Annotated in this window: 101 protein-coding genes, 8 tRNA genes and 5 pseudogenes (1 of these 114 running past the window's edge); 55 read left to right on the top strand and 59 right to left on the bottom strand. The window is 51.5% G+C overall.

All coding sequences use genetic code 11. From position 1 onward, the window contains the following. From cheW to flhD, 6 genes are all read right to left on the bottom strand, one after another. Positions 1–182 carry the beginning of a chemotaxis protein CheW gene (cheW, locus tag ACJHX3_RS00570; protein WP_000147302.1) on the bottom strand. The gene continues 322 nt to the left of window position 1, outside the view, so the window shows 182 of its 504 coding nt (coding positions 1–182); the start codon lies at positions 180–182; its stop codon lies off the left edge, out of view. 20 nt (positions 183–202) lie between these two features. Beyond that, positions 203–2167: a chemotaxis protein CheA gene (cheA, locus tag ACJHX3_RS00565; RefSeq protein ID WP_135113154.1), complete on the bottom strand. Its 1965-nt coding sequence runs from the start codon at positions 2165–2167 to the stop codon at positions 203–205. A gap of 4 nt (positions 2168–2171) precedes the next feature. Further along, positions 2172–3098, bottom strand: a complete 927-nt coding sequence (motB, locus tag ACJHX3_RS00560; protein WP_116834552.1) for a flagellar motor protein MotB — start codon at positions 3096–3098, stop codon at positions 2172–2174. Beyond that, a complete protein-coding gene (gene motA / locus ACJHX3_RS00555; protein ID WP_000906336.1) occupies positions 3095–3982 on the bottom strand; it encodes a flagellar motor stator protein MotA in 888 nt (295 codons plus the stop codon). Before motA ends, motB begins: the two co-directional genes overlap by 4 nt. Before the next feature lie 126 nt (positions 3983–4108). Further along, positions 4109–4687 carry a flagellar transcriptional regulator FlhC gene (flhC, locus tag ACJHX3_RS00550; protein WP_001291603.1) on the bottom strand — a complete coding sequence of 193 codons (579 nt, stop codon included), beginning with the start codon at positions 4685–4687 and terminating at the stop codon, positions 4109–4111. Positions 4688–4689: 2 nt separating this feature from the next. Further along, positions 4690–5040, bottom strand: coding sequence for a flagellar transcriptional regulator FlhD (gene flhD, locus ACJHX3_RS00545; RefSeq protein ID WP_001295647.1), 351 nt, complete (start codon positions 5038–5040; stop codon positions 4690–4692). 780 nt (positions 5041–5820) lie between these two features. Here flhD and uspC point away from each other — a divergent pair. Next, entirely contained in the window at positions 5821–6249 is a 429-nt protein-coding gene (uspC, locus tag ACJHX3_RS00540) for a universal stress protein UspC (protein WP_000122420.1), read from the top strand. Positions 6250–6255: 6 nt separating this feature from the next. Here uspC and otsA read toward each other — a convergent pair whose 3' ends face one another. The 5 genes from otsA to araF all read right to left on the bottom strand — a co-directional run bounded on the left by otsA (position 6256) and on the right by araF (position 12196). Continuing rightward, positions 6256–7680 carry an alpha,alpha-trehalose-phosphate synthase gene (gene otsA / locus ACJHX3_RS00535; RefSeq protein ID WP_001295646.1) on the bottom strand — a complete coding sequence of 475 codons (1425 nt, stop codon included), beginning with the start codon at positions 7678–7680 and terminating at the stop codon, positions 6256–6258. Then, entirely contained in the window at positions 7655–8455 is an 801-nt protein-coding gene (gene otsB / locus ACJHX3_RS00530) for a trehalose-phosphatase (protein WP_001469461.1), read from the bottom strand. The genes otsA and otsB overlap by 26 nt, the downstream gene beginning before the upstream one ends. A 166-nt stretch (positions 8456–8621) precedes the next feature. Continuing rightward, the gene (gene araH, locus ACJHX3_RS00525) at positions 8622–9608 is read right to left on the bottom strand and encodes an arabinose ABC transporter permease AraH (RefSeq protein WP_001306740.1); all 987 of its coding nucleotides are present in this window, start codon (positions 9606–9608) and stop codon (positions 8622–8624) included. Between the two features lie 14 nt (positions 9609–9622). Beyond that, a complete protein-coding gene (araG, locus tag ACJHX3_RS00520; RefSeq protein ID WP_001187819.1) occupies positions 9623–11137 on the bottom strand; it encodes an arabinose ABC transporter ATP-binding protein AraG in 1515 nt (504 codons plus the stop codon). Positions 11138–11206: 69 nt separating this feature from the next. Beyond that, positions 11207–12196 (bottom strand): arabinose ABC transporter substrate-binding protein AraF, encoded by a 990-nt coding sequence (gene araF / locus ACJHX3_RS00515; protein ID WP_000548675.1) that lies wholly within the window; start codon positions 12194–12196, stop codon positions 11207–11209. A gap of 795 nt (positions 12197–12991) precedes the next feature. On the opposite strand from araF, the gene ACJHX3_RS00510 reads away from it, so the two are divergent. Next, positions 12992–13495 (top strand): non-heme ferritin-like protein, encoded by a 504-nt coding sequence (locus tag ACJHX3_RS00510; protein ID WP_000179469.1) that lies wholly within the window; start codon positions 12992–12994, stop codon positions 13493–13495. A gap of 78 nt (positions 13496–13573) precedes the next feature. On the opposite strand, the gene yecJ is transcribed toward ACJHX3_RS00510, so the two are convergent. Together yecJ and azuC are read right to left on the bottom strand one after the other, a co-directional pair. Next, entirely contained in the window at positions 13574–13825 is a 252-nt protein-coding gene (gene yecJ / locus ACJHX3_RS00505) for a DUF2766 family protein YecJ (RefSeq protein WP_000082120.1), read from the bottom strand. A 113-nt stretch (positions 13826–13938) separates the two neighbouring features. Next, on the bottom strand, positions 13939–14025 hold the full coding sequence (azuC, locus tag ACJHX3_RS00500) for a stress response protein AzuC (protein WP_010723106.1): 87 nt from the start codon (positions 14023–14025) through the stop codon (positions 13939–13941). A 262-nt stretch (positions 14026–14287) separates the two neighbouring features. Here azuC and ACJHX3_RS00495 point away from each other — a divergent pair, with 262 nt between their 5' ends. Both ACJHX3_RS00495 and ftnA read left to right on the top strand, forming a co-directional pair. Further along, positions 14288–14611, top strand: coding sequence for a YecR-like lipofamily protein (locus ACJHX3_RS00495; RefSeq protein WP_001237859.1), 324 nt, complete (start codon positions 14288–14290; stop codon positions 14609–14611). Positions 14612–14781: 170 nt separating this feature from the next. Next, entirely contained in the window at positions 14782–15279 is a 498-nt protein-coding gene (gene ftnA / locus ACJHX3_RS00490; protein ID WP_000917208.1) for a non-heme ferritin, read from the top strand. Between the two features lie 37 nt (positions 15280–15316). Here the strand turns inward: ftnA and ACJHX3_RS00485 are convergent, their stop codons facing one another. After that, a complete protein-coding gene (locus ACJHX3_RS00485) occupies positions 15317–15556 on the bottom strand; it encodes a YecH family metal-binding protein (protein WP_000377224.1) in 240 nt (79 codons plus the stop codon). 190 nt (positions 15557–15746) lie between these two features. Between ACJHX3_RS00485 and tyrP the strand changes: the two genes are divergently transcribed. Then, complete coding sequence (gene tyrP, locus ACJHX3_RS00480; RefSeq protein WP_000797573.1) at positions 15747–16958, top strand: tyrosine transporter TyrP; 1212 nt, start codon at positions 15747–15749, stop codon at positions 16956–16958. 50 nt (positions 16959–17008) lie between these two features. Here the strand turns inward: tyrP and yecA are convergent, their stop codons facing one another. The 7 genes from yecA to uvrY all read right to left on the bottom strand — a co-directional run bounded on the left by yecA (position 17009) and on the right by uvrY (position 21414). Then, positions 17009–17674: a UPF0149 family protein YecA gene (gene yecA / locus ACJHX3_RS00475; RefSeq protein ID WP_000847877.1), complete on the bottom strand. Its 666-nt coding sequence runs from the start codon at positions 17672–17674 to the stop codon at positions 17009–17011. 195 nt (positions 17675–17869) lie between these two features. Then, positions 17870–17956, bottom strand: a tRNA-Leu gene (locus ACJHX3_RS00470). A 12-nt stretch (positions 17957–17968) separates the two neighbouring features. Further along, positions 17969–18042, bottom strand: a tRNA-Cys gene (locus tag ACJHX3_RS00465). A 54-nt stretch (positions 18043–18096) separates the two neighbouring features. Continuing rightward, positions 18097–18172 (bottom strand) — tRNA-Gly (locus tag ACJHX3_RS00460). A 151-nt stretch (positions 18173–18323) separates the two neighbouring features. Beyond that, positions 18324–18872, bottom strand: coding sequence for a CDP-diacylglycerol--glycerol-3-phosphate 3-phosphatidyltransferase (gene pgsA / locus ACJHX3_RS00455; RefSeq protein ID WP_001160187.1), 549 nt, complete (start codon positions 18870–18872; stop codon positions 18324–18326). A gap of 56 nt (positions 18873–18928) precedes the next feature. Beyond that, on the bottom strand, positions 18929–20761 hold the full coding sequence (uvrC, locus tag ACJHX3_RS00450) for an excinuclease ABC subunit UvrC (RefSeq protein WP_001283421.1): 1833 nt from the start codon (positions 20759–20761) through the stop codon (positions 18929–18931). After that, positions 20758–21414, bottom strand: a complete 657-nt coding sequence (uvrY, locus tag ACJHX3_RS00445; RefSeq protein ID WP_000611328.1) for a UvrY/SirA/GacA family response regulator transcription factor — start codon at positions 21412–21414, stop codon at positions 20758–20760. The genes uvrC and uvrY overlap by 4 nt, the downstream gene beginning before the upstream one ends. 294 nt (positions 21415–21708) lie before the next feature. Between uvrY and yecU the strand changes: the two genes are divergently transcribed. Both yecU and yecF read left to right on the top strand, forming a co-directional pair. Continuing rightward, the gene (gene yecU, locus ACJHX3_RS00440; RefSeq protein WP_032245964.1) at positions 21709–21885 is read left to right on the top strand and encodes a protein YecU; all 177 of its coding nucleotides are present in this window, start codon (positions 21709–21711) and stop codon (positions 21883–21885) included. Next, on the top strand, positions 21872–22096 hold the full coding sequence (yecF, locus tag ACJHX3_RS00435; protein WP_000106474.1) for a DUF2594 family protein YecF: 225 nt from the start codon (positions 21872–21874) through the stop codon (positions 22094–22096). The genes yecU and yecF overlap by 14 nt, the downstream gene beginning before the upstream one ends. A 66-nt stretch (positions 22097–22162) precedes the next feature. Here the strand turns inward: yecF and sdiA are convergent, their stop codons facing one another. The 8 genes from sdiA to ACJHX3_RS00395 form a co-directional block, all read right to left on the bottom strand. Next, positions 22163–22885 carry a transcriptional regulator SdiA gene (sdiA, locus tag ACJHX3_RS00430; protein ID WP_001154255.1) on the bottom strand — a complete coding sequence of 241 codons (723 nt, stop codon included), beginning with the start codon at positions 22883–22885 and terminating at the stop codon, positions 22163–22165. Positions 22886–23114: 229 nt separating this feature from the next. Then, positions 23115–23867, bottom strand: a complete 753-nt coding sequence (gene tcyN / locus ACJHX3_RS00425) for an L-cystine ABC transporter ATP-binding protein TcyN (protein WP_001273000.1) — start codon at positions 23865–23867, stop codon at positions 23115–23117. Further along, positions 23864–24532 carry a cystine ABC transporter permease gene (tcyL, locus tag ACJHX3_RS00420; RefSeq protein WP_001158220.1) on the bottom strand — a complete coding sequence of 223 codons (669 nt, stop codon included), beginning with the start codon at positions 24530–24532 and terminating at the stop codon, positions 23864–23866. The genes tcyN and tcyL overlap by 4 nt, the downstream gene beginning before the upstream one ends. Positions 24533–24546: 14 nt before the next feature. Further along, positions 24547–25533: a D-cysteine desulfhydrase gene (dcyD, locus tag ACJHX3_RS00415; RefSeq protein WP_001128215.1), complete on the bottom strand. Its 987-nt coding sequence runs from the start codon at positions 25531–25533 to the stop codon at positions 24547–24549. Between the two features lie 104 nt (positions 25534–25637). Continuing rightward, positions 25638–26438: a cystine ABC transporter substrate-binding protein gene (gene tcyJ, locus ACJHX3_RS00410; RefSeq protein ID WP_001296168.1), complete on the bottom strand. Its 801-nt coding sequence runs from the start codon at positions 26436–26438 to the stop codon at positions 25638–25640. An 87-nt stretch (positions 26439–26525) separates the two neighbouring features. Then, on the bottom strand, positions 26526–27077 hold the full coding sequence (gene fliZ, locus ACJHX3_RS00405) for a flagella biosynthesis regulatory protein FliZ (RefSeq protein WP_001296169.1): 552 nt from the start codon (positions 27075–27077) through the stop codon (positions 26526–26528). Between the two features lie 45 nt (positions 27078–27122). Beyond that, complete coding sequence (gene fliA / locus ACJHX3_RS00400; protein WP_001087467.1) at positions 27123–27842, bottom strand: RNA polymerase sigma factor FliA; 720 nt, start codon at positions 27840–27842, stop codon at positions 27123–27125. Positions 27843–28005: 163 nt separating this feature from the next. After that, positions 28006–29337: a FliC/FljB family flagellin gene (locus ACJHX3_RS00395; protein ID WP_000079777.1), complete on the bottom strand. Its 1332-nt coding sequence runs from the start codon at positions 29335–29337 to the stop codon at positions 28006–28008. Positions 29338–29582: 245 nt separating this feature from the next. Here ACJHX3_RS00395 and fliD point away from each other — a divergent pair, with 245 nt between their 5' ends. The 4 genes from fliD (at position 29583) to amyA (ending at position 33354) form a co-directional block, all read left to right on the top strand. Then, positions 29583–30998, top strand: a complete 1416-nt coding sequence (gene fliD, locus ACJHX3_RS00390; protein WP_000146836.1) for a flagellar filament capping protein FliD — start codon at positions 29583–29585, stop codon at positions 30996–30998. 15 nt (positions 30999–31013) lie between these two features. Beyond that, positions 31014–31424, top strand: coding sequence for a flagellar export chaperone FliS (fliS, locus tag ACJHX3_RS00385; RefSeq protein WP_000270663.1), 411 nt, complete (start codon positions 31014–31016; stop codon positions 31422–31424). Next, positions 31424–31789: a flagella biosynthesis regulatory protein FliT gene (fliT, locus tag ACJHX3_RS00380; protein WP_061092991.1), complete on the top strand. Its 366-nt coding sequence runs from the start codon at positions 31424–31426 to the stop codon at positions 31787–31789. Before fliS ends, fliT begins: the two co-directional genes overlap by 1 nt. Positions 31790–31866: 77 nt before the next feature. Then, positions 31867–33354: an alpha-amylase gene (amyA, locus tag ACJHX3_RS00375; protein WP_061092992.1), complete on the top strand. Its 1488-nt coding sequence runs from the start codon at positions 31867–31869 to the stop codon at positions 33352–33354. 33 nt (positions 33355–33387) lie between these two features. On the opposite strand, the gene yedD is transcribed toward amyA, so the two are convergent. Continuing rightward, positions 33388–33801: a lipoprotein YedD gene (gene yedD / locus ACJHX3_RS00370; RefSeq protein WP_001295642.1), complete on the bottom strand. Its 414-nt coding sequence runs from the start codon at positions 33799–33801 to the stop codon at positions 33388–33390. A gap of 186 nt (positions 33802–33987) precedes the next feature. On the opposite strand from yedD, the gene yedE reads away from it, so the two are divergent. From yedE to ACJHX3_RS00355, 3 genes are all read left to right on the top strand, one after another. Further along, positions 33988–35193 carry a selenium metabolism membrane protein YedE/FdhT gene (gene yedE, locus ACJHX3_RS00365; RefSeq protein WP_061092993.1) on the top strand — a complete coding sequence of 402 codons (1206 nt, stop codon included), beginning with the start codon at positions 33988–33990 and terminating at the stop codon, positions 35191–35193. Continuing rightward, positions 35190–35423 carry a sulfurtransferase-like selenium metabolism protein YedF gene (gene yedF, locus ACJHX3_RS00360; RefSeq protein WP_000789493.1) on the top strand — a complete coding sequence of 78 codons (234 nt, stop codon included), beginning with the start codon at positions 35190–35192 and terminating at the stop codon, positions 35421–35423. The genes yedE and yedF overlap by 4 nt, the downstream gene beginning before the upstream one ends. 108 nt (positions 35424–35531) lie before the next feature. After that, positions 35532–36200 carry an SOS response-associated peptidase gene (locus ACJHX3_RS00355; RefSeq protein WP_000334608.1) on the top strand — a complete coding sequence of 223 codons (669 nt, stop codon included), beginning with the start codon at positions 35532–35534 and terminating at the stop codon, positions 36198–36200. Positions 36201–36592: 392 nt separating this feature from the next. Here ACJHX3_RS00355 and fliE read toward each other — a convergent pair whose 3' ends face one another. Then, on the bottom strand, positions 36593–36907 hold the full coding sequence (fliE, locus tag ACJHX3_RS00350) for a flagellar hook-basal body complex protein FliE (RefSeq protein ID WP_001274299.1): 315 nt from the start codon (positions 36905–36907) through the stop codon (positions 36593–36595). A 214-nt stretch (positions 36908–37121) separates the two neighbouring features. Between fliE and fliF the strand changes: the two genes are divergently transcribed. The 14 genes from fliF (at position 37122) to rcsA (ending at position 48485) form a co-directional block, all read left to right on the top strand. Next, positions 37122–38780, top strand: coding sequence for a flagellar basal-body MS-ring/collar protein FliF (fliF, locus tag ACJHX3_RS00345; RefSeq protein ID WP_138217205.1), 1659 nt, complete (start codon positions 37122–37124; stop codon positions 38778–38780). Then, positions 38773–39768 carry a flagellar motor switch protein FliG gene (fliG, locus tag ACJHX3_RS00340; RefSeq protein ID WP_000067950.1) on the top strand — a complete coding sequence of 332 codons (996 nt, stop codon included), beginning with the start codon at positions 38773–38775 and terminating at the stop codon, positions 39766–39768. Before fliF ends, fliG begins: the two co-directional genes overlap by 8 nt. Beyond that, positions 39761–40447 (top strand): flagellar assembly protein FliH, encoded by a 687-nt coding sequence (gene fliH / locus ACJHX3_RS00335; RefSeq protein ID WP_138217206.1) that lies wholly within the window; start codon positions 39761–39763, stop codon positions 40445–40447. The genes fliG and fliH overlap by 8 nt, the downstream gene beginning before the upstream one ends. Beyond that, positions 40447–41820 carry a flagellar protein export ATPase FliI gene (gene fliI, locus ACJHX3_RS00330; RefSeq protein ID WP_000213294.1) on the top strand — a complete coding sequence of 458 codons (1374 nt, stop codon included), beginning with the start codon at positions 40447–40449 and terminating at the stop codon, positions 41818–41820. Before fliH ends, fliI begins: the two co-directional genes overlap by 1 nt. Positions 41821–41838: 18 nt before the next feature. Next, positions 41839–42282 (top strand): flagellar export protein FliJ, encoded by a 444-nt coding sequence (gene fliJ / locus ACJHX3_RS00325; RefSeq protein ID WP_089621644.1) that lies wholly within the window; start codon positions 41839–41841, stop codon positions 42280–42282. Beyond that, positions 42279–43406, top strand: a complete 1128-nt coding sequence (locus tag ACJHX3_RS00320) for a flagellar hook-length control protein FliK (RefSeq protein ID WP_000620110.1) — start codon at positions 42279–42281, stop codon at positions 43404–43406. The genes fliJ and ACJHX3_RS00320 overlap by 4 nt, the downstream gene beginning before the upstream one ends. 104 nt (positions 43407–43510) lie before the next feature. Next, entirely contained in the window at positions 43511–43975 is a 465-nt protein-coding gene (gene fliL, locus ACJHX3_RS00315; RefSeq protein ID WP_000133106.1) for a flagellar basal body-associated protein FliL, read from the top strand. A 4-nt stretch (positions 43976–43979) separates the two neighbouring features. Continuing rightward, positions 43980–44984 carry a flagellar motor switch protein FliM gene (gene fliM / locus ACJHX3_RS00310; RefSeq protein ID WP_001295641.1) on the top strand — a complete coding sequence of 335 codons (1005 nt, stop codon included), beginning with the start codon at positions 43980–43982 and terminating at the stop codon, positions 44982–44984. Beyond that, complete coding sequence (fliN, locus tag ACJHX3_RS00305) at positions 44981–45394, top strand: flagellar motor switch protein FliN (RefSeq protein ID WP_001282098.1); 414 nt, start codon at positions 44981–44983, stop codon at positions 45392–45394. Before fliM ends, fliN begins: the two co-directional genes overlap by 4 nt. 2 nt (positions 45395–45396) lie before the next feature. Next, the gene (gene fliO / locus ACJHX3_RS00300; RefSeq protein ID WP_001295640.1) at positions 45397–45762 is read left to right on the top strand and encodes a flagellar biosynthetic protein FliO; all 366 of its coding nucleotides are present in this window, start codon (positions 45397–45399) and stop codon (positions 45760–45762) included. Continuing rightward, the gene (gene fliP / locus ACJHX3_RS00295) at positions 45762–46499 is read left to right on the top strand and encodes a flagellar type III secretion system pore protein FliP (protein WP_069722690.1); all 738 of its coding nucleotides are present in this window, start codon (positions 45762–45764) and stop codon (positions 46497–46499) included. The genes fliO and fliP overlap by 1 nt, the downstream gene beginning before the upstream one ends. Positions 46500–46508: 9 nt before the next feature. Beyond that, positions 46509–46778, top strand: coding sequence for a flagellar biosynthesis protein FliQ (fliQ, locus tag ACJHX3_RS00290; protein WP_000187358.1), 270 nt, complete (start codon positions 46509–46511; stop codon positions 46776–46778). Positions 46779–46786: 8 nt separating this feature from the next. Then, entirely contained in the window at positions 46787–47572 is a 786-nt protein-coding gene (gene fliR, locus ACJHX3_RS00285) for a flagellar biosynthetic protein FliR (protein ID WP_000983992.1), read from the top strand. 289 nt (positions 47573–47861) lie between these two features. Further along, on the top strand, positions 47862–48485 hold the full coding sequence (gene rcsA / locus ACJHX3_RS00280; protein WP_000103994.1) for a transcriptional regulator RcsA: 624 nt from the start codon (positions 47862–47864) through the stop codon (positions 48483–48485). A 43-nt stretch (positions 48486–48528) separates the two neighbouring features. Here rcsA and dsrB read toward each other — a convergent pair whose 3' ends face one another. Next, positions 48529–48717, bottom strand: a complete 189-nt coding sequence (gene dsrB, locus ACJHX3_RS00275; protein ID WP_000867217.1) for a protein DsrB — start codon at positions 48715–48717, stop codon at positions 48529–48531. Between the two features lie 162 nt (positions 48718–48879). On the opposite strand from dsrB, the gene yodD reads away from it, so the two are divergent. Next, positions 48880–49107: a peroxide/acid resistance protein YodD gene (gene yodD / locus ACJHX3_RS00270; RefSeq protein WP_000844800.1), complete on the top strand. Its 228-nt coding sequence runs from the start codon at positions 48880–48882 to the stop codon at positions 49105–49107. Positions 49108–49404: 297 nt separating this feature from the next. Beyond that, positions 49405–50220: a mannosyl-3-phosphoglycerate phosphatase-related protein gene (locus ACJHX3_RS00265; protein ID WP_000491499.1), complete on the top strand. Its 816-nt coding sequence runs from the start codon at positions 49405–49407 to the stop codon at positions 50218–50220. Here the strand turns inward: ACJHX3_RS00265 and dgcQ are convergent. The 3 genes from dgcQ to ACJHX3_RS00250 form a co-directional block, all read right to left on the bottom strand. Next, a complete protein-coding gene (gene dgcQ, locus ACJHX3_RS00260) occupies positions 50217–51911 on the bottom strand; it encodes a cellulose biosynthesis regulator diguanylate cyclase DgcQ (RefSeq protein ID WP_077887803.1) in 1695 nt (564 codons plus the stop codon). The genes ACJHX3_RS00265 and dgcQ overlap by 4 nt on opposite strands. Positions 51912–52081: 170 nt before the next feature. Then, positions 52082–52264 carry a YodC family protein gene (locus ACJHX3_RS00255; protein WP_000009307.1) on the bottom strand — a complete coding sequence of 61 codons (183 nt, stop codon included), beginning with the start codon at positions 52262–52264 and terminating at the stop codon, positions 52082–52084. Positions 52265–52342: 78 nt separating this feature from the next. Continuing rightward, the gene (locus ACJHX3_RS00250; RefSeq protein ID WP_000922683.1) at positions 52343–53260 is read right to left on the bottom strand and encodes a DUF808 domain-containing protein; all 918 of its coding nucleotides are present in this window, start codon (positions 53258–53260) and stop codon (positions 52343–52345) included. A gap of 172 nt (positions 53261–53432) precedes the next feature. Here ACJHX3_RS00250 and yedA point away from each other — a divergent pair, with 172 nt between their 5' ends. Continuing rightward, the gene (gene yedA / locus ACJHX3_RS00245) at positions 53433–54353 is read left to right on the top strand and encodes a drug/metabolite exporter YedA (RefSeq protein ID WP_001212229.1); all 921 of its coding nucleotides are present in this window, start codon (positions 53433–53435) and stop codon (positions 54351–54353) included. On the opposite strand, the gene vsr is transcribed toward yedA, so the two are convergent. The 4 genes from vsr to drpB all read right to left on the bottom strand — a co-directional run bounded on the left by vsr (position 54342) and on the right by drpB (position 57294). After that, positions 54342–54812 carry a VSPR family DNA mismatch endonuclease gene (gene vsr / locus ACJHX3_RS00240; protein WP_000786004.1) on the bottom strand — a complete coding sequence of 157 codons (471 nt, stop codon included), beginning with the start codon at positions 54810–54812 and terminating at the stop codon, positions 54342–54344. The two genes, yedA and vsr, sit on opposite strands and share 12 nt — an antisense overlap. Continuing rightward, entirely contained in the window at positions 54793–56211 is a 1419-nt protein-coding gene (dcm, locus tag ACJHX3_RS00235) for a DNA-cytosine methyltransferase (protein WP_001157230.1), read from the bottom strand. Before dcm ends, vsr begins: the two co-directional genes overlap by 20 nt. 66 nt (positions 56212–56277) lie before the next feature. Continuing rightward, entirely contained in the window at positions 56278–56973 is a 696-nt protein-coding gene (locus tag ACJHX3_RS00230) for a phosphohydrolase (protein WP_000365580.1), read from the bottom strand. A gap of 39 nt (positions 56974–57012) precedes the next feature. Next, positions 57013–57294 (bottom strand): cell division protein DrpB, encoded by a 282-nt coding sequence (gene drpB / locus ACJHX3_RS00225; RefSeq protein WP_001352255.1) that lies wholly within the window; start codon positions 57292–57294, stop codon positions 57013–57015. Between the two features lie 650 nt (positions 57295–57944). Between drpB and ACJHX3_RS00220 the strand changes: the two genes are divergently transcribed. Continuing rightward, entirely contained in the window at positions 57945–59018 is a 1074-nt protein-coding gene (locus ACJHX3_RS00220) for a porin (RefSeq protein ID WP_000824364.1), read from the top strand. Positions 59019–59157: 139 nt separating this feature from the next. On the opposite strand, the gene ACJHX3_RS00215 is transcribed toward ACJHX3_RS00220, so the two are convergent. Continuing rightward, positions 59158–59352 (bottom strand): hypothetical protein, encoded by a 195-nt coding sequence (locus ACJHX3_RS00215; RefSeq protein ID WP_001402296.1) that lies wholly within the window; start codon positions 59350–59352, stop codon positions 59158–59160. A 258-nt stretch (positions 59353–59610) separates the two neighbouring features. Here ACJHX3_RS00215 and hchA point away from each other — a divergent pair, with 258 nt between their 5' ends. Then, positions 59611–60462, top strand: a complete 852-nt coding sequence (hchA, locus tag ACJHX3_RS00210) for a glyoxalase III HchA (RefSeq protein ID WP_000218214.1) — start codon at positions 59611–59613, stop codon at positions 60460–60462. A 107-nt stretch (positions 60463–60569) separates the two neighbouring features. Here hchA and hprS read toward each other — a convergent pair whose 3' ends face one another. Next, positions 60570–61928 (bottom strand): two-component system sensor histidine kinase HprS, encoded by a 1359-nt coding sequence (gene hprS / locus ACJHX3_RS00205; RefSeq protein ID WP_000826766.1) that lies wholly within the window; start codon positions 61926–61928, stop codon positions 60570–60572. Continuing rightward, positions 61928–62599 carry a response regulator transcription factor HprR gene (hprR, locus tag ACJHX3_RS00200; protein ID WP_001339045.1) on the bottom strand — a complete coding sequence of 224 codons (672 nt, stop codon included), beginning with the start codon at positions 62597–62599 and terminating at the stop codon, positions 61928–61930. The genes hprS and hprR overlap by 1 nt, the downstream gene beginning before the upstream one ends. Positions 62600–62731: 132 nt before the next feature. Here hprR and hiuH point away from each other — a divergent pair, with 132 nt between their 5' ends. The 5 genes and pseudogenes from hiuH (at position 62732) to ACJHX3_RS00175 (ending at position 66675) form a co-directional block, all read left to right on the top strand. Beyond that, positions 62732–63145: a hydroxyisourate hydrolase gene (gene hiuH / locus ACJHX3_RS00195; protein WP_000920127.1), complete on the top strand. Its 414-nt coding sequence runs from the start codon at positions 62732–62734 to the stop codon at positions 63143–63145. Positions 63146–63253: 108 nt separating this feature from the next. Then, entirely contained in the window at positions 63254–64258 is a 1005-nt protein-coding gene (msrP, locus tag ACJHX3_RS00190; RefSeq protein ID WP_000740094.1) for a protein-methionine-sulfoxide reductase catalytic subunit MsrP, read from the top strand. Continuing rightward, entirely contained in the window at positions 64259–64894 is a 636-nt protein-coding gene (msrQ, locus tag ACJHX3_RS00185) for a protein-methionine-sulfoxide reductase heme-binding subunit MsrQ (protein ID WP_069722692.1), read from the top strand. A 256-nt stretch (positions 64895–65150) separates the two neighbouring features. Then, positions 65151–65801: a metal-binding protein ZinT gene (zinT, locus tag ACJHX3_RS00180; RefSeq protein WP_001007770.1), complete on the top strand. Its 651-nt coding sequence runs from the start codon at positions 65151–65153 to the stop codon at positions 65799–65801. A 343-nt stretch (positions 65802–66144) separates the two neighbouring features. After that, positions 66145–66675: pseudogene (locus tag ACJHX3_RS00175) on the top strand (cytochrome b). A 569-nt stretch (positions 66676–67244) separates the two neighbouring features. Here ACJHX3_RS00175 and ACJHX3_RS00170 read toward each other — a convergent pair. Further along, positions 67245–67334: transfer RNA gene (locus ACJHX3_RS00170), tRNA-Ser, on the bottom strand. A gap of 93 nt (positions 67335–67427) precedes the next feature. Here ACJHX3_RS00170 and mtfA point away from each other — a divergent pair. The 3 genes from mtfA (at position 67428) to ACJHX3_RS00155 (ending at position 69825) form a co-directional block, all read left to right on the top strand. Next, on the top strand, positions 67428–68225 hold the full coding sequence (gene mtfA, locus ACJHX3_RS00165) for a DgsA anti-repressor MtfA (protein WP_001392298.1): 798 nt from the start codon (positions 67428–67430) through the stop codon (positions 68223–68225). A 100-nt stretch (positions 68226–68325) separates the two neighbouring features. Continuing rightward, positions 68326–68401 (top strand) — tRNA-Asn (locus ACJHX3_RS00160). A gap of 161 nt (positions 68402–68562) precedes the next feature. After that, entirely contained in the window at positions 68563–69825 is a 1263-nt protein-coding gene (locus ACJHX3_RS00155; RefSeq protein WP_000059620.1) for a tyrosine-type recombinase/integrase, read from the top strand. Between the two features lie 193 nt (positions 69826–70018). Here the strand turns inward: ACJHX3_RS00155 and ybtS are convergent, their stop codons facing one another. The 4 genes from ybtS to ybtP are packed head-to-tail and all read right to left on the bottom strand — an operon-like array spanning position 70019 to position 76125. Next, complete coding sequence (gene ybtS, locus ACJHX3_RS00150) at positions 70019–71323, bottom strand: yersiniabactin biosynthesis salicylate synthase Irp9/YbtS (protein ID WP_000703034.1); 1305 nt, start codon at positions 71321–71323, stop codon at positions 70019–70021. A 27-nt stretch (positions 71324–71350) separates the two neighbouring features. Further along, entirely contained in the window at positions 71351–72631 is a 1281-nt protein-coding gene (gene ybtX, locus ACJHX3_RS00145) for a yersiniabactin-associated zinc MFS transporter YbtX (RefSeq protein WP_001286279.1), read from the bottom strand. After that, positions 72624–74426 (bottom strand): yersiniabactin ABC transporter ATP-binding/permease protein YbtQ, encoded by a 1803-nt coding sequence (ybtQ, locus tag ACJHX3_RS00140; RefSeq protein ID WP_023286676.1) that lies wholly within the window; start codon positions 74424–74426, stop codon positions 72624–72626. The genes ybtX and ybtQ overlap by 8 nt, the downstream gene beginning before the upstream one ends. After that, a complete protein-coding gene (gene ybtP / locus ACJHX3_RS00135) occupies positions 74413–76125 on the bottom strand; it encodes a yersiniabactin ABC transporter ATP-binding/permease protein YbtP (RefSeq protein WP_069723317.1) in 1713 nt (570 codons plus the stop codon). Before ybtP ends, ybtQ begins: the two co-directional genes overlap by 14 nt. Before the next feature lie 256 nt (positions 76126–76381). Between ybtP and ybtA the strand changes: the two genes are divergently transcribed. The 9 genes from ybtA to ACJHX3_RS00090 all read left to right on the top strand — a co-directional run bounded on the left by ybtA (position 76382) and on the right by ACJHX3_RS00090 (position 100057). Then, positions 76382–77341 (top strand): yersiniabactin transcriptional regulator YbtA, encoded by a 960-nt coding sequence (ybtA, locus tag ACJHX3_RS00130; RefSeq protein ID WP_000140399.1) that lies wholly within the window; start codon positions 76382–76384, stop codon positions 77339–77341. 190 nt (positions 77342–77531) lie between these two features. Next, positions 77532–83639 carry a yersiniabactin non-ribosomal peptide synthetase HMWP2 gene (irp2, locus tag ACJHX3_RS00125; protein ID WP_069723316.1) on the top strand — a complete coding sequence of 2036 codons (6108 nt, stop codon included), beginning with the start codon at positions 77532–77534 and terminating at the stop codon, positions 83637–83639. Between the two features lie 87 nt (positions 83640–83726). Continuing rightward, positions 83727–93218 (top strand): yersiniabactin polyketide synthase HMWP1, encoded by a 9492-nt coding sequence (irp1, locus tag ACJHX3_RS00120; protein ID WP_075362566.1) that lies wholly within the window; start codon positions 83727–83729, stop codon positions 93216–93218. Then, positions 93215–94315, top strand: coding sequence for a yersiniabactin biosynthesis oxidoreductase YbtU (gene ybtU, locus ACJHX3_RS00115; protein ID WP_000982873.1), 1101 nt, complete (start codon positions 93215–93217; stop codon positions 94313–94315). The genes irp1 and ybtU overlap by 4 nt, the downstream gene beginning before the upstream one ends. Further along, complete coding sequence (ybtT, locus tag ACJHX3_RS00110; RefSeq protein WP_000194282.1) at positions 94312–95115, top strand: yersiniabactin biosynthesis thioesterase YbtT; 804 nt, start codon at positions 94312–94314, stop codon at positions 95113–95115. The genes ybtU and ybtT overlap by 4 nt, the downstream gene beginning before the upstream one ends. Positions 95116–95118: 3 nt before the next feature. Beyond that, positions 95119–96696 (top strand): yersiniabactin biosynthesis salycil-AMP ligase YbtE, encoded by a 1578-nt coding sequence (gene ybtE / locus ACJHX3_RS00105; RefSeq protein WP_033556399.1) that lies wholly within the window; start codon positions 95119–95121, stop codon positions 96694–96696. A 130-nt stretch (positions 96697–96826) separates the two neighbouring features. Further along, positions 96827–98848 (top strand): siderophore yersiniabactin receptor FyuA, encoded by a 2022-nt coding sequence (fyuA, locus tag ACJHX3_RS00100; protein ID WP_000784549.1) that lies wholly within the window; start codon positions 96827–96829, stop codon positions 98846–98848. A gap of 114 nt (positions 98849–98962) precedes the next feature. Next, positions 98963–99893 (top strand): IS5 family transposase gene (locus ACJHX3_RS00095; RefSeq protein WP_394717352.1). Its coding sequence is split into 2 segments (ribosomal slippage): positions 98963–99720 and positions 99719–99893, totalling 933 coding nucleotides; the frame shifts between segments, so codons are not numbered across the junction. Beyond that, the gene (locus ACJHX3_RS00090; protein ID WP_316419361.1) at positions 99875–100057 is read left to right on the top strand and encodes a hypothetical protein; all 183 of its coding nucleotides are present in this window, start codon (positions 99875–99877) and stop codon (positions 100055–100057) included. Before ACJHX3_RS00095 ends, ACJHX3_RS00090 begins: the two co-directional genes overlap by 19 nt. Here ACJHX3_RS00090 and ACJHX3_RS00085 read toward each other — a convergent pair. Beyond that, positions 100043–100825 (bottom strand): annotated as a pseudogene (locus tag ACJHX3_RS00085) (glycosyltransferase family 9 protein); the annotation flags it as partial. The gene ACJHX3_RS00090 and the pseudogene ACJHX3_RS00085 sit on opposite strands and share 15 nt — an antisense overlap. A 314-nt stretch (positions 100826–101139) precedes the next feature. Between ACJHX3_RS00085 and shiA the strand changes: the two are divergent. From shiA to ACJHX3_RS00070, 3 genes are all read left to right on the top strand, one after another. Continuing rightward, positions 101140–102456 carry a shikimate transporter gene (gene shiA / locus ACJHX3_RS00080; protein WP_033556400.1) on the top strand — a complete coding sequence of 439 codons (1317 nt, stop codon included), beginning with the start codon at positions 101140–101142 and terminating at the stop codon, positions 102454–102456. A gap of 101 nt (positions 102457–102557) precedes the next feature. Beyond that, positions 102558–104012, top strand: a complete 1455-nt coding sequence (gene amn / locus ACJHX3_RS00075) for an AMP nucleosidase (RefSeq protein ID WP_001060244.1) — start codon at positions 102558–102560, stop codon at positions 104010–104012. Between the two features lie 342 nt (positions 104013–104354). Beyond that, entirely contained in the window at positions 104355–105071 is a 717-nt protein-coding gene (locus ACJHX3_RS00070) for a YebC/PmpR family DNA-binding transcriptional regulator (RefSeq protein ID WP_000532923.1), read from the top strand. Positions 105072–105525: 454 nt separating this feature from the next. Here ACJHX3_RS00070 and ACJHX3_RS00065 read toward each other — a convergent pair. Then, positions 105526–105601, bottom strand: a tRNA-Asn gene (locus ACJHX3_RS00065). Positions 105602–105701: 100 nt separating this feature from the next. After that, complete coding sequence (gene yeeO / locus ACJHX3_RS00060) at positions 105702–107189, bottom strand: toxic metabolite efflux MATE transporter YeeO (protein ID WP_001323172.1); 1488 nt, start codon at positions 107187–107189, stop codon at positions 105702–105704. Positions 107190–107349: 160 nt separating this feature from the next. Here yeeO and ACJHX3_RS00055 point away from each other — a divergent pair. After that, positions 107350–107425, top strand: a tRNA-Asn gene (locus ACJHX3_RS00055). A 37-nt stretch (positions 107426–107462) separates the two neighbouring features. On the opposite strand, the gene cbl is transcribed toward ACJHX3_RS00055, so the two are convergent. Together cbl and nac are read right to left on the bottom strand one after the other, a co-directional pair. After that, a complete protein-coding gene (gene cbl / locus ACJHX3_RS00050; RefSeq protein WP_001011013.1) occupies positions 107463–108413 on the bottom strand; it encodes an HTH-type transcriptional regulator Cbl in 951 nt (316 codons plus the stop codon). A gap of 101 nt (positions 108414–108514) precedes the next feature. Further along, positions 108515–109432 carry a nitrogen assimilation transcriptional regulator NAC gene (nac, locus tag ACJHX3_RS00045; RefSeq protein WP_001011483.1) on the bottom strand — a complete coding sequence of 306 codons (918 nt, stop codon included), beginning with the start codon at positions 109430–109432 and terminating at the stop codon, positions 108515–108517. Between the two features lie 325 nt (positions 109433–109757). Between nac and ACJHX3_RS00040 the strand changes: the two genes are divergently transcribed. Beyond that, positions 109758–109833: transfer RNA gene (locus tag ACJHX3_RS00040), tRNA-Asn, on the top strand. 55 nt (positions 109834–109888) lie between these two features. Here ACJHX3_RS00040 and ldtA read toward each other — a convergent pair. From ldtA to ACJHX3_RS00005, 7 genes and pseudogenes are all read right to left on the bottom strand, one after another. Next, entirely contained in the window at positions 109889–110824 is a 936-nt protein-coding gene (gene ldtA / locus ACJHX3_RS00035) for a L,D-transpeptidase (RefSeq protein ID WP_000986331.1), read from the bottom strand. Between the two features lie 61 nt (positions 110825–110885). Next, positions 110886–111965, bottom strand: coding sequence for a nicotinate-nucleotide--dimethylbenzimidazole phosphoribosyltransferase (gene cobT, locus ACJHX3_RS00030; protein WP_001193786.1), 1080 nt, complete (start codon positions 111963–111965; stop codon positions 110886–110888). 11 nt (positions 111966–111976) lie between these two features. Further along, positions 111977–112720: an adenosylcobinamide-GDP ribazoletransferase gene (gene cobS / locus ACJHX3_RS00025; RefSeq protein ID WP_001325603.1), complete on the bottom strand. Its 744-nt coding sequence runs from the start codon at positions 112718–112720 to the stop codon at positions 111977–111979. After that, complete coding sequence (cobU, locus tag ACJHX3_RS00020) at positions 112717–113262, bottom strand: bifunctional adenosylcobinamide kinase/adenosylcobinamide-phosphate guanylyltransferase (RefSeq protein WP_000973168.1); 546 nt, start codon at positions 113260–113262, stop codon at positions 112717–112719. Before cobU ends, cobS begins: the two co-directional genes overlap by 4 nt. A 133-nt stretch (positions 113263–113395) precedes the next feature. Next, a pseudogene (locus ACJHX3_RS00015) lies at positions 113396–113557 on the bottom strand (cobalamin biosynthesis protein); the annotation flags it as partial. Positions 113558–113565: 8 nt separating this feature from the next. Next, positions 113566–113754: pseudogene (locus tag ACJHX3_RS00010) on the bottom strand (IS4 family transposase); the annotation flags it as partial. Between the two features lie 996 nt (positions 113755–114750). Continuing rightward, positions 114751–115343 (bottom strand): annotated as a pseudogene (locus tag ACJHX3_RS00005) (IS3 family transposase); the annotation flags it as partial.

Raw genomic sequence — 115343 nt, 5'->3', positions numbered from 1 at the left:
AGATTCGTGACGCCTTTGATAAACGCTGGCGTGTTCGCAATCCGTGTTACCTGATCGTAGCCACGGATCTCCTGCACTTTCAGGATATCAATACCGTACTCTTCATCACCAAGGGTAAATACCAGAAATTCCTGGCCTGACGGCTCGCTGGCCAGCTTTGTTACATTCGTCATACCGGTCATATTGTTACCTTTTTACTCATTCAGGCGGCGGTGTTCGCCATACGTTGTTCGCGGTTTATCGCCTGCAAGGCGGAGACATCAACAATCAGTGCCACGCTGCCGTCGCCAAGAATGGTCGCAGCAGAAATGCCGGGGACTTTGCGATAGTTACTTTCCAGGTTTTTAACCACAACCTGGTGTTGACCAATTAATTGATCCACCAGCAAGGCGTAGCGGCGACCGCCACTTTGTAAGATCACCACAATTCCCTGGGTAGCTTCGGTTTTCGCGCCCGCGACGTTGAACACTTTCCACAGTTCGACGATGGGCAGATATTCACCCCGCACTTCCAGCACCCGCTCGCCGCCGGCCAGTGGATGCAGATCGGCTTCACGGGGTTGCAGTGATTCCATGACAGCATTCAGCGGCAGAATGAAAACTTCATCCGCAACGCGTACGGACATGCCGTCGAGGATGGCCAGCGTCAGCGGCAGTAAAATGCGGATCGTAGTGCCAGTACCCTGCTTCGACTGGATTTCGACATGACCGCCCATCTCCTGGATATTACGTTTAACGACGTCCATGCCGACGCCGCGCCCGGAGACGTCGGTGACCTGCTCCGCCGTGGAGAAGCCAGGGGCAAATATCAGCATCGCGACTTCGTCGTCGCTCATGTTTTCGCTGACGGTCAGACCTTGCGAGGCCGCTTTTGCCAGAATTCGCTCACGGTTTAGCCCCGCACCATCGTCGGTCACTTCAATGCAAATGTTGCCGCCCTGATGTTCGGCAGACAGAATTAAATTTCCGACGCTGTTTTTACCTGCGGCGAGCCGTTTTTCTGGCAGTTCAATACCGTGATCGAGGCTATTGCGTACCAGGTGGGTCAGCGGGTCGATAATGCGTTCTATCAGGCTCTTGTCGAGTTCAGTAGAACTGCCCACCAGCGTCAGTTCTACCTGCTTGCCGAGTTTTCCCGCAAGATCACGCACCAGCCGGGGATAACGGCTAAAGACATATTCCATCGGCATCATGCGAATCGACATCACTGATTCCTGCAAATCACGAGCGTTACGTTGTAACTGCCCCATGCTGGTAATCAAATCACCATGATTAACCGGGTCCAGTTCACTGGAGCGCTGGGCAAGCATGGACTGGGTGATGACCAGCTCGCCGACGAGGTTAATTAATTGATCAACCTTTTCTACCGCTACACGGATGCTGGTGGATTCACTACTGCGCGTCGTTTTTTCCCGCTCCACGCGACCGGTTGGCGCTTGTTCGGCTGCCAGTTTAAGCACTGGTGGGGTGGATATTTTGGGCGAGACTTCTACTGTTTCAAAGGTAATCTGATCGGCTTCAATCACAAAACAGAGTACCGCTGTGATGTCATCTTCGGCGATGTCGCCCGTTAATATTGCCGAGAGAGAATCCGTCCCCTTCACCACGTCAGTTAACGTTGTCAGATGCCCCAGCTCTTCTTCCAGCAGGTCGACTTCCCCGGCCTTCAGGCGCGAAAGGATAATTCGTCGCGGCGACTGACTGCGACTCTGCTCATCTTGCGGTTCACTTTTGGCAACCACACTTAATCGGGTCACTGCGGATGGCGTTTCGTCTTTCGCTTCTAATGCCAGTTGACGCAAGGCCTGGCAGATATAATCGAAGCTGGCAGCATCCGGCTCTTGCGACTGTTTATAAGCGTCGAGCTGTTCTTGCATGATGTCCTTCGTTTCCAAAAACAGATTGATAATGTCGGTGTTGAGTTGCATCTCACCTCGTCTGGCTTCATCGAGCAGGTTTTCCATCAGATGCGTGGTTTCCTGCAAAACGCTGAAGCCAAAGGTTCCTGCCCCTCCTTTGATCGAGTGGGCAGCCCGAAAGATGGCATTCAATTGTTCGGCATCTGGCGCTTCCGGCTGCAAAACCAGCAGATGCTGCTCCATGTCAGCCAACAGTTCGTCCGCTTCATCAAAAAATGTCTGATAAAAATCGCTTATATCCATGCTCACGCTGTCACCTCGGTTCGGCTGATGGCATTGTGGGAACACTGACCTGTGGTGCAACCTCAGGTTTTTCCAGGGCGCTTACTGGCTCATTCTGGCTTTCGGCGTTTTCATGCAAAATGGCCTGTTCGGCTTGTTTGTTCAGTACCAGCAGGCTGATGCGACGGTTGACGGCATCATCAGGTCCGCGATCGCTTAAGCGCATCGTTGCCGCCATGCCGACGACACGTAACACTTTGCCGCCATTCAACCCACCAACCATCAGTTCGCGGCGGGATGCATTGGCACGATCGGCAGAAAGCTCCCAGTTGCTATATCCTTTCTCACCACTGGCGTAGGGAAAATCATCGGTATGACCCGAGAGGCTAATTCGGTTGGGAATACCGTTCAGTACGGGCGCGATGGCGCGCAGAATGTCGCGCATATAGGGTTCCACATCGGCACTGCCGGTTCTAAACATCGGGCGATTCTGGCTATCGATGATCTGAATACGTAGACCTTCCTGGACCAGATCGATTTTGAGATGAGGACGTAACGCCCGCAGTTTCGGATCGGATTCAATCAACTGGTCGAGATCGCCACGCAATTTCCGCAATCGACTTTGCTCCATGCGTTTTTTCAGCTCTTCGATGTTCGGCTGCTTATTCACTTCCCCCTGGCTTTGGGTGTAATCATCACCCCCACCGGGAATTGGGCTTTCACTATTAGAAATGCGATCGCCGCCCGTAACCGCAGTCGCCAGTGGAGTCCGGAAGTACTCCGCAATCTGAATCAGCTCTTTTGGGCTGGAGATGGAGATTAGCCACATCACCAGAAAAAAGGCCATCATCGCGGTCATAAAGTCGGCATAAGCAATCTTCCACGATCCATGTGCTGCTCCGTGGCTTTTGGCTTTGCGTCGTTTGACGACAATAATCGGATGCGATTGATTCTTCATGCTTCCTCGGTTGTCGTCTGTTGTTGCGGATTTTTCACCGCACGCACATGCTCTTCCAGCTCAATAAACGACGGACGTTCGCTGGAATAGAGCGTTTTGCGACCAAACTCAACGGCAATAGGCGGTGCGTAACCGTTCAGATTAGAAAGCAGAGTGACTTTGACGCACTGCATCATTTTGCTGGTTTCGGCGCTTTTCTGACGTAAAACACTCGCTAATGGGGAAATAAATCCGTAAGCCAATAAAATACCGAGGAAAGTCCCCACCATCGCATGTGCGATAAGCGCCCCCAGCTCGGCGGCAGGACGATCGGCTGAACCTAACGCGTGAACGACCCCCATCACAGCCGCGACAATACCAAACGCCGGAAGTGAGTCCCCGACCAGCGCCAGACTGTTCGCCGGGACTTCTGCTTCGCTTTCGTGCGTCTCAATCTCTTCATCCATCAGGGCTTCGATTTCGAAGGTGTTCATGTGACCGCTGATAATCAGACGCAGATAATCGACGATAAAATCAAGCATGACGCTATCCGCAAGGATGCGTGGGTAGCTGGCGAAGATCTCGCTCTCACGAGGATTTTCAATATCACGTTCCAGCGAAAACATCCCCATCTGCCGCGATTTCGCCATCAACCGATAAAGCAGAGCCAGCAGATCCATATACATTGCTTTGGTGTATTTGGAGCGACGAAACAGCAACGGCAGCGCCTTCAGCGTGCCTTTAATCGCTTTGCCATTATTGCCAACGATAAACGACCCAATCCCTGCACCGGCAATAATCACCAGTTCAGCGGGTTGATAGAGTGCTCCAAGGCTTCCACCGGTCATCAAATAACCGCCGAAAACTGTACCGAGAACAACCAGGTAACCTAATAAGATAAGCACGACATCATCCTTCCACTGTTGACCATGACAGGATGTTCAGTCGTCAGGCGTTAACGCGCGATTGGGGCAAAAAAAAGCAGCGGTACGTCGTTACCGCTGCTGGAATGTTGCGCCACACCGTATAAGTTAAACAGCCTGTACTCTCTGTTCATCCAGCAGTTGTGGGATAATATCGGCAGGATTCTGGGAAAGTTTACGTCTTTTTACTGCCCGGGATGGCGGCTGACATAAGCTGCAGGCAAAGCTGCCAACAGGCTGGTGAGCGTGGGTAATAAAATTGCCGCCGCAGCAGTTGCAGCTGGAAAGTTGCAGTAATCCACTTTCAACAAACCGCACCAATGTCCAGGCACGGGTTAATGCCAGCAGCGGTCCTTCTTCTGCTTGCGGGCACTGTTCAAGGTATAAACGGTAGGCTTTGATCACCGCATCGACGCCATTACACAAGCCGGTTTTCAGTAAAAACTGCCATGCGTTACAGAACATCGAAGCATGAACGTTTTGTTCCCAGGTCATAAACCAGTCGGTTGAGAATGGCAGCATGCCTTTCGGCGGTGGGCTTCCGCGCAGTTCTTTATAGAGTTTTATCAGGCGTCCGCGACTTAACTGTGTTTCGCTTTCCAGCATCTGCAAACGAGCGCCAAGGGTGATCAATTCCATTGCCAGTTGAATATCCCGCGCTTCCTGAACAATGCTTTTTTCACTCATGATCAGGCCCTTTTCTTGCGCAGCGCTTCTTCAGGCTGATTAACATCATTCAGCAAGCGTGTTGAGAGCATGATGCCGGTATGAATTTGCTGGAGATCGTCAACGCGGGAATCTTGCGTCAACTGAGTAATCGTCTGGTGGCTGTCAAAACGAAAGTGACAAACCAGTTGATTGGTTTCTGCCAGCTTAACCATTTGCGGAAGAGTCAGTGCCGCTAACGTTGTCGCCATTTCTTCATTTATGCCGAGACGAAACATTGCGGACGCTTTGTCCTGAACAATCAGACGCTGTGCAAGTAGTAAATATGACAAGTTGATGTCATAAATGTGTTTCAGCAACTCGGAGGTATGCATTATTCCCACCCAGAATAACCAACTTTATTTTTATGCGGTCTCACCGCACCCCGTGATGTCGCCGGGAAGCCCCGGTAAAAAATAATTAGCATTAGAATAGTTGCGATAAGCTGCAACAGGCAGAGCCCCTTTTTTGGATTTAATAAGTCCTTGCAAATAGAAGGGGTTCTTTACACTTATCTAAGATTTTTCCTAAATCGACGCAACTTTACTCGTCACTACACTCACATACAACGGAGGGGGGCTGCGATTTTCAATAATGTGTGATACAGATCACACAAAACGCTCAATTACTTAACATAAATGTATAAGTCATACTTTTGTTTTGGGTGTATTTCAATCTGTTAAAAAGTTTTTCGCTACGATAGCAAGCAAAAATGAAACAGGAATAATCGAAATGGGATGTTGCGCACAGTTAAAATAACTCACCGTAAATAATCATCTGCTATAAATAATTGCTTTAATGCAATACCAGATAAGCTATTTTTAAACAGACACTTACCGCACAACAAACTCATTAAATACAAAGAAAGGCAACAATCAACTTAATGTTAATAAAATGTTTTACATATATTAACCACTTGTTTAATATGGAGAATCAGTACATTATTTTCTTATAATTACAGTTGAAATCATATGATCACCGAGAGTGATTGATTAATTGTATTTACTAATAATCACACTAATATTTACCTGTTTGACTGAGTTGGGATTGCGTCGATTCTCCATTAGGAGTAAAGCTTTAATGTCACCTGAAGTTCACAGAATAAGGAACAGGTTATGAGCTATAGCAATATTCTTGTCGCCGTTGCGGTTACACCGGAAAGTCAGCAACTGCTGGCAAAAGCGGTATCTATCGCCAGGCCAGTAAAGGGACACATCAGTTTAATTACTCTCGCTTCCGACCCGGAAATGTACAATCAATTAGCCGCGCCGATGCTTGAAGATTTACGCAGCGTGATGCAGGAAGAAACACAAAGCTTTCTTGATAAGTTAATTCAGGATGCGGGGTATCCCGTTGACGAGACGTTTATTGCCTACGGTGAGTTAAGCGAACATATTCTGGAGGTTTGTCGCAAACATCATTTCGATTTGGTGATTTGCGGTAATCACAATCACAGTTTCTTTTCGCGAGCATCCTGCTCGGCGAAAAGAGTGATTGCCTCATGTGAGGTCGATGTGCTGTTAGTTCCACTTACGGGAGATTAACCGCTCCTACGCAAGCTTTGGAAAGGTAGCAACTTTATCGCGCTGCTGGCTTTCCGCGCTTCGCGGAACTATCTGCTTTAGGTCGCTAATGAAGCACTCCTGCCAGTGGTTAATATCGTTTTTCACGATAACGTCCAGCATCTCTGCATGACGGGAAATACGTTCCGCCAGCGACATAGTCAATGCACGATCCAGCGCAGCTGCAACTTCGTCACGATCGTAGGGGTTAACAATTAACGCCGACGTTAACTCGTTTGCCGCTCCCGCAAATTGCGAAAGAACAAGAACGCCCGGGTTGGCTGGGTCCTGAGCGGCAACATACTCTTTTGCTACCAGGTTCATCCCGTCACGCAGTGGCGTCACTAAGCCCACGTCAGAGTAGCGGAATATTTTCATCAGTAATTTACGGTCAAAATGCTGATTCAAATAATAAAGCGGCGTCCAGCCTAATTGCCCGTATTTACCATTAATTCGTCCAGCTTCATTTTCGAGCTGATGACGAATATCCTGATAGGCTTGCACATCACCACGCGACGTTGGTGCAATCTGGGTATAACGAATTTTACCATGATGCTGCGGATATTTTTCCAGCAACGCTTCATAGGCGAGAAAACGCTCCGGCAAACCTTTGGAATAATCCAGCCGTTCGACAGAAAAGATATTTTGTACGTTTTTCAGTTCCGCTTTAAGTTGCGCCAGTTTTGGCGGCAGTGGTCCGGCAGCCTGTTTCGCTATTTCTTTCGGTTCAATGCCGATCGGGTAAACTTCCGTTCGAAACGCTTTGCCCCACGCCGTATGGCTTTTTGCGCTACGCGTCGTGACGCGGGTCAGGTTAGAAAGGCAATCCAGGAACGCCAGACGATCGTTCTCCGTCTGGAAACCCAGCAAATCATAATCACAAAGCTGTTCAAGCAAGGTATCATATGTCGGCAGCGCGTTGAAGATTTCCGGTGTCGGGAAAGGAATATGCAAAAAGAAACCAATGCGATTATTCACCCCACGTTTGCGTAATTCATGCGCAAAGGGCAACAGGTGATAATCGTGGATCCAGATAATGTCATCGTCTTGCAACAGCGGCAGTAATTTATCTGCCAGCAACGCATTTACGCGTAGATAGCCGTCCCAGGCAGGACGCTGAAATTGCACCAGATCGAGCCGATAATGAAAAGCGGGCCAGAGAACGGCATTGGAGAATTGGTTGTAGTATTCGTCAAGGTCCTGTTCGCTGAGGTTAAAAGAGGCCCACGTAATGTTACCCTTTTTCACCTTTTTTAGCGGCTGATCCTCATTCCCTGTTTCGCCACTCCAGCCAAACCACAGTCCACCTGCGGCTTTCAGTGCCCCCAGAATGCCAACGGCAAGGCCACCGGCACTGGCGGCGTGCTCATCTGGTGGTGCAATCCGGTTAGATACTACGACTAAACGACTCATAGTCATCACTCCTGTTATTTTCTCTTTTTTGTTGTAATGCGGTGGTTATCATTTCAAGCCAGCTCCAGACATCCGGTACGCCCGCCAGTCGCCATGATGCCTGAGTTGCGCCTGTGCCAATTTTTACTGACATTCCGCCCAGCCGGTTAACGACTGCGAAGCCAGATTCATCGGTTAAATCATCGCCCAGAAATACCGGCGTTCGCCCGATAAAGGGAGCTTCCTGCATAAAGGCAGCAATCGCCTCACCTTTACTGGTACCTCTCGGTTTGATCTCGACAACACACTTTCCCTGCTGTAACGCCATTTGTGGCCAGATCTGAGTAATACGTTGCGCTAATGTCACTAATGCGTCTTCATGCTGCGAAGCCTGACGATAATGCAGAGCAAAAGCCATCCCTTTCGTCTCCAGCTCCGCACCGGGATACTGGGCGATGACCGTATGCAGTTGCACGCTAATATCACGCGCAATCGCATCCGGCAGATGAACGATATGCGTTTTACCATTGATGTCACGGCGCTCCGCCCCATGCACGCCCGCTAATGGGAAGCGATAAGGTTTTGCCAGTGCATCAAGCTCCACCATTGAGCGCCCTGATATCAATGCCAATGCACCATCACTTGCGGTTGCCAGTAGCTGAAGTCCTTGCAGAATATTGTCAGGCACGACGACCTGATCGGGATGCGGTTTGATTTCCGCCAGCGTTCCATCGAGATCAAAAAACCAGGCATATTTCGCGGATAGTTCAGGGGTTTCGGTTAACGGTTCTGTCACCCGGTTCTCCTCCTTCTCTTTTCTTATTGTGTTGCGCAGAACGCGCTTTACAGACATGTAAGTATAGACAGTGTGACGGGGGTCGCCATTTGTAACGAAGAACAGCCAACCGTTGTGGCGGCTGGCTGTGGTGGGAAAAAACGCTAAATTGTTGTGGAAAAAAGCATCAAACAGTGCGTTTCGCTTTTTGCTTGTAACGGTCGAAGATCACCGCTGCCAGCAGGATTAAGCCGCGAACCACGTACTGGGCGAAAGGAGAAATATTAAGCAGGTTCATGGCGTTTTCCACGGTGCCTAAAATTAAGATACCCGCCACCACATATGAGATTTTTCCGATGCCGCCTTTCAGAGAAACGCCACCTAAAACGCAGGCGGAGATAACAATCAGCTCATAACCAATCGACGTCATTGGCTGCCCACTGGTCATACGTGAAGCCAGAATAATTCCGGCTATCGCTGATACCAGACCAGAGAGAACAAAGATAATAATTTTGGTGCGAACAACCGGTACACCCGCCAGACGCGCAGCCTCTTCGTTCCCACCAATCGCCAGGGTGTTACGCCCAAAGGTGGTTTTATTCAGCAGCAAACCAAAGACAATCAGACACGCGACGGTAAGCCAGATTGGCGCAGGCAGACCGAACCAGTTGGCGTAACCAAGGGCAAAGAAGCTTTCATCTTCGATACCGACCGCTTTACCGTCTGAAATGATGTACGCCAGACCTCGAACAATCTGCATCGTTGCCAGTGTCGTGATCAGGGCATTTATTTTCAGTTTGGCGATAACAAAGCCATTGACCAGGCCACAGAGAACGCCCAGCAACAAACCCGCTGCCACGCCAATCCACAGGCTTTCAGTCAGGTTGATAACCACCGCCGTGGTGACACCCGCACAGGCAATTACGGAGGCGACAGAAAGGTCAAAGTCACCGGAAGCAAGGCAGAACAACATGCCACAAGCCACCATCCCCGACATGGAAATTGCCAGGCCCAACCCTTTCATATTAATGAAGGTGGCAAAGTTCGGGACAAAAATGGCACAGGCGATAAAAAGGACCGCAAACACCACCAGCATGCCGTACTGATCCCAGATACGCCCGAAGCTGAATGACGACTTAGGTGCGCCAGAACCCGATGTAGAAACAGAAGACATCATACTCTCCTTACTCAGGCAACTGCCTGGCTGACTTTAGGCATCGCAAGGCTCAGTGCCTGACGCTCATCTGCCTGCTCGTGTAACAATTCACCGGCGATTTCACCTTCGCGCATCACCACAATCCGGTCGGCAACGCCGAGGACTTCAGGTAAGTCGCTGGAGGCAAATAGCACCGCCACACCCTGCGCCGCCAGCGCATAAATTACGTTATATATTTCGTGCTTAGCGCCAACATCAATGCCGCGCGTAGGTTCATCCAGCAAAATGACCTTCATCTCTTCCGATAACCAGCGGCCCAGAATGGCTTTTTGCTGATTTCCGCCTGAGAGATTCATGATCAGTTGCTCAGCGCCCGGCGTTTTGATGTTAAGCGAACGAATGTGGTGATCGGCATTGTTTTCTTCCCAACCGTTGTTGATTACACAACCGCCGAGCACATGTTTACGTCTGGCACTGATGTTGATATTGTCGCGAACGGAGTGCACAGGAATAATGCCTTCGGCTTTGCGATCTTCCGGGCAGAGCATCATGCCTGCGGCAATGGCGTGGCTCGGTTTACGAATATCGATCGGCTGTTGGTCGATATAAACCTGACCGGCGGTAATTTGCGTCCCGCCAAACATGCCTTTCATTAATTCGCTACGCCCTGCCCCGACCAGACCAAACAGACCGACAATTTCTCCACTGCGAACCGCCAGACTTATTGGCGTACGCACGCCTGGTGCTTTCACAGCATCAAGACGCAGGCGCTCCTCGCCATAACTACGCGGTTGCCAGCCGTAGATATCGCCGATGTCGCGCCCGACCATCGCCTGCACCAGGGCGTCGTGGTCAACCTGCTGCATATCAGTAAAGGTTTTGACATAACGCCCATCTTTAAAGACGGTGATGGCATCGCTGAGGGCAAATATTTCTTCCATACGGTGAGAAACGTATAAGATCACCCGCCCCTCTTTTCGCAGTTCACGAATAACGCGGAAAAGATTGTCGATTTCACGGGCAGAGAGGGAGCTGGTTGGCTCATCAAATGCGATAATTTTGGCATTACGCGCCAGGGCTTTGGCAATTTCAACCATCTGCCACTGACCAATGGAGAGATATTTCAGCGGCGTGTCCGGGTCAATATCCATACCAAGATGTTTAAGTTGTAAACCCGCCTCATAATTCAGCAATGAGCGATTCACAATGCCGCCTTTATGCGGCAGCTGGCCGAGATAGATGTTTTCCGCGACGGTCATTTCCGGCACGAGATGCAGTTCCTGGTAAATAATCGCCACACCCGCGTTAAGTGCTGCGGTCGTGTCGGAAAAGGACATTTCCTGCCCATTAATCACTACAGAACCCGTGGTTGGCGCATAGTTGCCGCTGAGGATTTTTAAGAGAGTTGATTTTCCTGCGCCATTTTCACCCATCAACGCATGAACCTGACCGGCATAGCAATCAAAACTAATATCCGTCAGCGCCTTAACGCCGGGAAACGTTTTACCGATGCCGCGAAATGAGAGATACGGGGTAGACTGTTGCATAACGTCTCCGTGAATCACTGGTCGTTCACACCCCCTCTGCATCATGCAGAGGGGAATTTTTCCGGCAAATTACTTACCGCCTAAACCTTTTTTCTCCAGTTCTTCTTTAAAGTTGTCACGCGTGATCAATACCACGTCGGTAACTTCGGTAAATTTTGGCGGTTCAACGTCTTTTGCTACCCAGTTGTAAAGCATTTCGCTGGATTTATAGCCATGTACGTCCGGGCTTGGCAGCAGGGAACCGTAGAAGCCGGTTGCCTGTGCCTTAGACAGTTCGCTCACCGCATCCACACCGTTAATACCGATACCGATGATATCGGCCGCTTTAAAGCCCTGACCTTCCGTCGCGCGTACGCCGCCAAGTACGGTGCTGTCGTTCATACCGACGATCAGCCAATGTTTAACTTCCGGATGTTGAACCAGCATTGAGTTGGCAGCGTCAAATGCCCCCGGGATGTCGTTAGATTTGGTAGGTACCTGATAAATTTGTTTTTCCGGGAATCCTGCCGCTTTCAGCGCATCCATAGACCCCGTAGTACGGCGACGAGCCGTATCCAGTTCGTTGGCGGTAATCGCCATCACCGCGCTTTCTTTGACATCCCAGCCCCGTTTCTGCATCTCTTTATACAGTTCCTGGCCCTGACGTTCGCCAATTTTGGTCGCAGCCATCATCACCAGCGGAACGGTATCCATTGGCTTACCTTTGGCGTTAACAAACTGGTCATCCACGGCAATGACTTTCATATCGTAGCCACGCGCTTTCGCCACGATGGCAGAGCCGAGTTTCGGGTCCGGAGTACAAATAACGAAACCTTTCGCGCCACTGGCAGCCAGGCTGTCGATCGCGTTCAATGTTTTTTCGCCATCCGGCACGGCAATCTTAATAACCTCAAACCCTAAATCCTTCCCGGCTTTATCGGCAAACTTCCATTCGGTCTGGAACCACGGCTCTTCCGGTTGCTTCACCAGGAAACCGAGCTTCAGGTTCTCCGCCATAGCGGATTGTGACATAACGGCTGCCAGACCAATGGCTGCCAGGGCTTTAGTAAATTTGTGCATGGTTCTCTCCAGCTTTAGTGTCGTTTTGTGTAGGGCAAAAACGAATGACATTCGTTAAATTAATCGGAAAACAAAGCATTACCTTTTAACTAAAAGATAAGTGACTGTGTTGACATAGTTTTAGCGAGAAATTAATTCTCCATAGGAGAGCAATATCACATCGCAGAATTACAGTGAGAACGTGCATAAATTTAGCGGGAAAAGACATAAGGAAAAGCCAATTTGTCTGACAAATTGTCTAGTGCACAGCAGATTAATCCATAAGATTAGCCTGGAAATCCTTGTTGTCTTTGGTACCCAGCGGGATGTCTTTTTTTTAACCAGTCAATAGGCCACATTACCTGGCGTTGAGTTTTTGCAATGGTGTAATAACCGCAACTCAAAGATGTGGAAAAAGCGCGTCATTCATTTCGCCATTAATTATCACCGTGTTCATTAATTAACAGAACACGTATACTGAGAGCCATATCGCAAAAATGAAAAAACGTTTTAAAAAATCATTGCTTCATCATGAATTCAAATTCACCGATTAATATCAACAAGATACAAAAAGCACTATCATTAAAATTCATTGCAGTTACATTGATTTCATCAATGAAATGTAAAAATATATAAACTTGATGATTTAAGCATTTTCTTATACCCGTTCAGACGTTATTCTTATTTCAGATCATCGTCAGAATTGACTCCACGATCACATTTCGGACCGGCAGAAAGGAATTATTCTGCAAACAGTAATTATGGTGTTTTGATTTATCTTGCACCTCTCCACTTCTGGATATAAGGATATTAGGTATGGCAACCGCTGGAATGCTTCTCAAACTCAACTCTCAAATGAACCGCGAGTTTTACGCATCCAATCTCTACCTTCACCTGAGTAACTGGTGTTCTGAACAGAGTCTGAACGGCACCGCCACTTTCCTTCGCGCCCAGGCACAGAGTAATGTGACCCAAATGATGCGCATGTTTAACTTTATGAAGAGTGTCGGCGCTACTCCCATCGTTAAAGCCATTGATGTTCCCGGTGAAAAACTGAACTCACTGGAAGAACTTTTCCAAAAAACGATGGAAGAATACGAGCAACGTTCAAGCACGCTGGCACAGTTAGCCGATGAAGCTAAAGAACTGAATGATGATTCAACCGTCAATTTCCTGCGCGATCTGGAAAAAGAACAGCAGCATGATGGCCTGTTGCTGCAAACCATTCTTGATGAAGTGCGCAGTGCGAAACTTGCTGGTATGTGCCCTGTGCAGACCGACCAACATGTTCTGAATGTCGTGTCGCATCAGCTGCATTGATCGTCATCGGCGCTAATGCAATTGCGCCGAAGAAGTTTTTGAGAAACCGCTGCCTCATCTTTTTGAAGCAGCGGTTTTTTAATGGGATTCGCCCTGTGGGGTAAACTTGAGTTCAATCAGCGCGATGGCTTTTTGGATTGCCCGCATGGTGACCGGGTCTGCGGCGGCGGGATGGTGAGTAAAGTCGATATTCTTCAGCTGGCTGGACATTTTTTCACGAACTTCAACGGGCGCGATTACATCGAGAACATCCAGAATTTGTTTGATAACCAACTGGCAAGCAACCACATCAGAAACCAGTTCCTGATCGGCATTCAGCGGCTGGGACATCGTAAACTCCTGATAGCATTTTGAAAGCCGTTATAGTAGCGGCTTCACATCTTCAGCGATAGTCACATCCACCGTCATCAGGACACAAAAAACCTGCCGGAGCAGGTTTTTTGTTATCGGAACATATTGCCTGGCGGTACGTCTTTGAACGTCTTGCAATAGTTGTTGAACATACTTTTCAGGATTTTGCGCAGTTTCATCGCGGCACTCCGACCATTTGTTATACAGATGTTATTGTCTTTGCGCTTATAATATGACAACCATCACAAAAATCAATCTTTATGTGATGCAAATCACATAAACACCCCTTTAATGTTATAAAAATGATAATCAAAAAGCAGCTACCCCCTTTCTGACACCTACAGATGGCAAGAAATAGCGCCTGCCAGGCGTCTTTTCCGGCCATTGTCGCAGCGCTGTAACGCGTAAAATACTGCTTTCTTTTACTCTTCTGGCTGGACCATGAGACTTCTGATTCTGACTCTTTCATTAATAACGCTGGCGGGGTGCACAGTTACTCGCCAGGCTCATGTGGGCGAAGTTGACGCGGCAACAGGTATTGTTCGGTTGGTTTATGATCAGGCTTTTTTGCAGCATGCCCGTACCGATCGTTATGTCAGTCGCGGGATCGCCGATCGCGCATGCCAGCAGGAAGGCTATACCCACGCTATCCCCTTTGGTCAGCCAGTAGGCAACTGTAGCCTCTTTGCGGGTTCCTTATGTTTGAATACGGAATTCACTTTGTCATATCAGTGCCATCATTCCGCCTTCCCTGTCTTTCTCTAAATATTTTAATCAGCGAGGGGATCTTCGCTGATTAAAGAAATAGCGGTAATGCGTTTTATTCCCATTCGTATTTTTAATAAATGAAGTTTATATTTTACCTTTTGCAAATAATAAAATAACAAATTATAGTGACGCCACAGCAACAAATATAACCTTTGTGGAGCACTATCATGCTGAAACCAGAAATGATTGAAAAACTTAATGAGCAGATGAACCTGGAACTGTACTCTTCACTGCTTTATCAGCAAATGAGCGCCTGGTGCAGCTATCATACCTTCGAAGGTGCTGCCGCGTTCCTGCGCCGCCACGCCCAGGAAGAGATGACGCATATGCAGCGTCTGTTTGATTATCTGACTGATACCGGCAATTTACCGCGTATTAATACCGTTGAATCTCCGTTTGCTGAATATTCCTCACTTGATGAATTATTCCAGGAAACCTATAAACACGAACAATTAATCACGCAGAAAATTAACGAACTGGCTCATGCTGCAATGACCAATCAGGACTACCCAACTTTTAATTTCCTGCAATGGTATGTTTCTGAGCAGCATGAAGAAGAGAAACTGTTCAAATCGATTATTGATAAATTAAGCCTGGCAGGCAAAAGCGGCGAAGGTTTGTATTTTATCGACAAAGAACTCTCTACCCTCGACACACAAAACTAATGTTCTCCGGCGGCAGGTTTACTGCCGCCGTTTCAAATCAGTGACGGCAAATCTTACTCTGATCGGTCGAAAAACCTTCTTCCGAAGGTATAAATTTGCCTTTTGCTGCCAGAAACGCTACCAGCTCTCCCGCTGTCATCCCTTCTGCCGAGCAAGTGTGAAAACGTGCCTGTTCACCAAAACGCGCTTTAATCGCAGCTTCCAGACTGGCATGCGTATATTGCTCACCTGATTCAATCATCATATTTAACACTTCATGACCGTGAATAGAGTCCATCGTTCCTCCTCGAAAAAAGGCTAGCGTAGCGATTGCCGCTTACCAAGACTTTGCGCCAGCGCAGGACTGAACGCATTTTATTGTACATTTATATTTACACCATATGTAACGCCGGTTTGACGAAGCAGCCGTTATGCCTTAACCTGCGCCGCAGATATCACTCATAAAGATCGTCAGGACAGAAGAAAGCGTGAAAAACAGAACTCTGGGAAGTGTTTTTATCGTGGCGGGAACCACAATTGGCGCAGGCATGCTGGCAATGCCGCTGGCTGCGGCAGGTGTTGGTTTTAGCGTCACGTTAATCTTGTTGATTGGGCTTTGGGCGTTGATGTGCTACACGGCGCTATTACTGCTGGAGGTGTACCAGCATGTCCCGGCAGATACCGGCCTGGGCACGCTGGCAAAACGCTATCTGGGACGCTACGGTCAGTGGCTGACGGGCTTCAGTATGATGTTCTTAATGTATGCTCTAACTGCGGCATACATCAGCGGTGCCGGTGAATTGTTGGCCTCCAGCATCAGCGACTGGACAGGTATTTCAATGTCGGCAACCGCTGGCGTGCTGTTGTTCACTTTTGTTGCCGGTGGCGTGGTTTGTGTCGGGACATCGCTGGTCGATTTGTTTAACCGTTTTCTGTTCAGCGCCAAGATTATTTTTCTGGTGGTAATGCTGGTACTACTGCTGCCGCATATTCACAAAGTGAATCTTTTAACCCTGCCGTTGCAACAGGGGCTGGCTCTGTCAGCAATCCCGGTGATTTTTACCTCATTTGGTTTTCACGGTAGCGTGCCGAGTATTGTCAGCTATATGGATGGCAACGTTCGTAAGCTACGCTGGGTGTTTATAACCGGTAGTGCGATCCCCCTGGTGGCATATATTTTCTGGCAGGTGGCAACGCTTGGCAGCATTGATTCAACAACCTTTATGGGATTGCTGGCTAATCATGCTGGATTAAACGGGCTGTTACAGGCGTTACGCGAAATGGTGGCCTCTCCGCATGTTGAGCTGGCAGTGCATTTATTTGCTGATTTAGCCCTCGCCACGTCATTTCTCGGCGTTGCGTTAGGCTTATTTGATTATCTGGCTGATTTATTTCAGCGTTCAAATACCGTTGGTGGACGGTTGCAAACTGGTGCAATTACCTTTCTGCCGCCGTTGGCGTTTGCACTGTTTTATCCACGAGGATTTGTGATGGCGCTGGGTTACGCCGGTGTGGCGCTGGCGGTACTGGCATTGATTATCCCTTCGCTGTTGACCTGGCAAAGCAGGAAGCACAATCCTCAGGCGGGTTACCGGGTGAAAGGTGGTCGTCCGGCGCTGGTGGTGGTGTTTCTCTGTGGTATTGCTGTGATTGGCGTGCAATTTTTGATTGCGGCAGGCTTGTTACCAGAAGTGGGGTGATTAGATTCTTATTGGGTGCCAGAATTAACGCTGACACCCAATGTGACCTCTTAATGCAGGCAGCACTGCTTAAATTTCTTACCACTGCCACACGGACAAGGATCGTTACGCCCCGGTTTCTCTTCTGCTTTGATCGGTTGCTGAACAGCTTTTTCCTGCGGATGCGCCATCCAGTATGCATGTAAATCAAGCGCCGCCAGCCGAATAGCATCTACGCTCTCTTCAAACGCTTCTGGCGACATCTTCTCTACCCGCTCGAAGTTTTCCTCAGTACCGTGCAGCGCAATCGCATCCAGCGCTGGTTTTAACGAATCGGGCAACGTTGACCAGTCAGAAAGTGCCACGCCCCGCATATAGCCAAAGCACCACTCCTCAACAATCGTCAGCTCGCTGCCATCGACTTCTCGCAAGCCGAATAACGGCTCAAACTGCTCCGGGAATTCGTTCAGACGCTCTGCGGTATCGGCCATATGCTGAAAAGCCAGGTTCATAAAGCGCGTCATCTCTTTCTCTGACGCCCAGCGCGGCACATAGTCAGCCCCACCCCACACGGCAACCAGCCACTGTGCCGGTTCAATCTCTTGCGGAGAACTCAACACCGCCGTCAATAAACCGTCCAGCTCCGCCACATCAAGAATGGCGTGGTCAGTGTTGTATTTGGTCAGAATATCGTCCAGCCATTCCAACTCACTTTCGTTTAACGGTCCCGTTTTCATACGCTTTTCCTTGTGGATCTCAACTCGCCAGCACCTATCTTACATGCCGGTCCGTATCAGAGATACTTTTTGAGTGGCTTTGCCGGTGATTAAAAATTAAGGAGGGTGTAACGACAAGTTGCAGGCACAAAAAAACCACCCGAAGGTGGTTTCACGACACTGCTTATTGCTTTGATTTTATTCTTATCTTTCCCATGGTACCCGGAGCGGGACTTGAACCCGCACAGCGCGAACGCCGAGGGATTTTAAATCCCTTGTGTCTACCGATTCCACCATCCGGGCTCGGGAAAAAAGTGGAGGCGCGTTCCGGAGTCGAACCGGACTAGACGGATTTGCAATCCGCTACATAACCGCTTTGTTAACGCGCCAAATTCTTCAGGCCTTTCAGCCAGACATCCGCTTGACGCCGATGTCTTTTAAACTGGAGCGGGAAACGAGACTCGAACTCGCGACCCCGACCTTGGCAAGGTCGTGCTCTACCAACTGAGCTATTCCCGCATTCATCAAGCAATCAGTTAATCACTTGATTTTATTATCGTCTGGCAATCAGTGCCGCCGTTCGATGCGTTGCATTCTACTTACCTGGCGCGATGAGTCAACGATATTTTTCACCACTTTTGATCGTTTGCTGAAAATTGCGCCGAAACGATCACTGATCAAGCAAATCTGCACGCGCAGCGCTCAAATATTGCAACATTGACCACAGAGTCAGTACCGCAGCCACAAAGAAAAGTGCAATACCGGCGTACTCAACCCAAATGTTCGGACGCCACAGCAGCCAGGCCAGCGCCACCATCTGGGCAGTTGTTTTCACTTTCCCAATCCAGGAGACAGCCACGCTACTGCGTTTACCCAACTCCGCCATCCATTCGCGTAGCGCAGAAATAATAATTTCACGGGCGATCATCGTTGCCGCCGGTAAGGTCACCCACCAGCTGTGATAATGCTCGGTTACCAGCACCATGGCGATAGCCACGAGAACTTTATCTGCGACAGGGTCAAGGAAAGCACCAAACCGGGTACTCTGGTTCCAGCGGCGTGCCAGAAAACCATCGAACCAGTCAGTCACCGCCGCGACGCAGAAAATGAGCGCGGCGGCAAACGGCGACCAGGTGACAGGCAGATAAAAGACCAATACAAAGAATGGGATAAGGATGACACGGAACAGTGTAAGCAACGTAGGGATATTAAATTGCATAATGACGGGTAACTATCTGTTGTCAGTAAGATTACCCCTATGTTGCTACAGAGACATCAATGTTTCAACGACCAGAAGATCTTTTCTGCCAGACCTTGCGAAATACCCGGCACTTTTGCAATTTCCTCAACGCTGGCGTTACGTAAACCTTGCAAACCGCCCATATATTTCAACAACATTTGCCGACGTTTTGGCCCGACGCCTTCAATGGTTTCCAGGGAACTGGTATTTTTGACCTTCGCCCGTTTCTTACGGTGCCCACCAATCGCGTGATCGTGAGATTCATCGCGTATATGCTGGATAACATGCAGCGCGGGAGAATCTGGCGGCAAACTGAATCCCTCACCTTCCGGCTCAAAGAACAGCGTTTCCAGCCCAGCCTTACGATCTGCACCTTTGGCAACGCCAAGTAGCAGCGGATGATTTTTATCCCATGAGACATCCAGTTCGGCGAAGACATTTTTCGCCTGCGCAAGCTGGCCTTTGCCGCCGTCGATAAGGATCACATCCGGGATCTTACTGTCGTCAATGGCTTTACCATAACGCCGACGCAGCACCTGATTCATCGCCGCATAATCATCGCCCGGCGTGATGCCAGTAATGTTATAGCGCCGATACTCCGCACGCAGCGGGCCGTTAGCATCAAACACCACACAGGAAGCGACGGTTTGTTCACCCATGGTATGGCTGATGTCAAAGCACTCCATCCGCTTCACTTCCGGTAATTTCAACACGCTGGCAAGCGCGGTCAGTCGCTGGTGAACGGTAGATTGCTGCGAAAGTTTGCTGGTTAAGGCCGTCGCCGCATTGGTGCGCGCGAGTTTCAGATAACGCGCCCTATCGCCGCGAGGTTTGGTTTGAACATTAATCTTGCGTCCTGCCAGTTCTGAAAGGGAATCGGCGAGCAGCGTTTTATCGCTAAGATTAAAATCGAGCAGGATCTCACCCGGTAAGGTGCGCATCTGGCTGCCTTGTAAATAGAACTGACCTACGAAGGTTTCCACCACCTCGCTCAGTTCCGTACCGCCAGGCACTTTCGGGAAATAGCTACGGCTGCCGAGCACTTTGCCCTGACGAATGAACAATACGTGGACACAAGCCATGCCCGCATCGAACGCCACACCAATAACGTCAAGGTCGTCGCCGGTATTGGACACAAACTGTTTTTCGGTGACGCGTCGCACCGCCTGAATTTGGTCGCGAATACGTGCCGCTTCTTCAAACTCCAGATTCTGGCTGGCAGTTTCCATACGGCTAATGAGTTGCGTAAGCACCTGATCATCTTTGCCAGACAAAAACAGGCGCACATACTCGACCTGCTGAGCGTATTCTTCTTCACTCACCAGTCCTTCAACGCACGGTCCCAGACAGCGCCCTATCTGATATTGCAGACACGGACGCGAGCGATTGCGATAAACACTATTTTCGCACTGGCGAATGGGAAAAATCTTTTGCAGTAGCGCCAGTGTTTCACGTACGGCATAGCCATTCGGGAACGGGCCGAAATATTCACCTTTGGCATGCTTCGCTCCACGATGCATAGCCAGACGCGGGTGAGTATCGCCACTCAGGAAGATAAAGGGATAAGATTTATCATCGCGTAGCAAAACGTTGTAACGCGGCTGATAGAGTTTGATGTAGTTGTGTTCCAGCAACAGCGCTTCGGTTTCTGTATGAGTAACCGTTACATCAATTTGCTGGATCTGGGCGACCAGCGCTTCGGTTTTGCGCGAAGCGAGGTTGCTACGGAAATAGCTGGAAAGCCGTTTTTTCAGGTCTTTCGCTTTGCCGACATAGATAACCGTACCACCAGCATCGTACATGCGATAAACGCCTGGCTGGCTGGTTACGGTTTTTAAAAACGCTTTTGCGTCAAACTGATCACTCACTGACTTGATAATGTCTCCGCATTACACAGACCATGGCGAATTGCCAGGTGAGTCAGCTCAACATCGCCATGAATGTTTAGTTTACTGAACATACGATAGCGGTAGCTGTTCACCGTTTTCGGACTGAGATTGAGCTGTTCTGAGATCTCATTGACCTTCTGGCCCTTAGTGATCATCAGCATAATCTGCAATTCACGTTCAGACAAACTGGCAAATGGACTTTCTGTTTTTTCTGGTTCGATCTGGCTTAATGCCATTTGTTGAGCGATGTCAGAAGCAATGTAACGCTGCCCAGAATAGACAGAACGAATCGCACTCACGACTTCCTGCGGAGCCGCGCCTTTGCTGAGGTAGCCAGCAGCACCGGCCTGCATGACTTTCGCTGGTAAAGGGTTTTCTGTATGGACAGTAAGCATGATGATTTTGACATCAGCTGTGGAACGCGCGATTTTACGCGTTGCCTCAAGGCCGCCAATGCCCGGCATACTCATGTCCATTAGCACCACGTCAACGGCATTTGCCCGGCACCACTTAACGGCGTCTTCACCGCACGATGCCTCACCGACGACTTTTATACCCTTTATATCTTCCAGAATGCGTCGTATCCCTGCGCGCACCAGTTCGTGGTCATCAACAAGTAGAACGTTGATCAAAGGAATATCTCCAGAAATAGGGATAACGCTACTGATAGTTAGTCATTCGTATATTAGCGGTTTTTATTGCAACTTTGAAACGTTAAAAATGGTGGGTATTCGATTTTTCTCTCGTTTTTGTAAATTCGATTGTCCACAGTTATGGTCACGCCCGTCACCAACGGCTCCGGGATCGTTTCACAGTAAGCCCTGCGATGAAATGTGACAAAAATTGACTTTATTCAGCAAAAATGAAAATCAGCCCGCTGAATATGTAACATTAATTAACCCGAACAATACGGGCAAAAAACATTCATGATAAAAATATTTATTGGTCATTATATTAACACATTTAATAGCACCGTTGACGGCACGCTCAAAAAACAACCACTGCTATTTTTAGCAAAGCTTATGGTATACTCCGCCGCCTTAACATTTTTCACCGCAAATTTTCATTGCAACATGACGAGGAAAATAAATGAGTACGCCTGATTTTTCTACTGCCGAGAATAATCAAGAACTGGCAAATGAAGTCTCCTGCCTGAAAGCGATGCTGACGCTGATGCTGCAGGCGATGGGACAAGCTGACGCGGGCCGCGTGATGTTAAAGATGGAAAAACAGCTTGCGCTGATCGAAGACGAAACCCAGGCTGCAGTATTTTCCAAAACGGTTAAGCAAATTAAACAAGCCTACCGTCAGTAATATAAAACCGGCTGAGAGCGTGTCTTTCAGCCGGTTTTTGCATCTGGCACGCAGAAAGAAAAGCGATCAAATTAAGCCAGTAGCGGCCGCGTAACAGGCCACTTGGGTCTTATTCGGTGCATTGATTTTTTTCTGCATGTTTTTCTGATGGAAATTGACCGTATTCTCAGAGATTGACAAAATCATCGCTATCTCTGCTGATGTCTTCCCTTCCGCCGTCCATTTCAGAATTTCTTTTTCGCGCTTGCTGAAATTCATCTCTGGCGTCATCACTATTTCATCATTTAAACGCATTAGAGCCATCAGACTTTCGCGCACCAGTAACTGCATTTTTAATTGCAGTTCATCACTAAGAATGGGTATTTCGCGCGTGCTGCAACGGGAAAAGGACAAAAAGCCCAGCGCCCGATTTGGCAGCATTAAATACTGAGTGACACCGCGGCGTAAACCATGTGCGCGCGCAGCTTCCCATAACGGCTGTGCTTCGCTGAATAAGTCATCATTCCACATTAAATGGCCCTGACTAAAGTTTTCAGGGTTCAGCACCGGATCAATTGCGAGAAAATTTTTTGCCTGATAATAACTAACCCACGACTCAGGGTAATTGGTGTAGAAAGCCACTTTAGGTCGCGTGAATGGTACCGGGTGGCGAACACATAACGAATAGTAATCGTACTCCAGCTGCTGAGCCTGAAGCTCTATTTCATGGTAGACCTCTTCTGCGGCCTCCATCCTCTGAAAACGCAACAGCATCGTGCGAAGCCAGCTGAAAAAATCCGTATCCTGCATAGTAAACCGCAACGCCCCTGAGAGTGAGTATCATTTATAATGATAATTCAAACTATCACATAAATAAGATTTATATATAATTTATATTATTCAGGCAATGAATTACTTTTGCAAGCCATCGCATTCTCTTATGTTATTAATGAGTTATGCTGATTTGTTAAGCAGTTTTATCACGTTTGAAGTGGCGCACCGCCCCGACTGGTGAATCGTCGGGGCTGATTTTTTCTTATTATTGCAGCAGAAACTTCTCGAGGAACTGGCGGGTGCGAGGCTGCTGAGGATCGGCAAATAACGCTTTTGCTACCCCCTGCTCGACTATCCGCCCCTGGTCCATAAAAATCGCCCGGTCCGCAACATCCCGGGCAAAGCTCATTTCGTGCGTCACAATCACCATCGTGCGCTTTTCCTGCGCCAGCTGACGAATGGTGTTCAGGACTTCGCCCACCAGCTCTGGATCCAGCGCCGACGTTGGCTCATCAAACAAAATCACTTCAGGACGCATTGCCAGAGCACGCGCAATCGCAACGCGCTGCTGTTGACCGCCAGACAAACGACGTGGATAACTGGTTTCTTTACCGGCCAGCCCAACTTTCGCCAGCAGCTCGCGAGCGCGCGCCGTGGCCTCTTCTTTCGGTTCGCCTTTGACGATCACCGGCCCTTCAATAATGTTTTCCAGCACCGTACGATGTGGAAACAAATTAAAGTTCTGGAAGACAAACCCGACGTGTTGACGCAACTGGCGAATCAGCGATTTTTGCTGACTTAATGAACGTGCAGTATCAATAGTGATATCGCCAACGGTGATGGTTCCCGCTTCCGGTTGTTCCAGCAGATTTATGCTGCGTAGCAACGTGGTTTTACCGGAACCACTCGGACCGATAATTGCCACTACTTCGCCAGGCTTTACCTCGAGGTCGATACCGTGCAGCACCGTCTGACCGTGGAATTTTTTCACCAGGTTCTTAACTTCAATGGCACTCATTTGGGTTCCCTCTCCTGGCGATTAAGTTGATTCTCAAAATGGTTCTGCAACGTCGATAACACAGTCGCCATAATCCAGTAGATGAGCGAAGCCGCCAGATACATGGTGAACACCTCCAGCGTGCGCGAGGTAATCAACTGCGCCTGACGGAACAGCTCCGGCACCTGGATTGTCGCGGCCAGCGACGTATCTTTTACCAGGCTGATAAAGCTGTTCGACAGCGGCGGCAACGCCACCCGCGCCGCCTGTGGCAAAATCGCGCGACGCATGGTCTGCCACGGCGTCATACCAATACTGGCAGCAGCTTCCCACTGACCTTTATCAATAGAAGAAATGGCGGCACGCAGCGTTTCGGCAGCATAGGCGGCAGTGTTTAGCGACAGACCAATCATTGCTGACGGAATGGGATCTAGTTCGATGCCAAACTGCGGCAAGCCGTAATAGATCATAAACAGTTGTGCGATGAGTGGCGTACCACGAAAAATAGAGATATAAAAACGCGCCAGCCAGCGCACGGGCCAGATTGGCGAAAGGCGCATCAGCGCGAGAATAAACCCTAGCAGTAAGCCAAAAAACATACCGCCGATACTGAGTTGCAGCGTATACCCAGCCCCTTTCAGCAGGAACGGCAAGGAATCAATAACCAGTTGTATACTTTCTTGCATGAGCATTTCCGGAGCTAAACGTGGGGATGATAGGCGAACAGCGCAGGCGCGCCGCCGGTATGAATAAACAGAATCGGCCCTTCATCTTTGAAGCGTTTCTGACTGATACCGTCAATCAGCCCCGCCATCGCTTTTCCGGTATACACAGGATCAAGCAGAATGCCTTCCAGCCGCGCCAGCAATTTCACTGCTTCCATGCCTTCGTCGTTCGGCACGCCGTAGCCAGGTGCAAAATAGTCATCCCAGAGTAAAATTTCCGCTGATGCGGTCAGCTCCAGTTCTTTCGCAATCGCCTGTTGGAGGTTAACCACTTTCGGCAATTGATCGGCAACAGAACGCGACACGGTCACGCCAATCAGCTCGCTTTCAGGCATCAGGTGTTCCAGCCCAACAGCCAGTCCGGCGTGAGTTCCGGCACTGCCCGATGCGACCACCACCGACGAAATATTAACCGCCCCTTCACACTGTTGCGCGATTTCCAGCGCACTCTCCACATAACCCAGCGCGCCCAAAGCATTAGAACCGCCAACCGGAATGACATACGGGCGAAAACCTTGTGCTTCGACTCGCGTCGCCAGCTCTTCCAGTTGGGCATTGGGATCGGTCAGTGCGTCGCACATTTCAATCTGGGTATTGAACAGATCCAGCAACAAACGATTGCCGTTGGTTAAATAGTTTTCTGCGGTTGTGCCAATAGGATTTTCCAGCAGCGCCACGCAGTGCAGACCGAGTTTCGCAGCGACTGCGGCAGTCTGGCGCACATGGTTAGACTGGATCGCCCCGGCAGTAATCAGCGTATCGGCACCTTCGCGCAGGGCATCTGCCGCGAGAAATTCCAGCTTACGTAATTTATTGCCGCCCATTGCCATGGGGGTGACGTCATCCCGTTTGATGAAAATTTCCCGTCCAAGATAATCAGAAAAGCGCGGCAGATATTCGAGCGGCGTTGGCGCGCCGATAAACTCCAGCCGTGGAAAACGGGTTAAATTATGCAGTGGCATAACAGCCTCCGATGTGTGTTGTTGTGATTTTCTTATTATGCACGCTGAAAACGCGTAAATAAAAAAGGCGCTAGTGAAAGCGCCCTTTTTTGTCATTATGCTGATTATTTGGTCACATCAGCACCAAACCATTTTTCGGAAAGGGCTTGCAAAGTGCCATCTTTTTGCATTTCCGCAATTGCATCATTCACCGCTTTCAGCAGGTCTTCATTTCCTTTACGCAGCGCCACGCCAGACTCCTGACGGGAGAATGCTTCACCGGTTACTGCCAGCGTATCGTTGGTTTTCTTCACCAGATCCAGCGCCGCCAGACGGTCAACGAGGATCGCATCGATACGGCCTACGCGCAGATCCTGATATTTGGTCGGGTCATCATCATAGGTACGCACATCGACGCCCTGAACATTCTGACGCAGCCACTCTTCATAGTTGGTGCCCAGACCGACACCCACTTTTTTGCCTTTCAGATCATCAGCCGTTTTAATGGTGCCTTCGTTACCTTTTTTCACCAGCGCCTGAATACCGGAAATGGTGTACGGGGTAGAGAAATCGTATTTTTTCTTGCGCTCGTCAGAAATGGTGACCTGATTAATCACCACATCAATGCGTTTAGAGTCCAGCGACGCCAGCATACCGTCCCATTTGGTCGGTTTTAGTGACGCCTCAACGCCAAGATGTTTTGCCAGCTGTTGGGCAAATTCCACTTCAAAACCGGTTAATTTGCCGTCATCCCCCTGAAAACTGAACGGCGGATAAGTTCCTTCCAGCCCTACCAGCAGCGTGCCGCGCTCTTTGACTTTATTAAGCAGACCTTCATCTGCAAAACTTTTAACGCTCATACCCGCAACCAGCGCCACGGCCATCACACCCATCAATGCCTGACGTCCCAGATGTGCTAATTTCATATTCACCCCGAATGTTGTTATGTCTGTTTGCAGTGTAGAGCCATTGTTTGTAAACACAAAAACAACTCCGCTACATCTTATTCTTATTTAATATATATCAGAAGCAGGCAGGCTGGAGGATTTCTGCACAAGTCCGGTACACGTTTGACGCTGATAGTGTTGATACTTCCGTAACGCGATGCGGTAATTGTTGGTGCTGGTGGAGGGCAGCCACGGGGCGAGGATTTCATCAAGGAAACCGTCCTGCAGCTGATCGAGGGAAATATTTTGCTCGTGTAGATGATTCCCCAAACGGCGCAGACGAACGACATATTCACGCACCGTACCAGGGCTCATTTCAGTTTGCTCAAAAAGAAATTGCTTAAAGCCGATAATATCGAAAAAATCACTCTGCGTTTTGCAATGTAAATCACCGCAAAATCGGCACAATGCTGCCCATGATTGTTGTTCCACTTGCCAGCCATTTTCATCAAGCAGCGTGTCCAGGCGGGAAATCTCGATTTTATTCACTATTTTGCCGTCGCGAACTAAGGTAATGCGATCGAGTAATTTACGGCAATGCGCGCAATGGGTCTGGCTGTGTTTAAAGTCTTTAAGATAGCGGCTTAATGGCCGTCTTTTCAGGTGCTGCACCATCATTAAGAACTCCTGGTAGTCAAAATTAAAGTGCGGCATTTACTGACGTTATAACTTACCCAGTTTAGTGCGTAACCGTTTAATGGCCTGGCTGTGTAACTGACTGACCCGCGATTCCCCGACCTCCAGCACCGCGCCAATCTCTTTGAGATTCAGCTCTTCCTGGTAATAGAGGGTTAATACCAGTTTTTCGCGCTCCGGCAACGTTTCGATAGCTTCCATCACCCGCTGGCGCAGATTACTGTCCAGCAGTTGTTGTAGCGGGTTTTCTCGCTGATGATCATCAGTAACTAGTTCGATGCTATCGCCGTGCTCTTCGCGCCACTCATCGTAGGAGAAGAGCTGGCTGTTATTGGTGTCGAGCAACATTTGGCGATAATCGGCAATATCGATCCCTAAACGTTCCGCAACCTCAGTTTCCGTGGCGTTGCGGCCAAGTTCCTGCTCCAGTTGCCCTATTGCCTGTGCCACTTCACGCGCGTTGCGTCGCACGCTGCGCGGCACCCAGTCACGGCTGCGAAGTTCATCCAGCATAGCGCCACGGATACGCTGCACTGCGTAAGTTGTAAATGCCGTTCCTTGTAGGGCGTCATAGCGTTCGACGGCATTAAGTAACCCAATGCCGCCCGCCTGTAGCAGATCGTCAAGTTCCACGCTCGCGGGCAGTCGAACCTGCAGGCGCAATGCTTCGTGACGCACCAGCGGGACATAACGCTGCCACAGCGAGTGTTTATCCATTACACCTTCAGCGGTATAGAGTGAATTCACGATAAACAGCCCTGCGTTATATGAGTTATCGGCATGATTATCCGTTTCTGCAGGGTTTTTAATCGGACGATTAGTGGGTGAAATGAGGGGTTATTTGGGGGTTACCGGTAAATTGCGGGCAGAAAAAACCCCGCCGGTGGCGGGGTCAGGCAGGTTAAGGCCATTAGCCTTGTAACAGAGACAGAACTTGCTGCGGTACCTGGTTGGCTTTAGACAGCACGGAGTTACCCGCCTGCTGGATGATCTGTGCTTTCGACATGTTGGACACTTCGGTCGCATAGTCGGCGTCCTGAATACGGGACTGCGCTTCAGACAGGTTGGTAGTGGTGTTGTTCAGGTTGGTGATAGCGGAATCGAGACGGTTCTGCACGGCACCTAGAGAAGAGCGGAATTTGTCGACTGTTGCAATAGCTTTATCCAGAAGCGCCAGCGGATCCTCAGTTGAAGCACCTTCAAATTGCTCAGTCGCAGTTGTAGTTACCTTACCATTAGTATCAGTAACATCACTTAAATTCAGATCAGTTAACTCAAGAGCTGTTGCTCCATTCTTAAGAATGTCTGCCGCATCACCAGCAGAATAGTTTTTGCCTTGAAGTGTGACGAAACCTTGAGCTGCGCCGTCTTTATCTGCTGAAACTTTGATCAGCTGATCTGTTTGCTTGGCATCGTCAACACCGTTCGCATAATCATCATAAGTAACATCAATGGTGTTTAAGGTTACTTTACCTGAAGCGGCATCAACAGAAGCAGCATAGAAGTCTTTACCTGACTGAACAACATAATCAGCTGTTGCCTTACCATCTTTATCAAGGATGTTGTGCAGCGACAGGCTTGACGTATCGGATACACCCAATTTAGTTGCAATTGCTGCAGACTCATCAGTATTACCGAAGTTAACATCAACAGGTTTATCGCCAGCGTCTTGCGGGATAGATGTGATAGCATTGCTGACATTAAGAGAGTTTTTAGAAACTGAGAAGCCATTCAGCCCCAAAGTTGAAGAATCAATTTTCTTCAGATCGATGGAGATAGTTTGACCATCATTCGCACCAACCTGAATTTTCATTGAACCATCTTTGGAAAGAACATTAACGCCGTTGAACTGAGTCTGACCGGATACGCGGTCAATTTCATCGAGACGGGATTTGATTTCGTCCTGGATTGAAGATAGGTCAGAATCAGAGTTAGTACCGGTAGTGGCCTGAACGGTCAGTTCACGAACACGCTGCAAGTTGTTGTTGATTTCAGACAGTGCGCCTTCAGTGGTCTGCGCCAGAGAGATACCGTCGTTGGCGTTACGTGCGGCCTGAGTCAGACCTTTGATGTTAGAAGTGAAGCGGTTAGCAATCGCCTGGCCCGCAGCGTCATCTTTAGCGCTGTTAATGCGCAGACCAGAAGAGAGGCGCTCGATAGAAGTCGACAGCGCAGACTGGTTTTTGTTGATGTTGTTCTGAGTGATCAGCGAGAGGCTGTTGGTATTAATGACTTGTGCCATGATTTCTTTTCCTGTTTTCAAGTCTACGGTTTAAGTATTGGGCTTCCACCCTTCGGCTTCGTCGCCGTCAACCCTGTTATCGTCTGGTCACTCACAACCTTTAGAATTTTTTTCTAGCGGTCGAAATACTCCCCTTCCTCGTTGCTGTTCGTGTCATTAAGCCAAAAAATAAATCGTAAACTTTGCCCCGCTTACGCCGATAACCCCGATATTCGTTCTATACGTCGCATGATTAAGGAATCTATATGGCTAGTATTTCAACGCTTGGGGTTGGGTCGGGGCTGGACTTAAGCAGCATCCTTGACAGTCTGGAGGCGGCAGAAAAATCTACCCTGACGCCGATATCAAAACAGCAAAGCTCTTATACCGCGAAACTGAGCGCCTACGGGACGCTGAAAAGCGCACTAGAGAGCTTCCAGACAGCCAACACAGCACTGAATAAAGCCGATTTATTTACCGCCACCTCAACCACCAGCAGTTCATCGGCTTTCAGCGCCACCACCACGGGCAGCGCGATTGCCGGGAAATACACCATTAGCGTTAGCCAACTGGCGCAGGCACAGACGCTGACCACCCAAAATAGTCAAAAAGACAGTAAAGCTGCCATCGCCACCAGCGATAGCGTACTAACCATCCAGCAAGGTGGCGGTAAAGATCCGGTCACGATTGATATCAGCGCGGCTAACTCGTCACTTTCCGGCATTCGCGATGCCATTAACAACGCCAAAGCTGGTGTCAGCGCCAGTATCATCCATGTGGGTAACGGCGAGTATCGTCTGTCCATCACTGCTAACGATACGGGCAGCGATAACGCTATGAAACTTAGCGTCAGCGGCGACAGCGCCCTGGAAAGTTTTATGGGTTACAACGGAACGTCGGGTGATAGCAGCAATGGCATGATTGAAAGCGTCACTGCGCAAAACGCCAAACTGACAGTCAATAACGTTGAGATTGAAAACAGCAGTAACACTATCAGCGACGCGCTGGAAGATATCACCCTCAACCTGAATGACGTCACCACCGGTAATCAGACACTGACCATCAGTAAAGACACATCCAAAGCTGAAAATGCGGTTAAAACGTGGGTGGATGCCTATAACTCATTGCAGGATACGTTCAGCAGCTTAACCAAATACACCGCTGTCGATGCCGGAGCAGAGAGTCAGGACTCCAGCAATGGCGCATTACTCGGTGACTCCACACTGCGTACCATCCAGACTCAGCTTAAAACCTTGCTCGCCAATACTCACAGCAGTTCAAACTATAAAACGCTGGCACAGATTGGCATTACCAGCGATGCCAGTACCGGCAAGCTGGAAATCGCGACCGACAAACTGCAAACGGCGCTAAAAAAAGATGCCGCTGGCATCAGTGAAATGTTTATAGGTGACGGTAAAAGTACAGGGGTAACCACCGGCATTAGTAGCAACCTAACCAGTTGGCTCTCTTCCACCGGGATAATCCAGGCCGCAAAAGATGGCGTCAGCAAAACGCTGAATAATTTGACCGACCAGTACAACGCAGCCAGTGAGCGTATCGATACCTTAATGACGCGCTATAAAGCCCAGTTCACCCAATTAGATGTGTTAATGAACTCGCTTAACTCCACCAGTAGCTATCTGACACAGCAATTCGACACCTCAAATAGCAACTCGAAATAATCTTCAGGAGAAACTATGTACGCGGCAAAAGGCACCCAGGCCTATGCACAAATTGGCGTCGAAAGCGCCGTAATGAGCGCCAGCCAACAGCAGCTGGTCACCATGCTATTTGATGGAGTGCTGAGCGCACTGGTTAGAGCGCGCCTGTTTATGCAGGACAACAATCAGCAAGGCAAAGGCGTCTCTTTATCAAAAGCGATCAACATCATTGAGAACGGGCTGCGGGTGAGTCTTGATGAAGAGAGCAAAGACGAATTAACCCAAAACTTGATTGCTCTTTATAGCTATATGGTCAGGCGTTTGCTGCAAGCCAATTTACGCAACGATGTCTCCGCAGTCGAAGAAGTGGAAGCATTAATGCGCAATATTGCCGATGCCTGGAAAGAGTCTTTACTCTCCCCTTCTTTGATTCAGGACCCAGTCTGATGAACCACGCACCGCATTTGTATTTCGCCTGGCAACAACTCGTCGAAAAAAGCCAGCTCATGTTACGCCTGGCAACGGAAGAACAATGGGACGAACTCATCGCCAGCGAAATGGCGTATGTGAATGCGGTGCAGGAGATTGCACATCTGACTGAAGAGATTGACCCGTCCATCACGATGCAGGAGCAGCTCCGCCCGATGCTGCTCCTGATTCTCGATAACGAAAGCAAGGTAAAGCAGTTATTACAGATTCGGATGGATGAACTGGCGAAACTGGTCGGTCAGTCATCGGTGCAAAAATCGGTGTTAAGTGCCTATGGCGATCAGGGCGGCTTTGTGCTGGCTCCGCAAGATAACTTCTCGTGAATCTTAACGAGCTAATGGCTCGCGAATAATCCGATTACGGCTACGCTTCTAATGTTCCCCTTGAATGGAGTCGAAGAATGCGTAATCCCACGCTGTTACAATGTTTTCACTGGTATTACCCGGAAGGCGGTAAGCTCTGGCCTGAACTGGCCGAGCGCGCCGACGGTTTTAATGATATTGGTATCAATATGGTCTGGTTGCCGCCCGCCTATAAAGGCGCATCGGGCGGGTATTCGGTCGGCTACGACTCCTATGATTTATTTGATTTAGGTGAGTTTGATCAGAAAGGCAGCATCCCTACTAAATATGGCGATAAAGCACAACTGCTGGCCGCCATTGACGCCCTGAAACGTAATGACATTGCGGTGCTGTTGGACGTGGTAGTCAACCACAAAATGGGGGCGGATGAAAAAGAAGCTATTCGCGTGCAACGTGTAAATGCTGACGATCGTACGCAAATTGACGAAGAAATCATTGAGTGCGAAGGCTGGACGCGTTACACCTTCCCCGCGCGTGCCGGGCAATACTCGCAGTTTATCTGGGATTTTAAATGTTTTAGCGGTATCGACCATATCGAAAACCCTGATGAAGATGGCATTTTTAAAATTGTTAACGACTACACCGGCGAAGGCTGGAACGATCAGGTTGATGATGAACTCGGTAATTTCGATTACCTGATGGGCGAGAATATCGATTTCCGCAATCATGCCGTGACGGAAGAGATTAAATACTGGGCGCGCTGGGTGATGGAACAAACGCAATGCGACGGCTTTCGTCTTGATGCGGTCAAACATATTCCGGCATGGTTTTATAAAGAGTGGATCGAACACGTACAGGAAGTTGCGCCAAAGCTGCTGTTTATTGTGGCTGAATACTGGTCGCATGAAGTCGATAAACTGCAAACGTATATTGATCAGGTGGAAGGCAAAACCATGCTGTTTGATGCGCCGCTGCAGATGAAATTCCATGAAGCATCGCGCATGGGGCGCGACTACGACATGACGCAGATTTTCACGGGTACATTAGTGGAAGCCGATCCTTTCCACGCCGTAACCCTCGTTGCCAACCACGACACCCAACCGTTGCAAGCCCTCGAAGCCCCCGTCGAACCGTGGTTTAAACCGCTGGCGTATGCCTTAATTTTGTTGCGGGAAAATGGCGTTCCTTCGGTGTTCTATCCTGACCTCTATGGTGCACATTACGAAGATATCGGCGGTGACGGGCAAACCTATCCGATAGATATGCCAATAATCGAACAGCTTGATGAGTTAATTCTCGCCCGTCAGCGTTTCGCCCACGGTGTACAGACGTTATTTTTCGACCATCCGAACTGCATTGCCTTTAGCCGCAGTGGCACTGACGAATATCCCGGCTGCGTGGTGGTCATGTCGAACGGGGATGATGGCGAAAAAACCATTCATCTGGGAGAGAATTACGGCAATAAAACCTGGCGTGATTTTCTGGGGAACCGGCAAGAGAGCGTAGTAACCGACGAAAACGGCGAAGCGACCTTCTTTTGCAACGGCGGCAGCGTCAGCGTGTGGGTTATCGAAGAGGTGATTTAAATTCATCCCCGGCGGCAAGCCGGGGAGATTTCATTACGGCAATGGCGTCGGTAACGGCGCTTTATCCAGCGCAGCGGCACACTCTGCCGTCGGGCGATCCACACGCTCCATCGTCATACCATCGTACTCAATGGTGTTACCGTCACGCTCAACCTCGTACAGCTCACGTTTTACGGTAACGTTAGTGAGATCATCAGACATCAATGTCAACTTACCCGGCACAGCAATCACCCGCTGCCACTGACGGCAATCCAGAGTATCGCCCTCTTTAGTGACAATCAGGCTGCCTATCGCTTCCGGACTGACCAGCGCACGTTGCGGCCCTTTGGTCTGCCAGTAGCCCGCCAGCCAGTCCGGCGCGGGGGTTTTCACGACATTGTTATAGTTTTCGACTTCGGCACAGCCCGCCAGCAACATGAGCGCGCCTGCAATTGCGAGTTTTTTCATCATTCGTCCTGCATGAGAAGAAAAGAGGATTGTGGCATTAAAGCCCTGATGTCGCCAGCCTTTCCAGGTTCAGAGAGAAATTTGATCTAACCATTATTTTTGTGAATTATTACCCCGAAAATAAATTTGCATGGTGTATGATTCGCGACTCTTGTTTCAAACCTTCTGAGTTCAGAGGCTACATTCATGTCATGGCAGCAATTCAAACACGCCTGGTTGATCAAATTCTGGGCGCCCATCCCCGCGGTCATCGCGGCGGGTATTCTCTCCACTTACTACTTTGGCATCACTGGCACCTTTTGGGCTGTCACGGGTGAATTTACCCGTTGGGGCGGTCAGCTCCTGCAGCTGTTCGGCGTCCATGCTGAAGAGTGGGGTTATTTTAAAATTATCCATCTGGAAGGATCGCCATTAACCCGCATCGACGGCATGATGATCCTCGGTATGTTTGGCGGCTGCTTTGCTGCAGCGCTGTGGGCCAACAATATCAAACTACGCATGCCGCGCAGCCGTATCCGCATTATGCAGGCCATCATTGGCGGCATTATCGCTGGTTTTGGCGCGCGTCTGGCAATGGGCTGTAACCTGGCGGCGTTCTTTACCGGTATTCCTCAGTTCTCGCTGCATGCCTGGTTCTTTGCCATCGCCACTGCCATTGGTTCATGGTTTGGCGCGCGCTTTACCCTGCTGCCCATCTTCCGTATTCCCGTGAAAATGCAGAAAGTTTCTGCCGCCTCACCGCTGACGCAAAAACCGGATCAGGCGCGGCGTCGTTTTCGTCTCGGGATGCTGGTCTTTTTCGGCATGCTGGGCTGGGCGCTGCTCACGGCGATGAACCAACCCAAACTGGGGCTGGCAATGCTGTTTGGCGTCGGCTTTGGTTTACTGATTGAACGTGCGCAAATCTGCTTTACTTCGGCGTTCCGCGATATGTGGATCACCGGACGTACCCACATGGCGAAAGCAATCATTATTGGTATGGCGGTGAGTGCCATCGGGATCTTCAGTTACGTACAGTTAGGTGTTGAACCCAAAATCATGTGGGCGGGACCAAACGCGGTAATTGGTGGTTTACTGTTTGGTTTTGGCATCGTGCTGGCAGGCGGCTGCGAAACCGGTTGGATGTACCGCGCGGTAGAAGGTCAGGTGCACTACTGGTGGGTCGGTCTGGGCAATGTGATCGGCTCAACCATTCTGGCGTATTACTGGGATGATTTCGCTCCGGCGCTGGCCACCGACTGGGACAAAATCAACCTGCTGAAAACCTTTGGCCCGATGGGTGGCCTGCTGGTGACATATTTGCTGTTGTTTACTGCGCTGATGTTGATTATCGGCTGGGAAAAACGCTTCTTCCGCCGTGCGGCACCGCAGACTGCTAAGGAGATCGCATGAAAAATATCATTCCTGATTACCGTCTTGATATGGTGGGTGAACCCTGCCCTTATCCGGCAGTCGCAACCCTTGAGGCGATGCCGCAGTTAAAAAAAGGTGAGATCCTGGAAGTGGTGAGCGACTGTCCGCAGTCGATCAATAATATTCCACTGGATGCTCGTAATCACGGCTATACGGTGCTGGATATTCAGCAAGACGGGCCGACCATTCGTTATTTAATTCAGAAGTAATCCCTCATTCCCGCTGTGGCCAACAGCGGGAATATCGTTGCCTCTGTACCACATAGATTTTACCCGCCCCCTCTCCTATTCTTTTCAGTGTGCTCTCAGGAGGTTGCTATGTGTGGACGCTTTGCCCAATCCCAAACGCGTGAAGATTACCTTGCGCTTCTCGCGGAAGATATTGAACGCGATATTCCCTATGATCCCGAACCCATTGGCAGATACAACGTCGCGCCGGGAACCAAAGTTCTTCTGCTCAGTGAACGTGATGAACACCTTCATCTGGATCCGGTTTTCTGGGGATATGCTCCCGGATGGTGGGATAAACCGCCGCTGATTAACGCCCGCGTAGAAACTGCGGCCACCAGTCGTATGTTTAAACCGCTCTGGCAACATGGTCGGGCAATCTGTTTTGCCGATGGCTGGTTTGAGTGGAAAAAAGAAGGCGACAAAAAACAGCCTTATTTTATCTATCGTGCTGACGGACAACCTGTTTTTATGGCCGCGATAGGTAGCACACCGTTTGAGCGCGGTGACGAAGCCGAAGGATTTTTAATTGTCACTGCAGCAGCAGACCAGGGTCTGGTAGATATTCATGACCGCCGCCCGCTGGTACTGTCGCCAGAAGCTGCGCGGGAATGGATGCGGCAAGAGATTGGCGGTAAAGAAGCATCAGAAATTGCTACCAACGGCTGTGTGCCAGCAAACCAGTTCACCTGGCACCCGGTATCGCGCGCGGTAGGTAATGTCAAAAACCAGGGCGCGGAGTTAATTCAACCTGTTTGATAAGCCAGGAGACTATTGATCAATAATACTGCGTCATAAGAAATCTCTATTAGACAAAGTAGACGCTCCTTCCACATGCGCCACAAGAAACCTCTATTCCAGAGACACAATTACGCCTGATTATTTCCCTAGCCCGGAATATGAATAAAAACATCAACAAAGATTAAATTATTCAAACGTTACTGTTGCGTCTGCGGTCGTAACAACATCCGACGTGGTGATGTGTATCAAATGAGGCCTCTGATGATCAGAGGGTTTATCGCGTATACGGATCGTGGATGGCAGAAAACTTTCAGAATCAGGTTTCCATTTTAAACCAGAAATTGAGTGAGTTTGCCCCATCCATGCCCCACGCGGTGAGATCGGATGTAATTAACAACAGGTTACAAAACCTACACCTGCATGCTCATCACTTCCTGATACGCCGCCACCAGCTTATTACGCACCTGAATCCCCATTTGCATAGAAACTGAGGCTTTTTGCATATCGGTCATCACATCGTTTAACGCCACGCCGGGTTCACCGAGAGTGAATTTTTCTGCCTGCGTGCGGGCAGCTGTTTGTGTATCACTAATGCGATCGAGCGCGGCGTGCAGCTGCCCGGCAAAACTAATGGTCGGTTGCGGCAGTGATTCCTGCGCACGCGCACTCATCGCCGTAGCCTGTAACTGGCTGATAACCCCTTCAATCCCCTGTATCGCTGACATTCTCGTCTCCCGGATAATTTCTGGTAGCAAAGCCTACCAGTAAGTCAATAAGACAAAGGCGCTAAATAACAACAAAAAAACGGGTTTATTGGCGGATAGAAAAAAACGAAAGCACAAATAATGGGAGCGTCAATTTTTCGAGTTTGCTGACCCGGGAGTGAGTCTTGTTCCACTTTGCCAATAACGCCGTCCATAATCAGCCACGAGGTGCGCGATGAATGCGACTGCAGCCCAGACAAAATCTCTTGAGTGGCTTAATCGCCTGCGTGCGAATCCGAAAATTCCATTGATTGTTGCCGGTTCCGCGGCAGTGGCGGTCATGGTCGCACTGATCCTGTGGGCGAAAGCCCCCGACTACCGCACATTATTCAGCAATCTTTCCGATCAGGATGGTGGCGCAATTGTCAGCCAACTGACGCAAATGAATATTCCTTACCGCTTCAGCGAAGCCAGCGGCGCTATTGAAGTTCCGGCAGATAAAGTTCACGAACTGCGTCTGCGCCTGGCACAACAAGGTTTGCCCAAAGGCGGCGCGGTCGGTTTCGAACTACTCGATCAGGAAAAGTTTGGTATCAGCCAGTTCAGCGAACAGGTGAATTATCAGCGGGCGCTGGAAGGCGAGCTTTCTCGTACCATCGAAACTATCGGCCCGGTAAAAGGGGCGCGCGTACATCTGGCAATGCCGAAACCGTCTTTATTCGTCCGTGAACAAAAATCCCCTTCTGCATCGGTGACGGTAAATCTGTTACCCGGCCGCGCACTCGATGAAGGGCAAATTAGCGCCATTGTGCATCTGGTTTCCAGCGCCGTTGCTGGTCTGCCGCCGGGAAACGTCACGCTGGTGGATCAGGGCGGACATCTGTTAACCCAGTTCAACACCAGCGGGCGCGATCTTAATGATGCTCAGTTGAAATATGCCAGCGATGTCGAAGGCCGTATTCAGCGGCGTATTGAAGCAATCCTGTCGCCTATTGTTGGTAACGGTAATATTCACGCCCAGGTCACGGCGCAGCTGGACTTCGCCAGTAAAGAACAAACGGAAGAACAGTATCGCCCTAACGGTGATGAATCTCATGCGGCGCTTCGTTCACGCCAGCTTAATGAGAGCGAGCAAAGCGGTTCCGGTTATCCGGGCGGCGTACCGGGGGCGTTGTCGAATCAACCGGCACCTGCGAATAACGCGCCAATCAGCACGCCTCCGGCAAATCAAAATAACCGCCAGCAGCAGGCGAGCACCACCAGCAATAGCGGGCCGCGTAGCACACAGCGGAATGAAACCAGTAACTACGAAGTCGATCGCACCATTCGTCATACCAAAATGAACGTGGGCGATGTGCAACGTCTGTCAGTCGCGGTAGTGGTGAATTACAAAACCTTGCCAGACGGTAAACCGTTGCCTCTCAGCAACGAACAGATGAAGCAAATTGAAGATCTGACCCGCGAGGCGATGGGCTTTTCTGAAAAACGCGGTGACTCGCTCAATGTCGTCAACTCGCCGTTCAATAGCAGTGACGAAAGCGGCGGAGAACTGCCGTTCTGGCAACAGCAAGCGTTTATCGATCAGTTACTTGCTGCCGGTCGCTGGTTGCTGGTACTGCTGGTGGCGTGGCTGCTGTGGCGGAAAGCGGTACGCCCGCAGCTAACACGTCGCGCCGAGGCGGTGAAGACTGTGCAGCAACAGGCGCAGGCCCGCGAGGAAGTGGAAGATGCGGTGGAAGTCCGTCTGAGCAAAGACGAACAACTCCAACAACGGCGCGCTAACCAACGACTGGGGGCAGAAGTCATGAGCCAGCGTATCCGTGAAATGTCTGATAACGATCCGCGCGTGGTGGCGCTGGTCATTCGCCAGTGGATAAATAACGATCATGAGTAACCTGACAGGCACCGATAAAAGCGTCATCCTGCTGATGACCATTGGCGAAGACCGGGCGGCAGAGGTGTTCAAGCACCTCTCCCAGCGCGAGGTGCAAACCCTGAGCGCTGCAATGGCGAACGTCACGCAGATTTCCAACAAGCAGCTAACCGATGTGCTGGCGGAGTTTGAGCAAGAAGCTGAACAGTTTGCCGCACTGAATATCAACGCCAACGATTATCTGCGTTCGGTATTGGTCAAAGCTCTGGGTGAAGAACGTGCCGCCAGCCTGCTGGAAGATATTCTCGAAACTCGCGATACCGCCAGCGGTATTGAAACGCTCAACTTTATGGAGCCGCAGAGCGCCGCCGATCTGATTCGCGATGAGCATCCGCAAATTATCGCCACCATTCTGGTGCATCTGAAGCGCGCCCAGGCCGCCGATATTCTGGCGTTGTTCGATGAACGTCTGCGCCACGACGTGATGTTGCGTATCGCCACCTTTGGCGGCGTGCAGCCTGCCGCGCTGGCGGAGCTGACCGAAGTACTGAATGGCTTGCTCGACGGTCAGAATCTCAAGCGCAGTAAAATGGGCGGCGTGAGAACAGCAGCCGAAATTATCAACCTGATGAAAACTCAGCAGGAAGAAGCCGTTATTACCGCCGTGCGTGAATTCGACGGCGAGCTGGCGCAGAAAATCATCGACGAGATGTTCCTGTTCGAGAATCTGGTGGATGTCGACGATCGCAGCATTCAGCGACTGTTGCAGGAAGTGGATTCCGAATCGCTGTTGATCGCGCTGAAAGGGGCCGAGCAGCCACTGCGCGAGAAATTCCTGCGCAATATGTCGCAGCGTGCCGCCGATATTCTGCGCGACGATCTCGCCAACCGTGGTCCGGTGCGTCTGTCGCAGGTGGAAAACGAACAGAAAGCGATTCTGCTGATTGTGCGCCGCCTTGCCGAAACCGGCGAGATGGTGATTGGCAGCGGCGAGGATACCTATGTCTGATAATCTGCCGTGGAAAACCTGGATGCCGGACGATCTCGCGCCACCACAGGCGGAGTTTGTGCCAATGGTCGAGCCGGAAGAAACCATCATTGAAGAGGCCGAACCCAGCCTTGAGCAGCAACTGGCGCAACTGCAAATGCAGGCCCACGAGCAAGGTTATCAGGCGGGGATTGCCGAAGGTCGCCAGCAAGGTCATGAGCAGGGCTATCAGGAAGGCCTGGCCCAGGGGCTGGAGCAAGGTCTGGCAGAGGCGAAGTCTCAACAAGCGCCAATTCATGCCCGGATGCAGCAACTGGTCAGCGAATTTCAAACTACCCTTGATGCGCTTGATAGTGTGATTGCTTCGCGCCTGATGCAGATGGCGCTGGAGGCGGCACGTCAGGTGATCGGTCAGACGCCAACAGTGGATAACTCGACACTGATCAAACAGATCCAACAGTTGTTGCAGCAAGAACCGTTATTCAGCGGTAAACCACAGCTGCGCGTGCACCCGGATGATCTGCAACGTGTGGATGATATGCTCGGCGCAACCTTAAGTTTGCATGGCTGGCGCTTGCGGGGCGATCCCACACTCCATCCTGGCGGCTGTAAAGTCTCCGCCGATGAAGGCGATCTCGACGCCAGTGTCGCCACTCGCTGGCAAGAACTCTGCCGTCTGGCAGCACCAGGAGTGGTGTAATGACCACGCGCCTGACTCGCTGGCTAACCACGCTGGATAACTTTGAAGCCAAAATGGCGCAGTTGCCTGCGGTACGTCGCTATGGGCGATTAACCCGCGCTACCGGGCTGGTGCTGGAAGCCACCGGATTACAATTGCCGCTCGGCGCAACCTGTGTCATTGAACGCCAGAACGGCAGCGAAACGCACGAAGTAGAAAGCGAAGTCGTTGGCTTTAACGGTCAACGGCTGTTTTTAATGCCGCTGGAGGAAGTGGAAGGTGTCCTGCCCGGCGCGCGGGTTTATGCCAAAAACATTTCGGCTGAAGGACTGCAAAGCGGCAAGCAGTTGCCGCTCGGTCCGGCGTTATTAGGTCGCGTTCTGGACGGCAGCGGTAAGCCGCTCGATGGCCTGCCCTCCCCCGATACGACGGAAACCGGTGCGCTGATTACCCCGCCATTTAACCCGTTGCAACGTACACCGATTGAACATGTGCTGGACACCGGCGTGCGCCCAATCAATGCCCTGCTTACCGTTGGGCGTGGGCAGCGTATGGGGCTGTTTGCCGGGTCCGGCGTTGGTAAAAGTGTGCTGCTGGGGATGATGGCACGTTACACCCGCGCCGATGTCATTGTCGTGGGTTTGATTGGTGAACGTGGGCGCGAAGTAAAAGATTTTATTGAGAATATCCTCGGTGCCGAAGGGCGTGCACGCTCCGTGGTGATTGCCGCTCCGGCGGATGTCTCTCCGCTTCTGCGAATGCAAGGTGCCGCCTATGCCACGCGCATTGCCGAAGATTTTCGCGATCGTGGTCAGCATGTGTTGCTGATTATGGACTCCCTCACCCGCTACGCGATGGCCCAGCGTGAAATTGCGCTGGCGATTGGCGAACCACCCGCCACCAAAGGTTATCCCCCGTCGGTGTTTGCCAAATTACCGGCACTGGTCGAGCGTGCCGGAAATGGCATTAGCGGCGGCGGATCGATTACCGCGTTTTATACCGTGCTCACCGAGGGCGATGACCAGCAGGACCCCATTGCCGACTCCGCGCGGGCAATCCTCGACGGTCACATTGTGCTGTCTCGCCGACTGGCGGAAGCCGGGCACTATCCGGCTATCGATATTGAAGCGTCGATCAGCCGCGCAATGACGGCGTTGATCAGCGAGCAACATTACGCGCGAGTGCGCACCTTCAAACAGCTGTTGTCGAGTTTTCAGCGTAACCGAGATCTGGTTAGCGTCGGCGCGTATGCCAAAGGCAGCGATCCGATGCTCGATAAAGCCATCGCCCTGTGGCCGCAGCTGGAGGGCTATTTGCAACAAGGCATTTTTGAACGCGCGGACTGGGAAGCGTCTCTCCAGGGGCTGGAGCGTATTTTCCCGACAGTGTCATAACCCAGGAGATAACGGCAGATGGCAGAACATGGCGCGCTGGCGACCCTGAAAGATCTGGCAGAAAAAGAGGTAGAGGATGCCGCGCGCCTGCTGGGTGAAATGCGTCGCGGGTGTCAGCAGGCGGAAGAACAGCTCAAAATGCTGATCGATTATCAGAATGAATATCGCAATAACCTCAACAGCGATATGAGTGCCGGGATGACCAGCAACCGCTGGATCAACTATCAGCAGTTTATCCAGACGCTGGAAAAAGCCATTACTCAGCATCGCCAGCAACTTAATCAGTGGACGCAGAAAGTTGACATTGCCCTGAACAGCTGGCGAGAAAAGAAACAACGTTTGCAGACCTGGCAGACACTGCAGGAACGGCAATCCACGGCGGCACTGCTTGCAGAAAACCGCCTCGATCAGAAAAAGATGGATGAGTTCGCCCAGCGCGCCGCCATGAGGAAACCTGAATGATTCGCTTAGCGCCCTTAATTACCGCCGACGTTGACACCACCACATTGCCTGGCGGCAAAGCCAGCGATGCTGCACAAGATTTTCTCGCGTTGTTGAGCGAAGCATTAGCAGGCGAGACAACTACCGACAAAGCGGCCCCCCAGTTGCTGGTGGCAACAGATAAGCCCACGACAAAAGGCGAGCCGCTGGTCAGCGAGATTCTTGCCGATGCGCAACAAGCGGATTTACTGATCCCTGTGGATGAAACACCGCCTGTCATCAACGACGAACAATCCACATCAACACCATTAACCACCGCTCAAACGATGACGATGGCTGCGGTGGCTGGCAACAATACGGCAAAAGACGAAAAAGCGGATGATCTGAATGAAGACGTCACCGCAAGCCTGAGCGCCCTTTTTGCGATGTTGCCGGGTTTTGACAATACGCCCAAAGTGACTGATGTGCCGTCAACCGTGTTACCGGCAGAGAAACCAACGCTCTTCACAAAACTGACTTCTGCGCAACTCACAACAGCACAGCCTGATGATGCCCCCGGCACGCCAGCTCAGCCATTAACACCGCTGGTAGCAGAAGCCCAGAGTAAAGCGGAAGTCATCAGCACACCTTCACCGGTGACCGCTGCCGCCAGCCCGCTAATCACTTCACACCAGACACAGCCACTGCCCACCGTCGCCGCGCCTGTGTTGAGTGCACCGCTGGGTTCTCACGAATGGCAACAATCATTAAGCCAGCATATTTCGCTGTTCACCCGCCAGGGGCAACAAAGTGCAGAGTTGCGTCTGCACCCGCAGGATTTAGGTGAAGTGCAAATCTCCCTCAAAGTGGATGATAACCAGGCGCAAATCCAGATGGTTTCACCGCATCAACACGTACGCGCCGCCCTGGAAGCAGCGCTTCCGGTACTGCGAACGCAGCTGGCCGAAAGTGGCATTCAGTTAGGGCAAAGCAACATCAGTGGCGAAAGCTTTAGTGGTCAGCAGCAGGCCGCTTCCCAACAACAGCAAAGCCAACGCACAGTAAACCATGAACCTCTGGCGGGGGAAGACGACGATACGCTTCCGGTTCCCGTCTCTTTACAAGGGCGTGTAACAGGCAACAGCGGCGTTGATATTTTCGCCTAACGTCAGAGATAGCACCGTAATCCGCGTCTTTTCCCCGCTTTGTTGCGCTCAAGACGCAGGATAATTAGCCGATAAGCAGTAGCGACACAGGAAGACCGCAACACATGACTGATTACGCGATAAGCAAGAAAAGCAAGCGATCGCTTTGGATCCCGATTCTGGTATTCATTACCCTCGCGGCCTGTGCCAGCGCAGGTTACAGCTACTGGCATTCGCATCAGGTTGCCGCTGACGACAAAGCGCAGCAACGCGTCGTACCCTCCCCGGTCTTCTACGCGCTGGATACCTTCACGGTCAATTTGGGCGATGCGGATCGCGTGCTTTATATCGGCATAACCCTGCGCCTGAAAGATGAAGCTACCCGCTCGCGGCTGAGTGAGTATTTGCCGGAAGTCCGTAGCCGTTTGCTGTTACTGTTTTCGCGTCAGGATGCTGCCGTACTGGCGACAGAAGAAGGCAAGAAAAACCTGATTGCCGAGATTAAAACCACGCTTTCCACCCCGCTTGTTGCCGGGCAACCGAAACAGGATGTCACCGACGTGCTGTATACCGCTTTTATTCTGCGATAACGACATGGGCGATAGTATTCTTTCTCAAGCTGAAATTGATGCGCTGTTGAATGGTGACAGCGAAGTCAAAGACGAACCGACAGCCAGTGTTAGCGGCGAAAGTGACATTCGTCCGTACGATCCGAATACCCAACGACGGGTTGTGCGCGAACGTTTGCAGGCGCTGGAAATCATTAATGAGCGCTTTGCCCGCCATTTTCGTATGGGGCTGTTCAACCTGCTGCGTCGTAGCCCGGATATAACCGTCGGGGCCATCCGCATTCAGCCGTACCATGAATTTGCCCGCAACCTGCCGGTGCCGACCAACCTGAACCTTATCCATCTGAAACCGCTGCGCGGCACAGGGCTGGTGGTGTTTTCACCGAGTCTGGTGTTTATCGCCGTGGATAACCTGTTTGGCGGCGATGGACGCTTCCCGACCAAAGTGGAAGGTCGCGAGTTTACCCATACCGAACAGCGCGTCATCAACCGCATGTTAAAGCTGGCGCTTGAAGGCTATAGCGACGCCTGGAAGGCGATTAATCCGCTGGAAGTTGAGTACGTGCGTTCGGAAATGCAGGTGAAATTTACCAATATCACCACCTCGCCGAACGACATTGTGGTTAACACGCCGTTCCATGTGGAGATTGGCAACCTGACCGGCGAATTTAATATCTGTCTGCCATTCAGCATGATCGAGCCGCTACGGGAATTGTTGGTTAACCCGCCGCTGGAAAACTCGCGTAATGAAGATCAGAACTGGCGCGATAACCTGGTGCGCCAGGTGCAGCATTCACAGCTGGAGCTGGTCGCCAACTTTGCCGATATCTCGCTACGCCTGTCGCAGATTTTAAAACTGAAACCCGGCGACGTCCTGCCGATAGAAAAACCCGATCGCATCATCGCCCATGTTGACGGCGTCCCGGTGCTGACCAGTCAGTACGGCACTCTCAACGGTCAGTATGCGTTACGGATAGAACATTTGATTAACCCGATTTTAAATTCTCTGAACGAGGAACAGCCCAAATGAGTGACATGAATAATCCGGCCGATGACAACAACGGCGCAATGGACGATCTGTGGGCTGAAGCGTTGAGCGAACAAAAATCAACCAGCAGCAAAAGCGCTGCCGACGCGGTGTTCCAGCAATTTGGCGGTGGTGATGTCAGCGGAACGTTGCAGGATATCGACCTGATAATGGATATTCCGGTCAAGCTGACCGTCGAGCTGGGCCGTACGCGGATGACCATCAAAGAGCTGTTGCGTCTGACGCAAGGGTCCGTCGTGGCGCTGGACGGTCTGGCGGGCGAACCACTGGATATTCTGATCAACGGTTATTTAATCGCCCAGGGCGAAGTGGTGGTCGTTGCCGATAAATATGGCGTGCGGATCACCGATATCATTACTCCGTCTGAGCGAATGCGTCGCCTGAGCCGTTAGTGATGAATAACCACGCTACTGTGCAATCTTCCACGCCGGTTTCTGCTGCGCCACTGCTGCAGGTCAGCGGCGCACTCATCGCCATTATTGCCCTGATCCTCGCTGCTGCCTGGCTGGTAAAACGGTTGGGATTTGCCCCGAAACGCACTGGCGTTAACGGTCTGAAAATTAGCGCCAGTGCTTCGCTGGGCGCGCGTGAACGGGTTGTGGTGGTCGATGTGGAAGATGCACGGCTGGTGCTCGGCGTTACCGCAGGGCAAATCAATCTGCTGCATAAACTTCCCCCTTCAGCACCAACAGAAGAGATACCGCAGACCGATTTTCAGTCGGTCATGAAAAATTTGCTTAAGCGTAGTGGGAGATCCTGATGCGTCGTTTGTTGTCTGTCGCACCTGTCCTTCTCTGGCTGGTTACGCCCCTCGCCTTCGCGCAACTGCCGGGTATCACCAGCCAGCCGCTGCCTGGCGGTGGACAAAGCTGGTCGCTCCCGGTGCAGACGCTGGTGTTCATCACCTCGTTGACGTTTATTCCGGCAATTTTACTGATGATGACCAGTTTCACCCGCATCATCATTGTTTTTGGTTTATTGCGTAACGCGCTGGGAACGCCCTCCGCGCCACCTAACCAGGTATTGCTGGGGCTGGCACTATTTTTGACCTTTTTTATTATGTCACCGGTGATCGATAAATTTTATGTCGATGCGTACCAGCCATTCAGCGAAGAGAAAATATCAATGCAGGAGGCGCTGGAAAAAGGGGCGCAGCCGCTGCGTGAGTTTATGCTGCGTCAGACCCGTGAGGCGGATTTAGGGTTGTTTGCCAGACTGGCGAATACCGGCCCGTTGCAGGGACCTGAAGCCGTGCCGATGCGCATTTTGCTCCCGGCCTACGTGACCAGCGAGTTGAAAACCGCATTTCAGATAGGCTTCACGATTTTCATCCCTTTTTTGATTATCGACCTGGTGATTGCCAGCGTGTTGATGGCATTGGGGATGATGATGGTCCCCCCCGCCACCATTGCTCTGCCCTTTAAACTGATGCTGTTTGTACTGGTGGATGGTTGGCAATTGCTGGTCGGTTCGCTGGCGCAGAGCTTTTACAGCTAGAGAGGCAAAATGACACCTGAATCGGTCATGATGATGGGGACTGAAGCGATGAAAGTCGCGCTGGCACTAGCTGCCCCGCTGTTGCTGGTGGCGCTGGTCACGGGCCTTATCATCAGTATTTTGCAGGCCGCCACACAGATCAACGAAATGACGCTGTCGTTTATACCAAAAATCATCGCCGTATTTATTGCCATTATTATTGCCGGACCGTGGATGCTCAATCTGTTGCTGGATTACGTCCGCACCTTGTTCACTAACCTGCCGTATATCATCGGGTAGCCCGTACAATGATGCAGGTGACAAGCGATCAATGGCTTTCCTGGTTAAGCCTCTACTTCTGGCCGTTACTGCGCGTGCTGGCGCTCATTTCTACCGCGCCAATTCTGAGCGAACGCAGCGTGCCGAAACGGGTAAAACTGGGTCTGGCAATGATGATCACGTTCGCTATTGCCCCATCATTACCTGCCAACGATGTTCCTGTTTTTTCGTTCTTTGCTCTGTGGCTGGCCGTGCAGCAGATCCTGATCGGCGTTGCGCTTGGTTTTACCATGCAATTTGCCTTTGCCGCTGTGCGAACCGCTGGCGAAATTATCGGTCTGCAAATGGGGCTGTCATTTGCGACGTTTGTCGATCCAGCCAGCCATCTCAATATGCCCGTTTTAGCGCGTATCATGGATATGCTGGCGTTACTGCTGTTCCTGACATTTAACGGTCATTTATGGTTGATTTCACTGCTGGTCGATACCTTTCACACCCTGCCAATTGGTGGCGAACCGTTGAACAGCAATGCGTTTCTGGCACTCACCAAAGCGGGGAGTTTGATTTTCCTTAACGGGCTGATGCTGGCGTTACCGCTCATTACTCTGCTGCTGACCCTGAATCTGGCATTAGGTTTACTGAATCGTATGGCCCCGCAATTATCCATTTTTGTTATTGGATTTCCATTAACTCTGACTGTCGGTATCTCTTTAATGGCGGCATTAATGCCGTTAATTGCGCCTTTTTGCGAACATTTATTCAGTGAAATTTTTAATTTGCTGGCTGATATTATTAGTGAATTGCCATTAATATAATTCCGTAACGTTTATCATGTTATCCTAAGGATTATCCGAAAAATAATACCTGCGAACATCTTCCAGGATACTCCTGTGGCGAAATATTTGTTTTAAGCTCACTCACATATCGCAACATTTACTTTACTTTAAGACAATTCCAGGCAAATTATACAACACTTTACGGGATAGTAAGTCCGCCTGAAAAATCGCGAGAGTGGCGCATTAGGTGACCCATGTTGTTCCGTTTAGTCATGATGAAATATTCAGGTAAGGGGAATTATCGTTACGCATTGAGTGAGGGTATGCCATGTCAACGATTATTATGGATTTATGTAGTTACACCCGACTAGGTTTAACCGGGTATCTGTTGAGTAGAGGGGTTAAAAAAAGAGAAATCAACGACATTGAAACCGTTGATGACCTTGCCATAGCTTGTGATTCACAGCGCCCTTCAGTGGTGTTTATTAATGAGGACTGTTTCATCCATGATGCTTCTAACAGTCAGCGCATCAAGCACATCATTAATCAACATCCCAATACGTTATTTATCGTTTTTATGGCAATTGCCAATGTTCATTTTGATGAATATCTATTGGTCAGAAAAAATTTATTGATCAGTTCTAAATCGATTAAACCGGAATCTCTCGACGATATCCTTGGCGATATTCTGAAAAAAGAGACAACGATAACCTCTTTTTTAAATATGCCGACGTTATCATTGAGCCGAACCGAATCGAGTATGTTGCGAATGTGGATGGCAGGTCAGGGAACCATTCAAATCTCTGACCAAATGAATATCAAAGCCAAGACCGTTTCATCGCATAAAGGTAATATTAAACGTAAGATCAAAACGCATAATAAACAGGTTATCTACCATGTCGTCCGACTGACGGATAATGTGACTAATGGTATTTTTGTCAACATGCGCTAACACATTCTGACTGGTGGTTTCCCACCAGTCAGGCTGAATAAGATTACTCTGCTTTCTCCACAAAGATACCGTCCTGATGCCCTGCTTCATTAAAGAACCAGATGCCGAGCGGGTAGTCTTCCAGCGAAACCAGGTACATTGTGCCTTCACTAAACTCCTCAACTGCCAGTACCACGCCAGGACGACGCGGACCGCCATCCGTTTTGACTGTTACCCGATCATTCACCTTCATCGTTTTCCTCCTGTGGCTTTGTGCCAGTGTAGAACAATTTCGTTTTTCTGGCAGCGCCAGGCGCGCGCGAGTGCTGATTTTCTCGACGGTCTATACTTAAGAGATGCCAGGCGGACTTAACGACTGGCGGCAACAACAGAGTAACGGTTGCGAGGAAAGATGATGAAAACCGCAAAAGAGTACAGCGATACCGCAAAACGTGAGGTCAGCGTCGATGTCGATGCCCTGCTGGCGGCGATCAATGAAATTAGCGAAAGCGAAGTTCATCGCAGCCAGAACGATTCTGAACACGTTAGCGTCGATGGACGTGAATATCATACATGGCGTGAATTGGCGGATGCCTTCGAACTGGATATTCATGACTTCAGCGTCTCTGAAGTGAATCGTTGAATGCACAATAAAAAAATCCCGACCCTGAGGGGGTCGGGATGAAACTTGCTTAAGCAAGAAGCACTTAAAAAATTCGTTACACCAGGAAATCTGATGTGTTCATCACCTTATCCGCAATTTTTTTCGCTGACAAGAAAATATTCGCGATATGAATGATTAACGCTACTTATGAATAGAAATGTGACGTGCGTCACCCCTTGGTGGCTCTGGCGTCAACGGGATCGCTCCCGAAAAAATCATCTTTGATTATTTGTGCTGTTTTGAGAATCATCCTGGTAAGGGGAGAACTGCGCGACCATGTTTTCAATTCAACAACCACTACTGGTTTTTAGCGATCTTGATGGCACCCTGCTGGACAGTCATAGTTATGACTGGCAACCGGCTGCCCCCTGGCTCAGCCGTTTACGCGAAGCGAATGTTCCCGTCATTCTCTGTAGCAGTAAAACTTCAGCGGAAATGCTGTACTTGCAAAAAACGTTGGGGCTACAAGGGTTACCGCTGATTGCCGAAAATGGCGCAGTGATCCAGCTTGCTGAACAATGGCAGGATATAGACGGTTTTCCACGCATCATCTCAGGTATTAGCCATGGCGAAATCAGCCAGGTTTTAAATACGCTACGCGAGAAAGAACATTTTAAATTCACGACTTTCGATGATGTCGACGATGCAACCATCGCCGAATGGACGGGATTAAGCCGTAGCCAGGCGGCGCTGACGCAGCTGCATGAGGCGTCGGTAACGCTAATCTGGCGCGACAGTGACGAGCGTATGGCACAATTTACCGCTCGTCTGAACGAACTGGGCTTACAGTTTATGCAGGGTGCGCGCTTCTGGCACGTACTGGATGCCTCTGCCGGAAAAGATCAGGCTGCCAACTGGATTATCGCGACCTATCAACAATTGTCAGGCAAACGCCCAACCACACTTGGCCTGGGCGATGGGCCAAACGATGCGCCCTTACTGGAGGTAATGGATTACGCGGTGATTGTGAAAGGGCTAAACCGTGAAGGGGTGCATCTGCATGATGAGGATCCGGCCCGCGTCTGGCGAACGCAGCGTGAAGGACCGGAAGGCTGGGGTGAAGGGCTGGACCATTTTTTCTCCGCCCGTTAAGCGTTATCGCTCGCGCATACCCGATTACGCCCGGCCTGTTTAGCGAGATAAAGTCGACGGTCAGCCAGTGACTGGAGTTGTTCAAAATCATAATCACCGGTTTCCTCGCTGCTACTTACCCCCAGCGAGGCACTGATGCGTATCGTCGTACTCTTAGCAATCAACATCTCTTTTTCATTTAACTTCAGGCGAATACGTTCTGCGACTTCCGCAGCCTCCGTCAGACTCGCGCCTGGCAGAATCACACAAAACTCCTCACCACCGACCCGCCCGGCAACGTCCTGCGCACGCAAGGAACTGCTAATTAATCCGGCAGCATGAGAAAGAACACGGTCGCCCGCCTGATGACCAAAGCGGTCATTAATCGCTTTAAAATGGTCAAGATCGACCTGAATGACAGAAAAAGGATGTTGGTGCGTCTGATACAATTTAGCGAGCGGACGGGCTTTTTCGAACAGTGCGCCACGGTTATATAAACGCGTTAAGGTGTCGTGCCACGCCTGCCACTGCAACGAGCTTTGCAGAACATACATGTTGCTAACCATCCGGCGAATCACATACCAGGAGATGAGTAACATGGTGGTAAAGAGCGCCCACAGCAGGGTTAATGCAATGCTGATACTGCCGAAATCGCCGCGCACGCCTTCGCTTAACGTATGGACGCGCACCAGCACACCGTCGAAATGGTCCAGACGTTCCCAGCTAACATAGCGACTGTCCATACGAATGCCGCCCCGCGTGTCATGTTCCATCGCCTGCGCCAGCAAGGCCAGTTCACGAGGATCAAAAATATTCCCTGTTGGATGGTCAGGATTGGAAGAGGTCAAAAATCTCAGCTTACTGTCATAGAGCTGATACTCACCATCGAGGTTTTTATCGATGGCGTTTCTTAAAAATTGCTGCATGGTACGCACGGGAATACTCATCCCCAGCACGCCATACCAGTAGTTATTACTGTCTACTGGAACACTGACGGTAACCTGCGGTTCAGTATTGCTGGCGTGTTCCGGTTGCGAAGTAAACCAGCGTACTGCGCGGTGACGATTTTCTCGTTGCGAATGGCCGATAAACCAGGGTTGGGTGACATAGCCGTAATAACGCGTTGGTACATTGCGCGTAAACAAGGTCGGCTGCGTCGAAACGTAAAATCCGGCACGCGAGACATACATCGCCTGTTCAACCATCGACGAGGTGTTGTGCGCCAGTCGCAGCAAGTAACCAACTTCCAGTGCAGCGGTAATTTCATTGTCGAGGCTTTCATTTTCGCGAGACAGGAGATTCCCCTCGCTGACTAATGCATCCGATACGCCATTGACTGACAGGATGCGTCGTCGGTTGAGTTCAATTTGCCAGGCGTGCTCGTCGCGATGCTGTTCGAACTCGGTTACAGCATTACGCAGAGAGGTGAAATCCAGTGGCGCTACGAGAGCTTCGCGCATGCCATTACGCAAAAAGATCAGTTTGTCGACGTTATACTGCAAATGCTTATCGAGCGCGTTGGCTACGTTTTCCAGATGATTACGCTGGCTGGAGATATAGGCATCTTCCAGCACCACTACTTCACGCAAGGTGAGCAAGGTGGAAAAAAGCAATACCACGATAAAGCAGAGATTAACGACATGACCAGGCCCCAGGCGGCGTGCGAGTTTTTTCAACCAGCTCTGGTTTTCCATTTTTGTCTCGTGCTGCACCCTGACGACTCCCAACCTGCTTTTTTATGATTCTGGCATAACCTGGCGATAGCGTACCGCAAAACAGCGATAATTTTATAATGGTGGCACGATAAGACGCGACTATCATTCATTGCCGGCATTGGCACACCAGGCCGGATGTGATCCGGCCTGGTCTTAATGATACCCTTTCAAACTTCTTCCGCAGAACGACTCCCCTCCCCCGGAACAAGCTCGGTTTCATGAAAAGCTTCCCGCTTGACCCCGTAACCGTCATACCAACGACACTCAACCATACCGCTGGAGTATCCAGTGACAATCATCCGCGGGCCGCCCTCTTTAACCGTAACTTCCTCACTAACCATAAAGCTCATACTCGCCTCCTTTTTTCGAGTGAAACTTGTTCACCTTAGTTGAAGATGGCGAATTTTGCATAATAGCCTGTGCGAGTATTAATGTGCCTGACCGCGCATTTTCGCTACGGCTTTCACTCCCAGCACCACTATGCCGCCGATGATAAATCCAAGAATCAGATTTAAAACAGTCGGTAATATCATCGCCACCACTGCACTTTGCTGCCCGGCGAAATGTTCAATGGCGTGATGCAGCGGCGCAATTCCATGTACCACAATCCCACCGCCGACGAGGAACATCGCCAGCGTGCCTACAATTGATAACGCTTTCATCAGCCAGGGCGCAATGATCAATAACCCTTTACCTAATGCCTGCATCAGCGCGCTGGATTTTTCCGCCAGCCAATACCCCAGGTCATCAATCTTAACGATAACCCCTACCAGACCGTAGACGCCCACGGTCACTACCAGCGCGATGCCTGAAAGCACCAGCACCTGATTAAGCAACGGCGCTTCGGCCACAATCCCCAGCGTGATGGCGACGATTTCCGCAGACAATATAAAATCGGTACGAATCGCCCCTTTTATTTTGTCCTTTTCAAACTTCAGCGGATCCTGCGCCGCCAGCTTCTCCAGACGCTGCTGACTCTGCGCCGGATCTTCTTTATGTTTACGCGCCTCCAGCATATGCAGCACTTTCTCTACCCCTTCAAAGCAGAGAAACGCGCCGCCAATCATCAACAGTGGCGTAATCGCCCACGGGATAAACGCACTGATGATCAGCGCCAGCGGCACCAGAATCACTTTATTGATCAGCGATCCTTTCGCCACGCCCCAGACCACGGGAAGTTCCCGGTTGGCCCGCACGCCTGAAACTTGTTGCGCATTGAGCGATAAGTCATCCCCTAATACACCGGCGGTTTTCTTCGCCGCCAGTTTGCCCATCACGGAGATATCGTCCAGTAGAGTGGCGATATCATCGAGCAACGTCAGTAAACTACTCCCGGCCAAAAGCATTCCCTCTCATTTTTATTGTTGAAGGGTGTAAGTATGAAGCAAAAACGGCAGCTCTGATACTTGCTTCACAGGTCAACATTTTTTTAACAATCAAGTGCAATTATATCTCTCGCCAGCAGAATGATTTTCACGTTTACTATGAACCACCTTTTTATTTCCACCGTGAGGGATTATGCGTTTCCGCCAGTTGTTACCGCTTTTTGGCGCGCTGTTTGCGTTGTATATCATTTGGGGCTCAACCTATTTTGTCATTCGGATTGGCGTGGAAAGCTGGCCTCCGTTAATGATGGCAGGCGTTCGATTCCTGGCAGCCGGTATTTTATTGCTGGCATTTTTGCTACTGCGCGGACACAAACTCCCCCCGCTACGTCCGCTGCTCAATGCCGCGCTGATTGGCCTGTTATTGCTGGCTGTCGGTAATGGCATGGTGACGGTTGCCGAACATCAAAATGTTCCTTCCGGCATCGCCGCCGTAGTGGTTGCAACCGTGCCCCTCTTTACCCTGTGCTTCAGCCGCCTGTTTGGCATTAAAACGCGCAAACTGGAATGGGTGGGTATTGCCATTGGGCTTGCCGGAATCATCATGCTCAATAGCGGTGGAAATTTAAGCGGCAATCCGTGGGGCGCGATTCTGATTTTAATCGGCTCGATTAGCTGGGCGTTTGGCTCGGTTTATGGCTCGCGCATTACCTTACCTGTAGGGATGATGGCGGGTGCGATTGAGATGCTGGCGGCAGGCGTGGTGTTAATGATCGCGTCGATGATTGCAGGTGAAAAACTGACGGCACTCCCTTCCCTTTCAGGCTTCCTTGCGGTCGGCTATCTGGCGCTGTTTGGTTCGATTATCGCCATTAACGCTTATATGTATTTAATCCGCAACGTCAGTCCGGCTCTCGCCACCAGCTACGCCTACGTTAACCCGGTGGTCGCGGTCTTGCTGGGTACGGGACTGGGCGGAGAAACGCTGTCGAAGATTGAATGGCTGGCGCTCGGCGTAATTGTCTTCGCGGTGGTACTGGTCACGTTGGGAAAATATCTCTTCCCGGCAAACCCCGTAGTTGCGCCAGTTATTCAGGACGCATCAAGCGAGTAAATGAATCCCCTGCGTGTCGATCTGCGCGCTGGCACCTTCGCCGCAGATCCACTCTTCCAGACGCTCGCTAAGCGCTTCATCCGTCAGCTTCTCGCGCCCACGTAATGCACACTCCCAGACAATCAATACGCGCCAGCCGAGTTCCTGCAAACGACTGATATCGCGGCGATCGCGTTCAACATTTTTACCTATCTTCTCCAGCCAGAACTCGGTTCGAGTCGCAGGCACTTTAAACAGATAGCAGTGATGATGATGCCAGAAGCAGCCGTGGGTAAATATCACGCAGCGATATTCATCAACGACAAAATCCGGGCGTCCGGGCAGACTGGCGTCCTGAACGCGAAATGCCAGGCCCTGCCCGGTTAACAGACTGGCGAGGCGCTTCTCTATCGCCGTATCACGCGTGGCAATCGCGCGCATATTTTTGCTGCGAGTGGCCTTATCGTGAACGTCGGCCATGTTGTGCCTCTTGCTGACGCAACGCCACCGCCTGTTTGATTTTTGGCTCAAGCAGTTTTGCCACCGCGGCAAAGACCGGCACGACCACCGAGTTACCGAACTGGCGATAGGCCTGAGTGTCCGAAACCGGAATGCGGAATTTCGCTTCTCCCGGCGCTTCAAAACCCATTAAGCGCGCGCATTCCCGAGGCGTTAACCGACGTGGACGATGTTGCTGATTCAGCGGATCGTCAAAGTCTTTCTCACCCGTGGCCATATCCCAGCCGCGATCGATTAAAATTTCCGCGCCATCTTTGTAATAACGCGCAGACAGCGTACGCGTGACGCTTTGCGGATTGTTAGGATAGACCATTCCATAACCGAAGCCGTTACCGCGCGCCTGATGTTTTTTCGCATAACGATAGAGGTACTTCCACAGCACCGGCGTCAGGATATATTTCGCCTCGACCATCGGGTCCAGCAGCTGCGCCAGCGTCACTCGCTGTGCAGGGAAACATTCGCTGATATCACGCAGAGTAAAATCGGCTTTCAGATTAAGATCGCGACGAAAACCCACCAGCACGATGCGTTCACGGTGCTGCGGCAGAAAATGTTTACCATCGATGATTTTCGGATCGTCCGGCCCGTTATCTTCTGCATCAGCCACGTCATAGCCCAGTTCGTCCAGCGTCTGCATGATGATGCGGAACGTTTTACCCTGGTCGTGGCTTTTCAGGTTTTTGACGTTTTCGAGCACAAACATCGCCGGACGACGCGCGTCGATAATGCGCACCACATCAAAGAACAGCGTGCCCTGAGTATCGCAGGCAAAACCGTGCGCCCGCCCGAGCGAGTTCTTTTTCGATACGCCAGCCAGCGAAAATGGCTGACAAGGGAAACCGGCCAGTAAAACATCGTGTTCAGGAATGTGTTTACGAATATGTTCCGCCGCCGCCTCATCACTCACGCCTTCTTTATGGCTGAGGGTGATGTCGCGGATATCTTCATTAAAATGATGCGTCGCCGGGTCGCAATAATGATTGGCTTTATAAGTGCGTACCGCATGTTTGTTCCATTCGCTGGTAAACACGCATTGTCCGCCAATCGATTCAAAACCGCGACGGATGCCGCCAATTCCGGCAAATAGATCGATAAAGCGAAACGCATAATGCGGATGATGTGCCGGTGGTTTGGGTAACAACGTTTGCAGATGGGCGAACTCTTTCTCACTTAAACGGTGCCATGCCGAGTCATTCGCCAGCGCACGTTTTAAAATTGCCGCGCTCCAGTGATTCTCACCCACACCATTAAGCTGCGCCACCAGCGTTTTAACATCATAAATTTGCAGCAGTTTCTCCAGCATTGCCTGTGCGGCATTCCCGGTGCTGTATGAATCGGTTACTGATATATTTTCCTGCATAGATTTCACCGGCCATCTGAGATGGCCGACAGGTTAACATAATTACAGCCATTTAGGGCCACGCGCTCAGCCAGCGGATGAAAACGCATCTATCACCTTGTGATCGACACCTTCATTCTCCCCCGCCAGTTCGGCACTGAGCTTCGCCATAAACTCGACTAAAAAATGCGCGTTGTGCTGCGCCAGCTGCTTGCCTCTTGCGGTTTGCATGGTTTGCGGTAGCTTCAGCAACTTAGTCTGGAAATGATCCAGCGCGTAGCGTTTATCATCAAGCGGGCGATGCTGTGCGAGCGGATCTTCACCATCAAACAGCGCCACGCCCAATGCCCCTGAAACGGCAAACACGCGCGCCAGGCCAATCGCTCCCAGGGCTTCCAGCCGATCTGCATCCTGGACGATTTTAGCTTCCGTGGTTAAGGGGGCGATTTGCGCGCTGAAACTGTGAGCGGCAATGGCATGACAAACGGCCTCAATTTTCTCCGCCGGAAATTGCACGAACTCTTCACGGAGCAGGCGACGCGTCTCTTCTGCTGCCAGGATTGAAGAACGCTGCCTTTGCGGATGATTTTTCGCCAGGCTCACAATATCGTGAAAATAACAGGCGGTTAAAATCACCAGCATATCGACGTCGTCATCTGCCGCCAGCTTCTGTGCCGTAGCCCAGACGCGGCGAAAATGACACACGTCATGGGCCGCGTCCTGGTGCTGATGATGGTTTTTCAACCAGTTTTCGAACTGTGCCTGCCAGTGTTGTAAGTCCATACGCGCTCCGTTGCCAAAGAGTAGCCACCTTAGCAGTTTTTATTCATAGCGTCTGCTACGTGCGGGACGAGTTCGGGTGTACCAGGCAATGCTGCCTAACAATGCCCCGACCAGAGCCATAAATAAAAATCCGACCAGTGCCCCTAACCACTTTCCCGCGGTAGAGCCTAAATCGCTTTCAAATCCCGACACGGGGGCATCGGGGATCCGGCTCATCACCCAGATGTAACGCGCCATTGCCCAGACGAAATAGCCACACCATGTATAAAAAGCCCACAAAGCCAGTTTGCCACCAGGGCTGCGAGAGAGTCTCTCTTCCATCTTTGTCGAACCGTATTCCATTTTGAGATAACCCGGAAAATTCAGACTTAGTACTATTATGTGATAAAAGTCACATTTTTCCACATTGGATGAGCCAGTCAAGACTCACTCATTTTTTGAACAAATAGATAATTTTTGCGCAACGGCAGTGAATACAGGAAAAATCGTTTTGAGCGATTTTATTTATCTTTGATATCGGCTTTATTAATTCATTTAATCAATATATTAGCACTGATTACAATTATACCTTTTTATTATTCTGTGTCATGATGCTTCCGTTATTAGACTTTTATCGTCTTGTTTATATTTTTTGGGCCGGCATGATGCCGGCTTTTTTTTATGCCTTCATTAATGTGCGCCTGATCACACCAGCCGTTTGGCGCAACAATCATTGATACCCCCTATGTTTCCGCTCAACTCATAACATATTGATATACATTTATAATTTTCATGAATATTTATATTTAGAATTCATAATTCTGAATTATATTAAATAGATTAGAAACATTTTGAAATCTTTTAAATACATTTGTTACATGTAATCTTTAAAATAAAATGAACTTCATAGAATAGTATCCAAATGTGCTTTTTTTTGGATAACGGCACTTATTGATATATTCATGAAGATTATAATCACAAGGGAATACATAATGAAAAGAAAAGTTCTGGCAATGCTGGTCCCGGCGTTATTAGTTGCTGGCGCAGCAAATGCGGCTGAAATTTATAATAAAGATGGCAATAAAGTTGATTTCTACGGCAAGATGGTTGGCGAACGCATCTGGTCAAATACTGATGATAATAACAGCGAAAACGAAGATACCTCCTATGCTCGTTTCGGTGTTAAAGGTGAAACACAAATCACCAGCGAACTGACTGGTTTTGGTCAGTTTGAATACAACCTCGACGCCAGCAAGCCCGAAGGCTCTAATCAGGAAAAAACTCGTTTAACCTTCGCAGGTTTGAAATATAACGAGTTAGGATCTTTCGACTATGGTCGTAACTACGGTGTTGCTTATGATGCCGCAGCTTATACCGATATGTTAGTTGAATGGGGTGGTGATTCCTGGGCTTCCGCTGACAACTTCATGAACGGTCGTACCAACGGTGTTGCAACCTACCGTAACTCTGATTTCTTTGGTCTGGTTGATGGTCTGAATTTTGCTGTGCAATATCAAGGTAAGAACAGCAATCGTGGCGTTACTAAACAAAACGGTGATGGCTATGCGTTGTCTGTAGACTACAACATCGAAGGTTTTGGTTTTGTAGGTGCATATAGCAAATCTGATCGTACTAATGAACAAGCTAGTGACGGCTACGGTGATAACGCTGAAGTGTGGTCATTAGCAGCCAAGTATGATGCAAATAATATCTATGCAGCAATGATGTACGGTGAAACCCGCAACATGACCGTTTTGGCTAATGATCATTTTGCAAATAAAACCCAAAACTTTGAAGCTGTTGTACAGTATCAGTTCGACTTCGGTTTACGTCCGTCTTTAGGCTACGTATATTCCAAAGGCAAAGATCTTTATGCTCGTGATGGACATAAAGGTGTTGATGCTGACCGCGTAAATTATATCGAAGTTGGTACCTGGTACTACTTCAATAAGAACATGAACGTCTACACAGCATACAAGTTTAACCTGCTGGATAAAGACGATGCAGCGATTACCGATGCCGCAACTGATGACCAGTTTGCAGTTGGTATCGTCTACCAGTTCTAATCAGCCAACTCGCCGCGGCGTGTTACTGTAAAACTTAACACTAGCCTGAGTTCGTCCCTCATCGAACTCAGGCTTTTTTATTGGCATTTCATCTCCATCTCCGGCACACGCAATTGCCAAAGCATATCGATACAGTACCTTACCCTGCCCCTGCTGGCACAATAACATCTACCAGCGACTCATCCAGCCAACACTCCAAATACATTTCTTTATGAATTAACCCGCAACAAACACGCCTCCCATATAGAAATTTTTGCAAAAAAAGTGCATGGAAAAAGCTTTTTCTCCACCAATCCGGGATATAAATATTCATCAGCACCACAATATTCCACATCACTAAATCTCTCCCCGCCGCCCCGTACCTCTGATAATGGTCTAAAATCATTGAGGCCACTTGCGACGACGTTGCTCAATAAGGAAAATTTGGCGTGAATAATATTCAACACCAGTGCAGCATCATCATTACATACTTACACCCGCCGACTACCGCTTTCGATATATTGACTCAATTTTCCAGCCTGGTTAAAAATAGCGACCAGCTCAGTCGCAAATATAGTGACTACCCTAACTAAGCAACAATAAGGAATACACTATGACTGTTCAAACAAGTAAAAATCCGCAGGTCGATATTGCTGAAGATAATGCATTCTTCCCTTCAGAATATTCGCTTAGCCAATATACCAGTCCTGTCTCTGATCTTGATGGCGTGGACTATCCAAAACCGTATCGCGGTAAACATAAAATTCTGGTGATCGCCGCGGACGAACGTTATTTGCCGACCGATAACGGGAAACTGTTCTCGACCGGTAACCATCCGATTGAAACGTTGCTGCCGTTGTATCATCTCCATGCTGCAGGTTTCGAATTCGAAGTGGCGACCATTTCCGGTCTGATGACCAAGTTTGAATACTGGGCTATGCCGCACAAAGATGAAAAAGTAATGCCATTCTTTGAGCAGCATAAATCGTTGTTCCGCAATCCGAAGAAACTCGCGGATGTTGTCGCCAGCCTCAACGCTGATAGCGAATATGCAGCAATCTTTGTTCCTGGTGGTCATGGCGCACTTATTGGTTTACCTGAAAGCCAGGACGTAGCTGCCGCTTTACAGTGGGCAATCAAAAATGACCGTTTCGTTATCTCCCTTTGCCACGGCCCGGCGGCTTTTCTGGCGCTTCGCCACGGCGATAACCCACTGAATGGTTATTCCATTTGCGCATTCCCAGACGCCGCAGACAAACAAACGCCAGAGATAGGCTATATGCCGGGTCATCTCACCTGGTACTTCGGCGAAGAGCTGAAGAAAATGGGCATGAACATTATTAATGACGACATCACTGGGCGAGTACATAAGGACCGTAAAGTTCTCACCGGCGACAGTCCTTTCGCAGCGAATGCGTTGGGTAAACTGGCGGCGCAGGAAATGCTGGCAGCTTATGCGGGTTAATCCCTGTTACGTATGAATGTAAGCGCATAATCAATCGCAGCCACGTTAATACTCACGACGTGGCTGCGTTTTTTCATGGTTGATTTATGGCGTACTGAAGCCCTATGTTAATTTCTTTGCGGTAACGTAATTCGGAACACATTATGCTTATTAAAATAGTGATACGTAGCACTTCCCCCATGCAATTCGGCAATCGCTTTGACTAAAGAAAGACCAAGTCCCTGACCTTCGGAATGACGCGAATTATCTCCCCGCCAAAATCTACGGAAGAGTTTTTCAGGCTCATTAATTTTCGTTCCAGGACTGGCGATATCAATATTAAGATAGCCGTTGGTATCAAGAAAACTGGTTATATGAATGCGCGATTTTTCTGGTGAATATCTAATGGCATTAACAATAAGATTCGATAACATTCGTTGCAGTAAAATTTTATCCGCAAAGATTTGCTGATTGCACTCGACCTTAAAGCAAATCTCTTTCTCGTCTGAAAGGTATTCAAGATAATCCAACAAATTTTCGACTTCCTTATTGAGAGAAAGCGAGTCCAGTTTCACCAAAACATTGTTTTTATCTGCCCGGGCAAGAAACAGTATGTTCTCTGTTAACCGCGAAATATTTTCCAGCTCTTCAATGTTACCGGCAATTGTTTTTTGATATTCAGCGATACTTCTGGTTTGACTGAGCGTAACCTGATTCTGACCCAGTAATGCATTAATGGGCGTTCTAAGTTCATGAGCGAGATCGTCAGCAAATTGACTTAGACGCTCAAAATCTTTGACTAAAGCATGATGCATTTTATTCAACGCCTGCCCAAGAGGTTTTAGTTCTCTCGGTAATGCGCTAACCTCAACAGGCTCCCGGCTATCGTTATAATTCAGCGCTTCCGTTACACCACTCAACTTTTTGATCTCTCGTAATCCCGTTCTGATTAACAGCGGACTTAATACTGAGCAAAGTACAATGGCGACAATGCAAATTATAATGCTATTAATTTTATACTGTTCAAGCATGTTATGTCTGGCTGAAGCCAATTTAGCCACAGTAACCGTTAATGATGGCGAAACTTCATCAATATTAATTCGTAAAGCATCAATCTCAGTATCATTAATAATGCTTCTGTAAATGCCAGCTGCGCTGATTGTCTCACTAGCAGGTATGTTATTTAACATGTCATCACTGACATTTGTCCGGTTAACAATTTTATTGATGCTATCACCATGAATGATCAAGATATCCTGACTAACATCCATCATCCGGTTAAAGTATACAGGTAACGTATCTGGATTTACCCCATCAATTAACAACTGCTTGATCTGTGCTGTCCGATTAATGAGTGTTGTATCATCGCGCCATTTCAACTCACTTGCCAGGCCATTATAGAGAGTCCAGACAATTCCAGCGCCAGCAACAGACAGCAGCAATATAAAAAGCAAGGTTAAACGGACGGTTATAGATAATCTTTTCATTATTTTTTTACCGCTACGAATGAATAGCCCATCCCCCGGATTGTGGCGATTAGCTTTTCAGGAAAAGGATCATCAACTTTTGCGCGGAGCCTGCGAATGGCGACATCCACCGTATTGGTATCACTATCAAAGTTGATTCCCCAAATTTCACTCGCAATAACCGTTCTGGGTATAATTTCGCCAGCTCTGGAGGCCAGTAGCCAAAGTAACTGAAACTCCTTGCGCGTCAGTGTAATACTGATATTGTCCCTGCTCACACTTTGACTTACAGAGTCCATTCTTAAGCCACTGATTTCTAATGTTGAATTCAAAGCGTGATGTTGCCTTAATTGTGCCCGAACCCTTGCCAGCAACTCAGAAAATGAAAAAGGTTTTACCAGATAATCATTTGCTCCACTGTCCAGCCCTCTGACTCTGTCATCGACAGAATCCCTTGCAGTAAGGCAAATAACAGGGGTTTGCTTTGCTGTTCTTAACGTTTGTAAGATCTGCCAGCCATCCATACCCGGAAGCATAATATCCAGAATGATCAATGCATAATCATCCTTCAGCGCAAGATAAAGCCCATCTCTGCCATCAGAAACGGCATCAATGACATAACCCGCTTCGGAAAGCCCCTGCGTTACCCACTCCTGGGTCCTTTGATTATCTTCAATAAGTAAAATCTTCATGAAAATAATATGCCATAAATCATATGTTATAGAAACAGCCTGGTTCATTACAAAATTGTAATGCTGCTGTAAGGTTACCCTGGCCGCTTTTTCGCTATCCTCAAAACTCATTCACATGACAAGGATATAAACATGTTAAAGCGTTATTTAGTACTCTCGGTAGCAACGGCAGCATTTTCATTACCTTCTTTGGTTTATGCCGCACAACAAAACATTCTTAGCGTGCACATTTTGAACCAGCAAACCGGAAAACCCGCTGCTGACGTGACAGTCACTCTTGAAAAGAAGGCGGATAACGGCTGGTTACAACTTAATACCGCCAAAACAGATAAGGATGGACGAATTAAGGCACTGTGGCCCGAGCAAACTGCGACTACTGGCGATTACCGTGTCGTATTTAAAACCGGGGACTATTTCAAGAAACAAAATCTTGAAAGTTTCTTCCCTGAGATCCCCGTTGAATTTCATATTAATAAAGTGAACGAGCATTATCATGTGCCTTTATTACTTAGCCAATATGGGTATTCAACCTATCGTGGCAGTTAAAGCATAAATATGTAAAAGCAGATCTCTGCTACTGTTAGGGAGGACACTCCCTGACAGATTAACAGTAAACGGCTCTTGCTGGCTAACGACAAAAAAGTGTGATGGCTTATGAAAAAGAATCAATTTTTAAAAGAATCAGATGTTACGGCCGAGTCGGTATTCTTTATGAAGCGTCGGCAGGTGTTAAAAGCACTGGGCATCAGCGCAGCTGCACTTTCTTTGCCTCACGCTGCGCATGCCGATCTGCTTAGCTGGTTTAAAGGGAACGATCGCCCACCCGCCCCCGCCGGAAAACCGCTGGAGTTCAGCAAGCCTGCCGCCTGGCAAAATAACCTGCCACTGACGCCAGCAGATAAAGTTTCCGGCTATAACAACTTCTATGAATTCGGGCTGGATAAAGCCGATCCCGCCGCTAATGCTGGTAGCCTGAAAACCGATCCATGGACACTGAAAATCAGCGGCGAAGTGGCAAAACCATTGACCCTCGATCACGATGATTTAACCCGTCGCTTCCCGCTGGAAGAGCGTATTTATCGTATGCGCTGCGTGGAAGCGTGGTCGATGGTGGTGCCGTGGATTGGTTTTCCGCTGCACAAATTGCTGGCGCTTGCCGAACCCACCAGCAATGCGAAGTATGTCGCTTTCGAAACAATTTATGCACCGGAACAGATGCCTGGTCAGCAGGACCGCTTTATCGGCGGCGGGCTGAAATATCCTTATGTCGAAGGATTGCGTCTCGACGAAGCAATGCATCCGCTCACACTGATGACCGTGGGTGTTTATGGCAAGGCGTTACCGCCACAAAATGGCGCGCCGGTACGACTGATTGTGCCGTGGAAATATGGCTTTAAAGGGATTAAATCGATAGTCAGTATTAAGCTGACCCGCGAGCGTCCGCCAACCACCTGGAATCTGGCAGCGCCTGACGAATACGGTTTTTACGCCAACGTTAATCCGCATGTTGATCACCCGCGCTGGTCACAGGCTACCGAACGATTTATTGGTTCAGGCGGCATCCTCGATGTACAGCGCCAGCCAACGCTACTGTTTAATGGTTACGCCGACCAGGTGGCATCGCTGTATCGTGGCCTGGATTTGCGGGAGAATTTCTGAATGCGTCTGACATCAAAACAGGTGACATGGCTGAAAGTTAGCCTGCATCTTGCCGGATTGTTGCCGTTTCTCTGGCTGGTCTGGGCGATCAATCACGGTGGACTGGGTGCCGATCCGGTGAAAGATATTCAGCATTTTACCGGTCGCACTGCACTGAAATTTTTGCTGGCGACCTTGTTAATCACACCTCTGGCACGCTACGCAAAACAGCCGTTATTGATACGCACTCGCCGCCTGTTAGGCTTATGGTGCTTTGCCTGGGCGACACTGCATTTAACCAGTTACGCATTGCTGGAGCTGGGCGTGAATAATCTGGCGTTATTAGGTAAGGAGTTAATTACCCGGCCTTATTTAACGTTAGGAATTATCAGCTGGGTTATTTTGCTTGCTTTAGCGTTTACTTCAACCCAGGCGATGCAGCGAAAACTCGGCAAGCACTGGCAACAGTTGCATAATTTCGTCTATCTTGTCGCGATCCTGGCCCCAATACATTATCTGTGGTCAGTGAAGATTATTTCACCGCAGCCGCTCATCTACGCTGGGCTGGCTGTACTGCTTTTAGCCTTACGGTATAAGAAGTTGCGTTCCCTTTTTAACCGGTTACGCAAGCAGGTTCACAACAAATTATCTGTATAACTTCATATTGCCGACAAAGTACGCGTTATCCCTGCCGGATGCGGCGCGAGCGCCCTATCCGGCCTACGCAGATCACATCAGGTTATGTTTCGTTTGTCATCAACCTCAAATTATCAACCTAATTCATTTTATTTCAATAAGATAGATAAGTACACCTGAGAAAACTATGCTCTCATCTCCTAAGAGTTGTTGCATTTTGTCATATGTTACAATATAACATTACACATCATATACAATGACTCTGGAGGAAACTGTTTTGGCGATTCGTCTTCACAAACTGGCTGTTGCTTTAGGTGTCTTTATTGTTAGCGCTCCTGCCTTTTCGCATGGTCATCACTCACACGGCAAACCCTTAACAGAGGTCGAACAAAAAGCTGCTAATGGTGTTTTTGATGATGCCAATGTACAAAACCGAACGCTCAGTGACTGGGATGGAGTCTGGCAATCCGTTTATCCTTTACTGCAAAGTGGCAAACTTGGCCCCGTCTTTCAGAAGAAAGCGGATGCAGATAAAACCAAAACATTTGCTGAAATTAAAGATTATTATCACAAAGGTTATGCGACAGATATCGAGATGATTGGCATTGAGGACGGCATTGTTGAATTCCATAGAAATAATGAAACAACATCCTGTAAATATGATTACGATGGATACAAAATACTCACTTACAAATCAGGTAAGAAAGGCGTTCGTTACTTATTCGAATGTAAAGATCCTGAAAGCAAAGCCCCTAAATATATACAATTTAGCGATCATATAATTGCACCACGAAAATCATCTCATTTTCACATTTTTATGGGTAATGATTCACAGCAATCTTTATTAAATGAAATGGAAAACTGGCCAACGTATTATCCATATCAGTTGAGTAGCGAAGAAGTGGTCGAGGAAATGATGTCTCATTGAGTATTCTCATGATAACGCCTCGATGCCGCTTTAGTAAGTCATCATAACTACCACTGGTCCATCCACAAACGCCACTGAACGCAAGCTAGCTACAGACACGCTCATCACTATGACGTGTCTGTATATTAAATAAGCTAACCCGCATTGAGTTAACCAATAACGGATTCCATACACAATACGGCCAACAGAGAAAGATACCTGTGCTCACGCCATTGCTTATATTGGCTGGTTACAATGTGCACTATCAATTTTTTAAATAACAAATTCTTAAAACCACATCTGTATAAGGAATTTTTAAGGTTCATGGGATAGCTTGACTGTGAAAATTACAGGAGCTACAAAAATGAACCGATTCTCAAAAACTCAAATTTATTTACATTGGATAACGCTGCTTTTCATTGCAATAACCTATGCCGCGATGGAACTCCGTGGCTGGTTTCCTAAAGGTAGTAGTACTTATCTGCTCATGCGAGAAATACATTACAATGCGGGTATATTCGTTTGAGTGTTAATGTTTTCACGCCTGATTATAAAACACCGTTATAGTGATCCTTCTATTGTGCCACCGCCACCTGCCTGGCAAATGAAAGCGGCTTCGCTAATGCACATCATGCTTTATATAACCTTCCTTGCACTTCCTCTGCTGGGGATTGCTTTGATGGCTTACAGTGGAAAATCGTGGAGTTTCCTTGGTTTCAATGTGTCTCCCTTTGTTACCCCAAACAGCGAAATTAAAGCACTGATAAAAAATATTCACGAAACCTGGGCAAATATAGGCTACTTTTTAATCGCAGCTCACGCTGGCGCAGCACTCTTTCATCACTACATTCAGAAAGATAATACTCTGTTACGAATGATGCCTCGCCGCAAATAAGTCGATCCCCTGACAAGGAAATGTGAACCATGGACATCAACGCGTCATAAATGTTTACGCAAGTGCACAATGCACCCTTTCCACTATCAACAAGGAGGAGCAGAAACTGTGTAAATCGTACAATGGTAAGACTTATCAAAAATACAGGTTAATTTTGGTATTTAAACCTTTTTTACTTGTTAGTATGATACAAAGGCTTTCAAAAAAGCTGGGAAATTCAACAACTCTTGGAAATTATGGACTTTGTCCCGCGGCTTTAATCTGACGGCCGCGTTCCTTTTTTGACTCAATTATTGACCCCTTCTCTACGCAACTTCAGTTCCCACCACCAACTTTGCGGCAGTTTCATAGGATGAATGTCTAAAAGAATAATGGTGAGCGATAAGAAAACGACTGAATAACTGCACATTTTCGCTCGAAAGCTTCCTGTCAGATCCATAGCGAATCAAGTGCTGAATGTCACAGTATCGAACAGAAAACAGTGACGATCTAACCCTTCAAGAATATTCTACGATTGTTCTGTTTAGGAAAAGCAAGGCGGGAAGTCGGGAGATAAGTCATTGATAAAGTGGCGGAGAGAGGGGGATTTGAACCCCCGGTAGAGTTGCCCCTACTCCGGTTTTCGAGACCGGTCCGTTCAGCCGCTCCGGCATCTCTCCGTTCAGATGGTTGCCATGATGCCAGGAAATTTGGCATTTTAACAGTCCCTGTCCGTGCAATTTTGTTCAAGTGACGAGTTTGCGAGCAAAACGATGATTAAGTGGCCCTGGAAAGTACAAGAATCAGCACATCAAACTGCCCTTCCCTGGCAGGAAGCACTATCGATCCCCCTTTTAACGGGTCTGACGGAACAGGAACAAAGCAAATTAGTCACTCTTGCCGAACGTTTTTTACAGCAAAAGCGGCTTGTTCCTTTACAGGGCTTTGAACTGGATTCATTAAGAAGCTGCCGGATAGCACTTCTATTTTGCCTACCCGTTCTGGAGTTAGGACTGGAATGGCTGGATGGTTTTCATGAAGTCTTAATTTATCCTGCGCCATTTGTGGTCGATGATGAATGGGAAGACGATATCGGTCTGGTGCATAACCAACGTATTGTTCAGTCAGGTCAGAGCTGGCAGCAAGGGCCTATCGTTTTGAACTGGTTGGATATACAAGATTCTTTTGATGCTTCTGGTTTTAACCTGATTATTCATGAAGTCGCTCATAAGCTGGACACCCGTAACGGCGATCGCGCCAGCGGAGTTCCCTTTATTCCGTTGCGTGAGGTTGCTGGCTGGGAACACGATCTTCATGCTGCAATGAACAACATTCAGGAAGAAATCGAATTGGTTGGCGAGAATGCGGCGAGCATTGATGCTTATGCAGCCAGCGATCCTGCTGAATGTTTTGCCGTACTTTCTGAATATTTCTTTAGCGCCCCAGAACTTTTTGCTCCTCGTTTCCCTTCATTGTGGCAACGTTTCTGCCAATTTTATCAACAAGATCCTTTGCAGAGACTGCATCACGCTAATGATACAGACTCGTTTTCGGCGACGAATGTTCATTAATTAACAACTTTGCAGATTAATTAACCAATTGAAATGACTTATGAAATTTAGTGTTGACAGACAAGGTACCGCTAAGTAATATTCGCCCCGTTCACACGATTCCTCTGTAGTTCAGTCGGTAGAACGGCGGACTGTTAATCCGTATGTCACTGGTTCGAGTCCAGTCAGAGGAGCCAATTTGCTGTTTTCATGCATCCTTGCGAATCATTATATGATGTTGGTTCAACAGGTTAGCGTGAAAACTCTTCCCGGTGCATTTTGATTTTACCCTCCGCATCGGGAAAAATTGGTGGTCAAATCTGGGGTCAGGTTAGTTCGATAATGGAGCGACCCCCATATGTCCCTTACCGACGCGAAAATCCGCACTCTCAAACCTTCTGATAAACCCTTTAAAGTCTCCGATTCCCACGGTCTGTATCTGCTGGTCAAGCCGGGTGGCTCACGTCACTGGTATCTCAAGTACCGTATTAACGGTAAAGAATCGCGCATTGCGCTGGGTGCCTATCCTGCCGTCTCCCTCTCTGATGCGCGACAGCAGCGTGAAGGTGTCCGTAAAATGCTGGCGCTGAATATCAACCCGGTACAGCAGCGGGCTGCTGAACGTGGCTCACGAACACCGGATAAAGTTTTTAAAAACGTGGCGCTGGCGTGGCATAAAAGTAACCGGAAATGGTCGCAGAACACCGCTGACCGTCTGCTTGCCAGCCTGAACAATCACATCTTTCCGGTCATTGGCAACCTGCCTGTATCAGAACTTAAACCCCGTCATTTCATTGACCTGCTGAAAAGGATCGAGGAAAAAGGTCTGCTGGAAGTTGCGTCCCGCACGCGGCAGCACCTGAGTAACATAATGCGCCATGCGGTTCATCAGGGGTTAATCGATACGAACCCGGCAGCAAATCTTGGCGGCGTGACCACACCTCCTGTCAGACGGCACTATCCTGCCCTGCCACTGGAGCGGCTGCCTGAACTGCTTGAACGTATTGGGGCATATCATCAGGGTCGTGAACTGACGCGGTTGGCCGTCCTGCTGATGCTGCATGTGTTCATTCGCTCCAGTGAACTGCGTTTCGCCCGCTGGTCAGAGATTGATTTCACAAACCGAGTCTGGACGATACCCGCGACGCGAGAACCCATTATTGGAGTGCGTTATTCCGGCCGCGGGGCCAAAATGCGAATGTCGCATATCGTCCCCCTCTCAGAACAGTCCATCGCCATTCTGAAACAGATTAAGGATATCACCGGTAATAATGAACTGATCTTCCCCGGCGACCATAACCCGTATAAGCCAATGTGTGAAAACACGGTCAATAAGGCACTGCGGGTGATGGGCTACGACACGAAAAAGGATATCTGCGGTCACGGCTTCCGGGCAATGGCATGCAGTGCGCTGATGGAATCGGGTTTATGGGCAAAGGACGCAGTAGAACGCCAGATGAGTCATCAGGAGCGCAATACCGTGCGCATGGCTTATATTCATAAAGCAGAGCACCTAGAAGCCCGCAAAGCGATGATGCAGTGGTGGTCGGATTATCTGGAAGCATGCCGAGAATCTTATGCACCGCCTTATACAATTGGTAAAAATAAGTTTATCCCATAGTATACTAACGAATCCCACACTCTGGCAAATTACCACCACCTCTACAGGAGGTGGTTCTATATAGACTTTTATCAACTTCATGACGAAAAACACCTATTTTATCCAAAAAGAAGACAATAGAGTCACAGAGGAATCAAAGAGCGACTCAATTGTCTTTGGACAGTCTGGTTGTGAGGTTAGAAAACAGTTACTCCTACACCATTAAATAGGGCGCAATGCTCGCTAATTTCTCCCGGGTTTCCGTCAGTTCGCGTTCCGGTGTAGATTGCGCGATGATTCCCGCCCCCGCTTGTATCCAGCAGCGCTGGCTGTCCTGAAATACGGAACGCAGAACTAGCGCCGCATCGAAGCGCATATCGTCCAGCAGCAGAATTGCGCCGGAATAGAGCTCTCGCGGCGTCTTCTCAATTTGCATAATCGCGTTCAGGGCAGCGTTTTTAGGGATACCTGAGGCGGTAATCGACGGAAACAGCACGGTAAACGCATCCCAGGCATCCTTGTTTTCCGCAAGCTGACCGCTCACGCCGGACCCCAGATGCTGAACGCTGCCGCGCTGGCGAACCGACATTAAATCTTCAACCACCACGCTGCCCGGCAGGCAAACGGCCTCCAGTTCAGCAATCGCTTCTTTGACAGAAAGGATATGCTCAAGCACCTCTTTACTGTCGTGCAGCAGTTCTGCCTCTTTCGCCTTATTATGCTCCGGGTTTCCCATGCGATCGCGGGTGCCCGCAAGCGGTTCAGTGACCACTTTATTGCCCGTCACTGACATCACCAGTTCCGGGCTAAAGCCCAGCGCTTCGCGTCCTTCCTGACGGAACATAAACGAGCGCACAGGTGTATTTGCCTGCCGCCCGTATAACAGCGTGGCGGGCATATCAATCCGCGATGGCAGGGGAATAGCGCGCGAGACAATCACTTTGACATACTCGCCACGGCGGATCTCCGCAACGGCGCGTGCAACCTGTTGTTTATACGCCTCGCCATTGAGGGCGGTATCCACCGCCAGTGGTGCGTTCTGCGTCGTTGTACTGGCCTCTTTTACCCACTCACACAAACGTCGGCCCCCGTCGGCGGAGTCCGCATAAACGGTGACATTTCCCTTTTCAAAAATAAGTTCTTCACGGGGAACGGTTAACGTCAGCAGCGGCCACTCCCCGGCGTTAAAGGCAATCCCCCGCGCATGCGCCGCAAAGTTGAACCCAACCTGTCCATAAACCCGACGTCCTTTCACCTGAGGATGTGCCATAAAACGACGCGCGCAGTCGGTAATGGAATCCACCGCCCATTGTTGCTCCCCGGCATCATCAATAAATGTCGCCTGCGTTCCGTCGGCATTAATGTGCAACCGTGCCAGGCACCCTTTGCCTAAATACCAACAGGGTTGACGCTCATAGACATAACACTCTTCTTCTGCGAACTGGCGTAAAACGCCAGAAATCGTCGGCAGCCATTGTTCCTCTGGTAACGCCAGGTGTAAAAATTCACTGATTTTCATCCCTTACCTCTCTGTGTTATTCCCGGATCAATCAATTGCGCTTGTCATCAGTTCTCTTGCCGAATGCAGCCGGATATAAGCAACCCACGCCGCCAGCAACGTGAATACCCCGGCAAACAGGAAGCAGGCCGCATAGCCAAAATGTTGAGCAACAACGCCGCCGATAACACCAGCCAGGATGGCGATTGCCGCGTCAGTACATTGAAAGAGGGTGAAGTCGACACCGGCCTGCAAAGGCGATGAAAGCGACATCAGCGTGGCGTAAAGACAGACCAGCGCGCAGGCCAGCGAAATGGACTGGACAATGACCAGACACTGGAGAATCGGCAGCAACAGATGACCCGGCGCCATCATGAACGTCATCACCACCGCCAGCAGCGCGATCCCCTGGACGCCATAAGCCGTCAACAGCGCTCTGCCGGGTGAGGTGTATTTCATCAGTAATCCGCCGGCCAGCGTTCCTGCTATGCCCGCTGCAATATTGCCGCCGCTGAACAGCGCGCCCAACGCAGACATGCTCAACCCATGATCCAACAACAGCGGCGCCAGAAGAGGCAGCACAAACCGCATACCTGAATTCAGCATTAATACCAGCAGTAAGCCCAGGCGCGCCTGCTTCCTCCTTAGCGCATAACCTAACGCCGGAACATGCGGGATAGGCGCTGTTCGCGTCGGCTCCGTAATGCGCCACAGCGGGAATGACAGCGCCATAATCAGCATCGCCATCATCAGCATGGCGACAGGCCAGCCGGATGCTGCCGACAACATTAGGAACACCCCGCCGCCGCACATCATTCCCAGATAGCTGCCGCCGACCTGCACGCTGTTTCCCCAGCCGTAACCCGCGCGAGTCAGTTGATCGACGCAAAAGCCGTCGCTGGCGATATCAATGGTGGAAGCGACCGTGCCTGCCACCATAAACAGAACAAATAACGCGACGATTTGCGTATCGGGAAATCCTCCTTCTCGCCCAAACCAGCCAATCGCTGCGGCAATCATCAGGATCGCCGCTAGCGCGACCTGACCACGCAGGATTAACATCCGCGAACGGCGTTCCTGGCTACCGGGCGGAAGCCGCCAGCGTTCGATCCACGGCGCCCAAATAAACTTCAGCGCCCAGGGCAGCATGAACAGGGTTGTCGCACCGGCAAGCGCCAGCGATCCGCCAGCAGCGCGCACCAGCGCGGGTAAGGACTGCATAGACAGCGCCGATACCAGACTCTGCGTCACATAGACGCCGGCAATAGCAAAAATCACCCGCCCGGTCGTCAACGTCAGCGGTTTCACATTCGACTGAACATCACTCATGCACCCACTCTCCAGACGCGGAAACCCCGTCGTCGCGCCACACGCGCGCGGCCATTTGCGCCTGCCACAGCGCCTGATAACGTCCATGATGTGAGAGCAATTGTGCATGAGTACCCTGCTCAACCACCTGTCCCTCTTCCATCACCAGAATGTTTCCGGCCCCGGCGATGGTGGATAAACGGTGAGCGATGATAATCACCGTCCGGTTGTGAACCAGGTTATCGATCGCTTTTTGCACCGCCAGCTCGCTTTCAATATCCAGCGCGGCAGTCGGTTCATCGAGAATGACGACCGGCGCGTTTTTCAATAACGCTCTGGCAATGGAAATCCGCTGGCGCTCGCCGCCCGATAGCTGGCCGCCCATCTCTCCCATTGGCGTCAGCCAGCCTTGCGGAAGACGGGAAATAAACTCAAGGCACTGCGCCGCGCGGGCGGCCTCTTCTACCTCCTGCCGCGTCGCCTGTGGGCGCGCGATACGGATATTCGCCAGCAGCGTGTCATCAAACAGCCAGACATCCTGGAAAACAACAGAAATCAGGCTATTGAGCTGTTCCGGCGTCAGGCGGCGAATATCGACGCCGCCAATAGAAATCTGCCCTTGCTGCGGATCGGCATAGCGCATTAACAGTTTGGTGACCGTAGTTTTGCCTGCGCCGGAGGCACCCACCAGCGCGCTCATACTGGCTGCCGGGAACGTCAAAGAAACATGATTAAGCGCGTGGCCGTCGCCTTCTTCGTAGCGATAGCTGACGTTGTCAAAGCGGATATCGTAACGTTCCGGCATCTCGCTTTGCTCTGCGACGGGAAGCGGTGCTATCGCCATAAACCGCTCAATCCGTTGCAGGGCGCTGGCGATCAGTTCCACAACCGAGGTGTAGCTGATAAACATCGCCATCGGTTCTGCGAAGCGCATAATCATCGCGACGGCGGCAATCAAAAAGGCGAGGTTCAGAGTGCCCGTCACTACCCAGACGATCCCGGATAACACCACCACCTGTAGGCCCAACTCCACGACGCTGGCGATCAGCATCGTCGCGCCAGCGCCCTGACGGTGAGTGCGGGTCTGTAAGTTTTCCAGCGCATTGAAATGCGCCAGCAGCGCCCGGCTTTTATCGGCATCGCTGCCGCAGGTGCGCAATACCATCATCCCCTGAGCAAATTCAACGATATCGCCGCTCAGACGCTGGTGCGCTTCCCCCAGCGTCTGCATTTGTCGCCGCATCGCCGGGCGGCGCCAGTAATAAAACGGCACCAGCAGAGGGAAGATCAGCAACATCACCAGCCCCAGCCGCCAGTCTATCCACAATGTCGCCAGCGACGCCGTCAGCGGCGTGACAATGGTGAGCAGCAAAATATTGGCTATCGCAATAACATAATTGAGGTTTTCATCCACGCTGCCCAGCAGCAAGGCGTTCATTTCACCCGCCCTGCCGCGCTGGAGCTTCTCCAGCGGCACGCGGCGTAACTGCTCGCCAAGTTGCAGGCGCAACTCATGGGTGGCCTGCGCCAGATGACCACGGTATTCAAAGCCCAGGCCATACCAGCGTAGCACCAGCGTCACAATTGCGGCGACGCTGAAGGCCATAGCCCAGTTAAGAAGTTGCGGCGCGTCTCCCCGTAACAGCGCATCAATGATCGGATAAAGACAGGCAAAGGCGATCCCCTGCATGAATGCCGCCAGCAACAGCGCCAGCATACTGCGTCGCAGCATCCTGGCCTGACTGCCAACGCTGGAGATAAGCTGGCGCCAGTTGACGCGCCAGGCCAGGTTATCCGCAGGATTATTGTCTTTCATTTTCCACCACCTCTTCCTGTGTTCCACCCGGCACCCAATGCTGCGCCTGCTGATAGTGTTGCCAGAGCCGTTGATACAGGCCGCCCTGCGCCAACAGTTGCGTATGGTTCCCCATTTCCCTGAGCTGTCCGTCGGAAAACAGCAATATCACATCGGCCTGAGTCACCATTGAGAGACGATGCGCGACCATGATGACCGTCCGGCCACGCATGGCCGCCGCGAGCGCCTTGATAAGCGCCGCTTCGTTTTCCGGGTCAGCAAACGCCGTCGCCTCATCGAGCACCAGGATGGGGCGATCCTGCAAAAGCGCCCGGGCGATAGTAATGCGCTGCCGCTGGCCGCCGGAGAGAAATACCCCACGTTCCCCGACTCGTGTGTTGTAACCTTCTGGCAGAGCGCTAATAAAATCATGGGCCTGCGCCACTCTGGCCGCCGCTATTACCGCCTCCAGCGGCGTATCCGGCGCGCCCAGACGAATGTTATTGGCTATCGTGTCGGCAAAAAGGAAGTTGTCCTGAGACACAAACGAGAGTTGCTTCATCAGGGTGTCCGTCTGCATATCACGCAGATCCACGCCTCCAATACGGATATGGCCTTTGTCCGGGTCGGCGTAACGCAGCAGCAAGCGCGCCACGGTGCTTTTTCCGGCGCCGCTTGGCCCGACCAGCGCCACAATTTGCCCGGCAGGCACATGAAAGCTCACCTCCTGCGACGCGGCGCCAGTACGCGCTTGCGGATAATGAAAGCTCACCTGCTCAAAGGTAATGCTCGCCTCTTGCGGCTGCTGGTCAGACTGCGGCAGCGATAACTCCGGCATCGCGAGAACCTGATAAATACGCTGAATGCTTAAACGCGTTTGCGCGACCAGGTTATTGAGCATCATCATTGGCATTACGGCTTCGGCCATTCCGCTGCCCAGCAGTAAAACGGCCACCCACGCGATAAAATCGAAACTGCCATAGTGCAGCAGGCCGTATCCCGACCAGATCAGGACAAACAGGGTCGGGAGAGGATTCAGAATCGAGAAGGAAAAACGCGCTGAAAAACCGGCTTTGCGATACCAGGTTTTGAGCACATCGACCCACTCTTCAAGGGCTCGTTGATAGCGCAAAAAACTGGTGCTGCCGCTATCAAACGTTCTCACCACGGGCATGGCCTGCACGAACTCAATCACCGCCGCGCTAACCTGCTCGCGCGCCTTATGATAACGCTGAGCCATATCTTCCGAACGCTGGCGGGCGAGCACGAGAACAACCGATCCAAACGCCAGTACCCCCAGCGTCGCGATTGCCAGCCGCCAGTCCAGCCAGAACAAGATAACGATTGTCGCCAGCGGCATGATGATCGCGCGGGCATAGAGCGGCGTGCTGTCGGCCACAAAAATATGTAACGACTTCACGTCATCCAGCATCACTTTCGCCACTGACCCGCTGCCCATTTGCTGTAACACGCCAGGCGGAAGCTGCAATGCTTTACGGGCTAACCTGCTGCGCAGAATGTTCTCCAGATGAAAAGCCGCGTAATGAGAGGTGTTGAACGCCTGTAAGCGCAGAACAAAAGTTAAGACCACGCAGCCGATCACGCCGCCCAGCGGCCAGGCCGGAATAGCGTCAGGCGTCGCGCGAATGTCACGCAGGCTCCACGCTAGAAAAAGGAGCGCCCCCAGGCTGGTTAATGCCGCCAGCCCCGCCAGCGCCATAGCTAAAATAACCTTCCTGCGAACCGGTGTAATCACCTGCCAGAGAGGAAATCGGGACAGCGATTCAGTATTGGATGATTGAGATGACATGGGAGTAACTGAATTTCCTGATGAATTTTTACGGACGCCAAAAACGACAATTCAGGGTGGCGTTCTGAGAATTAATGTGAATAATAACCATTATCAATAACTCATCTACCCCATTCGGTTCTATTTATACCCGCATTGGTCTAAGCCACAGGGAGATAACCAGGTCATGACGGAGTCACCGCAAACGCAATCTGAAATCTCTATTCACCAGTTGGTGGTCGGGAAACCTGCAAACGATGGCAATATTCCTGCTCAGTGTGAACTGCTGCGCTGTTCGTTGCAGGAAGGTATGGATATTTTGCTCTGGAGGGGCCATTTTGCGCGGCCTGAGACGTTGCAGCTACACGACGATCTGGGCAGGATTAACTTCTCGTGCATCCTGGAAGGCACATCGCGCTTTGCGATTCAGGGACTCCGGCGCCACACCGACTGGGAGCTTGCGCGCAATCGCCATTACATTACCCATACGCCAGACTGTCGCGGCAGCGCCTCCTATTGTGGCCGATTCGAGAGCATTACCCTCTCCTTCAGCCCTGCAACCCTCGCGTTGTGGGTGCCGGATATTAGCGCGGACATTAAGAATAAGATCGACTCCCACTGCTGTTGCCAGCAGCAGCGTTGTAATGCTGAAACCCACTTAACGGCTCAGGCCTTGCGTCACGCGCTGATGCGCATGCACGGCGGCTTCAGTCATGAACAAAAGCCGTCGACGCTATGGTTGCAGGGGCAAAGTCTGGTCATGCTCAGTCTGGTGCTGGATGAACATCGCGAAGACGCCAGTTGCCTCTCCTGCCACTTCAACCCGATGGAACGCCAGAAACTGCTGCGGGCGAAGGATCTGCTGCTGGCTGATCTGACGCAAGCGCCGGGCGTCGCGGAGCTGGCCAGAGAGTCCGGTCTGAGCGTTCTCAAAATTAAGCGAGGCTTCCGCGTTCTGTTCAACAACAGCGTCTATGGCCTGTTTCAGGCTGAACGAATGCAGGAAGCCAGAAGACGCCTGGCCAACGGCAATACCTCCGTCATGACGGTGGCGGCCGATCTGGGCTATGCCAACGCCAGCCATTTCTCTGCCGCCTTCCAGAAACAGTTTGGCGTAACCCCTTCGACCTTTAAACGCGTGATGTAACCGGGGTCGCGCCCCCCTAAACTCCTCCCTGACAGAGGCCCGGATACCCCATCCGGGCCTCTGTTCTTTCCGCCTGTTACCAACCCGAAACGGGCATAAATAAACCCGTTTCGGGTAGCATCCAATTGTTAATAATTATTATTCTCATATGAGCAATGCTTTTCGGTAAGATGTGCCATCAGGAGGAAGAATGATTTCTGGCGCACCATCTCAGGATTCGCTGTTACCGGACAACCGCCACGCGGCTGATTACCAACAATTACGCGAGCGGCTCATACAGGAACTGAATTTAACGCCGCAGCAGTTACATGAAGAGAGCAACCTGATCCAGGCCGGCCTGGATTCCATAAGATTGATGAGATGGTTACACTGGTTTCGTAAAAATGGCTACCGCCTTACCCTTCGCGAGCTGTATGCCGCCCCCACGCTGGCGGCATGGAACCAGTTAATGCTCAGCCGGTCGCCTGAGAACGCGGAAGAAGAAACGCCGCCCGACGAATCATCCTGGCCGAACATGACCGAAAGTACCCCCTTCCCATTGACGCCAGTACAGCACGCCTACCTGACGGGCCGCATGCCGGGGCAGACGCTTGGCGGCGTGGGTTGCCACCTGTATCAGGAGTTTGAAGGCCATTGTCTGACGGCGTCGCAGCTGGAGCAGGCCATCACGACCTTGCTGCAACGCCACCCAATGCTGCATATCGCCTTTCGCCCCGACGGGCAGCAGGTCTGGCTACCGCAACCTTACTGGAACGGCGTCACCGTTCATGATTTACGCCATAACGACGCTGAAAGCCGCCAGGCCTATCTGGACGCACTGCGCCAGCGCCTGAGCCACCGTCTTTTACGCGTGGAAATCGGCGAAACGTTTGATTTTCAGCTGACGCTCTTGCCGGACAATCGCCACCGCCTCCATGTCAATATTGACCTGCTGATTATGGATGCCTCCAGCTTTACGCTTTTCTTCGATGAGCTTAACGCCCTGCTGGCCGGAGAATCGCTGCCGGCTATCGACACCCGCTATGATTTCCGCTCGTATTTGCTGCACCAGCAGAAGATCAATCAACCACTGAGAGACGACGCGCGCGCTTACTGGCTGGCGAAAGCATCGACGCTTCCCCCCGCGCCCGTCTTGCCGCTGGCCTGCGAACCCGCCACGCTACGTGAAGTCCGTAATACCCGACGCCGCATGATTGTCCCGGCAACACGCTGGCACGCCTTTAGCAACCGGGCCGGCGAGTATGGCGTGACGCCGACAATGGCGCTGGCGACCTGTTTTTCTGCCGTGCTGGCTCGCTGGGGCGGCCTGACGCGACTGCTGCTTAACATCACCTTATTCGACCGCCAGCCGCTGCACCCGGCGGTTGGCGCGATGCTTGCCGACTTCACCAATATTCTTCTGCTGGATACCGCCTGCGATGGCGATACCGTCAGCAACCTGGCGCGTAAAAACCAGCTCACGTTTACGGAGGACTGGGAGCATCGCCACTGGTCCGGCGTCGAATTACTCCGTGAACTCAAACGCCAGCAGCGCTACCCCCACGGCGCCCCGGTGGTATTTACCAGCAATCTGGGGCGTTCCCTCTACAGCAGCCGCGCAGAATCGCCGTTGGGCGAGCCGGAATGGGGCATCTCGCAAACGCCGCAGGTCTGGATAGATCATCTGGCGTTCGAGCATCACGGCGAGGTCTGGCTACAATGGGACAGCAACGACGCGCTGTTCCCTCCGGCGTTAGTCGAAACATTGTTCGACGCCTACTGCCAGTTGATTAACCAACTCTGCGATGACGAAAGCGCCTGGCAAAAGCCGTTCGCAGATATGATGCCCGCCAGCCAGCGCGCGATACGCGAACGGGTCAACGCCACCGGCGCCCCCATTCCCGAAGGCTTGCTGCATGAAGGCATTTTCCGTATCGCTCTGCAACAGCCGCAGGCGCTGGCGGTAACGGACATGCGTTATCAGTGGAATTATCATGAGCTGACAGACTATGCCCGCCGTTGCGCGGGCAGGTTAATCGAGTGCGGGGTTCAGCCCGGCGATAATGTGGCTATCACGATGTCGAAAGGCGCAGGACAACTTGTTGCGGTTCTGGCCGTCCTGCTGGCCGGGGCGGTTTACGTTCCGGTTTCGCTGGATCAGCCTGCCGCACGGCGCGAGAAAATCTACGCTGACGCCAGCGTCCGGCTGGTGCTCATTTGTCAGCACGACGCCAGCGCCGGGTCAGACGATATTCCCGTCCTTGCCTGGCAGCAGGCCATTGAGGCGGAGCCGATCGCCAACCCGGTAGTACGCGCCCCCACGCAACCGGCCTACATTATCTACACCTCCGGCTCTACCGGTACGCCGAAAGGGGTAGTCATTTCTCACCGGGGAGCGCTTAACACCTGTTGCGATATCAATACCCGCTATCAGGTTGGCCCGCATGACAGGGTGCTGGCCCTCTCCGCCCTACATTTTGATTTATCGGTTTACGACATTTTTGGCGTACTGCGCGCGGGCGGCGCGCTGGTGATGGTGATGGAAAATCAACGGCGCGATCCTCACGCATGGTGTGAGCTGATCCAGCGCCATCAGGTCACGCTCTGGAACAGCGTCCCGGCGCTGTTCGATATGCTGCTGACCTGGTGTGAAGGTTTCGCCGACGCCACGCCGGAAAACCTGCGCGCAGTGATGCTTTCCGGCGACTGGATCGGGCTTGACCTCCCCGCCCGTTATCGGGCCTTCCGGCCACAAGGACAATTTATCGCGATGGGCGGCGCCACCGAGGCGTCTATCTGGTCTAACGCCTGCGAAATTCACGACGTCCCCGCCCACTGGCGCTCCATCCCTTACGGTTTTCCGCTAACCAACCAACGCTACCGGGTGGTGGATGAACAGGGCCGGGACTGCCCTGACTGGGTGCCGGGTGAATTATGGATTGGCGGCATTGGGGTCGCGGAAGGCTATTTCAACGATCCCCTGCGTAGCGAGCAGCAATTTTTGACGCTCCCGGACGAGCGCTGGTATCGCACCGGCGATCTCGGCTGCTACTGGCCAGATGGCACAATCGAGTTCCTCGGTCGTCGCGACAAGCAGGTCAAAGTCGGAGGATATCGCATCGAGCTGGGCGAAATCGAAAGCGCGCTCAGCCAGCTGGCGGGGGTGAAACAAGCAACCGTTCTGGCGATCGGCGAAAAAGAAAAAACGCTGGCGGCATACGTTGTTCCTCAAGGCGAGGCTTTTTGCATTACCGATCATCGGAACCCGGCACTGCCGCAGGCGTGGCACACGCTTGCGGGAACGTTGCCCTGTTGCGCCATCTCGCCAGAGATCTCCGCAGAACAGGTAGCCGATTTCCTTCAGCATCGCCTGCTAAAACTGAAGCCGGGTCACACCGCTGGCGCCGATCCTCTCCCCCTGATGAACTCACTCGCTATCCAGCCGCGCTGGCAGGCCGTGGTGGAACGCTGGTTAGCATTTCTGGTGACACAACGGCGACTGAAGCCCGCTGCTGAAGGTTATCAGGTCTGTGCTGGTGAAGAGCGCGAGGATGAGCACCCGCACTTCAGCGGACATGATTTAACGTTATCGCAAATTCTTCGCGGTGCCCGTAACGAACTGTCGTTACTGAACGACGCGCAGTGGTCGCCGGAAAGCCTGGCCTTTAACCATCCGGCCAGCGCCCCGTATATTCAGGAACTGGCGACAATTTGCCAACAGCTTGCACAGCGCTTACAGCGCCCGATACGCCTGCTTGAGGTGGGAACCCGCACTGGCCGCGCCGCAGAATCGCTGTTAGCACAGCTCAACGCCGGACAGATTGAGTATGTCGGGCTTGAGCAGAGCCAGGAGATGCTGCTGAGCGCCCGGCAGAGGCTCGCCCCCTGGCCTGGCGCCCGTCTGTCCCTCTGGAATGCAGACACGCTTGCGACGCACGCTCACTCGGCGGACATTATCTGGCTTAATAACGCCCTGCATCGTCTGCTGCCGGAAGATCCCGGGCTCCTTGCGACATTACAACAGCTTGCCGTTCCCGGCGCGCTGCTCTACGTGATGGAGTTTCGCCAGTTAACGCCGTCCGCCCTGCTCAGCACGCTCCTGTTAACCAATGGGCAGCCGGAGGCCTTGCTGCATAACAGCGCCGACTGGGCGGCATTATTTAGCGCGGCCGCCTTCAACTGTCAGCATGGCGATGAGGTCGCGGGGTTACAACGCTTCCTCGTACAATGTCCTGACAGGCAGGTGCGCCGCGATCCCCGTCAACTTCAGGCCGCCCTCGCTGGACGTCTGCCGGGGTGGATGGTGCCGCAACGGATCGTCTTCCTCGACGCCTTACCGCTGACGGCTAACGGGAAAATTGACTACCAGGCGCTGAAGCGTCGTCATACCCCTGAAGCGGAAAACCCGGCCGAAGCGGATTTACCCCAGGGCGACATTGAAAAACAGGTTGCCGCCCTCTGGCAGCAACTCTTATCAACTGGCAATGTCACCAGAGAAACCGACTTCTTCCAGCAAGGCGGCGATAGCCTGCTGGCGACCCGTCTGACCGGGCAACTTCATCAGGCAGGTTATGAAGCGCAATTAAGCGACCTGTTTAATCATCCCCGGCTGGCGGATTTTGCCGCCACACTGCGGAAAACCGACGTCCCGGTCGAACAACCATTCGTCCACTCCCCTGAAGATCGCTACCAGCCCTTTGCGCTTACCGACGTGCAGCAGGCTTACCTGGTGGGGCGTCAGCCGGGCTTTGCCCTGGGCGGCGTCGGCTCACATTTCTTTGTTGAATTTGAAATTGCCGATCTGGACCTCACCCGGCTGGAGACGGTCTGGAACCGATTAATCGCCCGCCACGATATGCTGCGCGCCATCGTGCGTGATGGACAGCAACAGGTGCTCGAACAGACGCCCCCCTGGGTGATACCCGCACACACCCTCCATACGCCTGAAGAGGCGTTGCGGGTGCGCGAAAAACTGGCGCATCAGGTACTCAACCCCGAAGTGTGGCCGGTATTCGATCTCCAGGTCGGATACGTGGACGGGATGCCTGCCCGCCTGTGGCTGTGTCTGGATAACCTGTTGCTTGACGGTCTCAGCATGCAGATCCTGCTGGCGGAGCTGGAGCACGGCTACCGCTACCCGCAACAGCTGCTTCCGCCGCTGCCCGTCACCTTCAGGGATTATCTGCAACAACCCTCGCTACGGTCGCCCAATCCAGATTCTCTGGCATGGTGGCAGGCGCAGCTTGATGATATTCCTCCGGCGCCTGCGTTGCCGCTGCGCTGCTTGCCTCAGGAGGTTGAAACACCGCGCTTCGCCCGCCTGAACGGCGCGCTGGACAGCACGCGCTGGCATCGGCTGAAAAAACGGGCGGCTGACGCCCATCTCACCCCGTCGGCCGTACTGTTGTCGGTGTGGTCAACGGTTCTCTCTGCATGGAGTGCACAGCCTGAGTTCACGCTTAACCTTACGCTTTTCGACAGGCGACCGCTGCACCCGCAAATCAACCAGATTCTGGGCGATTTCACCTCGCTGATGCTGCTGAGCTGGCATCCCGGCGAAAGCTGGCTGCACAGCGCGCAGTCACTACAGCAGCGGCTGAGCCAGAACCTCAACCACCGCGATGTGTCAGCCATCCGCGTGATGCGTCAACTGGCGCAACAGCAAAACGTGCCTGCCGTTCCGATGCCCGTCGTCTTTACCAGCGCGCTGGGCTTTGAGCAGGATAACTTCCTCGCCCGGCGTAATCTGCTCAAACCGGTCTGGGGCATCTCCCAGACGCCGCAGGTCTGGTTCGATCACCAGATTTATGAATCCGAAGGCGAACTGCGCTTTAACTGGGATTTTGTCGCCGCGCTGTTTCCTGCCGGGCAGGTGGAGCGCCAGTTTGAACAGTATTGCGCATTGCTAAACCGAATGGCCGAGGATGAAAGCGGCTGGCAACTGCCGCTCGCCGCGCTGGTGCCTCCCGTTAAACACGCAGGGCAATGCGCAGAGCGCTCACCGCGCGTATGCCCTGAGCAATCTCAGCCACACATTGCGGCGGACGAGAGCACCGTCAGCCTGATTTGCGACGCCTTCCGCGAGGTGGTTGGCGAGTCTGTCACGCCCGCAGAAAACTTCTTTGAGGCGGGCGCAACGTCGCTGAATCTGGTGCAACTGCACGTTTTGTTACAACGTCACGAATTTTCCACCCTGACGTTGCTTGACCTCTTCACCCACCCTTCTCCTGCTGCCCTGGCCGATTATCTGGCCGGCGTCACCACGGTGGAGAAAACAAAACGACCTCGCCCTGTTCGCCGTCGTCAGCGGCGGATATAGCGCGAAGCAAACTGATTTTCCCCGGAACGCCATCGCGAACGCATGGCGTTCCATTGACTTTGTGAATCTTAGGAAACGGGACCGATTATGGATAACTTGCGCTTCTCTTCTGCGCCGACAGCAGATTCCATTGATGCATCGATCGCTCAACACTACCCGGACTGCGAACCTGTCGCGGTTATCGGCTACGCCTGCCATTTTCCTGAATCGCCGGATGGCGAAACGTTCTGGCAAAATCTGCTGGAAGGTCGTGAATGCAGCCGACGCTTTACGCGCGAAGAGCTTCTGGCCGTCGGTCTGGATGCCGCCATCATTGACGATCCTCATTATGTCAATATCGGTACGGTGTTAGACAACGCCGACTGCTTCGACGCCACCCTGTTTGGCTATTCGCGACAGGAAGCGGAGTCGATGGACCCGCAGCAGCGCCTGTTTTTGCAGGCGGTCTGGCATGCGCTGGAACATGCCGGTTATGCCCCCGGCGCCGTCCCCCATAAGACCGGCGTTTTCGCCTCTTCCCGGATGAGTACCTACCCCGGTCGCGAAGCATTGAACGTGACAGAAGTCGCGCAGGTAAAAGGTCTGCAATCTCTGATGGGCAATGATAAAGACTATATTGCCACCCGCGCCGCGTACAAACTCAACCTGCACGGCCCGGCGTTATCGGTACAGACCGCCTGCTCCAGCTCGCTGGTTGCCGTGCATCTGGCCTGTGAAAGCCTGCGCGCAGGCGAATCCGATATGGCGGTTGCCGGCGGCGTGGCGCTCTCTTTCCCCCAGCAGGCAGGCTACCGCTACCAGCCCGGAATGATTTTCTCTCCTGATGGTCACTGTCGTCCCTTTGACGCCTCGGCTGAGGGCACCTGGGCCGGTAACGGTCTCGGCTGCGTGGTGCTGCGTCGCCTGAGAGACGCGCTGCTGTCAGGCGATCCGATTATCTCGGTGATCCTCTCCAGCGCGGTCAACAACGACGGCAACAGAAAGGTCGGCTATACCGCCCCTTCCGTCGCAGGGCAACAGGCAGTCATCGAAGAGGCGTTAATGCTGGCGGCCATCGACGACAGGCAGGTAGGTTACATTGAAACCCACGGCACCGGCACACCGCTGGGCGACGCGATTGAAATTGAAGCGTTACGCAACGTCTATGCGCCTCGCCCGCAGGATCAGCGCTGTGCGCTCGGTTCCGTGAAAAGTAACATGGGCCATCTGGATACCGCGGCGGGCATTGCCGGACTGCTGAAAACCGTTCTGGCAGTCAGTCGCGGGCAAATTCCTCCCTTACTGAATTTTCACACCCCCAACCCGGCGCTGAAACTTGAAGAGAGCCCCTTTACCATACCGGTGTCGGCACAGGCATGGCAGGACGAAATGCGCTATGCGGGCGTCTCCTCCTTTGGTATTGGCGGCACCAACTGCCATATGATCGTCGCCTCGCTGCCCGACGCGCTCAACGCGCGCCTCCCCAATACGGATAGCGGCAGAAAAAGTACCGCGCTGCTGCTCAGCGCCGCCAGCGACAGCGCGTTGCGGCGGCTGGCGACGGATTATGCCGGGGCGCTGAGAGAGAATGCGGATGCCAGCTCTCTGGCCTTCACAGCCCTGCACGCGCGCCGTCTCGATCTCCCCTTCCGCCTGGCGGCGCCATTAAACCGTGAAACCGCCGAGGCGCTCAGCGCCTGGGCCGGTGAGAAATCGGGGGCGCTGGTTTACAGCGGCCACGGCGCCAGCGGCAAGCAGGTGTGGCTGTTTACCGGCCAGGGCTCGCACTGGCGCACTATGGGTCAAACGATGTACCATCACTCAACGGCGTTTGCCGACACGCTGGATCGCTGTTTTTCCGCCTGTAGCGAAATGCTCACGCCGTCACTGCGCGAAGCGATGTTTAACCCCGATTCGGCGCAGCTGGACAATATGGCCTGGGCGCAGCCGGCGATTGTCGCGTTTGAAATCGCGATGGCGGCGCACTGGCGTGCTGAAGGACTGAAGCCAGACTTCGCCATTGGGCATTCCGTCGGTGAATTTGCCGCTGCCGTTGTCTGCGGACACTATACGATTGAACAGGTCATGCCACTGGTTTGTCGGCGCGGCGCGCTAATGCAGCAGTGCGCAAGCGGCGCGATGGTGGCGGTATTTGCAGACGAAGACACGCTGATGCCGCTGGCTCGCCAGTTTGAGCTGGATCTCGCCGCCAACAACGGTACGCAACATACGGTATTTTCCGGGCCGGAAGCCCGTCTCGCGGTATTTTGCGCCACGCTCTCGCAGCATGACATTAACTATCGTCGCCTGAGCGTAACCGGTGCGGCGCACTCCGCTTTACTGGAGCCGATACTCGATCGGTTCCTGGACACCTGCGCGGGACTGCACGCGGAGCCGGGGCAAATACCGATTATTTCCACGCTCACCGCCGACGTCATTGATGAGTCAACGCTCAACCAGGCGGATTACTGGCGCCGACACATGCGCCAGCCGGTGCGTTTTATCCAGAGTATTCAGGTGGCGCATCAGCTCGGCGCCCGCGTTTTTCTGGAGATGGGGCCCGATGCCCAGTTGGTTGCTTGCGGGCAGCGCGAATACCGCGATAACGCATACTGGATAGCCAGCGCCCGGCGTAACAAAGAGGCGAGCGATGTCCTCAATCAGGCCCTGCTCCAGCTTTACGCTGCCGGCGTCGCCCTACCGTGGGCCGACCTGCTGGCGGGCGATGGACAACGTATCGCTGCGCCATGTTATCCGTTTGATACTGAACGTTACTGGAAAGAGCGCGTCTCCCCGGCCTGCGAGCCTGCCGACGCAGCGCTGTCTGCCGGGCTGGAGGTGGCGAGTCGCGCCGCGACAGCGCTCGATCTCCCTCGCCTGGAAGCGCTTAAACAGTGCGCCACGCGACTGCACGCCATCTACGTCGATCAACTGGTACAACGCTGTACCGGCGATGCCATTGAGAACGGCGTGGACGCCATGACCATCATGCGCCGTGGACGTCTGCTGCCCCGCTACCAGCAGCTACTCCAGCGCCTGCTGAATAACTGCGTGGTCGACGGCGATTACCGCTGCACCGACGGGCGATACGTCCGCGCCCGCCCCATTGAACATCAACAGCGGGAATCACTGCTGACGGAACTTGCCGGTTATTGTGAAGGTTTTCAGGCTATTCCCGACACCATCGCCCGTGCCGGCGATCGGTTATATGAAATGATGAGCGGCGCGGAAGAACCGGTGGCGATTATCTTCCCGCAAAGCGCCTCCGACGGCGTGGAAGTGCTGTATCAGGAATTCAGCTTTGGCCGCTATTTCAACCAAATCGCCGCCGGGGTATTACGCGGCATTGTCCAGACGCGTCAGCCCCGCCAGCCGTTGCGTATTCTTGAAGTTGGCGGCGGAACCGGCGGCACCACCGCGTGGCTGCTGCCGGAACTCAACGGCGTTCCGGCACTGGAGTACCATTTCACCGATATCTCGGCGCTGTTCACCCGTCGCGCCCAGCAGAAATTCGCCGACTACGATTTTGTGAAGTATAGCGAGCTGGATCTCGAAAAAGAGGCGCAGTCTCAGGGTTTCCAGGCACAGTCTTACGATCTTATCGTGGCAGCGAACGTGATTCACGCCACCCGCCATATTGGCCGCACGCTCGATAATCTGCGCCCCCTGCTCAAGCCGGGCGGGCGCCTGCTGATGCGCGAAATCACCCAGCCAATGCGTCTGTTTGACTTCGTTTTCGGCCCGCTGGTTCTTCCGCTACAGGATCTCGACGCCCGCGAAGGTGAGTTATTTCTCACCACCGCTCAGTGGCAACAACAGTGCCGCCACGCCGGATTCAGCAAAGTGGCGTGGCTACCGCAGGATGGCAGCCCGAACGCCGGGATGAGCGAACATATCATTCTCGCCACGCTGCCCGGTCAGGCGGTTAGCGCCGTAACATTCACCGCGCCATCAGAACCCGTGTTGGGGCAGGCGCTGACGGATAACGGTGATTATCTCGCCGACTGGTCTGATTGCGCAGGTCAGCCCGAACAGTTTAACGCCCGCTGGCAGGAGGCATGGCGTCTGCTTTCACAGCGTCATGGCGACGCTCTGCCTGTGGAACCGCCCCCCGTCGCCGCCCCGGAGTGGCTGGGGAAGGTTCGCTTAAGCTGGCAAAACGAAGCCTTTTCCCGCGGTCAGATGCGCGTTGAAGCCCGTCATCCTGCTGGCGAGTGGCTGCCGCTATCGCCCGCCGCGCCTCTTCCTGCGCCGCAAACGCATTATCAATGGCGCTGGACGCCCCTCAACGTCGCCAGCATTGACCAACCGCTTACCTTTAGCTTCAGCGCCGGTACGCTTGCGCGCAGCGACGAGCTGGCGCAATACGGCATCATTCACGATCCGCACGCCTCTTCACGACTGATGATTGTTGAGGAGAGCGAGGATACGCTGGCCTTAGCGGAGAAAGTGATAGCAGCGCTCACCGCCAGCGCAGCCGGATTGATTGTGGTTACTCGCCGCGCGTGGCGAGTCGAGGAAAATGAAGCACTCTCTGCATCCCATCACGCGCTATGGGCCTTGCTTCGCGTCGCGGCCAACGAACAGCCGGAACGGTTGCTTGCCGCCATCGATCTCGCCGAAAACACCCCGTGGGAAACGCTGCATCAAGGGTTGAGCGCAGTCTCACTATCACAGCGCTGGCTCGCCGCACGGGGTGACACCCTTTGGCTTCCTTCACTGTCGCCCAATACGGGATGCGCCGCTGAATTACCGGCAAACGTGTTTACCGGCGATAGCCGCTGGCATCTGGTGACCGGAGCGTTTGGCGGATTAGGCCGCCTTGCCGTGAACTGGCTCAGAGAAAAAGGGGCGCGACGCATCGCCCTGCTGGCGCCGCGCGTGGATGAGTCATGGCTACGCGACGTGGAGGGCGGGCAGACGCGCGTCTGCCGTTGTGATGTGGGCGATGCCGGGCAACTGGCCACGGTTCTTGACGATCTGGCGGCCAACGGCGGCATTGCCGGAGCGATTCATGCCGCTGGCGTATTGGCTGACGCGCCCTTGCAGGAGCTTGATGACCACCAGCTGGCTGCCGTTTTCGCGGTAAAAGCGCAGGCGGCAAGCCAGCTGTTGCAAACCCTGCGCAACCACGACGGACGCTATCTTATTCTCTACTCTTCCGCTGCCGCCACCCTCGGCGCGCCGGGTCAGAGCGCCCATGCGCTGGCCTGCGGCTACCTGGACGGGCTGGCCCAGCAGTTTTCCACCCTTGATGCGCCGAAAACGCTCTCTGTCGCCTGGGGCGCATGGGGAGAAAGCGGTCGGGCGGCCACGCCGGAAATGCTGGCGACGCTCGCCAGCCGAGGTATGGGCGCGTTAAGCGATGCCGAAGGCTGCTGGCACCTGGAACAGGCGGTGATGCGCGGCGCCCCGTGGCGACTGGCGATGCGCGTTTTTACCGACAAAATGCCCCCGTTACAACAGGCTCTGTTTAACATCAGCGCCACAGAAAAAGCCGCAACGCCGGTCATTCCTCCTGCTGATGACAACGCCTTTAACGGCAGCCTGAGCGATGAAACAGCGGTGATGGCATGGCTGAAAAAGCGGATTGCGGTTCAGCTAAGGCTGAGCGATCCGGCGTCACTGCATCCAAACCAGGATCTGTTGCAACTCGGCATGGACTCGCTACTCTTCCTTGAACTCAGTAGCGATATTCAGCACTACCTGGGTGTACGCATCAATGCGGAACGGGCGTGGCAGGATCTGTCTCCTCATGGACTCACGCAGCTTATCTGTTCTAAGCCAGAGGCGACGCCTGCCGCTTCGCAGCCGGAAGTGTTGCGGCACGACGCCGACGAGCGTTATGCGCCCTTCCCTTTGACGCCCATTCAGCACGCCTACTGGCTGGGGCGAACCCACCTCATTGGCTATGGCGGCGTCGCCTGTCACGTCCTGTTTGAGTGGGATAAACGCCACGATGAGTTCGATCTCGCCATACTGGAGAAAGCATGGAACCAGCTCATCGCACGCCACGATATGTTGCGTATGGTGGTTGATGCCGACGGGCAGCAGCGAATCCTGGCGACAACGCCGGAGTATCACATCCCGCGTGACGATCTGCGCGCGCTTTCCCCGGAAGAACAGCGCATCGCGCTGGAAAAACGGCGGCATGAACTGAGCTATCGCGTTTTGCCTGCCGACCAGTGGCCTCTTTTTGAGCTGGTGGTCAGCGAAATCGACGATTGCCATTACCGTCTGCATATGAACCTCGACCTTTTGCAGTTTGATGTGCAGAGTTTTAAAGTCATGATGGACGACCTGGCGCAGGTCTGGCGCGGTGAAACGCTGGCACCGCTCGCTATTACCTTCCGTGATTATGTGATGGCTGAACAGGCGCGCCGACAGACATCGGCATGGCACGATGCCTGGGATTACTGGCAGGAAAAACTGCCGCAACTGCCCTTAGCGCCAGAGCTGCCGGTGGTTGAGACGCCCCCGGAAACGCCACACTTCACCACCTTCAAATCGACGATCGGCAAGACAGAATGGCAGGCCGTGAAACAGCGCTGGCAGCAGCAAGGCGTCACACCGTCTGCCGCGCTGCTCACGCTGTTTGCCGCCACCCTTGAGCGCTGGAGCCGTACCACAACATTTACGCTGAACCTGACGTTCTTCAATCGCCAGCCGATCCATCCGCAAATCAACCAGTTGATTGGTGATTTTACCTCCGTCACGCTGGTTGATTTTAACTTCTCAGCGCCGGTGACGTTGCAAGAGCAGATGCAACAGACCCAACAGCGCCTCTGGCAAAACATGGCGCACAGTGAAATGAACGGTGTTGAGGTGATCCGTGAGCTGGGCCGCCTGCGCGGATCACAACGTCAACCGCTGATGCCGGTAGTGTTTACCAGTATGCTGGGGATGACGCTGGAAGGCATGACTATCGATCAGGCGATGAGCCATCTGTTCGGCGAACCCTGCTATGTATTCACGCAAACGCCGCAGGTCTGGCTGGATCATCAGGTCATGGAGAGTGACGGCGAGTTGATGTTTAGCTGGTACTGCATGGACAACGTGCTGGAACCCGGCGCTGCCGAGGCGATGTTTAATGACTATTGCGCCATCCTGCAAGCCGTCATCGCCGCCCCTGAAAGCCTGAAGACTCTCGCCAGCGGCATCGCCAGGCACATTCCCCGCCGACGCTGGCCGCTGAACGCGCAGGCGGACTACGACCTGCGGGATATTGAGCAGGCGACGCTCGAATACCCCGGCATCCGGCAGGCCAGAGCGGAAATAACCGAACAGGGCGCGTTGACGCTGGATATCGTGATGGCCGACGATCCTTCGCCATCAGCGGCGATGCCTGATGAGCACGAACTTACCCAACTGGCGCTGCCGTTGCCTGAGCAGGCGCAGCTTGATGAGCTGGAGGCGACCTGGCGCTGGCTGGAGGCGCGTGCGCTACAGGGGATCGCGGCTACGCTAAATCGTCACGGCCTGTTTACCACGCCGGAGATCGCCCATCGCTTTAGCGCAATAGTACAGGCGCTGTCCGCGCAAGCGTCTCACCAGCGTCTGCTGCGCCAGTGGCTACAGTGTCTGACGGAAAGAGAGTGGTTAATCCGCGAAGGTGAAAGCTGGCGCTGCCGCATTCCGCTCAGCGAGATTCCTGAGCCTCAGGAAGCGTGCCCGCAAAGCCAATGGAGCCAGGCGCTGGCGCAGTATCTGGAAACCTGCATCGCCCGGCACGACGCCCTCTTCTCCGGGCAGTGTTCTCCGCTGGAATTGCTGTTCAACGAGCAGCATCGCGTTACCGACGCGCTGTATCGCGACAACCCCGCCAGCGCCTGTCTGAATCGCTATACCGCGCAGATTGCCGCCTTGTGCAGCGCAGAACGGATTCTGGAGGTTGGCGCCGGAACCGCAGCCACTACCGCGCCGGTGCTGAAGGCCACGCGGAACACGCGACAGTCGTACCACTTCACGGACGTCTCCGCGCAGTTCCTCAATGACGCCAGAGCCCGTTTCCATGATGAATCGCAGGTGTCTTATGCCTTGTTCGACATCAACCAGCCGCTGGATTTCACCGCCCACCCGGAGGCGGGTTACGACCTGATCGTTACCGTCAATGTGCTCCACGACGCCAGCCATGTCGTCCAGACGTTGCGCAGATTAAAACTGTTGCTGAAAGCCGGCGGACGTTTGCTGATCGTTGAAGCGACGGAGCGAAACAGCGTATTCCAGCTGGCGAGCGTGGGCTTTATTGAGGGATTAAGCGGATACCGCGATTTCCGCCGCCGGGATGAGAAACCGATGCTCACCCGCTCCGCATGGCAGGAGGTTCTCGTTCAGGCCGGGTTTGCAAACGAGCTGGCGTGGCCCGCGCAGGAATCGTCGCCGCTGCGCCAGCATCTGCTGGTAGCGCGTTCGCCTGGCGTAAATCGCCCGGATAAAAAAGCCGTGAGCCGCTATTTACAGCAGCGCTTTGGCACCGGTCTGCCCATTTTACAGATCCGGCAAAGAGAAGCGTTATTTACGCCGCTGCATGCCCCGTCTGATGCGCCGACTGAGCCAGCCAAACCCACGCCAGTTGCCGGGGGGAATCCGGCACTGGAAAAACAGGTGGCTGAACTCTGGCAATCGCTGCTGTCTCGCCCCGTGGCAAGGCATCACGACTTTTTCGAACTGGGCGGCGACAGCCTGATGGCGACAAGGATGGTCGCGCAGCTAAACCGGAGAGGGATTGCCAGGGCTAACCTTCAGGATCTGTTCAGCCATTCGACGCTGAGCGACTTCTGCGCCCATCTACAGGCGGCTACGTCAGGAGAGGACAACCCGATACCCCTTTGCCAGGGCGACGGTGAGGAAACCCTGTTTGTCTTCCACGCTTCAGACGGCGATATCAGCGCCTGGCTGCCGCTCGCTAGCGCGTTGAACAGGCGCGTTTTCGGCCTGCAAGCAAAATCGCCGCAGCGCCTTGCCACGCTCGACCAGATGATCGATGAGTATGTCGGGTGCATCCGTCGTCAGCAGCCTCACGGCCCTTATGTGCTGGCGGGTTGGTCGTATGGCGCGTTTCTTGCGGCGGGCGCCGCACAACGCCTGTACGCCAAAGGCGAGCAGGTTCGGATGGTGTTAATCGATCCCGTGTGCCGACAGGATTTCTGTTGCGAAAACCGGGCGGCCCTGCTGCGCCTGTTAGCCGAAGGACAAACGCCTCTGGCACTGCCCGAACATTTCGACCAGCAGACGCCCGACAGCCAGCTTGCCGACTTTATTAGCCTCGCTAAAACGGCCGGTATGGTGTCGCAAAACCTGACGCTGCAAGCGGCAGAAACGTGGCTCGACAACATCGCGCATCTGCTGCGTTTACTGACTGAGCATACGCCGGGCGAAAGCGTTCCGGTCCCCTGTCTCATGGTGTATGCCGCCGGGAGACCCGCGCACTGGACGCCAGCAGAAACCGAGTGGCAGGGCTGGATAAACAACGCCGACGACGCTGTGATTGAAGCCAGCCACTGGCAAATCATGATGGAAGCCCCCCACGTTCAGGCTTGTGCGCAACACATTACGCGCTGGCTTTGCGCAACCTCAACGCAACCGGAGAACACGTTATGATGCCGTCCGCCTCCCCAAAACAACGCGTACTGATTGTGGGCGCCAAATTTGGCGAAATGTACCTGAATGCCTTTATGCAGCCCCCGGAGGGGCTGGAACTGGTCGGCCTGCTGGCGCAGGGAAGCGCCCGTTCAAGAGAGCTGGCTCATGCGTTTGGCATTCCGCTGTATACCTCGCCGGAACAGATAACCAGGATGCCGGATATCGCCTGTATTGTCGTGCGTTCGACCGTCGCCGGAGGAACCGGTACGCAGCTTGCCAGACACTTTCTGACGCGCGGCGTACACGTCATTCAGGAGCATCCCCTCCACCCGGATGACATCAGTTCCTTACAAACGCTGGCGCAGGAACAGGGCTGCTGCTATTGGGTAAACACGTTTTATCCGCATACGCGCGCGGGACGCACATGGCTTCGCGATGCGCAGCAGCTGCGTCGCTGTCTGGCTAAGACGCCGCAGGTGGTCCACGCCACCACCAGCCGACAGTTGCTCTACTCCACTCTGGATTTGTTGTTGCTGGCTCTGGGCGTTGATGCCGTCGCCGTGGAGTGCGACGTGGTTGGCAGCTTTAGCGATTTTCACTGTCTGAGACTCTTCTGGCCGGAGGGAGAAGCCTGCCTGCTGCTTCAGCGCTATCTCGATCCTGACGATCCAGATATGCATAGCCTTATCATGCACCGCCTGCTGCTGGGCTGGCCGGAAGGTCATCTTTCGCTGGAGGCGAGCTACGGCCCCGTCATCTGGTCATCCAGCCTGTTTGTCGCAGACCATCAGGAGAACGCCCACAGCCTCTACCGCAGACCGGAGATCCTGCGCGATCTGCCGGGTCTGACGCGCAGCGCGGCGCCCCTGAGCTGGCGCGACTGCTGCGAAACCGTCGGGCCGGAGGGCGTCAGCTGGTTGCTACACCAGTTGCGCAGCCATCTGGCGGGCGAACATCCACCAGCGGCCTGCCAAAGCGTACATCAGATCGCGTTATCACGTTTATGGCAGCAGATTTTACGTAAGACCGGCAATGCGGAGATCAGACGCCTGACGCCGCCGCACCACGACCGGTTAGCCGGTTTCTACAACGATGATGATAAGGAGGCGCTGTGACGCAATCTGCAATGTGCATACCGCTGTGGCCCGCCCGGAACGGCAATACTGCGCATCTGGTCATGTGCCCTTTCGCTGGCGGCAGCAGTAGCGCGTTTCGCCACTGGCAAGCTGAGCAACTGGCTGATTGCGCGCTTTCTCTGGTGACCTGGCCGGGGCGCGATCGCCTTCGCCATCTGGAACCGCTCAGAAGCATTACACAACTGGCGGCACTGCTGGCGAACGAGCTGGAAGCATCCGTATCGCCTGACACGCCGCTTTTACTCGCCGGGCACAGCATGGGGGCGCAGGTGGCGTTTGAAACCTGCCGACTTCTGGAGCAACGGGGGCTTGCGCCACAAGGACTGATTATTTCCGGGTGCCATGCCCCGCATCTGCATTCTGAACGCCAGCTCAGCCATCGCGATGATGCCGACTTTATCGCTGAGCTGATAGACATTGGCGGATGTTCTCCTGAACTGCGGGAAAACCAGGAATTAATGTCGCTGTTTCTTCCTCTTCTGCGCGCTGATTTTTACGCCACCGAGAGCTATCACTACGACTCGCCCGACGTCTGTCCGCCGCTGCGCACGCCTGCGCTGTTATTGTGCGGCAGCCACGATCGCGAAGCCTCCTGGCAGCAGGTCGATGCCTGGCGTCAGTGGCTGAGCCACGTTACAGGCCCGGTGGTGATTGACGGCGATCATTTCTATCCCATTCAACAAGCCCGGTCCTTTTTTACGCAGATTGTCCGCCATTTTCCCCACGCATTTTCTGCAATGACCGCGTTGCAAAAACAGCCCAGTACTTCAGAAAGGTGACGCATGAATTCTTCCTTTGAATCTCTGATTGAACAGTATCCCTTACCCATTGCCGAACAGTTGCACCACTGGGCGGCCCGTTATGCCTCGCGAATTGCCGTCGTTGATGCAAAGGGGTCGTTAACCTACAGCGCGCTTGATGCACAAGTTGACGAACTTGCCGCAGGTCTGTCATCACTGGGTTTGCGTTCGGGGGAGCATGTAATTGTGCAGCTTCCCAACGACAATGCGTTTGTTACCCTGCTGTTCGCCTTGTTAAGACTGGGCGTTATCCCCGTGCTGGCGATGCCCTCGCAACGGGCGCTGGATATCGACGCGCTGATTGAGCTGGCGCAACCCGTCGCTTACGTTATTCACGGGGAAAACCACGCAGAGCTGGCCCGACAGATGGCGCACAAACACGCCTGCTTGCGTCATGTTCTGGTCGCTGGAGAGACCGTGAGCGACGATTTTACGCCGCTCTTCTCCCTTCACGGTGAGCGACAGGCATGGCCGCAGCCTGATGTTTCCGCCACCGCGTTGTTGTTGCTCTCAGGCGGCACAACCGGCACGCCCAAACTCATCCCGCGCCGACATGCCGACTATAGCTATAACTTCAGCGCTTCTGCTGAACTGTGCGGCATCAGCCAACAGAGCGTGTATCTCGCCGTCCTCCCGGTGGCGCATAACTTTCCGCTGGCCTGCCCCGGTATTCTGGGAACGCTTGCCTGCGGCGGAAAAGTGGTGCTGACCGACAGCGCCAGCTGTGATGAGGTGATGCCTTTAATCGCGCAGGAAAGAGTGACTCACGTCGCCCTGGTTCCGGCGCTGGCGCAATTATGGGTGCAGGCCAGGGAGTGGGAAGACAGCGACCTTTCGTCGCTGCGCGTCATTCAGGCAGGCGGCGCCCGGCTCGACCCGACGCTTGCTGAGCAGGTTATCGCCACCTTTGACTGTACCCTGCAACAGGTTTTCGGTATGGCGGAAGGCCTGCTCTGTTTTACCCGGCTGGACGATCCGCATGCCACCATTCTCCACAGCCAGGGGCGCCCGTTGTCCCCTCTGGATGAAATCCGCATCGTTGATCAAGACGAGAACGACGTCGCGCCGGGCGAAACCGGGCAATTGTTAACGCGCGGCCCTTATACCATTTCGGGCTATTACCGCGCCCCTGCCCACAACGCGCAGGCCTTTACCGCGCAAGGGTTTTACCGCACAGGCGACAATGTCAGGCTGGATGAGGTGGGGAACCTGCACGTTGAGGGACGCATAAAAGAGCAGATCAACCGCGCCGGAGAAAAAATAGCCGCGGCTGAAGTGGAATCGGCACTGCTGCGTTTAGCGGAAGTGCAAGATTGCGCGGTGGTCGCCGCGCCGGACACGCTGCTTGGCGAGCGGATTTGCGCGTTTATCATCGCGCAGCAGGTGCCAACTGACTATCAGCAGTTGCGTCAACAACTGACCCGTATGGGGCTCAGCGCGTGGAAAATTCCTGACCAAATCGAGTTTCTGGACCACTGGCCGCTCACCGCCGTCGGCAAGATAGACAAAAAACGCCTGACGGCTCTCGCCGTCGACCGTTATCGCCATTCTGCCCAATAAGCGCAAACCGACCCGAAACAGGTTGAAATAAACCCGTTTCGGGTAGCACTACTATTAGAAATAGTTATCATTTTCAATTCACCATTGTCGGTATTTTTGGCGTTTCGCCGTCTTACAGGGACTCACAACAATGAAAATGACACGGCTTTATCCTCTGGCCTTGGGGGGATTATTGCTCCCCGCCATTGCTAATGCCCAGACTTCACAGCAAGACGAAAGCACGCTGGTGGTTACCGCCAGTAAACAATCTTCCCGCTCGGCATCAGCCAACAACGTCTCGTCTACTGTTGTCAGCGCGCCGGAATTAAGCGACGCCGGCGTCACCGCCAGCGACAAACTCCCCAGAGTCTTGCCCGGGCTCAATATTGAAAATAGCGGCAACATGCTTTTTTCGACGATCTCGCTACGCGGCGTCTCTTCAGCGCAGGACTTCTATAACCCCGCCGTCACCCTGTATGTCGATGGCGTCCCTCAGCTTTCCACCAACACCATCCAGGCGCTTACCGATGTGCAAAGCGTGGAGTTGCTGCGAGGCCCACAGGGAACGTTATATGGCAAAAGCGCTCAGGGCGGGATCATCAACATCGTCACCCAGCAGCCGGACAGCACGCCGCGCGGCTATATTGAAGGCGGCGTCAGTAGCCGCGACAGTTATCGAAGTAAGTTCAACCTGAGCGGCCCCATTCAGGATGGCCTGCTGTACGGCAGCGTCACCCTGTTACGCCAGGTTGATGACGGCGACATGATTAACCCCGCGACGGGAAGCGATGACTTAGGCGGCACCCGCGCCAGCATAGGGAATGTGAAACTGCGTCTGGCGCCGGACGATCAGCCCTGGGAAATGGGCTTTGCCGCCTCACGCGAATGTACCCGCGCCACCCAGGACGCCTATGTGGGATGGAATGATATTAAGGGCCGTAAGCTGTCGATCAGCGATGGTTCACCAGACCCGTACATGCGGCGCTGCACTGACAGCCAGACCCTGAGTGGGAAATACACCACCGATGACTGGGTTTTCAACCTGATCAGCGCCTGGCAGCAGCAGCATTATTCGCGCACCTTCCCTTCCGGTTCGTTAATCGTCAATATGCCTCAGCGCTGGAATCAGGATGTGCAGGAGCTGCGCGCCGCAACCCTGGGCGATGCGCGTACCGTTGATATGGTGTTTGGGCTGTACCGGCAGAACACCCGCGAGAAGTTAAATTCAGCCTACGACATGCCGACAATGCCTTATTTAAGCAGTACCGGCTATACCACCGCTGAAACGCTGGCCGCATACAGTGACCTGACCTGGCATTTAACCGATCGTTTTGATATCGGCGGCGGCGTGCGCTTCTCGCATGATAAATCCAGTACACAATATCACGGCAGCATGCTCGGCAACCCGTTTGGCGACCAGGGTAAGAGCAATGACGATCAGGTGCTCGGGCAGCTATCCGCAGGCTATATGCTGACCGATGACTGGAGAGTGTATACCCGTGTAGCCCAGGGATATAAACCTTCCGGGTACAACATCGTGCCTACTGCGGGTCTTGATGCCAAACCGTTCGTCGCCGAGAAATCCATCAACTATGAACTTGGCACCCGCTACGAAACCGCTGACGTCACGCTGCAAGCCGCGACGTTTTATACCCACACCAAAGACATGCAGCTTTACTCTGGCCCGGTCGGGATGCAGACATTAAGCAATGCGGGTAAAGCCGACGCCACCGGCGTTGAGCTTGAAGCGAAGTGGCGGTTTGCGCCAGGCTGGTCATGGGATATCAATGGCAACGTGATCCGTTCCGAATTCACCAATGACAGTGAGTTGTATCACGGTAACCGGGTGCCGTTCGTACCACGTTATGGCGCGGGAAGCAGCGTGAACGGCGTGATTGATACGCGCTATGGCGCACTGATGCCCCGACTGGCGGTTAATCTGGTCGGGCCGCATTATTTCGATGGCGACAACCAGTTGCGGCAAGGCACCTATGCCACCCTGGACAGCAGCCTGGGCTGGCAGGCGACTGAACGGATGAACATTTCCGTCTATGTCGATAACCTGTTCGACCGTCGTTACCGTACCTATGGCTACATGAACGGCAGCAGCGCCGTCGCGCAGGTCAATATGGGTCGCACCGTCGGTATCAATACGCGAATTGATTTCTTCTGATTATTGTAAAAGGGATACCGAAAAGGTATCCCTTTTACACCACTAGGGAAGGTGCGAACAAGTTCCTGATATGAGATCATCATATTCATCCGGAGCGCATCCCAGAGGGACATCATGAGCCATCAATTCACCTTCGCCGATAGTGAATTCAGCACTAAGCGCCGTCAGACCCGAAAAGAGATTTTCCTCTCCCGCATGGAGCAGATTCTGCCATGGCAGAATATGACCGCTGTCATCGAGCCGTTTTATCCCAAGGCGGGCAATGGCCGACGGCCCTATCCGCTGGAGACCATGCTGCGTATTCACTGCATGCAGCATTGGTACAACCTGAGCGACGGTGCCATGGAAGATGCCCTGTACGAAATCGCCTCCATGCGCCTGTTTGCCCGATTATCTCTGGATAGCGCCCTGCCGGATCGCACCACCATCATGAATTTCCGCCACCTGCTCGAGCAGCATCAACTGGCCCGTCAATTGTTCAAGACCATCAATCGCTGGCTGGCCGAAGCAGGCGTCATGATGACCCAAGGCACTTTGGTGGATGCCACCATCATTGAGGCACCCAGCTCTACCAAGAACAAAGAGCAGCAACGCGATCCGGAGATGCATCAGACCAAGAAAGGCAATCAGTGGCACTTTGGCATGAAGGCCCACATTGGTGTCGATGCCAAGAGTGGCCTGACCCACAGCCTAGTCACCACCGCGGCCAACGAGCATGACCTCAATCAGCTGGGTAATCTGCTTCATGGAGAGGAGCAATTTGTCTCAGCCGATGCCGGCTACCAAGGAGCGCCACAGCGCGAGGAGCTGGCCGAGGTGGATGTGGACTGGCTGATCGCCGAGCGTCCCGGCAAGGTAAAAACCTTGAAGCAGCATCCGTGCCAAGGTGGAGCACCCGTTTCGCATCATCAAGCGGCAGTTCGGCTTCGTGAAAGCCAGATACAAGGGGCTGCTGAAAAACGATAACCAACTGGCGATGTTATTCACCCTGGCCAACCTGTTTCGGGTGGACCAAATGATACGTCAGTGGGAGAGATCTCAGTAAAAACCGGAAATAACGCCAGAAATGGTGGAAAAAATAGCCTAAATAGGCTGATTCGATGTGTTTGCGGGAAAAAAATCGGCCCAGATCCGCGAAATTTTAATCAACGAGTCAGCTTGGGAAGAAATGACCTGCTTATTCGCACCTTCCTTATAACAATCCACTAATGCCCTGGCTTTATCTTCCCCTTTGGGTCCATAAACGATCACTATTGGAATATCTGTTTCACTTTGAATTTTTGCTATTAGATTTTCTGCAATCGATAATGAAAATGTACGTTCCTGCGAGCTACCGTCTAAATTGAGCGTAATGTAAGATCCTAACGATCGCATTTCCTCGCGTACCTCATCGAGTACATCATCGCTTAATGGCAATTCATATATTGACCTGACTACCGGAAAACCCGCCTCACGCATCATAAATGCCCATGTCATGGGTACAGGAGTCCGGAGATTCTGATCCATCCGGGACGCGTTCTTACACAAAGGGGAATAGCACTTCATGGTTAAACCGACGACCTGGAAATTCGTTTTTGCTTTCAACTGACTGATAAATATCATCGTTTTCAGGTTCTTTTTACGCATCGCCTCTATACAAAGATCCGGCGTACCGTATTGCAGTGTTATATTCTTCGCTAAATCTTTTATTTCTTTTAATGTTGCGTGATCCTGCATAGTCATTGTGACTAATGTTAATTTAGTCTGTTCAAGTTTGAGCGCATTAAAGACTTCTAAATTAATTGTCGACGTAACAATTAATAGATGCTTAATTTTATGCAATTCAAGCGCCCGAATAACAGGAAAGATGGCCATAGCATCGCCAATCTGATCGGGAATATGTATGACAACAAAGTCTGTTTTTTCAATATTAAAATTATAAGCTTTATAATCGTAGTAACTAAATGCAATACGTCTCAACAATGATACTAAAAACATAACTAACCTCGCCTCCCTACTGGTTATAATGCAATGCAGTCTATCAGAATCATCAGGGTGCAATTTTGTGCATATGCGGACTTTTATGTTTCATATCTCGAACCTGTGGGCCATCTGCTTAATCCTTAAACAACACCAGCAACTCCTGCGCTTTCATCTTCCATCGAATTTTTCATGTTGCCGCTAATCAGCCATAAAATCATTTGCAGATGCGCTCTGTCGAGGTAGTCTCATAAGGTTCGTTTATAGATCGACGGCAATGTGAGTTACCTTTTCCATACTAATTATAAAAAGACAGTACAAACAGGATCATTATGGACTCCACGCTCATCTCCACTCGTCCCGATGAAGGGACGCTTTCGTTAAGTCGCGCCCGACGAGCTGCGTTAGGCAGTTTCGCTGGTGCCGTCGTCGACTGGTATGATTTTTTACTCTATGGCATTACCGCCGCACTGGTGTTTAATCGCGAGTTTTTCCCGCAAGTAAGCCCGGCGATGGGAACGCTCGCCGCATTTGCCACCTTTGGTGTCGGCTTCCTTTTCCGACCGCTCGGCGGTGTCATTTTCGGTCACTTTGGTGACCGACTGGGACGTAAGCGCATGTTAATGCTGACCGTCTGGATGATGGGCATCGCGACAGCCTTGATTGGTATTCTTCCTTCATTCTCGACCATTGGGTGGTGGGCACCTATTTTGCTGGTGACACTGCGTGCCATTCAGGGATTTGCCGTCGGCGGCGAATGGGGAGGCGCAGCGTTGCTTTCCGTTGAAAGTGCGCCGAAAAATAAAAAAGCCTTTTACAGTAGCGGTGTACAAGTTGGCTACGGAGTAGGTTTACTGCTTTCAACCGGACTGGTTTCATTGATCAGTATGATGACGACTGACGTACAGTTTTTAAGCTGGGGCTGGCGCATTCCTTTCCTGTTTAGCATCGTACTGGTACTGGGAGCATTGTGGGTGCGCAATGGCATGGAGGAGTCCGCGGAATTTGAACAACAGCAACATAATCAAGCGGCCGCGAAAAAACGCATCCCGGTTATCGAAGCTCTGTTACGACATCCCGGTGCTTTCCTGAAGATTATTGCGCTACGACTGTGCGAGTTGCTGACGATGTACATCGTTACCGCCTTTGCACTTAATTATTCAACCCAGAATATGGGGTTACCGCGCGAACTTTTCCTTAATATTGGTTTGCTGGTAGGTGGATTAAGCTGCCTGACAATTCCCTGTTTTGCCTGGCTTGCCGATCGTTTTGGTCGCCGCAGGTTTTATATCACAGGTGCGTTAATCGGAATGTTGAGCGCATTTCCTTTCTTTATGGCGCTTGAAGCACAATCTATTTTCTGGATAGTTTTCTTCTCCATAATGCTGGCAAACATTGCGCATGACATGGTGGTGTGTGTGCAACAACCGATGTTTACCGAAATGTTTGGTGCCAGTTATCGCTATAGTGGCGCTGGAGTCGGTTATCAGGTTGCCAGTGTGGTTGGTGGTGGATTTACACCTTTTATTGCCGCTGCACTCATCACTTACTTTGCCGGGAACTGGCATAGCGTCGCCATTTATTTGCTGGCTGGATGCCTGATTTCCGCAATAACCGCTTTGTTGATGAAAGACAATCAACGCGCTTGATAGCCTGGCGAAGATCATCCGATCTTCGCCTTACACTTTTGTTTCACATTCCTGTGACATACTATCGGATGTGCGGTAATTGTATGGAACAGGAGACACACATGAATAATAAGGGCTCCGGTCTGACCCCAGCTCAGGCACTGGATAAACTCGACGCGCTGTATGAGCAATCTGTAGTTGCTTTACGCAACGCCATTGGCAACTATATTACAAGTGGCGAATTACCTGATGAAAACGCCCGCAAACAAGGTCTTTTTGTCTATCCATCACTGACCGTAACTTGGGATGGTAGCACAACCAATCCCCCTAAAACGCGCGCATTTGGTCGTTTTACTCACGCAGGCAGCTACACCACCACGATTACTCGCCCTACTCTCTTTCGTTCGTATCTCAATGAACAACTTACGTTGCTGTATCAGGATTATGGTGCGCATATCTCGGTGCAACCCTCGCAGCATGAAATCCCTTATCCTTATGTCATTGATGGCTCTGAATTGACACTTGATCGCTCAATGAGCGCTGGGTTAACTCGCTATTTCCCGACAACAGAACTGGCGCAAATTGGCGATGAAACTGCAGACGGCATTTATCATCCAACTGAATTCTCCCCGCTATCGCATTTTGATGCGCGCCGCGTCGATTTTTCCCTCGCGCGGTTGCGCCATTATACCGGTACGCCAGTTGAACATTTTCAGCCGTTCGTCTTGTTTACCAACTACACACGTTATGTGGATGAATTCGTTCGTTGGGGATGCAGCCAGATCCTCGATCCTGATAGTCCCTACATTGCCCTTTCTTGTGCTGGCGGGAACTGGATCACCGCCGAAACCGAAGCGCCAGAAGAAGCCATTTCCGACCTTGCATGGAAAAAACACCAGATGCCCGCGTGGCATTTAATTACCGCCGATGGTCAGGGTATTACTCTGGTGAATATTGGCGTGGGACCGTCAAATGCTAAAACCATCTGCGATCATCTGGCAGTACTACGCCCGGATGTCTGGTTGATGATTGGTCACTGTGGTGGCTTACGTGAAAGCCAGGCCATTGGCGATTATGTACTTGCACATGCTTATTTACGCGATGATCACGTTCTTGATGCGGTTCTGCCGCCCGATATTCCTATTCCAAGCATTGCTGAAGTGCAACGTGCGCTTTATGACGCTACCAAGTTAGTCAGCGGCAGGCCCGGTGAGGAAGTCAAACAGCGGCTGCGTACAGGTACTGTGGTAACCACAGATGACAGGAACTGGGAATTACGTTACTCAGCTTCTGCACTTCGTTTTAACTTAAGCCGGGCCGTGGCAATTGATATGGAAAGTGCAACCATTGCCGCGCAAGGATATCGTTTCCGCGTGCCATACGGGACACTACTGTGTGTTTCAGATAAACCGTTGCATGGCGAGATTAAACTTCCCGGCCAGGCTAACCGTTTTTATGAAGGCGCTATTTCCGAACACCTGCAAATTGGCATTCGGGCGATCGATTTGCTGCGCGCAGAAGGCGACCGACTGCATTCACGTAAATTACGAACCTTTAATGAGCCGCCGTTCCGATAATAAGTTATGAACCTTCTTATCAGAAATAGATGTGAAGGATTAAGTAAGACATCTGGCAAATAGCCTGCAATAAACGCGGGCTGTTTGCTTCCTTGGGCAGATGCGAGTTTTATTATCGTCTTAATGATTTCCACATATTAAAAGCAAGTATGCTTTCAAAACACAATTATAAAAAATCCCGCCAACAACATTAGTTTTTATAAAATTAAATATAAGATTATGGCTTTAGAATATTTTTATTTCTAATAGACGAGATTTTTCCTGTTATGATATAATATGCTGAATTAACACATGTTAACGATTTACCAGTAATGTAAATAAATTTTCGAGGAGATCATTCCAGTGGGACGTAAATGGGCCAATATTGTTGCTAAAAAAACGGCTAAAGACGGTGCAACGTCTAAAATTTATGCAAAATTCGGTGTAGAAATCTATGCTGCTGCCAAACAAGGTGAACCCGATCCAGAATTAAACACATCTTTAAAATTCGTTATTGAACGTGCAAAGCAGGCACAAGTTCCAAAGCACGTTATTGATAAAGCAATTGATAAAGCCAAAGGCGGTGGAGATGAAACGTTCGTACAGGGACGTTATGAAGGCTTTGGTCCTAATGGCTCAATGATTATTGCTGAGACATTGACTTCAAATGTTAACCGTACGATTGCTAACGTTCGCACAATTTTCAATAAAAAAGGCGGCAATATCGGAGCGGCAGGTTCTGTCAGCTATATGTTTGACAATACGGGTGTGATTGTATTTAAAGGAACAGACCCTGACCATATTTTTGAAATTTTGCTTGAAGCTGAAGTTGATGTTCGTGATGTAACTGAAGAAGAAGGTAATATTGTTATTTATACTGAACCTACTGACCTTCATAAAGGAATCGCGGCGCTAAAAGCAGCTGGAATCACTGAGTTCTCAACAACAGAATTAGAAATGATTGCTCAATCTGAAGTTGAGCTTTCCCCAGAAGATTTAGAAATCTTTGAAGGGCTTGTTGATGCCCTTGAAGATGACGACGATGTACAAAAAGTTTATCATAACGTCGCAAATCTCTAATTATATGTTAAAGAAATCTGTCTTTATGGCAGATTTCTTTAATCTCATATAATCCTTATAAAAATATAATGTTTAACTCGTCATATTGCTTATAAAAAATCCCCGTTCCCAGAGAAATAATATTTATTAAAATGGCAGGTCTTCTTTTTCTGATTACCGAAGACAAAGTGGCAATTACGTATAGTTTCCCGATAAAGACGCGACAGCTACATCCCGCATAAGGCATTTTTCTCTTTATCTTTGTACGGTACTTCATGGAACAGAATTTTTGACCTTGTGAATCGTGATGTCTGTTGGGGAGGAGCAATTTGCTCACTGAAGCGTGAGACTCGATTAAGCGCACGAAACACAGAAATCAAAAAACCCGGCCACTTTTTTACAAACTGACCGGGTAAAAATAATTTTTATTTTTTAACTGCCTTGAGACTCATAGAGATGTCTCAAAACTAAAATTTGGCTCCTCTGACTGGACTCGAACCAGTGACATACGGATTAACAGTCCGCCGTTCTACCGACTGAACTACAGAGGAATCGTGAGAACGAGGCGAATATTAGCGATGCCCACCCACAATGTCAAAGCCTGTTTTTTAAATTTGAAATCGTTTGCTGAAATAATCTGCATTTTGTTGTTTATTCCGACACAACTGGCTTTTTTTCACACTTTTGCGGTTCGGGTCGAGGGTATTTCCATAGCCAACGTCCAGTAACCATTCGCCAGTAAAACAGCACGGCCCGCACAGCCCAGTCGGCAAACATTCCCATCCAGACACCAACCACACCCCAGCCAAGCATGATGCCCAGCACATAACCGACGACAACCCGGCAACCCCACATGCTCAACATAGAAACCCACATAGCGTAACGGGCGTCACGAGCCCCCTTAAATCCAGCGGGTAGCACCCATGAGGCGGACCAAATAGGCATAAATAAAGCATTTAGCCAAATCAGAATCACAACGACATGTTTAACCTGTGGATCCTGGGTGTAAAACGATGCCATAACCCCGGCAAAGGGAGCCGTTAGCCAGGCGATGGCCGTTAATCCAAGAGTGGACAGCCAGAAGACATGCCGCAACTGAATCTCTGCTTGCGCTATCTGCCCTACCCCTAACCTTCGGCCTGTAATGATCGTAGAAGCAGAGCCGAGCGCACTTCCGGGTAAGTTGATAAGAGCCGCAATTGAAAACGCGATAAAATTTCCGGCAATAACACTGGTCCCCATCCCGGCAACGAACATTTGGGTTAATAACCGACCACTGGTAAATAACACTGATTCGACACTCGCTGGAATACCAATCCCCATGACTTCCCAGATAATGCTAAAATTCAGCGGTTTAAAATAGCTCTTTAACGAAATCCTTAGCGCAGGATTAAAACCAATCGCCAGCACCCACAAAATTGCAACTGCGCCAATATAACGAGAAATGGTTAAACCCAACCCAGCCCCGACAAATCCCAGTCCCGGCCAGGAGAAAAGGCCGTAAATCAATATGCCGCTAATAATAATATTAAGAATATTCAGGCTACCGTTAATCAGTAGCGGTATTTTCGTATTCCCTGCACCACGAAGTGCCCCGCTACCAATCAAAGTGATGGCAGCTGCTGGATAACTGAGTACCGTCAGCTCCAGATAAGTCAACGCCAGTGCTTTAACTTCTGTCGTGGCATCACCCGCGACGAAATCAATAATTTGCTCGCCAAAATGATGAATAAGCGTTGCCAACAGTACGGCAAACAACGTCATGATCACCAATGACTGCCGCGTCGCCACCCTCGCTCGTCGTCGATCCCGCTTACCGAGACTAAATGCCACAACGACAGTAGTACCAAGATCGATAGCAGCAAAAAAAGCCATAATGACCATATTGAAGCTGTCCGCCAATCCCACGCCGGCCATCGCATCTTTTCCCAGCCAGCTGACCAGAAAAGTGCTCAGAACCCCCATCAACAGGACACAGGCATTCTCCATGAAGATAGGAACAGCAAGCGGGGTTATCTCGCGCCAGAACAACACTTTGTAGCTCTTGCGTTTAGCGTGCCAGCGAGTGCCGTGAACAACCTGGCGTAAAGCAGAGGAGATATTCAAAGCCGACCTTAATTGCAGAAAGTGAAACCACATTTCAAATAATGAGGGAGAATCAGCAAAGCTGCAAAGATTTTCGCCAACAAATTGTCTGCAAATGCAACAAACTGTTGATAGAAACGGCAAACAGTTGGGGAATTTAAAAATCGGGTTTGACAAAAGATTTTTCGCCGTTAAGATGTGCCTCAACAGCGATTCCTCTGTAGTTCAGTCGGTAGAACGGCGGACTGTTAATCCGTATGTCACTGGTTCGAGTCCAGTCAGAGGAGCCAAATTTCTGAAAAGCCCGCTTTTATAGCGGGCTTTTTGCTATATCTGATAATCAATTTCCTCTTCACTGTTTTCCATCACCTGGCGCTTGATATCCTCAACTGACAGTCCTGCATTACAAAGTTCCAGAAAGCGCCAGACATAGTTACGCTGAAGTTGTCCTCGCTTGAGTCCCAACCAGACAGTATTAGCATCGAAAAGATGCCGCGTATCCAGGCGGATTAAATTCTTTTCCTCTTGTTCACCGCTGGATTGTTCGGCAACTAATCCGATCCCAAGCCCAAGAGCAACATAGGTTTTAATGACATCAGAATCCTGCGCACTTAATACAATATCTGCCAGCAAACCTTTGCGGGCAAATGCGTCATCAATACGTGAGCGCCCCGTAATCCCCTGTCGGTAAGTGATTAACGGCCACTTCGCTATTGATTCCAGCGTCAATGGTGTAATTTGCGTCAAGGGATGATCGTGTGGAACAAGCAAACTATGGTGCCAACGAAACCACGGGAAGGCGACGAGCTGCGGGTCATTACTCAAACGCTCGCTGGCGATACCAATATCAGCTTCGCCATTTTGCAACAACGTCGCAATTTCCTGTGGCGTACCCTGGATTAGCTCCAGCCGAACCTCCGGGAAAAGTTCGCGAAAAGCTTTAATGACCTCAGGCAAGCTATAACGTGCCTGAGTATGCGTTGTTGCAATAGTGAGAACGCCAGACGTATCGTTGGTAAACAGGTCTGCAAGCCGACGAACATTACTGGCTTCATTCAGAATACGTTCTGCAATGACCAGTAATGCTTTGCCCGGTTCAGTCATGCCCAGCAGTCGCTTACCTCGTCGAACAAATATTTCGATGCCAAGTTCATCCTCCAGTTCCCGAATATGACGGCTGACGCCGGACTGTGAGGTAAAAAGCATATTCGCAACCTCTGTCAGGTTGTAATCCTGACGTGCAGCCTCGCGGATTATCTTTAGTTGTTGGAAATTCACGGTAAACTCCGGGCAGTTCAGATTTTCCGTTATTGTTAAAGTCTAATGCCCGGCATAACAAATAATAAAAACCCGCATCTTATTCCATCCCGATATAACGCTTAGCTCACCAATTGCCACTGCCTTTTTTCCATCACTGGAGAACTCATCACTGACATTAACAACTCTTTCACTGCCTGTGCCTGTGGTGATAAGTTCGCTCTGGCGGGTAAATTTAATGACAAAGAGAGACTCATGGAAGGTGTGGTAATGCGTGACATCCACCCGTTTACTGCGCCACATAACGAACGCGCGGCCGATTCGGGTAATACTGCAACGCCCATGCCGCTGGCAATCGCTGCGGTAAGCGTGGCAATAGACTCAATTTCACCAATGACTTTTGCCGTGAGTCGCCGTAGGGAAAAAGCCTCATCAACACGAAGTCTAACAGCACTGTAATCACTGGGAAGAAAGAGGTTCATTTGCGCAATAGCATTAACATCAACGCTTTGCCCCGGACAATCTTGAGTCCCTACCAGGAAAAGATCTTCTTTCAGTAAAGCCTGACTGGATACACCAGCCACAGGGGAATGCTCATAAATCACCGCCATATCGAGTTGGTGATTTATCAGTTTTTCGTTAAGCACTGCACCACTATTTTCATGAAGATAGATAACGACCTCCGGGAATTCAGCGCGAACCGCCTGTAATAAGGGCATGGTGATGGATGACGCAGCGGTTCCTGGCGCAAAGCCAATCGAGACTTGCCCCGATAATGACTGACCAACGTTATGCACCGCCAGTTGGGCCTGCTCACACTGACGTAAAATGGCCCGCGCATGGGTATAGAGAATTTTTCCGGCGTCTGTTGGCGTAACGCCCCGTTTTGTGCGAATCAAAAGTTGTTGATTTAACTCACCTTCCAGTGTGGCAACCTGCTGGCTGAGCGCTGGTTGTGCGATATGCAATACTTCAGCAGCCTGAGTCAGGCTACCAATATCTACAATTTTTACGAAGTATTTCAGGCGTCTGAAGTTCATGTTGCCTCCGGTTTTTGAGAATCGGCCCAAGTGCCGCCATTACTTACAACCAGACTGCAAGATGCTTGCCAGTTTTATTTTGGCGTTGATGTACAAGCTAACCAACTGTCAAATAAGAGATTATGATAGATTCGTCATTGGCTCTTTTCACCAGCAGTCGCGTTCCCCTGCCCTATAAAAGGAGGGTATGCACCACGATGGTTCATTACCAATAAGATTGAAATCTCATCACTTTGTTGAAATTGACAGCAAACAAACAAAAAAATGCATTTCACCCTTTGACATCACCATGCACTGCCATTAATATGCGCCCCGTTCACACGATTCCTCTGTAGTTCAGTCGGTAGAACGGCGGACTGTTAATCCGTATGTCACTGGTTCGAGTCCAGTCAGAGGAGCCAAATTCAAAAAAGCCTGCTTTCTAGCAGGCTTTTTGCTTTCTAATTACCAACGCTCTTAAAACATCTGTCTTGAACCAGAACTAATTTGCACAGGCATTCCCGATCGACGTTGCAACGCAGCATTTGCGCGATTCACATCAACTTCTTGCCCGTTGATAAACGCCCGCAAAGATGGGGTTACCGGCAATGGCACTTTTCGGTCAGACTCATATTCTGCACGATTGCGCGACAGCGGCTCATGAACTTCCAGCCAGTTCGAGCCATCTGGTTCAGTGGTGTATTTTACTGGCTGGTCGATAATTTGCACACGCGTTCCAACAGGAACATTATCAAACAGATATTTGATATCGTCATTGCGCAGACGAATACAGCCCTGACTTACCCGAAGTCCAATACCAAAATTGGCATTGGTACCGTGGATGGCATACAACCTGCCAATATAAATCGCGTACAGCCCCATGGGATTATCGGGCCCCGCAGGAACAAATGCGGGCAAACTCTCCCCTCGTTTCGCATATTCGCGCCGAGTGTTCGGCGTTGGCGTCCAGGTTGGAGCTTCTTGTTTACGTTCAACGGTAGTCACCCAGTTACGCGGGGTTTCTCGCCCAGCCTGGCCGATACCAATAGGAAAGACTTCCACAGTATTACTGTCTGGCGGGTAGTAATAAAGACGCATCTCAGCGACGTTAACCACAATCCCTTTACGAACAGTGGCGGGCAAAATCAGTTGCTGCGGAATGGTGAGTTGCGAGCCAGACTTCGGCAAGAAAACATCAGCGCCCGGATTCGCTTCCAGCATGTTACTTAACCCTTGCCCGTATTGTGCGGCAAAAGTCTCCAGCGGCTGGGTATTGTGATCAGGAACAGTTACAGTAAGCGACTGCCCCACCAAACGGCTACCCTCTGGAGGTAATGGATAAGTTACCGCCAGGCTAGTATGGCTGGCAAAAAGCAGAGCAAATGAGCAAAGAATATTTACACGACGCATCATGTCCCTTTCCTATGTCGCGAAAGCTATCCGTTAAGTATAGCTTTTATCAGACTTTTCGTTTTTAACTGTTCAAATCAGAAGTCGTATTCCCCGGTAGAACAATATTACTGGCAGCAAGTTCGCCCATGTTGTTATATATCGCACAGGCAGCTTCGATGATGGGCATCGCCAGAGCTGCGCCACTCCCCTCACCTAAACGCATCTCCATATTGAGATAAGGCTCCAGCCCCAAATGCGACAGCGCTATACGCGCCCCTTTTTCTGCCGACAGGTGAGAAGGAATGAGATACGGTTTGATTGCAGGAGACATCTGGCAGGCTGCGAGCGCAGCAGCATAAGAAAGAAATCCATCCAGCAACACGGGTAAACCGCAGGAAGCAGCGCCTAACATCACGCCAGCCATTCCGACCAAATCAAATCCCCCCACTTTTGCCAGAACATCAACGCCATCCTGCGGATTTGGTTGATTCAACGTAATCGCCCGGCGCACAACATCAATTTTATTAGCCAGTTTATCTGTCGGCAGGTTTGCGCCAATCCCAACCACTTCTTCAGGATCCCGGCCAGTGATTGTGCTGACTATTGCCGCTGCCGGTGTCGTGTTTGCCATCCCCAGTTCACCTACACCAAACAGCGTGACACCGTTTTTTGCCAGCTCCCGCGTATAACATATGACGTCCAAAAGCAACTTTTCAGCCTGACGGCGACTCATTGCCGGAGCTGAAGCAATATTGCCGCTACCTCGTGCGACACGCATGTTGATAAGCCCGGGGATAGGCTCAGCACTATCAATACCAACATCAACTACGTGGACGTTAGCGCCCGCTTGTGCTGCCAGCACACACACGCCGGTTGTTCCGCGGGTCATATTTTCAGCCTGAATGGCTGTCACTTCTTTTGGGGAAATAGCGACCCCTTCCTCCCAGACGCCGTGATCGGCACACATAACCAGTACCGCTTTTTTGCCCACATGCGGTATGCCATTCAACCCCGGCATTCCCGCCAGTTGTATGGCAAGCGCCTCCAGCCTTCCCAGGCTACCAACAGGTTTGAGTAACCCGTCAATATGCCGTTGTGCACGCGACATAGCGGCAGGATCGATAGCAGGGATCGTATTCAGTAAATCGGCAAGTGTTTGCATGTCACGTCTCTTTATAGCAGTGCCAGCAGGAAGACCAGTTCACCAAGCTCTATAGCAGCTCCCAGCGTATCGCCGGTTTGCCCGCCCAGCGTACGTTTGAGAAGCTGACCGAGGATGAAAATCGCCACCATCGTCACCACCATAGCAGCCACACCATGCATACCCGGCAATAATACGGCAGCAAAAATAGCGGCTAAGCCGAGTGTGACGCAGGTTTGTCGCCCATCAATTTTGCCAATGAACACATTGCCAAGCCCTTCTTCCCGGGCATAACGATGACGATACATCAATAATGCGGCAGTCCCGCGGCTGACCGCACATGCTGCCGCCAGCGATGCAAGGATCGGTTCGCCACGCAGAGCCAACTCGCTTAATACCAGAATCTTTGCCAGTACAACAAAAATCAATGCCAGACCGCCATGGGTGCCTAAACGGCTATCACGCATGATTTCCAACATGCGATCGCGGCTACGTGCAGAAAATACGCCATCACAGGTATCGGCGAGGCCGTCTAGGTGGAATCCCCCGGTCATCAGCGCCAGCACAAGTACGCTAAACAGTGCCGCCAGTGGTACGCCACACCATGCCTGCAGCACCATGAAGACCAGCCCGCTAATCGCGCCAAGCAATAATCCAATTAAAGGAAAAGTAATAATACCGCGAGAATAATGCTCGAAATCCAGTCCCTGGGACCAGCGACGCAGTACAGGCAGACGCGTAATAAATGAGAGCATCGCCCAAAATAATTTACTCATTTGATTTTTACTCCAATACCCGAAACCACCAGCCATACTTCATTTGCCGCAGCGGCCAGCTGCTGATTTACCCGCCCGGCAATATCACGAAAATGTCGTGCCAGACGACTCTCCGGCACAATCCCCATTCCCACTTCGTTAGTCACTAATACAACCTTTGCGGGGCAACGTTGGCAGGCAGCAATCAACGACTGAATCTCAGCATTAATCGCCTGTTCCATCGCCTGATAATCCCATTCATCAGGGTCTTTATCGCCGCCATAATCAAACAACAGATTAGTCACCATTGTGGTAACGCATTCCAGCAACACAGCTTCATGCGGGTTAATGTCTGCATAAATTAATTCATCAAGATGTTGCCAACGCTCCACCGTGCGCCAGTGCGCCGGACGGCCTTGCCGATGATGTTCTATCCGTGCAGCCATCTCGTCATCAAGGATTTGCGAGGTGGCGATATACAGAACCTGTGAAGAGTCCCCAATAAGCGCCTCTGCGTGGCGACTCTTCCCGCTCCGTGCGCCCCCCGTCACCAAAATCATCATACCGACTCCTGATTCAATTGTATGATGGTATTCATTGAACAGAACAATGGATCCCCCACCATTGCTGACCGCAAAACATTTACACGATCAATACTGCGCGTAATATAATTAAAAATCCAGCATTCTCAATCCATTACGAAAGAAGATGGCATTGTGGAATAGCCAGACTTCCTCGTGTTAACGTCCGACAAAATGCGTCATTGACAGCGGTTTCTGTGGATTGACACATTTCATTCAGATAATGAATTAATGCTACTGCCGGACCAACCAGCAAACGGGCATTGTGTTCTGAAATCCAGGCTATTGATTCAACGTCAGCGACAGATCTGCGCTGTAAAAGAACTTGTAAAACAACGCAATAGAATTATCCGGAATGGTGGCGACTATGCACTAGAACACCACAATTTCGCTCTCTCGGTAAGGCACTGTCACAGCATTCAACAGAATGTGACTTGCCAGATTTATTAGCGCCACCAGATGTTTAACCGGGTAACCACGACCCAGTCGGGGATATATTCCATCTTCTCGCTGACATCATCAAGAATAAAAAGGTTTATCACACTCAGAGCAACGTTCTTCAGCAGGCGGGATAATTCTTCAACATTTAAAAGATGTGTTATTAAAGGCATACAAACTGGACGTATTGTATTTTCTTTTGGTGGTTGACCTAAGGTAGCAGTTTATCCTGATGCGCTGAGATTTCTGTAATATCTACGTCAACATTCTCCTCGAATAGAAAATGCAGCCTCGGCAAGTGATTCACATTTTTTAACAAAACGTTGTTAGCGTGCCATTTTCAGAAGCTCTCCAAGAAAGCGAATTCTTTTCTCAAATTCTGCATTCTCAGACACAGCTTTCTACTCCATGGCAATGGCCCAAATACGAAGTTGCTCAGGATCATTAGTGGTGCTGAGAAGTTAAATAACCATGCGGAGTACCACTCGTCATCACGTATTTATATATCATGAAGCTATTGTTGTGTTTTGTACATCAGTAGATGTATTCTGATATACTCCTTTTGCTAGACATAACCTTTCACCTGCTTGCAAAGCTTCTGTGTTCTGACATTGCCAAATTGTTGCAATTCTGTATCCAGCCTTCTTTCAGTCATAGCTTCGGGCCGCGATAAGACTCACTGATCTGACCCTGATTCCTCTTGCAGACTTTATAGACCAATTAAAATGCAGTTTCTGCAGGTCAACGTCTGACCATCATTGTCATCACTCTGGCCATTAGAGTAACCTTCTGCATTCATCCTTTTGTAAAAAGTTTATGTCAGTATCAGCAATTAACCGGACCTGATACTGATATGAGTCTTACCGCATATACGGTCAATTTCAGCAATTAATTACATTATCCACGCCAAAGTGTTTGTCATCGCAATGATGGTACCTTCTTTCAGACACCATTTTTTCAACTCCGTTTTCCACGGACCGCACTCTTATGTCAAGAGTGCGGTGATCCTACCCACGTAATATGGACACAGGCCTAAGCGAGGTTCTGGTTTTCAAATTGTTCCGGACTGAGGCCGCCACACCAACTGTGCCGCCGCCACCGATTGTAATCACATTCGATATAATTAAACACCGTTGCCCGCATTATTTCCCGGCTGATAAAGTGTTCTCCATGGATACATTCCACTTTCAGCGAATGAAAGAAGCTTTCCACGCAGATTATGCCGCTTCAGTTGCGCCTGATAATCTGCTGAACAGTACTGGCCTCCACGGTCCGTGTGAACGATAACGTTCCGGGGCCTCTTACGCCGCCATAGCGCCATCTGCAGGGCATCGCAGGCCAGTTGCGCCGTCATGCGTGGCGACATTGACCAGCCAATAACGGCACGTGACCACAGGTCAATGACCACTGCCAGATACAGCCAGCCTTCATCTGTACGTAAGTACGTGATGTCTCCTGCCCACTTCTGGTTCGGGCCACTGGCGTAAAAATCCTGCTCCAACAGATTTTCTGACACAGGCAGGCCGTGTGCGCGGTAGCTGACCGGGCTGAACTTCCGGGAGGCCTTTGCCCTCAGTCCCTGACGGCGCAGGCTTGCCGCCACGGTTTTTACGTTAAAGGGGTAA

Origin of the sequence: Escherichia sp. WS1265, from assembly GCF_046487585.1 — a bacterium.
Lineage (GTDB): Bacteria > Pseudomonadota > Gammaproteobacteria > Enterobacterales > Enterobacteriaceae > Escherichia > Escherichia coli.
This window is presented reverse-complemented; position numbering and strand designations above follow the sequence as displayed.

Coding starts and splice junctions, on each gene's coding strand:
- hprR (WP_001339045.1), bottom strand. CDS start 62,599: ATGAAGATTTTACTTATTGAAGATAATCAAAGGACCCAGGAGTGGGTA.
- amn (WP_001060244.1), top strand. CDS start 102,558: ATGAATAATAAGGGCTCCGGTCTGACCCCAGCTCAGGCACTGGATAAA.
- pgsA (WP_001160187.1), bottom strand. CDS start 18,872: ATGCAATTTAATATCCCTACGTTGCTTACACTGTTCCGTGTCATCCTT.
- ACJHX3_RS00510 (WP_000179469.1), top strand. CDS start 12,992: ATGGCAACCGCTGGAATGCTTCTCAAACTCAACTCTCAAATGAACCGC.
- dsrB (WP_000867217.1), bottom strand. CDS start 48,717: ATGAAGGTGAATGATCGGGTAACAGTCAAAACGGATGGCGGTCCGCGT.
- fliO (WP_001295640.1), top strand. CDS start 45,397: ATGAATAACCACGCTACTGTGCAATCTTCCACGCCGGTTTCTGCTGCG.
- motB (WP_116834552.1), bottom strand. CDS start 3,098: ATGAAGAATCAATCGCATCCGATTATTGTCGTCAAACGACGCAAAGCC.
- araG (WP_001187819.1), bottom strand. CDS start 11,137: ATGCAACAGTCTACCCCGTATCTCTCATTTCGCGGCATCGGTAAAACG.
- ACJHX3_RS00265 (WP_000491499.1), top strand. CDS start 49,405: ATGTTTTCAATTCAACAACCACTACTGGTTTTTAGCGATCTTGATGGC.
- fyuA (WP_000784549.1), top strand. CDS start 96,827: ATGAAAATGACACGGCTTTATCCTCTGGCCTTGGGGGGATTATTGCTC.
- ftnA (WP_000917208.1), top strand. CDS start 14,782: ATGCTGAAACCAGAAATGATTGAAAAACTTAATGAGCAGATGAACCTG.
- cobS (WP_001325603.1), bottom strand. CDS start 112,720: ATGAGTAAATTATTTTGGGCGATGCTCTCATTTATTACGCGTCTGCCT.
- dcyD (WP_001128215.1), bottom strand. CDS start 25,533: ATGCCACTGCATAATTTAACCCGTTTTCCACGGCTGGAGTTTATCGGC.
- fliE (WP_001274299.1), bottom strand. CDS start 36,907: ATGTCAGCGATACAGGGGATTGAAGGGGTTATCAGCCAGTTACAGGCT.
- tcyJ (WP_001296168.1), bottom strand. CDS start 26,438: ATGAAATTAGCACATCTGGGACGTCAGGCATTGATGGGTGTGATGGCC.
- yedE (WP_061092993.1), top strand. CDS start 33,988: ATGTCATGGCAGCAATTCAAACACGCCTGGTTGATCAAATTCTGGGCG.
- fliN (WP_001282098.1), top strand. CDS start 44,981: ATGAGTGACATGAATAATCCGGCCGATGACAACAACGGCGCAATGGAC.
- ybtE (WP_033556399.1), top strand. CDS start 95,119: ATGAATTCTTCCTTTGAATCTCTGATTGAACAGTATCCCTTACCCATT.
- fliT (WP_061092991.1), top strand. CDS start 31,424: ATGAACCACGCACCGCATTTGTATTTCGCCTGGCAACAACTCGTCGAA.
- nac (WP_001011483.1), bottom strand. CDS start 109,432: ATGAACTTCAGACGCCTGAAATACTTCGTAAAAATTGTAGATATTGGT.
- fliQ (WP_000187358.1), top strand. CDS start 46,509: ATGACACCTGAATCGGTCATGATGATGGGGACTGAAGCGATGAAAGTC.
- rcsA (WP_000103994.1), top strand. CDS start 47,862: ATGTCAACGATTATTATGGATTTATGTAGTTACACCCGACTAGGTTTA.
- fliG (WP_000067950.1), top strand. CDS start 38,773: ATGAGTAACCTGACAGGCACCGATAAAAGCGTCATCCTGCTGATGACC.
- ybtS (WP_000703034.1), bottom strand. CDS start 71,323: ATGAAAATCAGTGAATTTTTACACCTGGCGTTACCAGAGGAACAATGG.
- yedF (WP_000789493.1), top strand. CDS start 35,190: ATGAAAAATATCATTCCTGATTACCGTCTTGATATGGTGGGTGAACCC.
- hiuH (WP_000920127.1), top strand. CDS start 62,732: ATGTTAAAGCGTTATTTAGTACTCTCGGTAGCAACGGCAGCATTTTCA.
- shiA (WP_033556400.1), top strand. CDS start 101,140: ATGGACTCCACGCTCATCTCCACTCGTCCCGATGAAGGGACGCTTTCG.
- otsA (WP_001295646.1), bottom strand. CDS start 7,680: ATGAGTCGTTTAGTCGTAGTATCTAACCGGATTGCACCACCAGATGAG.
- yecU (WP_032245964.1), top strand. CDS start 21,709: ATGATAAAAATATTTATTGGTCATTATATTAACACATTTAATAGCACC.
- amyA (WP_061092992.1), top strand. CDS start 31,867: ATGCGTAATCCCACGCTGTTACAATGTTTTCACTGGTATTACCCGGAA.
- fliJ (WP_089621644.1), top strand. CDS start 41,839: ATGGCAGAACATGGCGCGCTGGCGACCCTGAAAGATCTGGCAGAAAAA.
- flhC (WP_001291603.1), bottom strand. CDS start 4,687: ATGAGTGAAAAAAGCATTGTTCAGGAAGCGCGGGATATTCAACTGGCA.
- msrQ (WP_069722692.1), top strand. CDS start 64,259: ATGCGTCTGACATCAAAACAGGTGACATGGCTGAAAGTTAGCCTGCAT.
- yecF (WP_000106474.1), top strand. CDS start 21,872: ATGAGTACGCCTGATTTTTCTACTGCCGAGAATAATCAAGAACTGGCA.
- ACJHX3_RS00355 (WP_000334608.1), top strand. CDS start 35,532: ATGTGTGGACGCTTTGCCCAATCCCAAACGCGTGAAGATTACCTTGCG.
- fliR (WP_000983992.1), top strand. CDS start 46,787: ATGATGCAGGTGACAAGCGATCAATGGCTTTCCTGGTTAAGCCTCTAC.
- yodD (WP_000844800.1), top strand. CDS start 48,880: ATGAAAACCGCAAAAGAGTACAGCGATACCGCAAAACGTGAGGTCAGC.
- dcm (WP_001157230.1), bottom strand. CDS start 56,211: ATGCAGGAAAATATATCAGTAACCGATTCATACAGCACCGGGAATGCC.
- cobT (WP_001193786.1), bottom strand. CDS start 111,965: ATGCAAACACTTGCCGATTTACTGAATACGATCCCTGCTATCGATCCT.
- ybtX (WP_001286279.1), bottom strand. CDS start 72,631: ATGAGTGATGTTCAGTCGAATGTGAAACCGCTGACGTTGACGACCGGG.
- uspC (WP_000122420.1), top strand. CDS start 5,821: ATGAGCTATAGCAATATTCTTGTCGCCGTTGCGGTTACACCGGAAAGT.
- fliL (WP_000133106.1), top strand. CDS start 43,511: ATGACTGATTACGCGATAAGCAAGAAAAGCAAGCGATCGCTTTGGATC.
- fliP (WP_069722690.1), top strand. CDS start 45,762: ATGCGTCGTTTGTTGTCTGTCGCACCTGTCCTTCTCTGGCTGGTTACG.
- ACJHX3_RS00320 (WP_000620110.1), top strand. CDS start 42,279: ATGATTCGCTTAGCGCCCTTAATTACCGCCGACGTTGACACCACCACA.
- ACJHX3_RS00250 (WP_000922683.1), bottom strand. CDS start 53,260: ATGCTTTTGGCCGGGAGTAGTTTACTGACGTTGCTCGATGATATCGCC.
- yedD (WP_001295642.1), bottom strand. CDS start 33,801: ATGAAAAAACTCGCAATTGCAGGCGCGCTCATGTTGCTGGCGGGCTGT.
- yeeO (WP_001323172.1), bottom strand. CDS start 107,189: ATGTGGTTTCACTTTCTGCAATTAAGGTCGGCTTTGAATATCTCCTCT.
- ybtP (WP_069723317.1), bottom strand. CDS start 76,125: ATGGCGCTGGCGGGGCTGGCGGCATTAACCAGCCTGGGGGCGCTCCTT.
- drpB (WP_001352255.1), bottom strand. CDS start 57,294: ATGGAAGAGAGACTCTCTCGCAGCCCTGGTGGCAAACTGGCTTTGTGG.
- vsr (WP_000786004.1), bottom strand. CDS start 54,812: ATGGCCGACGTTCACGATAAGGCCACTCGCAGCAAAAATATGCGCGCG.
- ACJHX3_RS00485 (WP_000377224.1), bottom strand. CDS start 15,556: ATGGACTCTATTCACGGTCATGAAGTGTTAAATATGATGATTGAATCA.
- ACJHX3_RS00220 (WP_000824364.1), top strand. CDS start 57,945: ATGAAAAGAAAAGTTCTGGCAATGCTGGTCCCGGCGTTATTAGTTGCT.
- araF (WP_000548675.1), bottom strand. CDS start 12,196: ATGCACAAATTTACTAAAGCCCTGGCAGCCATTGGTCTGGCAGCCGTT.
- fliZ (WP_001296169.1), bottom strand. CDS start 27,077: ATGATGGTGCAGCACCTGAAAAGACGGCCATTAAGCCGCTATCTTAAA.
- irp1 (WP_075362566.1), top strand. CDS start 83,727: ATGGATAACTTGCGCTTCTCTTCTGCGCCGACAGCAGATTCCATTGAT.
- azuC (WP_010723106.1), bottom strand. CDS start 14,025: ATGAAACTGCGCAAAATCCTGAAAAGTATGTTCAACAACTATTGCAAG.
- mtfA (WP_001392298.1), top strand. CDS start 67,428: ATGATTAAGTGGCCCTGGAAAGTACAAGAATCAGCACATCAAACTGCC.
- ACJHX3_RS00495 (WP_001237859.1), top strand. CDS start 14,288: ATGAGACTTCTGATTCTGACTCTTTCATTAATAACGCTGGCGGGGTGC.
- msrP (WP_000740094.1), top strand. CDS start 63,254: ATGAAAAAGAATCAATTTTTAAAAGAATCAGATGTTACGGCCGAGTCG.
- ACJHX3_RS00395 (WP_000079777.1), bottom strand. CDS start 29,337: ATGGCACAAGTCATTAATACCAACAGCCTCTCGCTGATCACTCAGAAC.
- hchA (WP_000218214.1), top strand. CDS start 59,611: ATGACTGTTCAAACAAGTAAAAATCCGCAGGTCGATATTGCTGAAGAT.
- fliF (WP_138217205.1), top strand. CDS start 37,122: ATGAATGCGACTGCAGCCCAGACAAAATCTCTTGAGTGGCTTAATCGC.
- ACJHX3_RS00215 (WP_001402296.1), bottom strand. CDS start 59,352: ATGTGGAATATTGTGGTGCTGATGAATATTTATATCCCGGATTGGTGG.
- fliS (WP_000270663.1), top strand. CDS start 31,014: ATGTACGCGGCAAAAGGCACCCAGGCCTATGCACAAATTGGCGTCGAA.
- ACJHX3_RS00155 (WP_000059620.1), top strand. CDS start 68,563: ATGTCCCTTACCGACGCGAAAATCCGCACTCTCAAACCTTCTGATAAA.
- araH (WP_001306740.1), bottom strand. CDS start 9,608: ATGTCTTCTGTTTCTACATCGGGTTCTGGCGCACCTAAGTCGTCATTC.
- flhD (WP_001295647.1), bottom strand. CDS start 5,040: ATGCATACCTCCGAGTTGCTGAAACACATTTATGACATCAACTTGTCA.
- ybtA (WP_000140399.1), top strand. CDS start 76,382: ATGACGGAGTCACCGCAAACGCAATCTGAAATCTCTATTCACCAGTTG.
- hprS (WP_000826766.1), bottom strand. CDS start 61,928: ATGAAAAGATTATCTATAACCGTCCGTTTAACCTTGCTTTTTATATTG.
- cobU (WP_000973168.1), bottom strand. CDS start 113,262: ATGATGATTTTGGTGACGGGGGGCGCACGGAGCGGGAAGAGTCGCCAC.
- yecJ (WP_000082120.1), bottom strand. CDS start 13,825: ATGTCCCAGCCGCTGAATGCCGATCAGGAACTGGTTTCTGATGTGGTT.
- yecA (WP_000847877.1), bottom strand. CDS start 17,674: ATGAAAACGGGACCGTTAAACGAAAGTGAGTTGGAATGGCTGGACGAT.
- tcyN (WP_001273000.1), bottom strand. CDS start 23,867: ATGAGTGCCATTGAAGTTAAGAACCTGGTGAAAAAATTCCACGGTCAG.
- fliM (WP_001295641.1), top strand. CDS start 43,980: ATGGGCGATAGTATTCTTTCTCAAGCTGAAATTGATGCGCTGTTGAAT.
- ybtQ (WP_023286676.1), bottom strand. CDS start 74,426: ATGAAAGACAATAATCCTGCGGATAACCTGGCCTGGCGCGTCAACTGG.
- fliH (WP_138217206.1), top strand. CDS start 39,761: ATGTCTGATAATCTGCCGTGGAAAACCTGGATGCCGGACGATCTCGCG.
- fliI (WP_000213294.1), top strand. CDS start 40,447: ATGACCACGCGCCTGACTCGCTGGCTAACCACGCTGGATAACTTTGAA.
- irp2 (WP_069723316.1), top strand. CDS start 77,532: ATGATTTCTGGCGCACCATCTCAGGATTCGCTGTTACCGGACAACCGC.
- ybtU (WP_000982873.1), top strand. CDS start 93,215: ATGATGCCGTCCGCCTCCCCAAAACAACGCGTACTGATTGTGGGCGCC.
- ACJHX3_RS00230 (WP_000365580.1), bottom strand. CDS start 56,973: ATGGACTTACAACACTGGCAGGCACAGTTCGAAAACTGGTTGAAAAAC.
- sdiA (WP_001154255.1), bottom strand. CDS start 22,885: ATGCAGGATACGGATTTTTTCAGCTGGCTTCGCACGATGCTGTTGCGT.
- tcyL (WP_001158220.1), bottom strand. CDS start 24,532: ATGCAAGAAAGTATACAACTGGTTATTGATTCCTTGCCGTTCCTGCTG.
- ACJHX3_RS00255 (WP_000009307.1), bottom strand. CDS start 52,264: ATGAGCTTTATGGTTAGTGAGGAAGTTACGGTTAAAGAGGGCGGCCCG.
- yedA (WP_001212229.1), top strand. CDS start 53,433: ATGCGTTTCCGCCAGTTGTTACCGCTTTTTGGCGCGCTGTTTGCGTTG.
- fliD (WP_000146836.1), top strand. CDS start 29,583: ATGGCTAGTATTTCAACGCTTGGGGTTGGGTCGGGGCTGGACTTAAGC.
- ldtA (WP_000986331.1), bottom strand. CDS start 110,824: ATGATGCGTCGTGTAAATATTCTTTGCTCATTTGCTCTGCTTTTTGCC.